Raw genomic sequence first — 102,020 nt, 5'->3', positions numbered from 1 at the left:
TAGCCGTCCTGGGCCAAGGATGGCCCATGACGGCGGCCCACGGTCCAAAGCCGGAGTGAGGGCACACCGAGCCTAAGCGAGGTGCCGAGTGGTGGGGCAAGAGCGTTTTGCTTACTTTTGCGCTGTTCAAAAGTGAGCCGCTGTAAGAGCGGAACCAATACCAGCCATAACCGAAGAAACGGATATGTACTCCCGCCTAAGGATCCAACACCCCCCCGCTGTACCCCTCAGACAACCGCGTCCCGGTAAACTTGGCCACCACCGAACCCTGTGAAACCAGCCGCTCCCGATGCCCCGTCACCATCCGCCCGGTTTGCGCCGCATGCAGCACAACCTCAGAAGCCGGATCCCCAGGCCGCCGAACAATCCGCGCAAACCGCTCACCCTCTTCCACCTGTTCACCCAAACCTTTTTCAAACACCAACACCCCGGCACACGGCGCCAGGATGGTCTCCATACAGCCCATATCCACCACCTGCCCGTGCCATTGCGTAATCACTGGCGCTTCATCAATCACCCCGCTGGCGCAGAGCCAAGCCCAGATCCCATCACCATCCTGCCCGGCCAGGGCATCACTCACATCCGCCTGCCCACGCAATTCAATCGTCGCCGCCAACCGCGGCTGCCCATGATCAATGATGGTCTCCTCAAACGACCCATCACCACCCTCGTCCCAGACAATCACCACATCCACCTGCAACGCCGCCGCAAGCGCCCGGCCCGCGGGCCAAAAGCTGCGGTGGATGTAGAGATATGGCAGGGCTTCATCATCGGTGTGCAGGTCCAGCACCAGGTCAGCATCGGCGGCCAGTTGCACCAGGCTTTTCTGCCATTGCGCCAGGTTGCTGGCCGGCCGCTCCATGGCCAATGAATGATCAAACGCCCGGTTGAAATTCTGCCCGGTGGCTTCGTGAAACCGCCCCAACAACCGCCCCTGGCGAAACTGGCCAATGCCAAACGGGTTGGCCTGGGGCACCACCGTCACCGTGCCCTTGAGCCGGCCCTGATCCTGGCAGGCCTGCAAACGCGGCAGCAGTTGATGCAACACCAGCATCCCGGCGATTTCATCGGCATGCACACCGGCCTGCAGGTGCACCCGAGGGCCGTCGCCGTCACCCTCGAAGCGCCAGGCGCGAATGTGCAGGGTGTTCCCGGAATCCCCGGGGACTTGCCACGAAAGGTCTTTTGCCATGCCGTTGCCCTCCTCTTGTTGGTTCTGCAGGTATATATTGAACACACGTTCAACCATGTATCTTCACCGAGGATGTGCCTGTGGCCGAAGACCGTCGCGACCTGTTGATTGCCGCCACCCTCACCAGCCTCGCCCGTGACGGGCATGCCGGCATTTCCGTGCGGCGCATCGCCGCTGAAGCCGGGGTTTCGGTGGGGTTGCTCAATCACCATTTCGGCAGCATCGATGCACTGATCGCCGAGACCTACCACAAACTCGCCAGCGAACTGACCACCGCCCTGTGGCAGGAAGTCGACCAGGCCGTGGGCCCTGCCGCGCGGCTCGATGCATTCCTCGCCGGCTCGTTTTCCTCGCGGGTCATGGACCCGAAACTGTTGGGCGTCTGGGTGGTGTTCTGGAGCCTGATCCGCCACTCGAACCACGTGAACGACTCCCATGAAAAAAGCTACCGCGCCTACCTCGAACTGATCCGCCAGTTGCTCGACGACCTGGCCGAGAGCGAAGGCTTCGTGATCCACGACACTCGCCTGGCCGCCATCGGCTTATCGGCGATGCTCGACGGACTCTGGCTCGAGTGGTGCCTCAACCCCGGCACCTTCAGCCCCGCCAACGGGCTGCACATCTGCCGTTGCTGGATACAGGGGCTGCGTCACGGAGCATTCGGCGCCGACCACATCCTGTGACACGGGGTGCCGGGCGCTGAGCATGGCCAGGGTGCCGCTGATGGCGATCAGCACGGCGCCGAAAATCAGCGACACGTCCATCACCGTGCCCCAGACCAGGCTCGACAGCAGGAACGCCCAGATCAAACCGGTGTATTCAAACGGCGCCAGCAGCGTCGCCGTGGCCCGGCGGAAGCTCGCAAACAGCAGGAACTGGCCAATCCCGCCCACCAGCCCCGCGCCGAGCATGCCCAGCCATGCCGGGGTCGGCGATGGCGTGTGGGTCCAGGGCAGCGTCAGCGCCATGCAGATCACAAACACCACATTGGTGATCAGCATCTGCTCCAGCACCGAGGTGTTGTCGTCCACCTGGCGCAACTGGATATAGGTAAACGCCCAGCACAGTGCTGCCGCCAATGTCAGGGCGATTGGCAACGGATCGAGCATGTTGCTGGGGCGACAAGCGATCACCACGCCGACAAAGCCGATGATCAGCGAAATCCACTGGCCGCGACTGGCGCGCTCCTTGAGGATCAATGCCGCGAGCAACGTGACCATGATCGGTGCGGAAAAATACAGCGTGGTCATTTCCGCCAGGGTCAGGTCTTTCGCGGCGGTGTAGTACAGCAGCCAGGCCAGCAGCGACAGCAGGCCGCGGATGATCAACAGCTTGCGGCTGACCGAGTGCCAGGCACGCTTGAGCAAACCCATTCGCCCGGCGATCACGCACGCGGCGACCACCACCAGGCTGCGCCAGAACAGGATGGTGAACACTGAATAGTCGGCCACCAGCCATTTGATCCCGGCGTCCTGCAGCGCCAGGAACGCATAGGCCAGCGAGCACAGGGCAATCCCTTGCAACGAGCGATCGGTTTTCATCCGGCAGACCTGCGCAACGGTGTGCCGCGTCGCTCGGCAATCGCGTACAGGGCTTCAATCAAAAAGGTCAGGCACAGGTAGACCCCGGCCACCAGCAGCAGCGGCTGGTAGATCTGCAAGGTCTGGGCGCGTACCACGTTGGCGGCGCCAAGCAGGTCGACCACGGCAATGGTCGAGGCCAGCGCCGTGGACTTGAGCAGCATCACCGTCTCCCCCGCCAGGGTCGGCAGCAGCAGGCGCATGGCCCGTGGCAGGCGCACCCGCAACAGTGCCTGGCGTGGCGTCATGCCGAACGCCGAGGCGGCTTCCATTTCACCCTTGGGCACGGCCAGCAGCCCGCCGCGAATCACTTCACCGACGTACGCGCCCACCGACAACACCAGGGCGAACACGATGTACCAGTAACCGTCCCGCAGGAACGGCCAGAGGAAACTCCCGCGAATCATCGGGAACTGGGCAAACAGGCTGCCCAGGCCGTAATAGAAGATGTAGATCTGGATCAGCAACGGCGTGCCCCGCAGCACACTGGTGTAGCCCAGTGCGCAACGGGCCAGCCACTTGCGCCGGGACAACCGCGCCAGCGCTACCAGCACCGCCAGGGCGAAGCCGAGCACTGCCGAGATCACCAGCAGCGACAGCGTCGTCTGCAAGCCCTTGGCGATCAGTCCTGCGTAATAACTTATCCACTCAGGCATGTGCGGCTCACTCGACAACCGGCATCCAGCGACGAATACGTCGCTCCAGGCGCCCGGACAGGTAGTTGGAGGCCAGTGTCACCAGGTAATACAAGGCGGCGGCCGTGAGGTAGAACAACAGGTAATGCCGGGTCGAGCCCGCCGCCTGTTTGGCGGTGTACAGCAGTTCGTTGGTGCCCACTACGCTGATCAGCGCGCTGTCCTTGATCAGATTGATCCACAGGTTGGACATCCCCGCCAGGGCGTATGGCGCCATGATCGGCAGGGTCACCCGACGGAACAGGCCAAAGCCGCTCAAGCCAAACGCCCGCGCCGCTTCGATCTGGCCATGGGGAATCGCGAGGATCGCCGCGCGGAAAATCTCCGAGGCGTACGCGCCTTGCACCAGCCCCAGTACCAGGACCGCTACCAGCTGGCCGCTGATGTTGAACTGCGCAAACCCCAGCCACAGCATCAATGCGTTGAGGCCCATCGAGCCTGCGTAATACAGCAGCAGGATCAGCAGCAACTCGGGCACCGCGCGAAACACCGTGGTGTAGCCGCGCATCAGCATGGCTATCGGGCGCGGTGCACTGAGCTTGGCGCAGGCCACCACCAGGCCGATCAGCAGCCCCACCGCAAACGAGCCGGCGGAGATCTGCAGGGTCATCCATAACCCCTTGAGCAATGCGTTGCCCCAGCCTTGTTCGCTGAAGTTGAGTAGATCGAACATCGCGGCTCCCTATTTCGATGACACGCAATGACCCTGTGACGAGGGAGCTTGCTGTGGCGAGGGAGCTTGCTCCCGCTGGACTGCGTAGCAGGCCCATTTTTTGGGGGCGCTTCGCACCCCAGCGGGAGCAAGCTCCCTCGCCACAAGCACTCCCTTTCTACCGGGTTAGTTTGTGTAGGGGCTGTCGCAGACTTTGCTCACATAGGCAGGCGTGTCGGCGCGTTTGCACGGGCTGACCGATACCCCAAACACGCTCTGGGACAGGTCGGCGTAGTCCTTGCTCACCAGCAACTCACCGATGGCCTTGTCGAGCCGGGCCTTGAGTTCGGTGTCTTCCTTGCGCAGGCCAGCCCCCACGCCGCGGCCGATGATCGGGTCGTAAGGCACTTCGGCGATTTCGGCCAGGCCCTGGGCCTCAGGGGTCTTGACCATCATGGCGATGGCGACGCCGTCGGCCATCATCAGGTCGGTGCGCCCGGCAATCAGGTCGGCGTTGGCCGATTCCTGGGTATCGTAGTACTTCAGGTCAGCAATGTTCTCGTAGTACTTCTTCAGGTAGTTGGCGCTGACCGTGGAGATCTGCACGCCGATGATCTTGCCCTTCAGCCCTGCAGGCGAGACTTCGACCGTGGTGCCCTTGGGGCCGGCAATGCCCAGCAGCGAATCGTAGTAGGCGCGGCTGAAGGCGATCTGTTTTTCGCGCTCTTCGGTGACCGACATCGAGGAGAAAATCACGTCGATTTTCTTCGCCAGCAGCGACGGAATAATCCCGTCCCAGGCCACTTCCTTGATCTGGCACTCAGCCTTCATCAAGCCGCAGAGCTTATGGATCAGGTCGACTTCAAAGCCCGTCCACTCACCATTGCCGCCCTTTACCGTGAACGGTGGGTAGGGTTCTGCCGCCACCGCGAACACAATGGGTTTCTCCGCCGCCAACGCAGTACCTGCCGCCAGCATCAACACAGCACTGCTCAACCACTTTGCCAATCGTTTGGATTTCATGATCTTGCCCCGTCTTTTTTTGGAGTTAGCGAGTTTGATGCGCGTTGACGAACTGCCGGCAACGTTCACTGCGTGGGTCGATAAACACCGAGTCCGGCGAGCCGGTTTCCTCGATCAGGCCTTGATGCAAAAACGCGACTTTGGATGACACATCCCGGGCGAACGCCATTTCATGGGTCACCAGGATCATGGTGCGGCCTTCTTCGGCCAGGGAGCGAATCACCCGCAGGACTTCGCCCACCAGCTCCGGGTCGAGGGCCGAGGTGGGTTCGTCGAACAGCATGACTTTGGGGCGCATGGCCAGGGCTCGGGCGATGGCCACCCGCTGCTGCTGGCCGCCGGAGAGGAACGCCGGGTATTCATTGCGCTTGGCGGCCAGGCCAACCCGGTCGAGCAAGGCTTCGGCGCGCTCGATGGCTTCGGCCCGGCTTTCGCGCAGCACCTGGGTCGGCGCTTCGATCAGGTTCTCCAGCACGGTGCGATGGGGCCACAAGTTGAAGTTCTGGAACACCATGCCGAGTGTCGAGCGAATCCGCACCAGTTGCCTGGCGTCGGCCACCAGCGGTGCGCCGGGCCGGCCGTAGTTGAGCTTGATGCTTTCACCGTCAACGTGAATGCTGCCCTGGTCCGGCACTTCGAGCATGTTGATGCAGCGCAGCAAGGTACTTTTGCCCGAGCCGCTGGCGCCGATCAGCGAGATCACCTCGCCTTCGTGGGCGGTCAGGGAGATGCCCTTGAGCACCTCGATATTGCCAAAGCGTTTATGCAGGTCGAGCACCTCGATCATCTTCTTCGCAGCCACCGGCTGTACGCTGATGATTTTCGCCGCAGGCTCGATTCGCGGTTCTCCGGCGAGCTTGGCGACGAAGCGGCTGATACGTTCACAGGCTTCGGCCAGTCGCGCTTCACCCAGGGTAAACGACAGCCGCACAAAACCCTGGGCCGGTTCGCCGAAGGCCGCGGCATCCAGCACGGAAACCCCGGCTTCGCGGAACAGCCGCCAGGCGAAATCCAGGGAGCCGAGGCCGGTATCCCGCACATCCACCAACACGAACATGCCTGCCTGCGGGGCCCGCACGTGAATGCCCGGGCAACCGCCGAGGCCTGCTACCACCAGGTCGCGGCGGCGGCGGTAGGTTTCGCGCATGCCCTGGGTGACTTCATCGTGGGCCAGCACGGCGGCGGTCGCGGCTTCCATCACGAACCCCGGCAAGCCGTAGAGCATGCTCAATACCAGGGTTTCCGCGTGGGCCACCATCGCAGGCGCGGCGACGATCCAGCCGATGCGCCAGCCGGTCATGGCATGAGACTTGGACAGGCTGCCGATCACGATGCAGCGATCGGCCATGCCCGGCAACGCGGCCAGGCTATGGTATTCGCCATCGAACACCAGGCTTTCGTAGACCTCGTCCACCACTACCCACAGTTCATGCTCGATCGCCAGGTCGGCGATCACCTGCAATTCCTGAGGGTTGAGGACAACGCCGGTGGGATTGTTGGGGTTGGAGAAGAAGATCGCCCGGGTGCGAGGCGTAATGGCGGCAGCCAGCAGTGCCGGGTCGAGGCGAAAGCCCGAGTCGGCGGAACACGGCACCCGCACCAGCGTTGCGCCGCTGGCCTTGAGGGTCGCTTCGTAGGTGACGTACATCGGGTCGAGCACGATCACTTCATCACCGGCCTGCAACAGGCACAGCGAGGTGACGAACAAGGCGTTCTGCGCACCGGCCACGGTGATGACGTTTTCAGCGTTGAGCGGGCGAGCCAGGGACTGGCTGTAGCGCGCGGCGATGGCATCGCGCAGTGCCGGGCGGCCGGGGATTTCGGTGTAGTGGGTGTCGCCCTGGCGCAGGGCCTCGACGGCGGCGTCAGTGATGAACGAGGGTGTGGCGAAATCCGGATCGCCCACACTCAGGATGATGATGTCTTCGCCTTTGCTGCTGGCCTGGAAGGCGGCGTGGTGGATGTCCCAGGCGGCTACGCCCTGCCCTGCAATTCGCTCGACAAAAGGTGAAAACCGCATGCCAGTGCCTCTCGTTCAATCAGAAAAAGCGCAAGCCCGCCTGTTACCAGGCAGGGGGTGCAGCCAACATAATTGAAACTGAACACTCGTTCAACGGCAAACTTCACCGGATGTCGTTAACAGCTAAAACAGGTCGTTGTGGTGGTTTGCCCATCAAGTTGCATTGGCGGTCCTGCAGTTCTTCGGCGGAGGCCAGGTTCCATTCCTTGAGCGTCAACCGCGTGGTCAACAGTACGAAGTTGCCGTTCGCCGCCGGTGCCAACAGCAAGCTGTAACTGGCCATGGCGTCGCCCTGGGCCTGCACGTAGTCATTCAGGATGGCCAATGGGTCGCGCAGGTCGAATTCCACCGCCGACAACGTACGGGCACTGTAGGTATGCCCCTGCAGTTTTACCGGCAGGGTTTGCCAGTGCTCGTCGAGGGTTGCCGCGCGTTCGTTGAGGGTGTTGAAAATGTCGGGGCGCAGGCAGGCGATATGAATGTGCAACTGGTTTTGCGTGCGGCCATACCGCGAGTTGATCGCCAGGGATACATAACGGTCGGCAATCGGCGTTTGCAGGCCGGCCGAGAGTACATCGTGGTGTTTCCAGGCCTGGGCAAAGTAATGCGGCAACAAGTCCCGAGCCAGCGCGACGTCTTCGATTCCGGTGACTTTATCGGTGGGGATCAGTAAGTCCTGGTACGGGCCGTTGAGGTCCTTGAGCAGCGCGAACCCCTTGTCCGGATCAACCTCGAGGCAGGGGCGCGGATTCTGGTGCTGGTTCTGGTCGGGCACGCATTGACGGCTGACGATCTGCCACAGCACATCGGGATTGCCGCGCCATTTCCAGGCGGCTGCCACCGCCACCACACACAGCAAACCACCCATGATCTTGAACAAGGGACCGCGCTTCATGCCAAAAACCTCAACGCCAAAGGAATGTCTTTTGTTGTTTTGCAGCTGCAAGACATCCCTGTCGCAAAGGTTAACGCTGGGCCGGGGCCATGAACTCCGGCCCTACCGGGTCTTTTATCGTGCTGGCCAGAATACGGTCGATATGTTGCAGGTCGTCGGCCGTGAGCTGCCAGCCGAACGCATCTTCAACGCCTTTGAGCTGCTCCGGCCGGCGGGCGCCCCACAGTGCAACCGTGGGGCCCTGGTCCAGCACCCAGCGCAACGCCAGGGCCAGCACAGACTTGCCGTGGCATTCGCGAGCGTACACGTCCAATGCCGCGACCGCCGCCAGGTACTGCTCAAAGCGTGGCGCCTTGAATTTCGGGTCTAGCTTGCGCACGTCATCCCCGGTAAAACCCGTGGCCGCGTGCATGCTGCCGCTCAACAAACCCCGACACAGCGAACCGTAAGCCAAAACCACCAGTGAATTTTGCTTGGCGTACGGCAGGATATCGCTGTCGATCGCCCGCTCAAACAGGTTGTAGGGCGGCTGCACGGTGTCCAGGTGCGTGTACTGGCGGAAATCGTCCATTTGCGCAGGCGAATAATTGCTCACCCCCACGGCAAGGATCTTGCCTTCACGGCGCAGTTTTTCCAGCTCGCCGGCGGTTTCCTCCTGGGCTACCAACGGGTCGGGCCAGTGAATCTGGTAGAGGTCGATGTAGTCGGTTTCGAGGCGCAGCAGTGAGTCTTCGATTTCCTTGCGGATACGTCGGGCCGTGGCATTGCGGCGCACCGTGCCGTCGTCCCATTGCAACCCGGCCTTGGTGGCGATCACCGCCGTGTGGCGTACGCCGCGCAGGGCCCGGCCGATCAGTTCTTCCGACAGCCCAAGGCCGTAGACCGGCGCACTGTCGATAAAGTTGATGCCGCTGGCCAGCGCATGGCGAATGGTCTTGACCGAGACCTCATTATCGGCGCCGCCCCACATCGAGCCACCCATGGACCAGGTGCCCAGGGCAATCCGCGAGACGGCCTTGTCGATGCCCGGGATCTTGATGGTTTCGATACTCATGAAAAAGCCTCCGCCAGAAACAATCAGTAAAAAAACGATTACTCTAGATCATCCGTGGTTGAATCGGGCTCAACGCCGCGTGCAACCCAAACCCCATAAAAGGTGCTTGATATGGCTGCGTTCAACCGCTCCGAGTTGGCCGACCTGAATGTCTTCATGGCGATCATCCGTCGCCGCAGTTTCCGGCATGCCGCCAATGAACTTGGCGTCACCACCTCGGCCCTGAGCCACACCATGCGCAACCTGGAAACGCGCCTGGGGGTCAAGTTGCTGTATCGCACCAGCCGCGCCGTAGAGCCTACCGATGCCGGCGTGGTACTGGCGGAAAAACTCAGTGCCGGCTTTGCGACGATCCAGGACGGCCTCGACACCCTCGAACTGTACCGCGAGGCGCCGATTGGCCGCCTGCGCCTGAACGTACCCCGGGATGCCGCGGTGCTGCTGATTTCGCCGGTGCTCGGCGAGTTCACCCGCACCTACCCGCAACTGCGCCTGGACGTGATGATCGAGGACCGCATGCTCGACATCGTCGCAGAGGGCTACGACGCAGGGATCCGCTATGGCGCCACGGTGCCCCAGGACATGGTGGCCGTGCCGCTGACCGGCGAGCTGCGCTGGATCATGGTCGCCTCCCCGGCCTACCTCGCACAGGCAGGGACACCTGCAGTGCCCAGGGACTTGCTCACGCACTCCTGTGTACGCATGTACCTGGGCGACAAGACCACCTACAAATGGGAACTGGGCAATGGCGTACGCCAGCAGCGGCTCGATGTGCCCGGCCACTTCAGCGCGGCCGACACCCAGACCATCGTTGATGCGGCCCTGCAAGGCGTGGGTATCGCCTACTGCCTGGAGAATCGCGTGCTGGCGGAACTGGCCGACGGGCGCCTGGTGGAAGTGCTGCCCGACTGGGCCTGCATCGGCGCGCCGCTGTGCATGTACTACCCCAGCCGGCGTCAGTCGCAGCCGGGATTGCGCCAGCTGATCGACATGATTCGGCTGAGGACCGCGGCGCACCCTTAGCATGGGCGCGTAAAACGCCGTATCAATCTGCATGCCAGTGGGATGGAATCGCTGAGGGGGCATCGGGTACGAAGAGTTACACCCGCTGGAGCGAAGCGCTGCTTGGGTGTACTCGATAAATTACCGGATCCCCCTCCTATGACAATTGCTCCTACTCAGGCTACGGCTTCTTTCATTCCTTTGAGCGCACCTGACAAGCCGCTTCCCCCGGCGCGGCTCCAGGCCGCAGCGCCGGAAAATGCCGCGCCAGGCTCCACCGGGACCAGGATCCCCAGCCCGCGTGCCGATGCCGACGGTGAACTGGCAGGCCAGGTAGCCAGCGCGCTGCGTCAGGTCAAGGGCGACGGCCATGACGACGCGATCATGGTCGAGAACATTCCGCCGAACTCAACGTTCGGGCAGTGGTGGTCGCAGTTGGGGCGTGCCATGGAGTCCCCGCAAGTCCGTGACTGGATGAGGGAAAACGGGATAAACCCCAATTCAGTGATGATTGACCCCAATACCGGGAAGATCACCTACCAGCGCAGGCCCTCCGCCGCCGCGCAACCCAACGGCCCCGATGACAAAGGCTGGGCGCAGGTGGGCGCACAGGTCAGGGACGCCGCACGCGTTATCGGCGACGGTAACCCGATCCCCTTCAAACCGCCGCTCTCCCAAAACAGCAACAGTGCCCCCCTGTGGTTGGTGAGCCAATTCTACAAAGAGCAAGAACATATCCTGCCGGATCATGCCCACGAGCGTGCAGATGAGTTGGCGCGCGACAAGGCTTTTACCGGCGTGAGCGGCCCGCGTTTTGCGGACCTGCACGAAACCCGTGGTGAGGATGAGGTTGAGCGCCAGAAAGCCCTGGTGGGCAATACCCAGACGCTGAACACCGTGGGGCGTGAACTCAATTACCTGCTTGAGCGGATTCGATCGGGCAGCATTGGGAGCGGTGACGTTCTCGACTACCTGCAAAAGAATAAAGTCGAGCTTCACCCCGACAGCGCTTACCGCCAGGTCGGGAGCACCGACTCAGGGAGCACCATTAGCCTCAAGGAATTCCTTGAGATCAATGGCTGGGACGTGCCAACCACGCCCGAGGAGGTGGAGAACCTGACGAATTATCTGCTCAGGCCTGAACTCCAGACGCCGCTCCATGGCAATTATGGCGGTGCGCTGGAATGGCAGCCCCCGCTTGCGCCCGAGGCGGCGAATCAGCTGCGGTCCGACCTGCGCCGCGGCAAGATCGGCGACGTTGATTTGAACGGCGCCAGGAACGTAGTGGAATACCTCATGCAGGGCAAGTCGTTCACGCCTTCCGAGCTGGCTGACCCGCAGCGGGTGCTCGACTCGCTGATCCGCTCCCCCAAGGGCAAGGCGTTGGGCGAGGCCCTCCAGGCAAAATTTGACGCGCAGTCCATCAAAGGCAGTGCCACTGATTGGCTGTTGGCGGCCATGAGTGTGGACAAAGACAACTCGTTCCGCGCGACAGACCCCAGGTCCAGGCATCACATCGCCGGTTTTGCCGTGACCGGGAACAGTACCTGGGGCAAACCCGCATCCGGTATCGTCAGCCGGTTGGCCGAACATCTTGTCAGCACCGGCAAGGCATCGTCACCCGAGGCAGCGGCGCTACAAGCGCATCTGCTGCTCTCCACCCGCGCTCCGGAGTTCCTGGTTAAAGACATCCCGGACCAGGTCACCCCGGGTTCCCATAGTTGGGTCAGTTTTGTCACCGCGGTAGAACGCATCGAAGCGCAGTCTCCGGGTTCAACCGCAGGGATGTCCTACGGGCAGGTCATGCTCCACGCTGAGGTCGCGCCGGTCTCCGCCCAGGAGCGTTATGTCGAATATGCCGCCCAGCAAGAGGCGCTCAAGGATTGGGGAAGCGCGAACGGTATGCCGTATCCGGTGACCGAAGGCCAAATGAATGATGTACGCGATGCATTCGATGCGCAGATCACCGAGCTGAGCGCGGCCAGTCAAACACAGAGCATGCCGATGCCATTACGCAAGGAAATGGCCCTGGAGCAGTTGCGCAAAGCCCTGCCAGGCATGGATACGGCAACCCTGGAAGACAAGAGCATCACGCTGGAACCCGCCCATAGCGATTTCCCGGGGCCTTATTCGATCCTCGACTTGTATATGAAGGACGCGCTTCACCATCGACCTGGCGTCGAAGAACCACCGGCCGTAGGGGTACTTGGAATTGGGCCCCCGCCCCCCGCTGACAATCATTGGGTGACCTCATCCAGTACGTTGAACCTCAGCGAGGTGCTGGAAAAAACCAAAGACCTGCCAAGTATGCCGAACGTGTTCCAGGACGCGTTCGGGGAATACGCCGACGGCATCGAAAAAAGCGTCGCGACCCAGGTCAAGTGGATGGTTTCGCGGCTCCCTGAAGAAGACCGTAAAAACCTGGAATACGGCGAAATCACAGTGGTCAGGGAAGTCGACGTCGATAAGGACAACTTTGGCAAGGAAACCCGCAAACGGGTGCCCGACGACAATTGCCTGCTGGTGAAAACCAGGCGCAACAACCAGGTGCACATCTACGAAATCAATCTCAGGACCGCAAAGATTACCGAGCGTACGGACCTGGGTGACTTCACGGCAGGCAAACAGCCTTCCAATCACACCCATTACCATAAAGACCTGGAAGAAGTCATACCTTCGGGCGAGTACGCACCCGGGTTGACGGATGAAAAAATCCAGGCCGCCAACCCCAAGAGCTTTGGCAGTGCCCGAACGTCTTATATTGCCGATGCCATGGTGAAGGATGTTGATATTCGGTCATTCAAAAAAGAGGCCGAGGGGCTCACCACGCTTGATACCGAGGTTCCCTTTTACAAGAAAGTCAATGAATTCCTCCTCAACCTGATCCCCTTGAGGTCGGCAATCGTCAACTTTCAAAACGGCAACATCGGCGAAGGTGTCGGCGACCTGGCCCTGGATATATTTGGGTTTGCCGTGGGCCTCGGTGCGGCAGCCAGGGGCGCCAAGGCCGTGGCCGCCGGCGCATCGGCTTTCAGCAAGTTCGCCCAGGGCGCGAAGATTGTCGGGCGCGCGGCGCTGGGGAGTTTCAATCCGTTGAGCGGAGCTGATGATCTGGCCCGGAGTGCATTGAAGCTGGGGCGCACCACGCTGACCGCTGGACGTAACGGCGTCAATCATCTGCGTGGCGCCTTGCGCAGTGTCGACCTGACGTCACTGGCGAAAAAGCCCGGCATTGCCGAAGGCACTTACAAGGCGGCCAATGCGACCGAAGAAGCCAAGGTGTTTGCGAAGTTTGATGACGCCACCGGTAATTGGCACGCCTTGAATGTGAAAACCAGAAAGCCCTTTGGCGAGCCGCTGGAAAATTTCAAAGCTGACGCCGTGCCGGTAGAAGCGCTTCGCGACAAACTGGAGAAGCTCCATGCCAAAACGGGATACACCGGGACAATCTGCTACGAAAAAACCATGTTCGTCGGGATGGCAGACAATGCACTCCCGTTGAAAACTCGCGAGGCCGTGCTGGGCAGTGTGGTCAGGAGCGGGGATTCCAATTACACGCAACGCTACAAGGATCTGATGGGTATTACTGCCGAGAATACCAGCGCCGTATTCAGGCCCGCGGACATTACCGAATCAGGCGTTATCAATTTCATGAGCAATAGAGCAGACGGCAATATCGTACACACCGCCTATATTCAAAAGAGCAGTGATGGAAAACTCTATATCTACAACACCAACCAAGCCGGCCTGGACAAAGCCATGTTCGATGCCACTGGCACTCTTGATCAATCGGTCGGTGCAACGGTATTCAGTCTTGATAATGACGGGCTGCAAAAGTTTCTCGACTCGGGGTTCACCTTCTCCTTCACCCCAAACAGCACCCTCAATGCCAACGTAACACGCCTGGCGACCTGACAAACCGCGCATTGTCCGAGCAGGCAATGCGCGTTTTTTGAACCTCTCTCTCCCGGCAAACCTCAAACGTTCACACAGACCATGCCCGGGACTATTCAATGACCTTCATCCTATGGATGGCCGTACTGGGCGCGGTGTTGCTCACCCTCGCCCTCACCTCCTCCTACCTGCGCTGGATGCCGGTCACCACCTCGGCGGTGTGCCTGTTGCTCGGCGTGGGTATCGGCCCGCTGGGCATGGACCTGCTGCATCTGGACATCAAGGCCTCGGCCAGTTGGATGGAACACCTGACGGAAGTCGCGGTGCTGTTTTCGCTGTTCGTCAGCGGGCTGAAACTGCGCCTGCCCCTCAAGCACCGAACCTGGCGCATTGCGTTTGGCATGGCCGGGCCGGTGATGCTCTTGACCATCCTCGGGACGTGCCTGGTGCTGCATTGGCTGCTGGGGTTGTCGTGGGGGGGTTCACTGCTGGTGGGGGCGATTCTTGCGCCCACCGACCCGGTGCTCGCGGGCCTGGTGCAGGTCAATAACGCGCAGGATTATGACGCGCTGCGCTTCGGTCTTTCCGGTGAGGCAGGCTTGAACGACGGCACGGCCTTCCCGTTCGTGATCTTTGCGCTGATTTTCATGCAGCACGGCGGGTTCGACGGTGACTGGCTGGGCGGCTGGGTGCTGAAAAACCTGCTCTGGGCCGTACCTGCCGGGTTGCTCGTGGGCTACTGGATGGGGCGTGGCATCGGTCGCGTCACCCTGAAGATGCGTATCACCAATGCCGACAGCACCCTGTCACCGAATGACTACCTGACGCTGGCCCTGATCGCCCTCGCCTATGTGGTGGCCGAAGCCATCGGCGGCTACGGCTTCCTGTCGGTATTTGCCGCCGGCCTGGGCCTGCGCCAGGCCGAGTTCAAGTCCACCGGCAACTCACAAACCCCGGCGGAACATCTGGCACAGCCGGTGGTTGGCCACATGGAAGTTGAGCCGGAGCATGCGTTGCATGGCGATGTCGGGCAACTGCAGGACACGCAGATCGCCGCCGGGGTGATGATGGGCGACATGCTCGCCTTTGGTGGGCTGGTGGAGCGTTCGATGGAAGTGTTCCTGGTGACCTTGCTGGGCGTGGTGCTGGTCAGCCATTGGGACTGGCGGGCGCTGGCGGTGGGGGCGGCGCTGTTTTGCGTGATTCGCCCCCTCAGCGTGCTGTCGATACCCTGGGGCAGCTTGCTGAATCGCCATCAGCGCGGGCTGGTGGGCTGGTTCGGGATTCGCGGGATCGGCAGCATCTACTACCTGTTCTATGCCATCAACCACGGGCTGGTGGGCACCAGCAGCGCGGTCGCGGTGAACCTGACGCTGTCAGTCATTGCCCTGAGCATCGTCGTTCATGGTCTCAGCACGCAGCCGATGCTGGCGTGGTATGAACGACGTGCCCAGGCACAACAATGACGTCTACTCCTGGTTTTCAGTGTTGCCGACGTCAGCGGCATCATCCAGGTCGTTAAGCGGTACTTCGGCATCATCCATCAATGAACCCGGGTCTTCATTGCCCGGGTCATTGAGTTCATCATCTTCGTCTATTTCAACTGACATCACCGTCTCCTCTAACCGCCTTGGGTATCGATATCGGCATCGGTTTCAGGCTTGGGCTCGCGCTCGGGCTTGAAGTCTGGACTGTAGTCGTTTTCCTTGGCCTTGGGGTCGCTGGCAGGCTTGGGGTCTTTTGGCGCGTCGGCCGCGGTGCCGGGGGCCGGTTCGCCGCGGTCGATGGCGGGATCGTTACGGTTGCTGGTTTGCGGGTCGTTGTCTGTGCTCATGGCTCACCTCTGTTGGAAAACGCAGGCTGCGTAAACGTAAGGTCCCGTGCGGGTCGGTGAAGTTCCAATTGCTTATGAGCCGGGGTTGTCCACCTGGATGTAAAACGCGTAGGCCCCCAGCATCACCCAGAACACCATGAACAGCCAGGGCGCGCGCATCGAGAACAACAGCGACTTGCGATAGCCCTTGTGGGACGACTCCATCTCACTGAACAGTGGCGACTCATCGTAGGCCAGGCCCATCACCGGCTCGCTGCGCAGCAGTTCGCTCTGCTTGTAATGCCAGTGGTCGATGATTTCGTAGGCCGCCCGAATCCCCGGCCAGGCGTTGAGGGAACTGAGAATGCCCAGGGTCGCCAGGAACACGGGCACCACCAGGGTGAACAGCTTGCCCCATTCAGGGTTCAGGTTGCCCATGCCGGACACGAAGGCGATCACCAGGAATGACTGGGCCGTGAGGTAGGCGTCGGTGCGGTTGGCCAGGATGCTGGTTTCGTACTGGATTTCACGCCGGTAAAAGTCGAGACGGTCCTTGGGCGAACCGAAAATCTTGGCGTTGTGTTCGCTGTGGTCGGTCAGGCTCGATTCCGGGGTGTCGGGTGAGATGATTCTGGGCACATCCGTGCTCCGTGCTGGCATTTGAAGCAGTTTAGAAGAACCGGGCTGGTGCAAAGTTCAAGTAATCAGTGCACCGTTTTGAGGCGATAGGGCCGCATCGGTGGCGCGGGAGCTTGGGCCCGCTGGACCGGGACAGCGCTCCAGTGCGCAGCGGTCTGATTCCTTTTTGGGGCCCCTGCGCAGCCCAGCGGGAGCAAGCTCCCTCGCCACAAGGTGGATGGCACAGGCATTGCTTTAGTCCTTTATCTGCCCGGATACAGGAGCAATCGTTACCCCCCGACCCAGAGCCCACCCCAAAAGAAAGTAAGGACCAGGCCTGCTGGCACCATCAGCCACGGGCTCATAAAAAAATGCGTTTTCTAAAGCGGCAGTGCCAAAGCGCAGTTAGTCCCGGCACTGACAAGGTAATTGGAATGGCTCGATCTTTCTTTGATGAAATGAATGACGCACAAGGCGTTTGCCGTGCGCATTATCAGGAATTCTCCCGCTGGCTGGCCAACACGCCGCCAGAACTGCTGGCCCAGCGCCGCCGTGAAGCCGACCTGCTGTTTCACCGCGCGGGGATCACCTTCACCCTGTATGGCGACGAGCAAGACACCGAGCGCCTGATCCCCTTCGATATCATCCCCCGCAGCATCCCCGCCAGTGAGTGGAGTGTCATCGAGCGCGGCTGTATCCAGCGGGTGAATGCGCTGAACATGTTCCTTGCCGACATCTACCACGACCAACGCATCATCAAGGCCGGGATCATTCCCGCCGATCAGGTGCTGGGCAACGAGGGATACCAGAAAGCCATGGTCGGCCTGGACCTGCACCGCGATATCTACTCGCACATCTCCGGGGTCGACCTGGTGCGCGATGGCGACGGCACCTACTACGTGCTCGAAGACAACCTGCGTACCCCCAGCGGCGTGAGCTACATGCTCGAGGACCGCAAGATGATGATGCGCCTGTTCCCCGAGGTGTTCGCCAAGCAACGCATCGCCCCGGTGGACCACTATCCCAACCTGCTGCTCAAGACCCTGAAAAGCTCCAGCCGCCTGGACAACCCGAATGTGGTGGTGCTGACGCCGGGCCGGTTTAACAGCGCGTTCTTCGAGCATGCATTCCTGGCCCGGGAAATGGGCGTGGAGCTGGTGGAAGGCGCCGACCTGTTCGTGCACGACCTCAAGGTGTTCATGCGTACCACCGACGGCCCCAAGGCCGTGGATGTGATCTACCGCCGCATCGACGATGCCTTCCTCGACCCGCAGGCTTTCAACCCCGATTCGATGCTCGGTGTGCCCGGCCTGGTCGCGGCGTACTGCGCGGGCAACGTAGTGCTGGCGAATGCGATCGGCACCGGCGTGGCGGACGACAAGTCGATCTACCCGTACGTGCCGGAAATGATCCGGTTCTACCTGGATGAAGAGCCGGTCCTGCAAAACGTGCCGACGTTCCAGTGCCGCAAGCCGGATGAGCTGTCCCACGTACTGGCGCACCTGCCGGAACTGGTGGTCAAGGAAACCCAGGGTTCCGGCGGCTACGGCATGCTGGTGGGCCCGGCGTCCAGCGCGGCCGAGATCGAGGACTTCCGCCAGCGTATCAAGGCCCGCCCTCACGCCTACATCGCCCAACCGACCTTGAGCCTGTCCACTTGCCCGACGTTTGTCGAAAACGGCATCGCGCCGCGGCATATCGACCTGCGACCGTTCGTGCTCTCGGGCAAGGAAACCCGCCTGGTACCCGGTGGCTTGACCCGCGTGGCGCTGCGCGAAGGCTCATTGATCGTCAACTCGTCGCAAGGCGGTGGAACCAAGGACACCTGGGTGGTGGAGGGCTGAGTATGCTGAGTAGAACCGCCGCAGATCTGTATTGGATGTCCCGTTACCTGGAGCGTGCCGAGAACCTGGCGCGCATGCTGGAAGTCAGTTATTCGCTGTCGTTGATGCCCCAGGCCGGGCGCAGTGACGGGCTGGACGAGTTGGCCATGTCGCTGCTCAGCAGCGGCACCCTGGACAGTTACCTTGAGCGCCATCAGCAACTGGACGCCGAGCGCATGCTGCACTTCTTCGCCCTCGACGAGGAAAACCCCGCCAGTATCTACAATTGCCTGCGGGCTGCACGGGGTAATGCCCATGCGGTACGGGGGCGGATCACGGCTGATATGTGGGAAAACCTCAACGCCACCTGGCTGGAGATGCGCAGTATTGCGGCCGGCGGGTTGGCGCGGCATGGCATCAGCCACTTTTGTGACTGGGTGAAGCAGCGCTCGCACCTGTTTCGTGGGGCGACGTCCGGGACGATCATGCGTAACGATGCGTATCGGTTTATTCGGCTGGGGACGTTTGTCGAGCGGGCGGATAACACGTTGCGGTTGCTGGACGCGCGGTATGAAATGTTTGGGGAAGAGTCCGAGGAAGTCAGCGACCTTTCGGCACGCGGGTATTACCAGTGGAGCGCGTTGTTGCGGGCGCTGTCGTCGTTTGAGGCGTATACCGAGCTGTACCCGAATGCGCTGAATGCGCGGTCGGTGTCGGAGTTGTTGCTGTTGCGCAGTGATGTGCCGCGCTCGTTGCATGCGTGTATCGAGGAGTTGAGCCATATCCTGGCGGACCTGCCGGGGAGTTATGGGCGTACGGCCCAGCGTTTGGCGGCGGAGTTTGAGGCGCGGCTGAGGTATACAGGGATTGATGAGATTCTGGAGGATGGGCTGCATAGCCGGTTGACGGATTTTATCGACACCGTGCGGGAGTTGGCGCGGGCGATTCATAGCTCCTACCTTGAAGTCGTCTGATAATCGTTCCCACGCTGATCGTTCCCACGCTCCGCGTGGGAATGAATCCGGTGACGCTCCGCGTCACGACTTCAAAAGCGGACGCAGAGCGCCCTGGCGGCGTTCCCACGCAGAGCGTGGGAACGATCGTCGATCGTCGAGAGTGGGAACGATCATAGGTCTACTGGTTTTTCACCAGTACCGGTTCTGCGCGGTACTGCTCAGGGAACAATTTTTTCAGCTGGGCGACCTTTGGCAGGTCGTTGATCACGATGTAGGGGTACGACGGGTTTTCGGTCAGGAAGTCCTGGTGATAGGACTCCGCCGGGTAGAAGGCTTTGCCCATCTCGATCTTGGTCACGATCGGCTTGTCGAAGGCTTTCGCGGCGTCGAGCTGGGCGATGTAGGCCTGGGCGACTTTTTGCTGTTCGGCGTTCTGGGCAAAGATCGCCGAGCGGTACTGGGTACCGCTGTCCGGGCCCTGGCGGTTGAGTTCCGTGGGGTTGTGGGCGACCGAGAAGTAGATCTGCAGCAGCTTGCCGTAGCTGACCTTGCTCGGGTCGTAGGTCACGGCGACGGACTCGGCGTGGCCGGTGTCGCCGCCGCTGACGCTTTCGTACTGCGCGGTGCTCGCCGCGCCGCCGTCATAGCCGGAGACGGCGTTTTTCACCCCTTGCACATGTTGGAACACACCCTGCACGCCCCAGAAGCAGCCGCCGGCGAAGACCGCGGTTTGCAGGTTGTTCGCGTCTGCCGGCAGGTCCATGGCCGGTGGCGCGATGGCCACGGCGTCGTCGGACGGGCCGAAGGAGAACGCCGAGCTGTGGCCGACAAAGGCGGCGAACGCCAGGGCCGGTAAGTACTTAAGCAGTTTCATCTCAGTCACTCCGAAACGTCAGGATAAATGCGGTCAACTGTGGGAGCTGGCTTGCCTGCGATGGCGGTGGTGAATTCAACATCGCTATCGCAGGCAAGCCAGCTCCCACATTGATTGGGTTTTCAGTTCAAGCGTTACGTCGCCGGGTTAGCCGAAGGTGAAGGCGTAAGCCGCCACGTGTGGGTCAAGAAACTCGATGCTGAACGTACGGTCCTTGATGGCATCCGGCTGGCGCACTAACTGATACAAGCGTTGTTCGGTCACGGTGCCGCTGCCATCCGGTGCGACGTCGGTGCCGTGGGCATCCCCCGGCGCCTGGCCGTCGATGCTGACCTTGAAGCGCACCGGCTTGCCGTCGGCGCCCGGGCCCAGCACCAGGTGCAGGTCACGGGCGTGGAAGCGGTAGACGATCTTGCCGTTGGCCGCTGCGAGGGTGGCTTGCTGGCCGCCGACGTTCCATTGGCCTTCCAGGGTCCAGTTGTTCAAGGCCAGGTTGCCGGCTGCCGGGTAGTTCACCACCTTGTCGGTGCCCAGGGTGCCGGTGGTCACGAAGTTCTCGGCGCGCTGGAAGCCCAGGTAGGTTTCCGGCGACTGCACTTCGTTCATGTCCGGTGCGGCCTGGATGCCCTTGGCATCGGCTTCGATCAAGCCGCCCGCCACCTTGGTAGCGCCCGCCTCACGCAGCAGTTGCTGGATCACTCGCTCGGACTCGGCGTAGTCACCCTCGCCAAAATGGTGATAGCGGATCTGGCCCTTGGCATCGGCAAAGTAATGCGCCGGCCAGTACTGGTTGTTGAAGGCGCGCCAGATCTTGTAGTTGTTGTCGATGGCCACCGGGTAAGTGATGCCCAGGTCCTTCATGGCCTTGGTGACGTTGTTCACGTCGCGTTCAAAGGCGAATTCCGGAGCGTGCACTCCGATCACCACCAGGCCCTGGTCGCGGTATTTCTCGGCCCAGGCCTTGACGTACGGCAAGGTGCGCAGGCAGTTGATGCAGGAGTAGGTCCAGAAATCCACCAGCACCACCTTGCCTTTCAACGCCTCGGCAGTCAGTGGCTCGGAGTTGAGCCATTGCACCGCACCGTCCAGCGGCGGCAACTGGCCTTCCACTGGCAGCGTGTCACTGTGGTTGGCGGCCATCATCGCGCCGCCGGCCATCATCGCCCCGCTCTTCTGTTCAGGCTTGGCGCTGAGTTTCTCCACCAGGCTTTGTTCCAGGCCACCGGTTGACGCCGTCGACAGGCGCGCCAGGATCCCGGTGTCCAGGCCCAGGGCGATGGCCGCCACACCGGCCAACATCAGGGCGCCGAGCCCACGACGCAGCCATTCACCAGCGCCCAGCGAACGCTTCATGAAACCGAAGACTTTACCGCCGACCAGCAGCGCCAAGGCCAGGGAGGTGGCAGCCCCTGCCGCGTAGGCCAGCAAGAGCAAGGTAGTGCCGATACTGGCGCCCTGCAGCGCGGCGCCCGTCAGCACCAGCCCGAGGATGGGCCCGGCGCACGGCGCCCACAGCAGCCCGGTGGCCACGCCGATCAGGAACGATGCGCCCGGACGCGGCCGCGAATCGGCCCCGGCGGCTTCCGACAGGCGACTGCCCGCGGCCACCAGCGGCCGGGTCAGGCGCTCGGACAGGCTTGGCAGCAGCAGCGTCAGCCCGAATAGCGCAACAAACAGCAACGCGAGCCAGCGACCGTACTGATTGACTTGCACCACCCAACCGCCGCCCACCGCCGCGAGCGAGGCGACCAGGGCGAAGGTCATCGCCATCCCCAGCAGCAGCGGCAAGCCACTGCGCAAAAACGGCTGCCCGGTGCGAGCGAAGACAAAAGGCAGAACCGGCAGGATGCAGGGACTGACAATCGTCAGCACGCCGCCCAGATATGCGAGAACCAAAAGCCACATGGGGTAGACCCTTATAGGAAGACATTGAATTAAGTCGCGGTGAACGTCATGGCTGCGCCGTTCATGCAGTAGCGCAGGCCGGTGGGTGCCGGGCCGTCATCGAACACGTGGCCCTGATGACCGCCGCAGCGGCGGCAGTGGATTTCCTTGCGTACCACGCCGAAGGAGGTGTCGACGTGGCTGGCCACGGCGTTTTCCAGGGGTTGCCAGAAGCTGGGCCAGCCGGTGTGGCTTTCGAATTTGGTGGCTGAGGCGTACAGGGGCAAAGCGCAACCGGCGCAGGCGAAGGTGCCGTTGCGGTGTTCACTGTTGAGGGCGCTGCTGTAGGGGCGTTCGGTGCCCTCCTCCCGCAGGATCGCGTACTGCTCGGCGGTCAGCAGGGTGCGCCATTCGGCGTCGGTGTGGCTGACTTCGAAATGTTCGGCGGCTTCGGCTTCGGCGATCAGGGCGGGGCCGGCGTTGATTTTTTGCAGCAGGCCACCGGCGATTACCGCGAGGCCGAGGCCGCCGCCGGCGAGCAGGATCTGTCGACGTGAATACATGAGTTGCTCCTCACACAAGTGCGGATGGCTGGCGAAGCCCCTATGGCTGATAAACAAACTGTGGCGAGGGAGCTTGCTCCCGCTGGAGTGCGCAGCGCTCCCGGCTTTTTTGGGGCCGCTGCGCGACCCAGCGGGAGCAAGCTCCCTCACCACAATGAGGGGGGCGTACTTTTGCCGTTGCGATGAGTTAGGTTAGGCCCGGGGTGATCGCGGAATCCTCACGCAGAGTTAAACAATTCGTGATAACTACACTGTTGCAAAAGCCGCACAATGCGCGAATCAAGAAGACAGGTTTTTATCAATGGATCAGCCCAAACGTGTCCTGGTGGTCGAGGACGATGCCCATATTGCCGATTTGATCTGCCTGCACCTGCGGGACGAGCAGTTCGAGGTGGTTCACAGTGCCGACGGTGACGAAGGCCTGCGCCTGCTGGAGCAAGGCGGCTGGGATGCGTTGATCCTTGACCTGATGCTGCCCGGCGTCGACGGCCTGGAGATCTGCCGGCGGGCCCGGGCGATGACGCGCTACACGCCGATCATTATCACCAGTGCCCGCTCCAGCGAGCTGCATCGCATCCTCGGCCTGGAACTGGGGGCGGATGACTACCTGGCCAAGCCGTTTTCCATGCCGGAGCTGGTGGCGAGGGTCAAGGCGCTGCTGCGCCGGGTCGACGCCATGGCGCGCAACTTGAAGATGGACGCCGGCAGCCTCGACCTCGGCCAGTTGTTCATCAACCCGCTGACCCGTGACGCCACCCTGCAAGGCCAGCGGCTGGACCTCACGCCCCGGGAATTCGACCTGCTGTACTTTTTCGCCCGCCAACCGGGCAAGGTATTCTCGCGCATGGACCTGCTCAACGCCGTGTGGGGCTACAGCCACGAAGGTTACGAACACACCGTCAACACCCATATCAACCGCCTGCGGGCCAAGGTCGAGGCCGATCCGGCCAACCCGGCGCGCATCCTCACGGTGTGGGGCCGTGGCTACAAGTTTGCCGAGCAATCGGCATGAGGCTGACCCTTACCCAGCGCCTGTCCCTGGTGTTCGCGCTGTTGCTGCTGATTTGCAGCGGCACGTCGGCCTGGCTGCAAGTGCGCTCCAACCACATGCATGAACTGGAAGTGGTGCAAGGCCTGTCCCGCGACCTCGCCGCGCACATCGCCCGGGATACGCAGTTGATGGACGCCGACGGTCTCAAGCCGGACGCGGTGCGCAACCTGTTCAGCCAGTTGATGCTGGTAAACCCGAGTGTCGAGGTGTACCTGCTGGACATTAACGGGCGTGTGGTCGGCAACGCTGCGCCCAGCGGCCACCTGCGCCGCGACCAGGTCAACCTGGAGCCGGTGCGCCGTTTCCTCAGCGGCGCGATGCTGCCGATCCTCGGCGACGACCCACGCAGCGTCGACGGCCTCAAGGTGTTCAGCGCCGCGCCGCTGCGGGTCAACGGCCAGCAGGCCGGCTACCTGTATGTGGTGCTGCTGGGCGAAGCCCATGATGTGTTCGACGCCCGGGATGCCACCGGCATGGCACTGAACATTGCCCTGTGGTCTATCGCACTGGTGGCATTGTTGTGCCTGTTGGCGGGTTTGACCGCGTTCGCCTGGATCACCCGGCCCTTGCGGCAACTGACCGAGAAGGTCGGCCAGTTCGACATCAACGGCGCACCGAAAGTCCCGCAGGCCGTGGCGCCCGAGGTTTCCAGCCAGGATGAAATCGCCGTGCTCGACCACGCCTTCGTGCAGATGGAGAACCGCCTGGGTGAACAGTGGCGCGCCATCACCCACCAAGAGCAGGAACGCCGGGAGATGGTCGCGAATATTTCCCATGACCTGCGCACACCGTTGGCCTCCTTGCATGGCTACCTGGAAACCCTGTCCCTGAAAGACGCCAGCCTGACCCCGCAGGAACGCCGGCGTTACCTGGGCATCGCCCTCGACCAGAGCCGCAAGGTCGGCGGGTTGGCCCAGTCGCTGCTGGAACTGGTACGCCTGGAACACGGGTTTGTGCAGCCGGTCATCGAAGGCTTTTCGTTACCCGACCTGGTGCAGGACATTTTCCAGAAGTTCGAACTGACCGCGGAAGCCCGGGCGATCACCCTCACCGCCAGCCTGCCGCCGGTGGTGCCAACCGTATTGGCCGACCTGGGCCTGATCGAACGGGTACTCACCAACCTGCTGGATAACGCCCTGCGCCATACCCCGCCCAATGGCGAAGTTGAAGTGACCCTGGCCCCCAAGTCCGGTTTTGTTGAAGTCACGGTGAGCGACAGCGGCCCCGGGATTTCGGCGGATCTGCGCGAAGGTCTGTTCCTGCGCGCCTTCACCATTGGCGGGGCTCGACGCGATGGCGGCCTGGGCTTGCGCATCGTGCACCGGATCCTGCAACTGCACGGTCAGGAAATCCGCCTGATCGATGTGCCAGGACGCGGCGCGACGTTCACGTTCGCCCTAGAAACCCGAGCAGCAGTTCGTTGACCTTGGGCCCCTGCTCGTTCTGAATCCAGTGGCCGCAGTTGGCCAGGACGCTTTGTTGCAGGTTCGGCACGACGTCGGGCATGCGCTTGAGGGTGTGGGCTTCGAACACGCCGACCGGGTCGCGGTCACCGATCAGGAACAGCGTCGGTTGAAGCACCTGCCTGCCGGCGAGGAACTCGGTGCGCTGCCAGTTGCGTTCGAAGTTGCGGTACCAGTTCAACGGGCCGCGAAAGCCGTCATTGGCGAAGGTCTGAACATACACGTCGAGGTCCTGCTGGCTGCACCAGGCCGGGAGCGTACCGGGCAGCGGCACACCTTCCAGCAGCTTCGCGCTGGCGGGTTTCTTCTGCAGGAAAACGTCCTGGTCCTGCATGAACAGCCGTAATGTCCGCTCGATATCGGCATCCAGTTCCTTTTCAGCCACGCCCGGAGCCTGGAAGTACAGGATGTAATTGAAGCGATCGGCGTACAGCTCGCGCATGATCTCGATCACCGGCCTGCGGGAGCGTCCGGCGAACGGTACCGACATCGTCACCAGCTGGCTGACGCGCTCTGGCTCCAGCAACGCCAGGTGCCAGGCCACCACGGCGCCCCAGTCATGGCCAATCATGACGACCCGGCGATGCCCGAACAGGTCCATGGCGCCCTGGATATCGGCGCACAGGGTCAGCAGGTCATAGTCGGCCACTTCCGGCGGCGCGCTGGATTGTCCATAGCCGCGCATTTCCGGGACAAACACCCGATAACCCTGGGCCACCAGCGCCGGAATCTGCTCGCGCCAGGAGTGCCAGCACTCGGGAAACCCATGCAGCAACCACACCGGCGGGCCGCTCTCGGGGCCGGCGATGTGCACGTTCAACTCAATGCCGTTGACCTTGACCTTCTGCTGCTGGATTTCGCTCATCACTGGGTTCCTTGTGTGGGGTTCGCTCGCGGTATTCCCGGGGAGAACATGCCATTACGCGCTTGAAAGCATTGCTGAAAGCGCTGTCTGACTGATAACCCAGGGACTGGCCGATCGTGGACACGCTGTTGTCGCTGGCTTTCAAGGCCTGTACCGCCAGGTGCATACGCCAGCGGGTCAGGTATTCCTGCGGTGCCAGCCCTACCCGTTGCTTGAAGTGCAAGGCGAAGGTGGAGCGGGATTGACTCGCCACGCCGGCCATTTCACTCAATGTCCAGCGCCGGGCGGGTGCTGCGTGAATTTCCCGCAGCACCGGGGCCAGCCTTGGATCCGTCAAGGCTCCCAGCCAGCCGGTGGTATGGGTGCCCATGGAAGATTGATAGAGCCGCAGGATTTGCACCAGCATCATTTGCGCCAAATGCTCGGTCATCAGCGCCGCGCCTTGTAACGGGCTGGCGTATTCCCGGGCCAGGCGATCCAGGCACCAACGCAACACGGCGGCCTGTTCGGAGTTGGCACTCACCCGCAACACCGGCGGCAGGCTATCCAGCAACAGTCGGGCGTCGTCCCCGTAGATAAAGCGCCCGGCGATCAAAAACAGATCCACCGTGTCCCCCAACGTGGCGATGCCGCCCACCGCGTCGGCATACACCTCACGTGCATCGAGTCCTTCAGGGCACAGATTGCTGGACAGCCTCCACGGGCGTGCCTGGGTCAACAGGAAACAATCTCCCTCATACAAGCGTATCGGTACTGCCAGCCCTTCCACTTCCAGCCAGCAACTACCCTCCACCACCGCGTTGAACTTGATGCCATCCGGCGCCGCAAAGTCAATGGCCCAGGTGCCCCCAGCCTTCAGGCCGGCGAAGGTCGAGCGATGGCTTTTTAACAGTGCCAGCACATCGGAAAGGGTATCCATAAAAGCTCCGGACGATCGCGACAGAAACACGGACTCTAGGGCATTCCGCGTCCGGGCTCCAGCGAGAGACTCTAGGCCTCCCATAAGGAGATCTTTCATGGCTGACAAACAAACCCCAATTGGCAGCGGCTTCGATGCCGGCACTACCGCCCAGCAAGCCTTGGCGGGCAGCGATTTGCGAGGCAAGACGGTGATTGTCACCGGTGGCTACTCCGGCATTGGCCTGGAAACGGTTCGCGTGTTGGTCGACGCGGGTGCGCAGGTGATCGTTCCCGCGCGGGATCCTGAAAAGGCCGAACGCAACCTCTCGGGCATCATCGGTGTTGAGCACGCCAGCCTGGATTTACTCGACCCGATTTCCATCGACCGTTTTGCCGAAAACTTCCTCGCCAGCGACCGGGCATTGAACCTTCTGATCAATAGCGCCGGAATCATGGCCACACCACTGCAACGGGATACGCGAGGTTTCGAAGCGCAGTTCGCCACCAACCACCTGGGCCACTTCCAGCTAACCGCGCGGTTGTGGCCGGCGCTGCGTGAGGCTAATGGCGCACGAGTGGTTTCGGTATCATCCCTCGGCCATCGTCTCAGCCCTGTGCATTTCGATGACCCGCAATTTGAACACCGCCCCTATGACAAGTGGCTCGCCTACGGCCAATCAAAAACCGCCAACGCACTGTTCGCGGTAGCACTGGACCGACGAGGTAAAGCGGAGGGTGTGCGCGCATTTTCCGTGCACCCGGGGGAAATCCTCACCGACCTGATCCGCTACCTGGACAAGGACGACCTGGCATTCGTCGGCGCACTGGATGAGCACGGCAATATCCGCCGCGCCAGTCACTACAAGAACCCCGAGCAAGGCGCCGCGACCTCGGTGTGGTGCGCTGTCAGCCCGCAACTGGAGGGCATGGGCGGACTCTACTGCGAAGATTGCGATGTGGCCGCTTGGTCGCAGGATGACACCAGCCGTAACGGCGTACGGCCCTGGGCTGTCGACCCGGAGCAGGCCGAACGCTTATGGGCAGTGAGTCAGCAGTTGTGCAATGTCACGTTGTAGTCCGGGACCCCAGCGTTCATATTTGGCAGTCATGCACTGCCAATGAGCGACCTGAACCATGCAGCCTCCTGCCAGATACCTCGTGCCCCTTGCCGCCTCCCTTTGCGCCACCCTCGCCTGCGCCGACAGCCACGACCCACTGCTCGCCAAGCGCGTGGATGCGGTGGTCGACAGCGCCATTGCCGACAATCGCCTGGTGGGCACCGTGGTGCTGGTGCTGCGGGACGGGCAGCTGGTTTATCACCGTGCTGCCGGCTTGGCGGACCGCGAAGACGGGCGCCCGATGACAGAGGACACGATCTTTCGCCTGGCATCGGTGACCAAACCGCTGGTATCCGCCGCCGCGATGCACCTGGTGGAACAAGGTCGCTTGGGCCTGGACGATCCGGTCAGCCGCTGGCTGCCCGACTTCAATCCCAAGCTGGCGGATGGCACCATCCCGGTGATCACCGTCAGCCAGTTGCTTAACCACACAGCCGGCCTGAGCTATGGATTTCTGGAAAGCCCGCACGGACCCTACCGCACCGCCGGGGTTTCCGATGGTTTGGGCGAGCCGGAAATCAGCTTTGCCGAGAATCTCAAGCGTATCGCGAGCGTGCCCCTGAGTTACCCGCCGGGCACCGGCTGGCAGTATTCGATGGCCACCGATGTGCTGGGTGCGGTACTGGAAAAGGCGTCCGGCCAGAGCCTGCCGGCATTGCTCCGCGACTCGGTGACCGAACCACTGGGGCTAAGCGATACCGGGTTTTCCGTGACGGATATAAAACGCCTGTCCGCCGCCTATCAGGATGGCTCGCCACAGCCGTTGCGCATGGTCGACAAGGCTACGATCACCTCGGGCAACAGCACCGCGCTGTTTGATGTGCGGCGGATTCTCGATCCCCAGGCCTACCCTTCCGGCGGCGCAGGCATGGCCGGGACGGCAGGTGATATTGCGCGGTTCCTGGAAACCATTCGCCGGGGCGGCGCTCCGATCCTGTCGGCACACAGCGTGCAGTTGATGGTCACCGATTCGGTCGGCGCCAAGGCGCAAACCCAGGGCCCGGGCTGGGGGTTCGGTTATGGCTGGGCGGTGCTGGATGACCCGGCGTTGACAGGCACACCGCAATCCCGGGGCACCTTTGAATGGGGCGGCGCCTACGGTCACAGCTGGTTTGTCGACCCGCAGCAGAAGCTTACGGTGGTGGCACTGACCAATACGGCTTACGAAGGCATGTCCGGCCTGTTCACCCACCAGTTGCGGGATGCGGTGTATCCGCCGCAGTGATCGACCACCAGCGCGGCAATAACTGCCGCACCCGCGCTTCGCCAAACCGGTCATCAATCAGCATTACCACCCCTCGGTCCTGCTGGCTGCGGATCACCCGGCCCGCGGCTTGCACCACCTTCTGGATGCCCGGATAAAGGTAGGTGTAGTCATAACCGGCGCCGAAAATCGCGCCCATCCGCAGCTTGAGCTGCTCGTTCACCGGGTTGAGTTGCGCCAGGCCCAGGGTGGCGATAAACGCGCCGATCAGCCGGGTGCCCGGCAGGTCGATGCCTTCGCCGAATGCCCCGCCGAGCACGGCGAAACCGATGCCCTGGCTGTGCTGGGTGAACTGGTCGAGAAATGCCTGGCGTTCAGCCTCGGCCATGCCCCGTGACTGCTGCCACAGCGGGATGCGCGGGTGCCGTTCGGCGAGCAATTGCGCCACTTGCTGCAGATAATCGAAGCTGCTGAAAAACGCCAGGTAGTTGCCCGGCACCTGGGCAAACTGCGCTGCAATCAGCTCGACGATGGGCTCCAGGGACGCCTGGCGATGCACAAACCGGGTGGAGATCCGGTCGACGATATGCACCTGCAGCTGCTCGGCCTTGAACGGTGATTCCACATCCACCCAGGCCGTGTCGGGCGGCATTCCCAGCAAGTCCGCGTAGTAGTGCCGCGGGCTCAGGGTTGCGGAAAACAGCACGCTGCTGCGGGCCGCCGTCAGCCGGGGCCGAATGAATTCGGCGGGCACCACGTTGCGCAGGCACAGATTTGATGAACTGCGCTTGCCGCTGAGTTCGCGTTTGCTGATGTCGAAAATGAAGTGTTCGTTGAACAGCTCGGCGACCTTGGCAAACTGCAAGGCCTCGAAGTAGAAGGCTTGCAGTTCGCCATTGAGTGCTTCGGGATGGTCGTTGAAATATTCACCCATGGCGCTGGTGCACAGGCTCAGCGCCTGCAGCAGTTTGTCGGGTTTCTGGGCGTAGGCCTGATAAGGTGCCACTTGCTCCTTGTGCAGGGCATTCCACTCACGGTTCAGGCGCTGGAGCGGCTTTTTCAGCGACTCGGGTGCGATCTCGCGCAGGGTCTTGAGCGTGTACTGGTCGAGGGCCGCGCTGTACATCGAGCGGCCACGCTCCACCAGGTTGTGGGCTTCGTCCACCAGCACCGCGACGCGCCACTGGTTGAGCTGGGCCAGGCCGAACAGCATGGCGCCGAAGTCGAAGTAATAGTTGTAGTCGGCGACCACCACGTCGGCCCAGCGTGCCATTTCCTGGCTCAGGTAATAGGGGCAGACGTCATGGGCCAAGGCGACTTCCCGCAGGTTGCGCTGGTCCAGCAGGCGCACGCGGGAAGCAGCTTCGCGGGCCGCCGGCAAGCGGTCATAAAAACCCTTCGCCAGTGGGCAGGAGTCGCCATGGCAGGCTTTGTCCAGGTGTTCGCAGGCCTTGTCCCGCGCCACCAGCTCCAGCACCCGCAATGGCAGATCGGGGCTGCTGTCATACAGCACCTGCGCCGCATCCAGCGCGAGTTTGCGGCCCGGGGTCTTGGCGGTCAGGAAGAACACCTTGTCCAGCTGTTGTGGCGCCATGGCCTTGAGCATCGGGAAAATCGTGCCGACGGTCTTGCCAATTCCGGTAGGCGCCTGGGCCATCAGGCAGCGGCCGGTGCTGACCGCCTTGTAGACCGTTTCCGCCAGGGCGCGCTGGCCCGGGCGAAACGCCGCATGGGGAAAGCCCAGGGCAACCGCTGCGGCATTGCGGGCTTCGCGCTGGTGCATTTCCTGTTCGGCCCAGCCGAGGAACAGGGCGCATTGCTGCACGAAGAATGCCTGCAGGTCATCAGCCTTAAACCGTTGGCTGAGCAGCGTCTCGTGCTCGCCGACAATGTCGAAGTACACCAGCGCCAGGACAATCTCCGACAACCCGAGCTTCTGGCACATCAACCAGCCGTAGACCTTGACCTGGGCCCAGTGCAGTTGCCGGTGGTTGGCCGGTTGTTTGTCCAGGTCGCCGCGATAGGTTTTCACCTCTTCCAGCTGGTTGCGGTCCGGGTCGTAGCCATCCGCCCTGCCCCGGACTTTCAACTGCTGGTATTCGCCCTCCAGCGCGACTTCATTCTGGTAATGGGCGCTGCGCCGCGAGGCCACGGTGCGGTGGCCGACAATCCCTTCCTGGGCACTGGGAGACGGGGTAAAACGCAGGTCGAGGTCGCCGACCTTGGCGGTGAATTCACATAATGCACGCACCGCGACGCTGTAGCTCAAGCGGCCTGCCCCGCCCAGCGCACATAACACACAGTGACGGGCATCTGGTGTTCGCCGCAGAACTCCAGCCAGCGCAACTGGTTGTCCTGCAGGCGATCACCGGGGCCTTTGACTTCGATCATGCGGTAGGTTTTTTCTTCGGGCCAGAACTGGATCAGGTCGGGCATGCCGGCGCGGTTGGCGCGGATATCCAGCAGCAGGCGTTCGAACCAGTGGCGCAGGTGCGCCGCAGGCAGGCAGTCGAGGGCCTGATCGAGCAGTTCTTCGCTGAGCACGTTCCAGAACACGAAGGGTGACTGGATGCCCCATTTGTCTACATAACGCTGGCGAATGGTGTGCTTGTAGCGCCCATCGTCCAGTTGGCCCAGGCACTCGGCGAACAGCTCGGCGCGCCGCAGATGAAAATCCTCGCTGTGCAGGTCTACCGGCCCGCGCTGGAACGGGTGGAAAAACGACCCCGGCAACGGCGCGAAAATCGCCGGCCAGCACAGCAGGCCAAACAGCGAATTGATCAGGCTGTTCTCGACGTAATGCACGGGTGCACCATGGTCGCTGAGGTGCGCCTGTACGCAATACTCCACCGACATCATCGGTTCCGGGGCCGGCAGTTCGAGGTCCAGGCGCACGATCTCGCGGGGTTTTGCCCTGGGCAGCGCCGGCTCGCCGAGCTTGCGTCGCAGCCTGGGTATCACGCGCAGCAAGTGCTGCTGTTCGGCAGCGCTTTCCGGGGCCTGTTGCGCCTCACGGGCCAGCCCCATCGCCTGGGCAAAATCCTCCTGGCGCTCCAGCACCCGGATCAGCCGCGCCCGTGCGCCGGGATAGGTGCAGCCCCGGTAGATAGCTTCCGCCAGGGCCAACTCGGCGCTGCGCTCACAATACTGGCCCACCTGGAACAACAGCTTGGCTCGACGTTTCTCCAGCCAGGGGTTGTCGGTGTGCAAGGTAGCGATTTGTTCCAGCACGCCATCGAGTGCCTCGCCCGCTTCAAAGGCCTGCTGGCACTGATGCAGGAACAGGAAGCCGTGCACATCGTCACGGCTGCGCAAACCGCGGGATTCGGCGCAGAATTCGACTTTCTCGTAGGTAAAGATGCCCAGGTCCGCCAGCACAAATTCCGACCAGTCCTGATAGAGATTACCGAAGAACATCAGGCGCAGGCGGTCGCACAGTTCCATCACGGTGAGGCTGTAAAGCTGATCGGCCAGGTCCGGGCACCAGTGCTGGAAGTGACGCAGTTCACAAAACTGCGTTGACAGCGTTTCCAGCCAGTCCGCCTTCCTGGCCTTGGGTTGCTCGATCCAGGGTTTGAACGCCGCCAGGATTTCCGCTTTCTGCAACAGGCCGAACAGCTCGCCGAACGACAACAGGCATTGATCCGTCACCCAACCCTGTTCCAGCAAAGGCACAACCGCCTCGTGCACCGCGCCGATCTCGACATAGTTGAGCTTGCCCGCCCGGAAATGCGCGCCCTTGCGCATCACCATGCGTACCAGTAACGCCTGGGAAGCCTGCGGCAAGCTGTCAAATTGCTGAATGAAATGCTCTTCGTCCGGGGCCAGCAAATCGGCATAACGCTGCCCCAGCCAGGCGAGCACTTGGCGGAAGTTATGCAGGTAATAGAGCGGATCTTCTAGGGGATTGGACATGTCAGGCACTGGATCAACCACTGTTTATGCATACAGAGTGCCGTCCCTGACCGACTGTTGCAATCAGTAATAGATCAAAGGCACACGCAACTTTTTGCGTAATAATGATCAGATGGCTGTCAGCCACATTAAATGAGTCTCCCCCGACCGCTCAGGTGCGGGGTTTTCGAAGGATCAGGGTAAGGGTTATGAGCATGAAGAATTTGGGTCTGGCGGTGGGTATGTTCACGTTGCTGGTATTGGCCGGTTGCTCCACGCAGACGGTGGTGACGTTGCAGAACGGCACTCAATACCTGACCAAGGACGTGCCCAACGCGAAAACGGCCGATGGCTTCTACGAATTCACCGACATCGCCGGCAAGCATATTCGCGTCAAGGCCGATGACGTCGCGACCGTGATGAAGGAGAAATAAAAAGTGGGAGCCCGTCGGCTCCCACTTTTCTTTGCCATGATCGTTTCTTTGCAATGATCGTTCCCACGTTCTACGTGGGAATGCATCCCGTGACGCTCCGCGTCACCACTGCGCAAGACATGAACCGTGGGTTGGCCGTTGGACGCAGAGCGTCCGGGGCGGCGTTCCCACGCAGAGCGTGGGAACGATCAATCCGTGGCGCTACTTAGCCGATGGAAACCCCATCGCCCCAAACCCCGGCGAGCCCAACGCCAACCAGCGTCACCGAGTCCGCGCCAAAACTCAGCACGGTATCGCCCCCCACTACCTTGGCGTGGTCACGCCAGTCCGCACTGCCCTCCACGTCCCGGAACACCAGCTTGTCGGTCGGCTGATAACCAATCACCCGGTCCTGCCCAAACTGCCCGCCGAACAGAAAGGTGTTATGCCCGCTGTTGTCGCGAATAGTGTCATTGCCCTTGCCGCCCTCGATGAAATCCACGCCCTTGCCACCCTGGATCAGGTCATCGCCATCACTGCCGATGATGAACGTGTTGCCCTTGTGCGGCTCGGCATTGCGGTTGAGGTCCTGCACCCAGGTATTGGCCCGGGCCGGGTCCGACAGGTTGGCCACGATAATCGTCGAGTCCCGGCTGGTCAGGTCGTAGAACTGCGAGTCCAGGACCCGCGTCATGCCATCCCCATACCCCGTGGGCAAATGAGAAAGCCAGGTGGGGACATTGACGATGGAAAACGGCAGGACATTCCACAGCGTCGACGCGTAGTGATCGTTGAAGCTGACGATATTGTCCGTGGTCGACTCATGGGGCTTGTCGTGCACGCCCAGTGACGAGAAGTTGAACGACGAGCCGTCCAGCGCGCGAAACACCGGGTCGTTTTCATAACCGATGTTCAGCACCTTGTCGCCGGCACTCTGGGTTGGCGAGGCATAAGCCACATAGTTGGAGTCCTTGTAGAACCCCGACCATTTATTGCCGCTCAGGTCGGCCATGCTGTTGACTGCCAGGCCACCCAGGCTATGACCGCTGACCACCACGTCCTTGCCCGTCAGGCCATGACTGCCGGCATACGCCGCGACATCCTTGAGCAAGGTGCCGAAGGCTTCGCCGGCGTAGTTTTTCGCATAATCCTTGGGCCCCAGCGCCGCCAGCAGGTCGCTGACCAGATCGCCGATGGAGTCGCTGATCAAGGTTTCCCGAGGCCCCGAAGTCCCGCGAAAACCAATGCCGATTTCCAGCAGCTTGCCGTCGCCATCGTACTTGCCCAGCACTTCCACCTGCGCGGTGGTGTAGCCGGGCTTTTCACCGAAGAACGTGCCCCGGGCGTCCACCTTGCCGCCGTAGCCCAGGGTACTGGCGCTGATGGGCGTCCAGCCAGCCTTGTTGACCGCCTCAAGGGCGGCTTTTTCCGAGTCGGGGTTCCAGGGAATCCCTGGAATAACCCCCTGTGAATCGGTGCTGCCCAGCAGCGCCCCCACCAGAGTGGCGGGCAGCCCCAGGCCAAAACCGTTGTGCTGGTAACCCACGGCAAAGCCGTTGTCCAGGTTGTGATAGGAGTACAGCGTGATCGCCATGGCATCGGCGAACAACGCTTTGGAGCCCTCGGTGCCGAGGTTTTTATAGTCGAAAACACCCATGGTATTGCCTCTCTTTTGTTGGAATTGTCGAGAAAGCCGAATCTGCACAAATGGACGATTGGAACCGGATCAATGTGGGAGCGGGCTTGCTCGCGAAAGCGGTGGATCAGTCAACCCATCCACCGACTGATCCACCGCTTTCGCGAGCAAGCCCGCTCCCACATTTCCAACTGCGGTGTTTAGAAAGCCCAGTCCAGGCTCAAACCCACCCCATGGACTTTCTCCTTGCTGGCCAGCAGGCCGTTGTAATCCAGATTCACCTTCGCATCCTTGCTCAGCGCCAGGCTGACCCGCGCCCCCACCAATGCCGCATCACGCACCATCGACGAACTCTCCACAGTGAACGAAGGGCCGCCCGAGGCAAACGCCAGGTGCCGCTCGGAATCGACGCTGCTCAGGTTGTGCTGCCAACCCAGGGTGCCGGAAAGCTCCAGTTGCTGATGGTCATTGATATTCAAGGTTTTCAGCGCTCGAGCACCCAGGGTACTCAACACCACATCGCGGCTGTCATCCCGGCCCTTCAAGGCCGCCGCATCACCCTTCTCGGTAAACCCATCGGCATCCAGATGCACGTACGCCAGGTTGGCGAACGGTTCCAGGGCCAGGGGTTGCAGGTTCAGGCGATACGCCGCTTCGGTAAACACCTGGGTACTGCGGGCATCCACCTTGGCTTTCTGCTTGCCGGCGACTTCACCGTATTGCAGCTCGCGCTTCACATCGGCGCGGTGCCAGCTGTAGGTCGCACCACCGCTCAAGCGCAAGGCACCGATTTCATGCCCGGCATACGCACCCAGGTGATAGCTGTCCACCGATGCCCGGGAATGGGTGTCGCTGCCCATGTTCAGCGACGTGTCGCTGTACCCTGCCACCAGGCCTACACGGGTGTCTTCATCCAGCGCGCCGTCCACACCCGCCAGCATGCCGCCGATGGAGGTGGTGTAGCCCGCCGTATCGTTGCCGCTGTTGGTCTTGCCCCAGGCGCCCAACGCCTTGACCCAGACGTTGCCACGGCTGTCGACGGTCTGGCTCGATGCGCCCATTGCCCCTTGCTGCAAACGCTCGCCCACGGCTTCGCGCAGGTAGCGGTTGTCATTGACCAATGCGGTTTCCAGCGCCGGGTAGATCTCCCCGGACAGCTGCTGGAATGCACCCTGGGCCGAAGCCGCATTCGGCGCCAGCAACAGGCTTTCGTACACGGCGTTGCCCGCGCCCAACTGCTCGGCAGCAGCGGCCACCGAACGTTGGTTCGGGGTGGCGGCCACACTGGCAAAGGTGTTGGCATTGCGCCCCACATCCAGCTGCACGCCGTTGGCGGCGTAGTTCAGGGTGCCGCCGATAAACAGATAGTTGGGCAGCACCGAACCGAAGCTGCCGGTAATCCCGCCTGCAGCCTGCAGGATGTTGTACTGGCGACCGATCAGGCTTTCGGCCTGGGTCTGGGTCAACAGCGTCGGGCTGTTTTCCAGGGCCAGGGTCACCGTGCCGCCGCTGAGGGTGGCCTTGCCACCGGCGACGATGCGATCACTGTTGGTGGCCGACAACTCCACCGCATAGGTGGAGCCCGCCGCGAAGTTCACATCCCCGGCCACGTTCAGGGTGCCGATGGAGTTGCCCGGCGCCACGGTACCGCCGCTGTTCGCTGTCAGCGAACCAATGCGCCCGGAACCGCCCACTACGCCGCTGCTGCTGACGGTAACGTCGGAGGTGATCGAGCCATTGATCGCCAGCAACCCTTGGTTGACCAGGGTCGGGCCGCTGTAGGTGTTGGTGCCGGTCAGTACCAGCGCGCCAATGCCCTGCTTGGTCAGGCCGCCATGCCCGGAGATATCGTTGCTCCACACATCCAGCCCGCAATGCACATCGGTGCACGTGCGCTGGGTCGGTTTGCCGGCATCTACCACGGCGCCAATCCCTGGCAGGTCCGCGACAAACTGGCCGGAGCCGTAGGCGCCGTCGATACGAAACTCCGCCTGGATATCCTCAGCCGTCACAAACATCCCCGGGCCGTTGATGGCCTTGCCCAGGTTGATCATGCCCCAACCGTACAGCGAGTCGATGCCCGGTGCGCCGAGGTCGGTCGCGGTGGTTTTCAGCAGCGTGGAGATCTGGTCGCCGCTCATGTACGGGAAGCGCTCCATCAACACCGCTGCACTGCCGGCCACATGCGGCGCGGCCATGGAGGTGCCGTTGAAATTGGCGTAGTCGGTGGTCAGGTTTTCCAGGGAGGTGCCGTTGATCACCGAACTGTAGATCTTGGTGCCGGGGGCCGCGACGCAGAAGCTGGCGGCATACCCGCAGCGCGAGGAAAACGTACTGATCACGTAAGGATCGGAACTGGCGGTGTCGGGATTCTGTTGCAAGGCCGCCACCGACAGCCAGTTGGGTGCAATCTCCGGCACGAAGTACGCCAGGCCCGAGATCGCATCCGGGTTGTTGCGGTTGTAGTCGTTGCCGGCGGCAAAGATCGTCAGCACGCCGCTGCGGGCCGCATCAATGGCGCCCTGATAAGCGCCACCTGCGATCGTCCCAAGGATCGGCCGAATGTTATTGAACTGCGCCTGGGCTTCATTGACCGTGAAGTTGGGGAATGCCGGGTCACGTCCACCCTTGGCGTACTGGTCACCGATGCCGATGCCCCAGCTGTTGTTGATAATGCGCGCGCCGCTGGCCACCAAGGCATCCCAGCCGGCTTTGTAGACCGCACCGTCGTTGCCCAGGATGATCCCGTCTTCGGGGCCCGGGTCACCGTTTTCGGCGCTGATGATCTGCGCATCGAACGCCACGCCGTGCATTGGCCCGCCGTCGCGGTTACCCGCGGCGATGCCGCCTACGTGGGTGCCGTGATTGCCGAGCTTGCCGTTGGAACCCAGGGAAGGCGTGCCGTCGTAGCGAAACGCATCCCCGGCCTTCACCGGGATGTACGGGTCGGTGTATTGGCGAATGCCTTCGGTCACGAGCGTGACCACTTTGCCGGGGCTGGCGAATTCCGGATGCTGGGCATACACCGGCTGGTCGAAGATCCCCAGCTTCACACCCTTGCCGGTGTAGCCGGCGGCGTAGGCGGCGTCTGCATGCACGGCGCCCAGGCCCCAGTCGGCCTTGAATTCATTACTGCGCCAACTGGCAGCATCTCCCAGTTTTCCGGTTTCCACGTAGGGTGCGGCCTGGGCGGTACCCAGGCTGGCCAGGCAACACAGCAACGCGCCGTATGGCACGCAGCTCAGGGCCTTGAGCGGGTAGCCCGGGCCTGTTGGGATGGCGGATTGAAACCCTCGTTTTGTTTTTTTCACGGTGACCTTCCTTAGTTTTTATTGCACTTGTATAAATCACGTTTCTCCCAAGCGTCGCCGACCCCATGTGGGAGCGGGCTTGCTCGCGAATGCGGTGGCTCAGCTACAGGTGCGTCGATTGACACACCGCATTCGCGAGCAAGCCCGCTCCCACAGTTGACCTCTTTCGACCTCAGGATCTTGCTCAGAACTGCCAGTTCAGGCTCAAACCCACACCCTGGATTTTTTCCCGGCCAGCCAATTGGCCGGTGTAGTCGAGGTTGACCCGTGTGCTTTTGCTCAACGCCAGGCTCGCCTGCACGCCCACCAATGCCGCGTCGCGCATCAACGGCGAGCTTTGCACCGCAAACGACGGCCCTCCGGCGACAAACGCCAGGTGCTCTTCGGATTCAACGGCACTCAGGCTGTGCTGCCAGCCCAGCGAGCCGGAAACGTCCAGTTGCTGGCGGTCATTGAGGGGGAAGGTTTTTGCCGCCCGCAGGCCCAGGGTGCTCAGCACCGCATCGCGGCTGTCACTGCCACGCTCCAGCGCGGCGGCGTCGCCTTTCTCGTCAAAGCGTTCGTTGTCCAGATGCACGTAAGCCAGGTTGGCGAACGGCTCCAGCGCCACCGAGGACACGTTCAAACGGTAGGCCGCTTCGGTAAATACCTGGGCACTGCGCGCATCCAGCTTGGTCTTCTGCGTGCCGCTGACTTCGCCGTACTGCAAGTCGCGTTTCACGTCGCCGCGATGCCAGCTGTAGGCACCGCCGACGCTCAAGCGCCAATTGCCCAGCTCATGCCCGGCGTAGGCGCCGAGGTGGTAGCTGTCGATGGACGCCGATGAATGCGTGCCGCTGCCCATGTTCAGCGAGCTGTCGCTGTAACCGGCCACGAGACCGGCACGGGTCTGCTCGTCCAGCGCGCCGTCGACACCGGCCAGCATGCCGCCCAGTGAGCTGGTGTAGCCTGCCGTGTCGCTGCGGCTGTCGGTCTTGCCCCAACTGCCGAGCGCCTTGACCCACACGTTGCTCTCACCGGTAACCGGCGTATGGCGCAGGCGCTCGCCGACGGCATCGCGTACCTGGCGGCTGTCATTGATCAGCATTGTGCCGATGGCCGGGTAGATTTCTCCCGACAGCTGCTGGAAACCCGACTGCGCCGTGGCTGCCGAGTCTGACCGCAGGATGCTTTCGTACACCGGATTACCGGCGCCCAACTGCTCGGCGGCCGCCGCCACCGAACGCTGGTTACGAGTGGCACCGACACTGGCGAAACTCGCATCACTGCGGGCAATGCCCAGTTGCACACCGTTGGCGGCATAGTCGAGGGTGCCGCCGAGGAACAGGTAGTTGGGCAACACGGCACCGAACTGGCCCTGGATCCCGCCAGCCGCCTGGAGGATGTTGTACTGGCGCCCCACCAGGCTTTCCGCCTGTTGCAGGCTGAGCAGGGTCGGGCTGTTTTCCAGGGCCAGGGTCACGGTGCCGCCGCCGAGGATTGCCTTGCCCGTGGCGACAATCCGGTCGCTGGTGGTGGGGGTGAGTTCGACCGCATAGGTCGAGCCGGCGGCGAGGTTTACATCCCCGGCCACCTGCAAGGTGCCCACGGAATTGCCCGGCGCCACGGTGCCGCCGCTATTGACCTGTAACGCCGCGATGCGACCGGAGCCGCCCAACGTGCCGCTGTCATTGACCGTCACCGCGGACGTCAGCGAGCCACTCACCGCCAACCGGCCGCCATTCACGGTGGTCGGGCCACGGTAGGTGTTGTCGCCCGCCAGGATCAGGCTGCCCGCACCGGATTTGGTCAGGCTGCCTTCGTAGATACGCCGGGCCGCGGCTGCCGCACGGGCAGTGCCAACGGCATAGTCCGTCTGGTCCTGCTGACTCGCGCCGGCGCCCACGCCGTTCTCCCAGCCCTTGTCGCGCAGGGTTTGCTGCCAGGCCAGGGTTTCGGCCCTGTCTTCGGCCTGACGCTGGATCAGCGCCTTGTCGGAGATCGCATTGCTCCACACATCGCCCTGCCCGGCCGCCAACGTGACATTCATCGGCCCGAGCAATTGCCCGGGCCCGTGCATTGCTCGGCCAAGGTCCGGCACGCCCCAGCCGACCTGAGTGGTCGGTGCATTGGTGACCGCGCCATTGAGCTGGGTGGCCGTGGTCAACAGCACCTGCAAGGCCTGTTCGTTGTTCAGGTATGGATAGCGTTCCATCACCAGCGCCAGTGCGCCGGTGGCATGGGGCGCCGACATCGAGGTGCCGGATTTCACCCCATAACCGCCATCGGGAATGGTGCTGTTGATCAACGCCCCGGGGGTGGAAATGCACCAGTACTTGGCGATGCCGCACTGGTTGTATTTCTGGTTGTTCGCCTTGTCCAGGCCCGATACCGCCAGCCAGTGGCCTTCCAGCTCCGGCTGGAAATAAGGCAAGGCCGAACGCACGCTGGCGTTGGCGTAGCCGCTGTTGCCAGCACTGAACACGTTGATCACCCCGGCCTTGGCCACCTCCGCAGCGGCATCCAGCCAGGTGTTCCGGTTGTAGTGCTGGGCATAGGCAGCGTGCAGGTCGCCAATGGTCTGGTAGCTGACATCCTTGGGTTGGCTGCCCCAACTGTTATTGATCGCGCGCACGCCGGAATCCACCAGCGCGCTGTACACCGCCTTGAAGTACTTGGGGTCTGGCGAGGGGCCGAACAGGAAGCTGTCGCTGGCGTTGGTGTTGCCGACGTAGATCTGCGCGTTGTACGCCACGCCGTGCATGCCCACGCCATCGCGGGCCGCGCCCATGGTGCCGGTGACGTGGGTGCCGTGGGAGTCATTGTTTGGGTTGAGCGCGCCGGTGGTCGTGAAGGGGCTGCCATCGACATAGGTGCCACTGGCGGTGACCGCGTGATAGCGGTCTTTTGAGGCTTCGGGATGGTTGGGGTCGAAACCCGAGTCCAGAGCGCCGATCTTCACGCCACTGCCGGTGATGCCGCTCGCATAGGCCTCGTTGGCTTTCATCCGCTCCAGGCCCCAGTCGCTCTGGAACTCGGCGGAACGCCAACTGCCGGGGTCGCCGACTTTGCCGGCTTCGATGTACTGCCCGTGGGCCGCCACTGACAGCAGCAGCAAGGAGCCTGCGGTGAAGGGTTTGAAGCGAGGTGAACCAGTGATCATGAAGAGTCCCTTTTCTTATTGTTGAAATACCTGTGGCGAGGGAGCTTGCTCCCTCGCCACAACAAGCGCCCTTGCCACAGAAAGCTCCCTTGCCAAAACAAGCGCCCATGCCACCAAAGCTCCCTTGCACCAAGTACCACTCGTCCAGGCATCAGCGGCTCTCAGGACCAAACGCCTCGTCCACCTTGGCCAGGTCGGTGTCACGCAAGTTGCCCGCGTAGTAATGCAATTTGGTCCAGGCCATCAGGTAGTCGTACCGTGCCTGGGCCAGGTCGCGACGGGTGCTGTACAGCTGCTGCTCGGCGTTCAGCGCATCGAGGTTGACCCGCTCGCCGCCGAGGATGCTTTGCTTGGTCGAGACCACCAGCGCTTCAGCCGAAGTCAGCGCCTTTTCATACGCCCGCAACTTGCTGACGCCCGACAGGCAAGCACTGAACTGGCGTCGCAGTTCGATCAGGGTTTCGCGAGTCTTGCCTTCCAGTTCGTACTCGGCCTGCTCCATGGCGCGGCTGGCCTGGCGGGTGGAAGCCGAGACGCCGCCACCGGCATACAACGGCATGCTGACTTCGATGCCGATGGTGTTGGTGTCGTAGCGCTGGTTGTAGGTGTTGCCGCTGTCGGATTCCTGCTGGCGCGAGCTGGCATACGCCGTGATGCGCGGCAGGTGCCCCGAACGGTTGCGCTCCACTTCGTAACGCGCCACTTCCACGGACTGGCGTTGTGAGGCCAGGTTGGGGTTGTTGGTCAGCGCCAGTTCGTGCCAGGTGTCGTAATTGGCCGGGGTCAGGGTGAAGGCGGCAAACCCCGGGTTCAGCGGCGCCAGGTCGTTGATATTGACGCTCTGCACGCCAATCAGCGCCCCGAGTTCGCGCAGCGAGGCGTCCTGTTCATCCAGCGCCTGGATCTCTTCGGCAGTCGCCAGCTCATAGCGCGACTCGGCTTCCAGGATGTCGGTGCGGGTGCCCTCACCCTGCTGGAACAGATGCTGGTTCTGCTGGAACTGCTGCTCGTAGGCCTTTTTCTTGGCGCGGGCAATGTCGATCTGGTCCTGGGCAAACAACGCCTGGGTGTAATAGGTCAGCACCCGCACCAGCAGCGCCTGGCTCTTGTCGCGGAAGCTCTCGTCGGCAAACAGTGCCTGGGCCACGCCCTTGCGGTAGTTGGCATAGGCTTCGTAGTCGAACAGCGGCTGTTGCAGGGTGAACGTGGAGCCATAGCTGTTGTAGTTGCGGTCATCGTGATAATTGCCGCCGCGCCCGTCGGGCAAGGTGGCCTGGGAGTTGTTGCGGCCCTTGTTGTAGTTGTACGAGAGCTTGGGCAGCAGGCCGGCGCGGCCGATGGTGCGGTTTTCCAGGCCGGCGTCGCGTTCCTTGATGGCGCCGAGGAATACCGGGTCGTTGCGCAGGGCCTGTTCGTAGACATCGAACGGGCCCATGGCGGCCTGGGCGCTGCCGCAGGCGAGCAGCAAGGCGATGAACATCGGCTTCATGCTCATTCCTCGGTCAATGCCGAGCCGGCGCGGTCCAGCAGCGGCTTGAACAGGTAATTGAGCAAGGAGCGCTCGCCGGTGCGGATGAACATCTCGGCGGGCATCCCCGGCTTGATCACCAGGCCATGGAGTTTCTCCAGGGCGCTGCTGCTGACGGTGGTGCGCAGCACGTAGTAAGGCATGCCGGTTTTTTCGTCGAGCATCTGGTCGGCGGAGATCAGGCTCACCTCCCCCGGCACCCGCGGCGTGCGGCTCTGATTGAAGGCGGTGAAGAGAATGTCCACCGGCAAGTGCGCACCGACCTTGTCCACCAGGTGCACTGGCAGGCGCCCTTCGACTTCCAGGCGGGTGTCCTGGGGCACGATTTCCAGCAGGGTTTCACCGGCACGCACCACGGCGCCTTCGGTGTGCACGCCCAGGTTGACCGCGATGCCATCGGCGGGCGCGTTGATCTCGCTGTGCTGCAGGTCAAAACCGGCGGAGGTCAGTTGTTGTTCCAGGGTCAGGCTGCGCAGCTGCGCGTCGGCCAGTTGGCTGCGGACTTCCTTCTGGTACTCCTCGCTGTGCTGCTGCAACTTGAGGCGCGATTCGAGGATGCCCTGCTCCACCCGCCCGCTTTCGCCGGTGTTCTGCGCCAGGTCCTGTTGCACCTGGGACAGTTGCCGCTGGTACTCCATCAGCCGGTTGCGCGGGATGTAGCCGTTGTCGGCCAGGGGTTGCAGGTTGTTCAACTGGTCTCGCAGGGATTGCGCTTGGGCGGTCAGGTCACTGCGGGCGCGGCGCATGCCGTTCAGTTGCGCCGTAGCGCCTTCGATACTGGCGCGAATCCCGGCCTGTTCCCGGGCAAAGGCTTCGCGGCGGCTGCTGAACAGTTGACGCTGGCCTTCGAGGACCAGTGCCAGGGCTTGGTCCGGGTTGCCGCTCAATTGCGCCGGAAAGGTGATCGTCGACTGGTTATCCCGCTCGCTCTGCCACCGTGCCACGCTGGCCCAGGCCATGCGGTACTGGGCTTGCAGGGAGTGCACGTCGGCCTGGTTCTGCGTCTGGTCGAGACGGAACAGCGGCTGGCCCTGCTTCACCGCCTCGCCCTCACGCACAAGGATCCGGCTGACCACGCCGGGGCTCAGGGTTTGCACCGCCTTGCGCTTGCCCGAGACCACCACCGTGCCTTGTACCGGGATCCCCTGGTCCAGCGGCGCCAGACTGGCCCAGAGGAAAAACCCGCCGGCGCCGACCACCGTCAGCAGCCACCCCATGCGGGCGAAAAAACGCGCGTCGTGCTCGGGATGGGTCTGTTCGTAATCGCGGTTGATTTGAATGCTGCTGTCGCTGCTCATGCGCCTGGATTCCTTCCGGCTTGATACTGACGGCTGAGGCTGACCCCGGCCTTTTCTCGTGGTGCTTCCTGCTGGCCGGACAGTGCGCGCAGCACGTCCTGGCTCGGACCAAATGCCTGCAAACGACCTTCGTTCAGCACCAGCAGCTTGTCGGCCTGGGCCAACGCCGAGGAACGGTGAGTCACCAGCACCACCGTGCTGCCCTGGGCTTTCATCTGCATGATCGCGCTGGCCAGGGCGGCTTCACCCACGGTGTCGAGGTTGGAGTTGGGCTCGTCGAGCACGATCAGGCGTGGCCCGCCGTACAGCGCGCGGGCCAGGGCGACCCGTTGTTTCTGTCCACCGGACAGGCCGCTGCCCTCGTCACCGAGCACGGTGTCGTAGCCGTGGGGCAAGCGCAGGATCAATTCGTGCACACCTGCCTGTTGGGCGGCCTGCACCACTAAATCCGGGTCGGCTTCGCGAAAGCGCGCGATGTTGTCGGCGATGCTGCCGCTGAACAGTTCGATGTCCTGGGGCAGATAACCGATATGCGGTCCGAGGTCGTCGCGGTCCCAGCGATGAATGTCGGCTCCGTCCAGGCGCACGGTGCCTGCCAGGGTTGGCCATACGCCCACCAGCACGCGGGCCAGGGTTGATTTGCCGGAGCCGGAAGCACCCAGCACGCCGAGCACTTCGCCCGCAGTCAGGTTGAAGCTGACTTGATGCAAGGTCGGCACACGTCGCCCCGGCGGGCCTGCGCTGACTTGCTCGAAACTCACATTGCCCTTGGGCGCCGGCAAGGCCATCTGCTCGCCCTGGGGCGGAAACTCGCGCATCAGGTTGTCCAGGCGCTGGTAGGCCAGCTTGGCCGAACTCCATTGCTTCCACACGGCAATCAACTGGTCGATGGGGCTCAACACCCGGCCCATCAAAATGGAGCCTGCGATCATCATCCCGGCGGTCATGTCGCCCTTGATCACCAATAGCGCACCCAGGCCCAGCACCAACGATTGCAGGCACAGGCGCAGGGATTTACTCAGGGAACTGATGATCGAGCCGGTGTCGCTGGCCTTGTTCTGCAGGCCCAGGAACTGCGAATGCACCTTGAACCAGCGCTTGCGCAATGCACCCAGCATGCCCATGGCCTGGATGGTTTCGGCGTTGTGCAGGTGGCTGGTGGCCAATTGGGTGGATTGCTGGGAATAACCGCTGGCTTCACCCAGAGGCTTTTTGGTCAGGTATTCGTTAAGGCACGCCAGGGCAATCAGCAGCACGGCACCGGCACTGGCCAAGACACCCAGCCACACGTTGAACAGGAAAATCACGAACAGATAGATCGGAAACCACGGCGCGTCGAAAAACGCGAACAGCGCAGGCCCGGTGATGAATTGGCGGATGTGGGTCAGGTCCCCCAGGGATTGCCCGCCATGGCCTTCGCCCCGTTGCAGGTTGCGCTCGAAAGCGGCCTTGTAGACCCGCAGGTTGAAACGCCGCTCCAGCTGGCTGCCGATGCGAATCACGATAAAGCTGCGGATCACCTCCAGCACACCGATAAAGGCGAAGAACCCCACCACCATCAGCGTCAACATCACCAGGGTGGTTTCGTTCTGTGAAGACAGCACGCGGTCGTAGACTTGCAACATATAAATCGACGGCACCAACATCAATACGTTAATCAATGCCGTGAAACAGCCAATACTGATCAGAATACTTTTGTAGTCGCCGAGTGCCTTGAACAATGGTGCAACGGGAGTGGTCTTCGCCATGTTGCCTGATCTTCCCTGAGCCGAATGACGCGCAATAGTTTACCGAGCGCCCCATTAAGGGGCGGGCAAACATTAAAATCGGGTTATATCGTTATAACGAACTATTACGGTGCACGTTGCAATATCAATACCGCGCCGGTTTTTGCGCGACCTTCATATTCGCCTTCTTTCTGGCGATTCAAATGGGTTATGCCGGTGCCTTCGGCATTCATCAGCCAAATACCATCGGGAGTAGGCGTCCAACTAACGGGGGCTTCCCCCAGCCATTGTCCGGCGCACTCCACATCGCCCCCCAACGCGTTAGCCTGCTCAATCAAATCCAGTGCGCACACCTGCTCTTGCTGGTGCAGCGCCCAATGCCCGGCCAACTGCGCGGAAGTAGGTAAAACCAGACTGCTTGCCATTGCTGTGGCTCCTGCCGACATAAGCAACACCTGGAAACTCCAGGCCACGGTACTGCGAAATAGCGTCATCACCTTCGCCCGTTCATGGGGTGGATGCAAGGGCAGAGGGCGGCGCGTGTGCGCCACCCTCCTTTACGCGTGTATCAGGCCACGATGTCGCTGACGGCTGCCTGGCCAACGGTGGTGACGAGGAAATCCGCCACGCCGTGCCCGGAGAAGTCCACGGCCAATGTGCCCAGGTTGGTACCCGAAGCGTAGGACAGCACCGCGTCGCCGGCATGACCGGTAAACGCGTTGACGAAGGTCAGGCCTGCACCTTTGGTGATGCCGGTGAGGTCGATCTTGTCGGAACCCGAGGTGAAGTCGAAGATCTTGTCGGCCGCACCCGGCTTGGAGTCGGAGCTGGCGCCGAACACGAAGGTGTCGTTGCCTGAGCCGCCCCACAGCTGGTCTGCACCGCCGCCGCCGAAGATGATGTCGTTGCCGGCACCGCCCTTGAGGACGTTGGCGGCTGCGTTACCGATCAGCAGGTCGTTGCCCGAACCGCCGATGGCGTTCTCCACGGTCACACCCTTGGCGATGGAAACGTTGCCCACCAGGCCGCCAACGTCGGAGAACGAGGTTTCATTGAGGTTGATCTTCTGGTTCTGGGTAAAACCGGAGAAGTCCAGGGTGTCGTTGCCGCCACCGTCCCACACCGAGAACACCAGCTTGTCGGCCGATGAAGTGGCGCTGAGGAAATCACGCCCGGTGTTGGAGTTGAAGCCGTAGGTGGTGTCGCCGGCGCGGGTGTTGTAGTTGGCGCCGTAGAGCTTCTGGATCGCGGCGATGTCGTCAATCAGCGGGCCGGACGAGTAGGCTTCTACCCCGCCTTTGCTGAAGTTCTGGTTGGTGTTGCTCTCGCTCCAGTAACTCATGACGCTGTAGCCACGCGTGTCCTGTCCATAGTCCGCGTCTTTGTACGAAGGGTTGCCGGTCCCGGCGTTGTAGTCGCCAGGGTGGTCCAGGCCCAGGGTGTGGCCGATTTCGTGGGTCAGGGTCTGCCGGCCATAGTTGTTCAGGTCCGGGGTCTTGTTCGGCGTGTAGCTGTTGTTCGTCAGGTACCAGGAAGTGCCGTCAAGGCCGCTTTCGTTGTACTTGGCGTTGGTGCCTGGCAGGTAGGCAAAGGCCGCTGCGCCGTCCTGGCCGCCGCTGTAGTTGCCGAAGGTCATGTGGAAGTCACCGCCCGAGGCTTTCTCGGTGAAGGTGACATTGGCCACATCGGCCCAGGATTGCATGGCCAGTACGGCCTGTGCTTTCTGCTGGGTGTTGAACTGGCTGAACCCGGTGATCCCATGCTTGTTCATGGTCGCGTTCGAAGCCGAAGTCAGGAAGGTGTAGGTGAGATCGATCTTGCCGTTGCCATCCACGTCCCGGTACGCGGCGTTCTCACGCAGCAGGTGGTCGGCGGCCTGGTCAACGGTGAACGACGGTTTGCCATTGACCGTGAGGTTGCCACCGCGGTCGTATTGATGGCTAAAGCTATCGATCTGGGTGTAAGCGGTACTTGCTTGAGCCGCCGACACAATAGCTTTGTCTTTTACTTTTGACATAAACGTACTTCCTTGTTTGCAAGTGGAACAGTTTTTGTCCGACCGGACCCACTCTGGCGAGTAAGTCCGATCACTCGCCCCTTTTGAAGGCGAAAGAAAACTGACACAACCTGAAATCATTCGTCCAGCGGTTTTTATCCAAGGATAAAGTTGGGCCGGTGAACAAAACCTGCAAACACTGGTAAATAGCGCGTTATTAAAATCCAGCTATTTAAATATTAAATACTCCTAAAGACATTTAGCCACGAATGGATCCAAAGTATTGACTGAGGTGCACTAAGAAAGTGTCACCGTGTCATTGTTAGTATTGATTGGCCACTATTTAAGTGTTTGTCCCGTATTACCGGGACAAGACTTAGTTTACTTACTGGCCGCGCCAGCCGGTTTGGCGCAATGCCTGCAGGAGTGTGTGGGCATCCAGCGCGGGCACCCGCACACCCTGGTCGGTGGTCATGTCTTCGCCGGCCACTATGGCATTAATGATCGCCTCTTCCACGGCCTCCGCCGCCGCGCTGAACAGCGGTGAAATGTGGTCGTTATTGACCATATGCAGGGCTGTGCTGAGGGGCGAGCCCTTGCGCCCGTAGTCGGCCACCGGCAAATCCTGATTGCCGGTGGCGAACGCCAGGAACAGGTCCCCGCTGGAGTCCTCGGTACCGCCACCCGTGCGCGCAATCCCGATGGACGCGCGTTGTGCCAGGCGCTGGCATTGATGGGGCAGCAACGGCGCATCGGTGGCGATGATCACCACGATGGAGCCCATGCCGGGTGTGCCGCGATCGGCAAAGGGTGACGGGATGTCCATCAATTGCCGGCCTACCGGGTAACCATCCACGCGCAGTTCCTGGCGCTTGCCATGGTTGGCCTGCACCAGCACACCGACGGTCCAGCCACCCTGCTCCGCCGGCAAGCGCCGTGACGCGGTACCGATGCCCCCCTTGAACTCATGGCAGATCATCCCGGTGCCGCCGCCCACGGCGCCCTCCGCCACCGGCCCGGATTCGGCGTTGGCCAGCGCCTCGCGCACATGCTCCGGGCCGACGTGCTGGCCCCAGATATCGTTGAGCAAGCCGTCGTAGGTTTCCATCACCACCGGCATGCACCAGTACACGGCGGGGTCTTCGAGGCTTTCGCGCTCCAGGGCGATCAGCGTGTCGCGCACAATCCCGATGCTGTGGGTGTTGGTGATCGCCAGCGGCGTGGTCAGCAACCCTGATTCGCTGATCCATTCAAGGCCCGTGGCGTCGCCATTGCCGTTGAGCACGTGGTAGCCGGCAAAACATGGCTGATACCGCGCGGCACCGGCCCGGGGCTGGATTGCCGTCACGCCGGTACGTACCTGTTTGCCATCGATGCGGGTCTTGATCGTACTGTGGCCGACCCGAACCCCTGGAACGTCGGTGATGGCATTCAACTCACCGGGCGTACCCAGTCCCAAGGTGATGCCCAATTGACGTGCACGCATAACCACTCCTTACAATTTCTGAAACGCCGGACTCAACCGGCCACTGATGCAATACAGGATCACCGACAGTGCCAACAGGCCGATGATAATCATGATGTCGCGAACCGAGGCGGCAATCGCCAGGGTCACCAACAGGTAGCCGGCGCCCAGCACCGCCAGCAAGGCCGGCACCGGCCACAACGGCATGCGATACGGGTGCTCGCGGTCACGCAGCAACACCCGGCTCATCAACGCGCTCAACGCCACGATCAGGTACACCAGCATGATCAGCAGCACGCTGAAAGACGTCAGGTCCGCCAGGTTGGAGCTGAAGCTGAGCAATGCCGAAGGGACCGCCAGGAACAGCGTAGCCAACCACGGGGAATCCCAGCGTGGATGAATCCGGGTGAAGAGTTTGTTGATGGTGGGTGTCCACAGCGCATCGCGGCCGCTGCTGAACACCACCCGGCCAATCTGGATGACGATGGCGACGATGGCGTTGAACACCGACAGGAAGATCCCGGCGCTGACCAGCCGCGACAGGGTTTCGTTACCGTGGCTGGTCAGCAGGTAGCCGATCGGGTCGGGGCTGCTGATCATCGCGCTGAGGGATGGCGCACCGATCAGCAAGGCGGTGATCGGCACCAGCTCGATGACCACCACCAGGCCCAGGGACCACAACACTGCCTTGTGCACGCCCCTGCCGCCGCACTTCATGTCTTCGGCCAGCAATACGGCGGGACCGTAGCCATTGAACGAGAACAGGCCGATGCCCACCGCGCCGATGACCAGCGCCCAGGGCGCCAGGTGCAGCACGCCGTTCTCGACGATTTGCGGTTGCAACAGCACGCTGACCGGCTGCACCGGGTTGCCGAAGCCGATAAACACGATCACCAGCAACGCCGCCACTTCCAGCAGCAGGCAGGTGCCGGTGATCCAGGCATTCAGCTTGATATTGAGGATACCCAGGGCGTAGCTGCACACCACAATCACCAGGGCCACGGTTTGCGAATCGAATTGGGTGCCGAGGGCGTTATTCAGGTAAGTCGCCGCCCCGGTGGCCAGTACCGGCGGGATAAACAGCAGCATCACCAGTACCGTGAGGAACGTCGCGTAGCCGGCCATGCCGCCGAACACCCGCTTGGCATACACGTATTCGCCGCCGGCGCTGTTGTGGGCACGCCCGAGTTCGGCGTAGCAAAAGGCGAACATCAGCGCGAGCAAGGCGGCCATCACAAAGGCCAGGAACACCCCGCTGCCGGCCTGCTGGATGGCAAACGGCGCAATCACGAACACTGAACTGGCCGGGGTGACCGCCGAGACGGTGATGGCCACTACATCGAATACGCTCAGGGTGGGTTTCAGCACGCCGTCGGGCGTGGAAGGAGCACTCATATCGTTATCCTCTTGATTGTTCTTGGTTTGAGGCAGAAACGAAAAGGTGAAGCGGCGCAGGGTATGTTCCCCACTGACTGACGGCCAACTTAAACACTCTGTGTAAATCGGCCAATTCCCCTATTGGAGTACTCCCCTTGACGCCGCCGGGCAAAAGTCGAACCCTTGCGGCCTGAATCCTTAGCGTGGAGCTGCACATGAGCCTGTTCAGGGAAGTCGGCATGCACGCGGGCCTGGGGCGTACCGTCGCACAGATCGGCACCGGGCGTTTCTGGAAGCAACTGGTGCTGTTGCTGCACCAATGCCTGCCCTTCGACAATGCCCTGGCGATCTTCTACCCCGCCGATGGCCCGCCCGAAGCGCTGGAAGAATACGACGCACAACCGAGCAGCAAACCGGCGTCGATGCTGGTTTATCTGAATGGCTTGTACCTGTTGGACCCGTTTTTCCAGGCGTGTCGCGAGGGGTATGCCAGTGGCGTGTACCGCCTTGAGGAAGTGGCGCCGGATCATTTTCGCCAGAGTGAATACTTCCTCAATTACTTCCACGACAACGTGCTGGAAGACGAGGTGCAATTCATCCTGCAATTGCCGGGTGCGGGGACGTTATCGCTGTCGTTGGGGATGCAGCGGTTGTTTACCGGCGAGGAAACGGGGTTGATGACCATGCTCGCGGCCTGGGTGTTGCCGTTGATGCAGCAGCATTGGCAGCAAAGCACCCAGCGAGTGGCCGCGCCGGCGGAAATGGCCAGCCAGATACGGGACGCGTTGAGTCATTTCGGCTGTGGTGTGTTGTCGGAACGGGAGCTGGAAATAGCGCGATTGGTGTTGCGCGGGTTTTCGTCAAAAGCCATGGCCGAACGGCTGAATATCTCGCCGGATACGGTCAAGGTTCACCGCCGGCACCTGTATGCCAAGCTGGATATCTCGTCGCAGCCGGAGCTGTTTTCGTTGTTTATCCAGTCGTTGGGGCATGACTTGGAGAATCCTTGATTCCGCGGCGTGGGAACGCCGCCCTGGACGCTCCGCATGCGCTTTTGAAGTCGTGACGCGGAGCGTCACAGGATGCATTCCCACGCGGAGCGTGGGAACGATCATCAACGCCCGGTACGAATGGTGTTCCACACCCGCGTACGAATCCGGTCGATGTTCAGTGGCATTGCTTCCAGTGCGAACAACTTGCCCATCATTTCCGGACTTGGGTACACCTTGGTGTCGCTCTTGATTGCCGGGTCCACCAGGCTGTCCGCCGCGGCATTGCCGTTGGCGTAGTGCACGTAGTTGGTGATGCTGGCCATCACTTCCGGGCGCAGCAGGTAGTTCATGAACGCATAGCCGGCTTTTTCATCCGGGGCATCGGCGGGCATGGCGACCATGTCGAACCAGATGGCGGCGCCTTCCTTGGGAATGTTGTAGCCGATGTTCACGCCATTCCTGGCTTCCTTGGCGCGGCTTTCGGCCTGGAGGATGTCGCCGGAGAAGCCGACGGCCACGCAGATGTCGCCGTTGGCCAGGTCGGCGGTGTATTTCGAGGAGTGGAAATACGCCACGTACGGCCGCACTTTCATCAGCAGGTCCTCGGCCTTTTTGTAGTCTTCCGCCTTTTTGCTGTGGTGCGGCAGGCCCAGGTAGTTGAGCGCCGCCGGCAGCAGTTCCGGGCCGTTGTCGAGGATGGCGACGCCACACTTCTGCAGTTTTTGCATGTTCTCGGGCTTGAAGATCAGGTCCCAGGAATCCACTGGGGCGTTGTCGCCGAGTACCGCCTTGACCTTGTCGATGTTGTAGCCGATACCGGTGCTGCCCCACAGGTACGGAAAGCCGTGGGCATTGCCCGGGTCGTTGTTTTCCAGGGCCTTGAGCAGCACCGGGTTGAGGTTCTTCCAGTTGGGCAACTGGCTCTTGTCGAGTTTCTTCAGCGCCCCGCCCTGGATCTGCCGGGCCATGAAGTGGTTGGAGGGGAACACCACGTCATAGCCGGATTTGCCGGTCATCAACTTGCCGTCGAGGGTTTCGTTGCTGTCGTACACGTCGTAGGTGAAACCGATGCCGGTTTCTTTCTGGAAGTTCCTGGTGGTGTCGGGGGCGATATAGTCCGACCAGTTGTAGATCTTCACCGTCTCGGCGGCTTGGCTGAGGGTGGCGACGAATACCAGCGGCAACAGGGCAATGGGTCTCATGGTTCGATTTCCTGGCGGTTTTAGGGCTGTTTTTATGGCAGGCGATCAAAGATCAAAGAATCAGAGGATCAGTACATAGGTCTTGCGCACGGTTTCCTGGATGTCCCAGATACCGGTGCTGTTGGCCGGCAACATCAGTGCGTCGCCGGCTTCTATGTGGAGCATTTCCCCGTTGTCGGGGGTGAAGGTGCAGCGTCCCTGGATGAAGTGGCAAAACTCCTGGGCTTTGATCTGCCGGCGCCAGCGCCCGGGCGTGCATTCCCAGATGCCGGTTTCGACGCCGTCGCTACGTTCCACGCTCAAGGTCGAGGCCACCGCGACCGGTGTGCCCAGTGGCACGGCGACGGGCGAGGAATCAGGCAAATGGGCGCTGAGTGTGTCTTTGAACTGGGTAATGCTCATGTTCATACCTGTGGTGATTGAAACGACTTAGTGCATGAAACCTTCCATGAACCCGGCAACCCCGCTGGCCAGTTTGCGGCGCCACGGGGCGGTGTTGGGGTTGGCCAACACCTGGTCCTCATGCACAAAACTGCGGATGATCGCGTTGTAGCCCAGCCAGCGGCAGGGTTCCGGTTCCCAGGCCTTGAGCCCGTCCAGCCGGCCCGGCTGAATCACCCATGGCTGGCGAACCAACGGCGTATCGAGCCCCAGGATCAAGTCCGCCAGGGTGCGGCCACCGAGGTTGCTGGCGCCTACGCCCTCGCCGCCGTAACCACCGGCCAGGGCGATGCCTGCCGCGTGATCGCAGAGCATGTGCGGCTTGAAGCGCCGGGACATGCCCAGGTTGCCGCCCCAGGCGTGGGTGATCCGGACTTTCTTGAGCTGCGGGAACAGTTCGCCGAACAGGTAGCGACGCAGCTCGACTTCGCTGTCGGTGAGATCGAAGTTGTGCCGCAACTTGCCGGCAAACTGATAACCCCCGCGAGCGCCGAACACCAGGCGGTTGTCCGCCGAACGCTGGCCGTAAGTCACTTGCCGGCTGCTCTCGCCAAACGCCTGGCCACGATTCAGGCCGATCTCGTCCCAAGTGCTGGCCGGCAACGGCTCGGTGGCAACGATCAGGCTTTGCACCGGCAGCTGATAGCGCCCCAGCGGAGCCAGCGTGGTGGCATACCCTTCCACCGCCGGCACCACCCAGGAGGCGCGCACCGAGGCTTTGTCCGTGCGCAGGCTGCCGGACTGCCAATGGGTGACGGGACTGTTTTCGTAGATCTTGACGCCCATCCGCTCCACCAACCGCGCCAGGCCGCGCACCAGCTTGGCCGGGTGAATCGTGGCAACGTGGGGTGCATAGATGCCGCCATAAGGCTTGGCGATACGGATCTGCTCGGCCAGTTGTTGCGGGCCAAGCCAACGGTAGTCGTCGTCGGTCAGGCCCTGGCTGTGAAGTTTGGCCAGGTATGCACGCAGGGTGGCTTCCTGTTCGGGGTAGCGCGCGGCGCAATACAGCACACCACCCTTGCGGTAGTCGCAGTCGATGCCTTCGCGCTCGATCACTTGCGCGACTTCGTCGGGGATGGCGTGCAGCAGGTCGAACGAGGCCCGGCGCTGTTCCGGGGTCAGGCCGGCCAACAGGCGGTCCTCTCCCAGCAGGTTGCCCATCAGCCAGCCGCCGTTACGGCCCGAGGCACCGAACCCGGCGGTTTGCGCCTCGATGATTGCGATTTTCAGCTCAGGCGCCTGGCGCTTCAGGTAATACGCGGTCCAGAGCCCGGTGTAGCCGGCGCCGATGATGGCCACGTTGACGTCCAGGTCCTGCTCCAGGGACGCGCGTGCCAGCAGCGGCTCGTCCAGCTGGTCCATCCATAAACTGATATTGCGCCATGCAGGCATGCCAAGCTCCACCACCACACTTCGATGGCAGTGATCCTAGAGCCTGGCCTCAGGGGCTGTCTTGCGCGCGTGCACGCAGGGAAATTTGTTTGACGTAGGCCTTGGGCGACTGGCCGGTGTGCTGGCGGAAGCTGCTGTAGAACGCCGACGTCGAATTGAAGCCGGCGGCAAACGCCAGTTCGTCGATGCGGATCGGCGGCGCGGCCATTTCCAGTGCAGCCAGCAAATGCTGGAGGCGTGCCTGGTTGACGTAGCGGTAAAAACTTTGCCCCAGCACCTGGTTCAACAGGTAGGAAATCTGGTTGCGGCTGTACCCGCACTCCTTCGCCACCCGTTGCAGGTCCAGCTCGGGGTCCAGATAGGGTTGCTGGCGCTCGAAGTACTGTTGCAGGTCGTTGGCCATGTAGCTCAGTTGCTGCGGCGACAGGCCCAGGCGGCTGACGGTCGGGCGTGTGGTCTCGCGGCGGCTGGCAGACTGCTCGTGGACCAGGGAGGCGTACTCGTTGACCCGCCAGATCAAGCCATCGCGCACGGTAATCGCTTCGCTGGTGCGAAACGACACCAGGCCCTGGCCGCCACGCAAGGTGATGCGGTATTGGATGAACGCGGTGTCGCCGTCGGCGCGGATGCGGTCGGTGTGTTCGATCGCTTCGTCGGCGCCACGGGGCATGCTGGCTTGCAGGTATTCGCGCAGCTCGCCGGCACCCACCACGCGGTTCTGGAAGAAATCGTGGTACTGGATGTCCGGATGGTAGTACGACATCACTCCATCCAGGTCCCGATCCCGCCAGCACAGATGGTGACGCAGTACCAGCTTGGCCGTAGCTTGGGTTTTCTGGGAGTCATCCGGAATGATGTCTTGCATTGAGCGCTCTACGCCGGTGAAAAAAGAGGCAGCTTGCCCAACTGCCCGTACCCGCTCAACGGCCATTTGATATTTCCGACTAATGGCCTTTCGCTTAATACCACGCAGCACGTGACCCATATCAACGTTATTGAAAACAACTGCCGGACGGGACGAAAAAACTCCCATGCCCGATGCGAACGAATGCTATTTTTAGTGCTCACGACGGCCAGGACCAGTGACGGTCATGGCGCCCCTGCAGCGAGCTAAAGGAAGCGCTCAATGAACAAGGTGGGCAACATGAACAAAGTGACATTCCCCAATGCCTGCCAGTTGATGCGCTGGCACTTTCATCCCATGGGCTTTGAGGCGAGCATGGATGCTCCCGGCAGTATGATCGCCCGCCTGTTCGACCGCGCCAGCGGGGAAACCCTGATTGCAATTGCCGGTATCCCTTGCGCCACGGTGATGAACGCTGCTGACGTGGAGCGGATCATCGAGGCGGTTGAGGATGAACTGGAGTCGTTTGTGCCGCCGCTGTCGCTACGGGCTTGATCTGGAGAAGCAGGTATCCTGTGGCGAGGGAGCTTGCTCCCGCTGGGTTGCGTAGCAGCCCCAAAATCCTGGGAGCGCTGCGCACTCCAGCGGGAGCAAGCTCCCTCGCCACAGCAAGCTCCCTCACCACAGGATTCAACGTCACCCCTTATGATTTGCTGATGCGCTGGTCGTCAAAAAACGGTTTGTCCCCGGCAACCCGGTCCGAAGCTTTTGGCACATTCACCCCTTGGCCATCCTGGCCGTCGACATACCAATAGCAATGGCTCACCGCCCGGGTAATGCCCACGTAGGCCAGGCGCAGCACTTCGTCTTTCTGCGCGCTGTCGTAAGCTTCGGTATCGCCGTCCTTGCCCAGTCCTGCCATGCGGTAGACCTGGTTCTTGTACGGCGAACTGGTCAAGTGCTGGCAGTCGCCCAGCAGGAATACCGCATCCGCTTGCAGGCCCTTGGCGCTGTGATAAGTCAGTTGCTTGAGCCGGCGGCTGCCGTACGGCAAACTAGAATCCACATTAACTACCGACTGAATATGCTCTTGCATCAATGACTTATCGCTGCTTTTTCGATACAGCATTAACACCGAGTCACCCTTTTGATAGTGCGCCAGCAGTTGTTGGCTTAGCGCCGCATCGTCACGGTCACGCACCGTGACCGGCACCAACTCCTTCGCGGTTCCACTGGCCTTGGCTTTCTTGCCGCTGATGGCCGGGGCCGCCCGCACAATGTGCTCGGCAGCATCGATCACGTGCTGATGGCTGCGGTAGTTCTCGCCCAGCATCACCCGGGTGGTCGTGGGTGACGGGAACTCCTTGTTGAACTCCATGAAATACTTGGGCGAACTGCCACGCCAGCCATAGATCGACTGCCAGTCATCGCCCACGCACAACAGCGAAGAGCGCTGGGCCCCGCGCCCCACGTGCATGGCCGGCCCGCGGCTGCGGATCTCCCGCAGGCTGGCCCGGATCCACGAGACGATCTGCGGCGATACGTCCTGGAATTCGTCGATCATCAGGTGCGACATCGGCCGTAGCAGCGGGTCGCTGAGCAACTTCAGGTTCTCCGGGGTGTTTTCGCCAAACAGCGAGAACATCCGGTTGTAGGTCATGACCGGTGGCGACTGGTCCAGCAAGTGATCTTCGAGGGCCTTCCAGAAAATGCTCAGTGCCTCGAAGTAAAAACGGTCTGGATCATCCTTGGCAAAACTCATCTTGCCCACGGCGGTGGGCACATCCAGCCCGAGGTTCTCGATGAACCCGGCGGCGGCAACAAAGCTGTCCAGCAACGGTGCCGAACCCAGCTCGCCCTTGACCTTGTAATCGAAGCCCGGGCCCGCTGTTGCGTCACCTGCCAGGCTGCTTAAAAGCCGCTTGGAAGACTCGTAGCTTTCTAGCCATATCAATGGTTTACGGCAGAAAGCTTGAAATAGGGTTCGCTTTACCGCCCATTCGGCACGTACCGACAGCTTGGACCCGGGTCGACTGACCTGGGCATTTTCCCGCGGGTCGAAGCCCAGTACGACCCAGGCATCCAGTTCGGCAATGTAACCATGGCAGTGAAACTTCGCGCCGTTGATATCGAACGTCTGGCGATTGGGCTCGATGCCCTTGATCGGCCAGGCGCCGGCACGAAACCACAGGTCTTCGATTACATCGCAGAGTTCTTCATCGCGCTTGGCCGCCAGTTCGGTCACCGCCACGCGTTTTTGCACGTCCGGGTGATCGCGCTCCAGCTCCTTGAGTTGCAGGGCATGGCGCGCCAGCGGGGCGATCAGTTCGCGGAAGCGTTCATGGCGGCCATGCAGCCGGTGATAGCAGGCATTCAGTTGCTGGCGCTGGGCGTCGTTGATCCGCAATTCGAAGGGGTTGCTGTCGGCCTCATCAAAGCCCGCTTCGGTCCGCGCATTGAGGTTCTCGAACGCCTGCAGCCGTTCAAGGCCCGGCAGGCTGCGCACCATTGGCAGGATGCGTGAGTGAAAGGTCCGCACCACCGCTTGCGCGTCTTTCATACCAAGGGGTTGGCCCCACAAGGCGAGAATTTCCATGAGCTTGTTGATGAAGTCCTTGCGCGACTCACGGGTGAAGGTCACCACCGTCATCGAGCTCAGCTCGAAGCCCAGGTAATGGGTCAGCAGCAGGATACGCAGCACCAGCGAGGTGGATTTACCCGCGCCGGCGCCGGCGATCACCGAGGTGGACGGCGTGTCGCTGAAAATCATCTTCCATTGCGCCGCACTCGGCTGGGCATGGGCCGGCAGCAGGCGCGCCACATCAGCCTTGATGCGTTTTTTCAACTCGGCGGTCAGCGGCAGGCGCCAATCATCGAACAGATTGTCGTCAACACCCGGCGCAGTGTGCTCATCCGGCCGGAAGTCACGAATCAGCAGGACCTGGCGGCCTTCTTCGATACCATCCGCCTTGCCTTCCTTATAGCCATACTCCACGCCGGCCGTGTGGCCACTGCGAAAGCCGTCGGCCTGGCCATGCAGCCATGAGAAACGGTGCTGTGCCCGCAGGCGCGTCAGGCCGTGACCGAATAATCGGGCGGCGAGCCGTTTCAACAGGGGCATTTCGGCCAGTGGCCGCAGTTCGGGAGGCAGATCGGGGGTGTGTTGCGGCACGCGGACTCCTGCGATGCTTTAACTCGGACAAGAGCCCTATGGTCGCCGCAAATGCCCCACAGTTCCAGCCAATTGCTTTGCGCTCATGCAGTTAGGCGATGAAGTGAAGACAAGTCCTGAGCATCGGCATCGAAGCATTCGATAGGAATCCAGCATTTTTTACGCTTTTTATCGATCTGGCGCTGCTGGATGATGGCTCCCATCCACAGGAGACGATCATGCTTGAACTTCGACCTTTCAACACCCTGGGCGGCGCCAATCACGGTTGGCTGGACGCTCACCACCACTTCTCGTTTGCCGAATACCATGACCCCAAGCGCATGCACTGGGGCAACCTGCGGGTGTGGAACGATGACCTCATCGCACCGGGCACCGGCTTCCCGCAGCACCCGCACCGGGACATGGAAATCATCACCTATGTGCGTGAAGGCGCCATCAGCCATGCCGACAACCTGGGCAACCAGGGCCGCACCGAGGCCGGCGACGTCCAGGTAATGAGCGCCGGCACCGGGATCGCCCACAGCGAGTACAACCTGGAAGCTACGCCGACCAAGATTTTCCAGATCTGGATCATTCCCAATGAGGCCGGTTTGCCGCCGTCGTGGGGCGCTAAGCCGTTTCCGAAGGGTGACCGCGAAGGGTTTGTGACCCTGGCCAGTGGCAAGGCCGGAGACAGCGAAAGCCTGCGGATTCGGGCCGATGCACGCTTGGTAGCGGCAAACCTGAAAGCCGGTGAAAGTGCCGAGTATTGGCTGGACAACGGACGCCGGGCGTACCTGGTACCGGCCACCGGGGTGATTGAAGTCAATGGCTTGCGTGCACAAGCTCGAGACGGTGTGGCGGTTGAGGATGAGCAGGTACTGCGGGTGACAGCGGTTGAGGACAGCGAGATCGTCTTGGTCGACCTCGCCTGACCTAGCTTGAATGTGGTGAGGGAGCTTGCTCCCGCTGGGGTGCGAAGCGCGCCCAAAAATGGGACTGCTGCGCAGTCCGGCGGGAGCAAGCTCCCTCGCCACAGGTTAATCAGTCATAGGTTGGGTATCAGTTAGCCGAGATCGCCCCGTCCACCAACACCTGGGCCTCTTCCACCAGTTGCTTGAGGTGATCTTCGCCGATAAAGCTCTCGGCGTAGATCTTGTAGATGTCCTCGGTGCCCGATGGCCGTGCGGCAAACCAGCCGTTTTCAGTCATGACTTTCAGCCCGCCGATCGCCTGGTCATTGCCCGGCGCGTGGCTGAGGATCTGCTGGATGCTTTCCCCGGCCAACTGCGTGGACGTCACCTGGTCTGGCGACAGCTTGCCCAACAAGGCCTTCTGCGCCGGAGTCGCCTTGGCATCCACCCGAATGGCGAACGGCTCGCCCAGTGCATCGGTCAGCCCGCGATAAATCTGGCTTGGGTCCTGGCCTTTGCGCGAGGTCATTTCCGCCGCCAGCAGCGCCGGGATCAAGCCGTCCTTGTCAGTGCTCCACACGCTGCCGTCCTTGCGCAGGAACGAGGCGCCGGCACTTTCTTCGCCACCAAAACCCAGCGAACCGTCAAACAGGCCATCGGCAAACCACTTGAAGCCCACCGGCACTTCGTACAGGCGACGGCCAATGCGCCTGGCCACGCGATCAATCAAGCCGCTGCTGACCACGGTCTTGCCCACCGCAGCATCAGCGCGCCATTCGGGGCGGTTCTGGAACAGGTAGTCGATGGACACGGCCAAGTAGTTGTTCGGCGCCAGCAAGCCACCGGACGGCGTCACGATGCCATGGCGGTCGTGGTCCGGGTCGCAGGCGAAGGCCACGTCATAACGGTCCTTGAGGCCGATCAAGCCCTGCATGGCGTAGCTGGAGGACGGGTCCATGCGGATCTGGCCGTCCCAGTCGACGCTCATGAAGCGGAAGGTCGAATCCACTTCGGTGTTCACCACGTCGAGGTTCAGGCGGTGATGCTCGGCGATGGCCGACCAGTAGCGCACCCCTGCTCCGCCCAGCGGATCGACACCCAGGCGCAAGCCAGCGTTGCGGATGGCATCGAAGTCGATGACGTTGACCAGGTCGGCCACGTAGGTGTTGAGGTAGTCGTGGCGATGAGTGGTGTCGGCCTTCAGCGCCTGGGCATGGGTGATGCGCTTGACTCCGGCCAGCTTATTGGCCAGCAGTTCGTTAGCCTTGGCTTCGATCCACTTGGTGATGTGGGTGTCGGCCGGACCGCCGTTGGGCGGGTTGTACTTGTAGCCGCCGCTTTGTGGCGGGTTGTGGGACGGCGTGATCACAATGCCGTCGGCCAAACCACTGGTGCGGCCGCGGTTGTAGCAAATGATAGCGTGGGAAATCGCCGGTGTCGGGGTGTACTCGTCGCCTTCGGCGAGCATCACGTGCACACCATTGGCGGCCAGCACTTCCAGCGCGCTGGCGCCGGCTGGGGTGGACAACGCGTGGGTGTCGAGGCCGACAAACAGCGGGCCGTTGATGCCCTGGGCTTCACGGTACAGGCAAATGGCCTGGCTGATGGCAAGCACATGCCATTCATTGAAGCTGAGGTCGAACGAGCTGCCGCGGTGTCCGGAGGTACCAAAGGCGACGCGCTGGGTGGAGATCGCTGCATCAGGCTGGCCGGTGTAATAGGCCGTTACCAGTCGCGGGATGTCTACCAGCAATTGAGCTGGTGCCGGCTTGCCCGCAAAAGGACTGAGAGTCATGCATAAACCTCGGAAAGAGAAGGGTTCGGAAAAAAGTGCAGTTTACTGGGACTTGGACTGCTCCGCGACGTTATAAATCCTACAGCAATCAGCGAAATTTCATTCAGTGCCGGTCTGTGCCTGCCTGAGCGCCAGAGCCAGCTCATCCAGGGCATTCTCCAGGTTATGGGCGCCGTCAACGGCATGGCTCAGCCGCAGATGCTGGCAGTGCAGGCCACTGAGGCTGAACAACTCCCCCGGCGCAATCACCACCTGCCGGGTGAGCAGGCGCTGGAACACCTGGCGCATATCCACCGGGGCCTCTGAGCGCAACCAGAAGGTCGCGCCAGCGGCGGGCATTCGGTAGCTCACCTGGTTGCCCAGATGCGTGTCCAGCCGCAGGCCCATGAGCCGGGCCTGCTCTTTGAGTTGCGGTCGCAACTCCCGCAGATGCTGGTCGATGCGCCCACTTTGATAGAGCCGCGCAATCGCGCGCTGGCGGATAGAGGACAACCGGAATGCGCGCAACAGGAACTGGCGCTGCAGCTCGCCGCTGAGGTGGCGCGACAGCAAATAGCCAAACGGCGCTTCCGGCCCGAGCATCTTCTCGAACGTGGAAAACACCATCAGCCGCTCGGGATTGGCCAGGTCCCGTAACGCGGTGATTGGCTGCCCGAAGCCGAGGTCACCATGGCTGTCATTTTCTAACAACCAACAGCCATGCTGGTCCAGCAATCGCACTAGCTGCAGGCGGTCATGGGTGGACAGGACTACGCCGGACGGCAGGCTGACACCGGATGACAGCAACGCCAGCTGCACCGGCTCGGTGCTGAGCAAGTGCTCGAACAACGCCAGGTCCAGGCCGTCGTCCGCCGTGAATGGCAATTCGAGAACCCTCACGCCTGCCCCCTGCAACAACCGCAGGATCAGCCAGTCACACGGGGATTCGACAATGATCGCAGCGCCCTTGAGACCCAGCACCTCGATCAGGATTTCCAGTACCCCGCGCAAGTCGGCGCCGATGTATACCTCGTCCGCCTGCCAGCAACGGGTCGGCGACGAGGTATAGCGCGCCGCGAGCGTCGCCCGCAGTTCCCACACGCCACAGGGCTGCGACCATGGCTGCAGATGATGCGGGTAATGCCGCAACAGTTCGCGCTCGAGCAGCAACAGCGCTGCGTCCAGTGACGCCGCAAGTGCCGGCTCATCGGCGCTGAGCACGCGCATTCCCGGGCGTCGCGCACTGGCATAGAGGCGCTCCAGCAGGTCGCCACCGCTGCTGCCTGGCGGTCTATTCAATACCGGCCAGGCGTAGTAGCCCGACTTGGGCACCGAGTACACCCGGCCCTCCTTCTCGAGCAACGAGTAAGCGTATTGAATGGTCGAGATCGACACATTCAGGCGCTCCGCCAGCTGCCGCAATGATGGCAGTTTTACCCGGGCATCCGTGCCCACCTCGCCGATGAGGTTGATCATGTAGCGATACACCGCCTGGTAGGCGAAGTCGGTTTGCCGGTCGTCCCTGAGGTTCATCGCTGGTCACCCGCCGCCACCCGCTTAACGCCCCGCCAGTTGGTAGGCTGCCAGGGCGGGCGCACCTTGCTGTGCCGTCTCGGCCATGCCCGGCACGCCGGTGGCTGGCCGCTTGCGATAGAGATGTTGCAGCAGGTCGATCGGCAACCCGCTGGTGTCGATGGCCCATTGCACCAGCATCTCGGCCACCGGCTTGCCTTGCAGCGCCTTGTGCAGCTCGGGGAGCGCCACCAGCATGCCGGGGTGGCATTGGCGCAAAAAGCTTTCGAGGCGCTCGCCGTGACGGATAAACGGCGAAAACATCAGGCAGTTCAGTTGGCTTTCATCCAATCCGAACAGCGCCTGGGCGTAGTCGGCCGCCAGCGCTCGGCCATCCTGGGTCGCTGCCTGGGCAATCAGGTGTTCGGGAATCTGCTTGCGCCGCATGAACAGCGCGGCCTGCTGCATGAAGCCCTGTGCGCCCTCCTCGTAATCCAGTTCCCGCAGGCACTCGGCCTGCAGGCCCCGCAGATGGGCCATCAGCAACGGATTCGCATAGCTCGCGTGGCTGAAATGAAAGCCAAACTCGTCCGGTTCATAGCCCATGAACTGACGCAACAGCGGCCCGGAGGAGTATTCGGCCGCGTCCTTAAGGTCGGCAGCGCCGATATAGGCCAAGTGGCGATGGTTGTCGGTGTCGGACTTATCGGCGACGGCGTAGCGCTCGCCGTAAAGGTCGCAGTAATAGGCGTTGCTCCACTCATCCATGCGCGCGAACAGCCCGCTGAGCACCAGGGGCTGGCGCGGCGGGATCTCTGCACCGCTCGCCAGCGCAGCTTTCTTCAGCCACGCCAGGTACTCCCGCTGCTTGCGCGCGGAGTCACCGCTGACCAGCGCGTGCACGCCGCCATTGCAGGTGGTGACGCGCTGGTAAAAGTCACCGAGGGCCAGGTAGGCGTCGTTGCACAGGGTTTGGCGAAGATCTCCCGAAGTCAGGTGCCCCACCATCAGCATATTGCGCCGGCTGGTGTCGCGCGCCGCACTGGAGGCCGGCCGCAGGTGGTTGAACGGCAAGACTTCCTGATTCTCGACCATCAGCAATTCGACACGCGCATCGTCATGCAGGAACAGCGCGCTGTAGCCGCGATGCAGCGTGTCCAGGGCATTTTGCGACATGCCGGCATGGCGCAAGGTCGCGACCCGCAGTTGAAACGTCCGCGGCGCCCGGCCTGCAAGCGTCAGCTGGGCTGCCCGCAACAACGCCAGGACATAGCTGCTGCCGGCGCCTGCGCCGTGAGCGACCAGCACCTTGTATTCACCGATCCGCTCCATGCCGCCTGCCGCTACCACGATTCGTTGAATCAATAACTGGAGCGAGGTACGTTCTGTTCGAGAGAAATGCCCTATCAAGCGTTGCAATACTTGTTGATAGACATAGTTCATGGCTTGTTCGTGAATAGCGCTCATAGTTCTACTACCTGAGTTGAAATATCAGTTTCGGGCAATCGTTGACGGCATTTGCCTGACCTGTTGTTTCTGTAGGGGCGTTACAACATGTGACATTCAATGGAGATTAGCACCGGGCCCTACCTGCCAAGCCTGCCTTTGGGGGCTTCCAGTCCCGAAAAGGCGCCAAGCCAAGGGGCACGCAGCCCAAACCGAAAGTCTTAGGAACGCTCTGACAACTTCCTACGCTGCTTTAACTTACAAACTAGAGAAGCATCCGACATAACCCACTTCAATATTGATGTTCCGGCAAAACAGCCATGGGAAACATTATTGGGCTTGACGGATGTACGGGGTGATTTCATATATTCAATCATTGCTCAATCCTTGAGATAAAAGTGACGGGGCAATTATCGGCACTTGAATAATGATTAACAGATACAGAACGCCGGCTAAAACCGGTTCAGATGGGGGCTTGCATGGGGTATCGAGTGTGCAGACACGACAACGCCGCGCTGGGATTCAGGGCGGCGTCAGGGGCATACATCTGGTTTATCGGGCTGAAGTGCTGAAATCCCGATTCAAGCGGTGGGCAGGTTAAGTCCTGTCAAATGGCGCATTTGCCCCATGCGCCCGGGGGCAGGAATACTCGCTTGAGAATATTCCCACAGATCAAACAGTTTCTACCTGCAAGGCAACCCGTTCACGGCACGGACATTCGTCCATATAGCGGTGCGCTTCAACGAACTGGCTGAACGGAAATACCGTGGTTTTCAGCGGTACCAGCACCTTGTCGGCGGTCAGTTGGTTGATGTCACGCAGGGCTCGCTGCAAGGCCACCTGGTCCTGGATGATGCCCAGTTCCGGTTTGCCGGTGAAGTTGCCGATGCAGTGCACAAAGAACTGAATGTTCTTCTGGAACGCCGCGCAGGCCGGGAATGGCGTCTGGTTGCCACCTTGCAGGCCGTACAGCACCAGGCTGCCACGGGGCGCCAGCACATCACCCAGCAACGACATCTGCGGGCCACCCAAGCCATCGAACACCACGTCTACGCCGCGGTTGTCGGTGAACTTGTTGACTTGCATCAGCAGGTCCTGCTCTTCGGTGACGATGACCTTCTCGGCCCCGAGGGACAGCAGGTATTCGCGCTCATCACTGGTCTTGGTCGCAGCAATCACCCGCACACCCAGGGCTTTGCCCAGTTGCACGAACGATGGGCCGGCACAGTGGCTGGCGTCCGTTACCAGGGCGAATTGCCCGGGTTTGACCCGCGCCAGGTCCATGTACGCAAAGTAGGCAATCAGCAGCGGCGTGTAGTGCACGCTGGCTTCGATCGGGCTCAGGACATCCGGGTAGCGGGTCAGCGCCGAGCGCGGCAGGACGATCTGTTCGCCGTACACCGGGTAGTCATTCGGGCTCTCGGCCGGGAAGCTGGCGACCTTGTCACCCACCGCCAGGTCGTCGACACCCTCGCCAACGGCCACAACCACGCCGGCCATTTCATGGCCAAGGCCGGAAGGCAAGCGGGCATGGGACGACGCCAGGTTCTGGCGCCACAGAATGTCGTACCAGCTGATGCCAATCGCCTCGACGCGCACCTGCACTTCGCCCGGTGCGGGCTTAGCGGCTGCATGCTCTTCGCATTTGAGCACCTCGGCCGGACCAAACTTGTGAAAACGGATCGTGCGGGACATCGCAAACCTCGTCAAAGTAACCTCTATTGCCATGAACTCTATCTGGGCTTTCGGGGCAAGACCACCGGTCGCCGTTAATAGTCGACATGCCTGTCATTGATTCCGCACATACGGAAAAGGTGCCAATCCATGTAGGAAAACTGAATTAGCCGGTGCAGAGTACCAGCCTTTCCCCGTAAGATTCATGCCGGTCATTGTTCTTATATGACCGCTCCCGTCAAGTTTACTGACGCCGCCTGGGACACAAGATGAACCGTAACGACCTGCGTCGTGTCGACCTCAACCTGTTGATCGTATTCGAAACCTTGATGCATGAGCGCAGTGTGACCCGCGCTGCCGAGAAACTGTTCCTTGGCCAGCCGGCCATCAGCGCAGCCCTGTCACGCCTGCGCGGCCTGTTCGACGACCCGTTGTTCGTGCGTACCGGACGCAGCATGGAGCCCTCGGCCCGTGCGGTAGAAATCTTCGCCCTGCTCTCCCCGGCCCTGGACTCGATTTCCACGGCCGTCAGCCGCGCCTCCGAATTCGACCCGGCCACCAGCACCGCGGTATTCCGCATCGGCCTGTCGGACGACGTCGAATTCGCCCTGCTGCCGCTGCTGCTCAAGCGCCTGCGGGCCGAAGCCCCCGGCATCGTGCTGGTAGTGCGCCGCGTCAACTACATCCTGATGCCCGGCCTGCTGGCCTCCGGCGAAATCTCCATCGGCGTGAGCTACACCACCGATTTGCCGGCCAACGCCAAGCGCAAGGTATTGCGCCGCAGCAAGCCGATGCTGCTGCGGGCCGACAGCATGCCGGGTTCCATGAGCCTGGATGACTTCTGCGCCCGGCCCCATGCCCTGGTGTCGTTTGCCGGGGATTTGAGCGGGTTTCTGGATGAAGAACTGGAAAAACTGGGCCGCAAGCGCCATGTCGTGCTGGCTGTGCCGCAGTTCAATGGGCTGGGGACGTTGCTGGCGGGCACCGATATTGTCGCGACCGTGCCGGACTATGCCGCTGAAGCGTTGACTTCAGCGGGTGGCTTGCGGGCTGAGGAGCCGCCACTGCCGGTGCGCACCTTTGAATTGCACATGGCGTGGCGTGGGTCCCAGGACAATGATCCGGGGGAACGGTGGTTAAGGTCGCGGATTCAGATGTTTTTTGGCGATCCTGAGAGCCTATAAAGCAACAGCACCGCCGGGCATCACACCGAACTCGTCACTTCGCTCTGAACAGATTGCAATTCCCCGGGAACCGGCTCATCGCTGGCGATCGGCCTTGGGCCTTGAATCACGGCCAGGCGCCCGATGCTCGGCGAGCTTTTTTTGCTCTTGTTTGAATTGCTGTTGCCAGCGGGCCAGCGCCTCAGCCCCGTCCGATGCCTGCACCGCCATTGGCACAGACACGATCATCCCGAAAAGCGTCCAGATAAGGAGTTGCTTCATTTCATCTCACCTTCGTTGTTTTAGCTGAAACTGGTTCGGATATCGGCGCGCTGGTATTGGTCGAGCAACCCCGCCAAATCCCGGTAACAAGCAGCCAGGTCGCGGGCACCAAGGCGGATCAGTGATCTCGACGTACGCCGGGCCTGGGCCGCGCTGATCGCTGAATCGAAGGCATATCTGGCAATACGCCGGTCGCCCGCTTGCACACACCTGGCGATTGATGAATCAGGCTCCAGGTCGCGTGTCTTGCGGTGCAGCAACCGTAACTGTCGACCCAGTTGAAGCGAGACGGCACCGGCCTCATCGGCGCCCGACAGCGCTTGCAGGGCAACCATCCGGTGCTGTTGCGTGGCCTGCCACTTCAGAAGATCCATGCGGTGCCAGCGACGCAGTAACTGGCGCGTGTCTTTGTGCAGCGCGGTCCTCAGGACGTCGGCGTGGCTGGCGGGTTTCCCCGGCAGCAACTGGAAGGCCAGCAGGCAGATAGCAAGCGTCACCATCCAGGCCAGGGCTTGATTCGCGAAGTCAGCGAAGTCGTATTGGGCGGTCCCGGCAGTACCGACCAGGGTGTTGAACGTAATCAGGTAGGCGACGCCTTGCAGGGCATGGCGCGGCCGGGTCGTGGCATGAATCCCGACCGCCCAGAACGCAACCAGCACCACCGTGAGCAACCCGAACCCGCTGATGTGCGGCAACAGCAGGAACTTGCACCCCGCCGCTGCCAGGATTGCGTAGAAGGTTCCCCTGGCAAGGCTCGCAATGCCTTGCTCGGGCGCCGCGCTGGTGGCCAGCAAGGTGCAGAACGGACCCAGTACGGCCAGCAAGGTTGGCCCCTGGTCCCAGCCGGTGAGGTACCAGACAGCACCGGTCGCCAGCGTGGCCAGCAACGCTCGCACACCGTTACGCAGTGCAGCGCCGTAGTGTCGGTGAAACCCCACGGCGCGGGCCGGCGGCAGGGGCGCGCGCTCAAGGCAGGCAAAACTCGACAAGGCGCTGGCCAGTTCGGCCAATGGTTCATTCAGACGCCGCTGGCTCGCGCCTGGTTCAAGGCTGGCTTGCAGCTCCCGGACACGATCGGCCGCCACGCAAAACCCGGGCATGGCTTCAGCCAGCTGGCGCAACTGTGCGCCGATTCCAGCGTGCGAAGGTATCGCGCATTCGTCGAGCACCACGGCATGCAGATACGCAAGTCCTGCCTGCAGGGTCGCCAGCCTGGCGCGGATCAGCACCGACTCGCCCCGACCAATCCCGAGAAGGTCGTCCACTTTGCTGATATCGATGGCCAGCGGGTCCTGCGCACGCGCCGGCCCGCCGTCAAACCGCACGGCCAATAACCGCAGGGTGCGCGACGAGACGTCGCGAAGTGCCATGGTCAGTGTGCGCTCGACGGTCTTGCGGCTGAATAACGTGGCCACCAGGCTCAGGCTCAACACCCCCAGAACAACGGCCGTGCCCCGTCCGACGATATGGTCGAAACCTTGCTGCGGCGCGACGATGGCGGGCCCCAGGGCCAGGCACACGGTGTAGCCGGCGACCACCGCCGCCGTGGCCTGGTAGTGCCGAAACACGGTCATGGCGCCGACACAAAGGCCCAGCCATATCCCGATCCCGAGGATAAACAGCAGCATTTGCTGGGCGAACAGGCTGGTCAGGACCAATGCCACAGCCAACCCCACCAGGGTGCCCAGTGCCCGGTGGAAGCCCTTGCCAACCACTGCCCCCTGCAGCGGATGGATCAGCAACAACACGGTTGAGGCGGCCGAGAACGGCGAATCCAGGTGTAATTGGAACCCCAGCCACAGGGCCAATGAGGCCGCCAAAAGACTACGCAGCACATAGCCCGAGGTAGCAGCTTCCCATGCCCCCAGCATGCGCAGTGCACGGAGCATCACATGAACGCCTGAAGCCATTGCACCAGCCTCCAGCGCGGCGCCGTGCCCTCCTCGGCAACCTCGATGCTGGCGGTCATCCCCGCCGCCAACTCCACACCGGGCGGCACCTTGTCCAGTTCAATCCGCACGGGCACGCGCTGGGCCAGGCGTATCCAGCTGAACGTAGGCGCCACCTGGGGCAAACCACTGTTACTGCGCAGCTCGTTACCGTCAGCAATGCCCCGACCAATGCTCGCCACATGCCCTTCGAGCAGCGGTGAAAAACCCATCAGCTTGATGGACGTCACAGCCCCCACCCGAACACCAGCCAGCTTGGTCTCCTCGAAGTAACCGGTGACCCAGAAGCTATGGCTATCGACCACAAAGATATTGGTCTCGCCCGCTGCCGCGTAGTCACCCGGCTGCAGCCGCAACTGGGTCACATAGCCGTCGACCGGCGAACGAATCGTCGTGCGGTCCAGATCCAGCCGCGCATGGGCCAGTTGGCTGCGGGCTGCATCCAGGCGCGCCCTGGCCACCGCCAGGTCCCGGGCTGCGTTGTCGGTTTCCTCCCGCGCAATCGCATCGCCGAGCTGGTTGCGGCGTTTGAGCTGTGCACTGCGCTGCTCGAAAACACTGCGCGCCTCGGCAAGCTCGGCCGTGCGCTGTTGCTGGGCAAGCAAGTAGCTGCTGCGATCGATCTGGTACAGCAACGCGCCCTTGGCGACCCACTGGTTGTCGCCCACCAGCAGGTGTTCGACCTGGCCGGACACCTCGGGGGCAATACGGATAACTTGTGCGCTGACACGCCCGTCCCGCGTCCAGGGGGCCAACTCATAGGCACGCCACAGTTGCGTGCAGAACAGCAATGCGGCCAGCCCGAGCACCAGGGTGACGAGGGTCTTGAGGATGTGTTTGATGATCATCGCGCTGCCCTCAAAAGCTCAGAACCAAGGTCGAGAGCACGATCAGCGACACAAAGAAACGCGCCAGGCTGGGGTGCCAGGCCCAATCCAGCCAGCGCCGCAGGGCCCGCTCCAGTAGCCCGTACACCAGGGCTGCAACGCCGACGTAGAGCAAGAACGGAGGAATGTAGAGGTGGGCAATCGTGATTTCGCTGAGCATCGGTTGAATCTCGCAGTCGGCAATCACCTTGATCGCCTTGATGAAGATGGTAGGGACTGCAAGGTCGTGCCGATATTGAGTATGCTGCCAGGATATAATCAATTTCAGACAATCGAGGCGGTGCAACATGGGCGAGATGAAGCTCCAGGGCGTTGATCAATTCGAACTGGACAGTTTTGATCAGCCCGCCGTCGCGTTGATGCTCGGCAGCCAGCGCAACGACACCGAATTCCCCGTGCACAGCCACCGCAAAGGCCAACTGGTGGTGGCATATCACGGCGGTATCGTGTGTACCGTAGAGGATGGCGTGTGGATGGTGCCGTCGGGCTTCGGCGTGTGGATTCCGGGCGGTATCGCCCACAGCAACCGGGTGACCGCCAACGGCAGGATCGGCTACCTGTTTGTCGAGCCCGGCGCCGCCGCGCTACCGGAGAAATGCTGCACGCTGGTGCTTTCGCCGCTGGTCCTGGCGTTGATCCTGCACCTGAGCGCCCAGCCCCAGGATTATCCGCCTGCCTCTGCCAATTCGCGCGTGGCGAGCGTGCTCCTTGAACAACTGGAACTGGCTCCTTCGGAGCAGTTGTACCTGCCGCTCCCCGCTGCTACGCAGTTGCGCTTCATCGCCCGCGGCCTGGCCCAGGCCCCGTCAAACCGTTGCACCATGGCCCAGTGGGCACGCCAGGTGGCAATGAGCGAGCGCTCCCTGGCCCGCCTGGTCAAGAGCGAAACAGGCCTGACTTTTGGCCAATGGCGCAAACAATGGCAAATCATCGTGGCCTTGCAGAGCCTGGCCGAGGGCGAGTCGGTGCAACGAACCGCCGAGGCGCTGGGGTACGAGTCGGTCAGTTCGTTCATCAGCATGTTTCGCAAGACACTGGGCTCGTCGCCGGCGCGCTACATTCGCCGTACGGCAACGCGCTAGCCTCAAGGTGCCTCAATCACTGCCAACTGCTCCGCCAACAACCCCGGCAATCGCGCCTGCAAAAACCCGACCCACGTCCGCACCTTGGCATCCAGAAAGCGACTTGATGGATACACCGCGAAAATGCTCCGCTCCCGTAGCCGATATCCGGGCAACAGCCGCACCAGCGAGCCCTCGCGCAGCGCCGGGTTGGCGCTGAAGAACGGCAACAAGCTGATGCCCATTCCTTCCTGCGTCGCCTTGACCATCGCATCCGCGACATTGGTCCTGAAGGTGTCACCCGGCGAAATCGCAATCTCGCCCTCTTGCCCCTTGAACAACCACGCATCCTCCTGGAAATCCTGCAGATGCAACCGTCGATGCTGCATCAACTGCTGCGGATGCTCGGGCACGCCGTACCGGGCCAGATACCCCGGTGCCGCACAGGGCACACTGAACAACTGCCCGATCGTCTGGCTGACCAGCGCCGAATCCGGCAACGAATGGGCGATGGAGATCACCACGTCGTGACCCTCTTCAAGCGGGTCCGGGTTGTGCTGGGACAGGGTCAACTCGATGGACACGTCCGGGTACTGCTCGCTGTAGCGGGCAATCAATGGTGTGATCAACACGCCAAGCCCGCTCATGCAATGCAACCGCAACCGCCCACGCGGCTTGAGGTGGGCGCCGCTGGCTTCGGCGGTGGCGTCCCTCACGTCCTCAAGAATGTCGCGACAGCGCAACAGGAAACGCTCGCCCGAATCAGTAAGGCTCAGGCGCCGAGTGGTGCGCTGCAAAAGTCGGGTCTCAAGGTGTTTTTCCAGTTCGGCGATCAACCGCGACACGTGTGCGCCGGACATGTCCAAGGCCGCAGCCGCCGCAGCAAAGCTGCCAGTGTCGACAACCCGGGCAAACACCCGCATGCCATTGAGCAAATCCATCAACATTGCCCCTCGATTGCTACGTGATACGTACGAGTCATTCACCTGTTCCTGTCTTTATCCCGCTGCGGCAATCACTAAAATGAACCCTACTCACAGAGGAACTCATCATGAATATCAAATGGCTCAGCCTGCTCCTGTTTTTCACCGCCGCCGGCGCCATGGCGGCCGGCAGCAATGAAGCGCTGGATATCCAACACGTTGTTTCAATCACGCCCGTGCCGGGCAGTTGCCAGGTAGAACCGGCGACCATGGTGTATCTCGACAGCCAGGGCGCCAGCCATACCGTCCACTACCAGGTCATGGGCACGTGCCAGGGCGGGGTTTAATGCAGCTTCCAGGTGTAACTGAGGATCAGCCGGTTCTCGTCGATGTCGCTGCGGTAGTTTGAACGGGCCATGACATTGCGCACCCGAATGCCCAAGCCGCTCAATGTGCCGCTTTGCACCACATAGCCGATATCCAGGTCGCGCTCGCGATCCTTGCCTTCATAACCCGCGCCGGTGGTCACGTTGTTACCGGTGATATAACGCACGGTGGTGGTCAGCCCCGGAATGCCCAGCGCCACGAAGTCATAGTCGTACCGCACTTGCCAGGAGCGCTCGTCGGTGTAGGCAAACTCGTAGGTGGGTACTTCGTTGCCCAGCGGCGTGATGTTGGCGAAGACCCGCGGGAAGGCACTGTCGCCATACATGGCTTGATAACCGACGTAGAAGATATGGCCGCCATGCTTGGCCGACAGCAGCGAGAAAAACGCCTGGTTGTCGATCTTGCCGAGCAGTTTGTCGCCGTCTTCCCGGGCATCGTAGTAGCCGAGGTTGGCGCCGAGCGTCCACTCACCCATTGGCTGGCTGTGCTTGAGGCCGACAAAGTCCTGGCGGTAGATGTCCTTGAGTTGGCCATGCCAGTAGCTGACGCTGGTGCGGTTGGTGTTGAAGGCGTAGTCGCCGCCGACGTAGTTGAACCCATCACTTTCAGCGCCGCGTTGCGGCACATGGCCGAGCATGGCGATCATTTTCTCGTCGCCGGCTTCGTTGCGCAGGCTGGTGGTGGTCAAGTGCCCGGCCTGTAGCGCAAGGCCGGCGATTTCGCCGGAGCTGACACTCACGCCCTGATAGCTCGGCGGCAGCAAGCGGATATCGCTGAAGGCCAGCACCGGCAGGTTCGGTTGCAGTTCGCCGACCTTCAATTCGGTCCTGGAAAACCTGGCCTTGAAGGTCAGGCCCAAACGGCTGTAATCATTCGGGGCGCTGCCGTCGCCCTTGACCGGGAGCAGGCCGGTATTGGTGCGGTCCGGGCTGCTGTCGAGCTTGAGGCCGAGGGTGCCCAGGGCATCCAGGCCAAAGCCCATGGGCCCCGGCGTGTAGCCGGATTTATAGGTCAGGATAAAACCCTGGCCCCACTCCTCTGCCTTTGATTGCTTGTTGGCGCCGACGATGTCCGAGAAATCGCGGCTGAAGTAATAGTTGCGCGCCTGCAAGGTGGCGGTGGAGTCCTCGAAAAACCCGCCCTCGGCCGCCGTCGCCGCAAGGGGCACGCCCAACAGGGATAGCCAGATACGTTGTGTGTTCATGTCGTTGCTCTTAGTTATTGTTATCGACAGTTACTGCGCCGGGGCGGCGATCACCTCCTGCCGGCCCCGACGTTCATTCAGCGCATACACCGTCATTGCCAGCACGGCGATGGCCCCGGGGATGGCAAAGGCCATGAAGTTCAGGTGCAGCGGCAGTTCAATCCCCATCAGCGCGCCGCCCAGCAGCGGGCCGACGATGGCGCCGGTACGACCGATACCGGAAGCCCAGCCCAGGCCGGTGGCTCGAATGTTCAAGCCATAGAGTTGTGCGGCGCCGGCGTACAGCAGGATTTGCGTGCCGATGGTGGTGGCGCCGGCAAAAAAGATCAGCAGGTACAGGACCGGCATCGGGCTCTTGATACCCAGCAGGCTGATGGAGAGCAGCGCGGCGATAAAGAAACCGATCACCACCTTCACCAGGTTAAGCCGGTCACACAGCCAGCCACCGACAAGCGCCCCGGCGATGCCGCCAAAATTCAGCGCCAGCAGGAACGACAGGCTCGATCCCAGGCTGTAACCGGCACCCGCCATCAGTTTGGGCAGCCAGGAACTCAGGGCGTAGACCATCAACAGGCAGCAGAAAAACGCGACCCAGATCGCCGCCGTCCTCAAGGCCAGGCCGTGGCGGAACAACTCCAGCACCGAAGCGCCCTTGCCTTTACCGGCGCTGACGAGCAGTTGGTCTTGCGGGTCGATCCGGGTCTGCGGCGACAGGCGCTTGAGCAGCTCACGCGCCTGTTCCTTGCGGCCCTGGCGAATCAGGAACCCGATGGACTCAGGCAGCCAGTACACAATCAACGGCATCAGCAGCAGCGGGATCGCCGCGGCGAAGAACATGGACGACCAGCCAAAACGCGGCAGCATGAAAATCCCCACGCCGGCCGACAGCATGCCGCCCAGCGAGTACCCGCCAAACATCACCGCCATCAGGATGCTGCGCATTTTCTTCGGTGCGTATTCGGTAATCAGTGCGGCCGCATTGGGCATCAGGCCGCCACAGCCGAGCCCGGCAATAAACCGGCAGATTCCGAACTCAGTCGGGTTGCTGGCAAAACCGTTAATCACCGTGGCGACGCTGAACAAGGCAAAGCAGATGGCGATGCCTTTGCGGCGACCGAACTTGTCGGCCAGGCTGCCGAAGACCAGCGCGCCGAACATCATCCCGAACAGCGCATAACTGCCCAGAGCGCCGGCCTGCAGGGGGGATAGTCCCCATTCCTTCATGATCGACGGCAAGACCACGCCGTAGATGAACAAGTCATAACCGTCAAAGATCAACAGCACAGCACACAGGCTGACCACCAGCCAGTGGAAACGATTGAAATGGGCATTATCGATAATCGAATTGACGTCATGGGTACGCATGGCAGTGCTCTCATTATTGTTGTTGTGAGTCAGTGTCTGCAGGTACGGCGCTGGGTCAGCCGAGGTCGCCGCCTCCTACCGGCAAGGTGACGCCCGTGATGTAGGAGGCCTCATCAGAGGCCAGAAACAGAATCGCGCCGGCTTGTTCGTCGATGCTGCCGTAGCGCTTCATCGGGCTGCTGTCGAGGGTCTGGTCGACGATCTGCTGGTACCAGACGCGCTCCTGGTCGCTCTGGGGCTGGCTGTTGCGCGGGATCCGCCGCGGTGGTGCCTCGGTGCCACCGGGTGCGGTGCCGTTGACCCGAATGCCGCTGCCGGCGGTCTCCAGGGCCAGGCACGCGGTCAAGGCGTTGACGCCGCCCTTGGCCGCGCCATACGGCACACGGTTCACTCCGCGCGTGGCCACGGACGAGACATTGACGATGGCACCGCTGCCCTGCTCCAGCATGTAGGGCAACACGCAATGGCAGCACCACAGGGTCGGGAACAGCGAGCGGCGCACCTCGGCTTCGATTTCGTTCTCGGCGTAGTGCTCGAAGGGCTTGGCCCAGATAGTCCCGCCGACGTTGTTGACAAGGATGTCGATACGCCCGAACCGCGCCTTGGCAGCGGCCATCACACGGGCACATTCGGCATGCTGCTCCAGGTCGGCGGTGAGGATCAGCGCCCGCTCATGCTGCAATTCATGCACGAGTTCCGAGCGATCGACGGCCACCAGCCAGGCGCCCTCTTCCAGCAAACGCTCGGCAACCCGCCGACCGATGCCCTGGGCGGCGCCGGTCACCAGCGCAACCTGGGTGTTGAAACGTGGAGTCATGGGGGATTCCTCAGGCGGCGTCGCCGGTGACGATGGCGTTGGGGGTGAACTTCTCGTAGTGGAAGCTGGCGGGGATGACGCCCTGGTTCTTGAAGTGCTGGCGTACCGCGTCGACCATCGGTGGCGGCCCGCACAGGTACACATCCACGTCGCCATCGTTCAGCACGTCAGCGGCCATGTGCTGGGTGACATACCCCTGCCGGGGGTGCGCGGTCTGGGGGTCGGCCACGCAGGTGACAAAACCGAAGTTGGGCAGGCGTTGGGCGAACGCCTCCAGCGCCTCGACCATCACCAGGTCCTGGTCCCGCGTCACGCCGTAGATCAGCGTGACCGGCCGGGTTTCCTCGCGCTCGGCCAACACTTCAAGCATCGACAGGAACGGCGCCAGCCCCGTACCACCTGCCAGCAACAGCAGTGGCCGCGCCACTTCGCGCAGGTAGAAACTGCCCAGCGGCCCGGTCATCGGCACCGCGTCGCCCGGCTGGGCACGCTCCAGCCAGCCACTCATCAACCCGCCGGGCACATGCTTGATCAGGAAGCTCGCGCGTTTGTCGCCGGGGCGACTGCTGAAGGAATACGCGCGGGTCTGCCCACTGTCGGGCACGCCGATATTCACGTATTGCCCCGGCAGGAACACCGGCGCCTGATCCAGTTCGAAGCTGACTTCCAATGCTGCATCGGCATGCCGGGTAATACTCGCCACCGTCGCGGCAAATTGCGCGGTGCCGGTCTTGCAGGCACCGGACGGCACCGGCACGGCAATCACGCAATCGGATTGCGGCACCATCTGGCAGGTGAGCACCTGGTGCTCAGCGGCTTCATCCTCGCTCAGGGCGTCTTCGATGTAGTCGTCGCCCAAATCATAGGCGCCGGTTTCACAGCGGCATTTGCAGGTGCCGCACACACCGTCGGAGCAGTCCATGGGCAGGTTGATACGTTGGCGAAAGGCCGCGTCGAGGACCTTTTCACCCACCTTGCAGTCGATGAAACGGGTTACCCCGTCCTCGAAGTTCAGGGCAATGGAGTACGTCATGGGCGTGTCCTCAGATGTGGTAGATATCGATGACCTGATGGATGTAGTCGTTTTTCAGCACCACCTTCTTGCGCGTGATCAGCGGCTGTTCGGCGCGGATGTCGAGGCGATAGAACGAGGTACCGAAGTACGTATCCGTCGTCTTGTAGCGATGGCTGAGGGTTTGCCAGTTGAAACGCAACTCCACGTGCTGCCCGTCGTCGGCCAGCACTTCGAGGTTGGTGATCAGGTGCGCGGTGCGCGGCTCCGGGGTGCTGGCGCTGGAGCGCTCGGTCTTGATCCGGAACACCCGGTCTTCCAGGCCGTCGCGGCTGGGGTAATAGATCAGCGAGATTTCGCTCTGGGGGTCTTCGGTCAGCGTGTCGTGGTCGTCCCAGGCCGGCATCCAGTACTCGACCTTGGGTGAATAGCATTCGAGCCACTCATCCCACTGGCGGTCATCCAGCAGGCGGGCTTCGCGGTACAGAAAGTCCAGCAGGCGGTCACGGGAAGCACTCATGCCAGCACCTCCTTGTCCGTCGCGATCAAGCCTTGCTGCTCCCGTTCGATAGCGCGTTGCAGGCTCTGGGCCCAGTGGGCGTGCTGGCGCACGAACAGGCCTTCGTCCTCGGTCTTGACGCCACTGAGCTGCGGATTCATGCCCATGGCCCGGGCGTTTTCGTCAGGGCCTTCGACCCACTGTTTGGCGCCGCGGCTGAGGTCATTCCACAAGGTGGTCGCACCCTGGTAGCCGGTCTGGCAGGCGCGGAACTCTTCCAGATCGTCAGGTGTACCCATGCCGCTGACGTTGAAGAAATCTTCGTACTGGCGGATGCGCGTGGTGCGTTCCTCGGCACTTTCGCCCTTGGGCGCCATGCAATAGATCGTGACTTCGGTCTTGTCGACCGCGATTGGCCGTACCACGCGGATCTGCGTGGAGAACTGGTCCATCAGGTACACATTCGGGTAGAGGCACAGGTTGCGGGTTTGGTCGACGATAAAATCGGCGCGTTCCTGGCCCAGGCGCTCGGCCAGCGCCTCGCGATGGGCATGCACCGGACGCACTTCGGGGTTGAGCAGGCGCGTCCACAGCAGGATATGGCCATGCTCGTAGGCGTACACGCCGCCCAGGCTTTTCGACCAGCCATTGGCATCCACGGTGCGCGTGCCTTCGGCTTCGTAATTGCGCCGGCCCATGGTCGCCGAGTAGTTCCAGTGCACGGAGCTGACGTGATAACCGTCGGCGCCGTTTTCGATCTGCAGCTTCCAGTTGCCGTCATACACATATGACGAACTGCCCCGCAGCACCTCCAGCCCCAGCGGGGCCTGGTCGACCATCTGGTCGATGATCACCCGGGTCTCACCCAGGTAGTCGCTCAGCTCCGGCACCGTCTCGCTGAGGCTGCCGAACAGGAAGCCGCGATAGTTTTCGAAGCGACCAAGGCGTTTCAAGTCGTGGGAGCCGTCACAGTCGAAGCTGTCGGGGTAGGCGCCGGTCTTGGCGTCCTTCACTTTGAGCAGCTTGCCGGCGTTGCTGAAGGTCCAGCCGTGGAACGGGCAGGTAAACGAGCCTTTGTTGCCTTGCTTACGGCGGCAGAGCATCGCGCCACGGTGGGCGCAGGCGTTGACCAGGCCGTGCAGCGTGCCGTGTTTGTCGCGGGTGATGACCACGGGCTGGCGGCCGATCCAAGTGGTGAAGTAGTCGTTGATCTCCGGCACCTGGCTTTCGTGCGCCAGGTAGACCCAACCGCCTTCGAAAATGTGCTTCATTTCCAGGGCAAACAGGTCGGGGTCGGTGAAGATGTCGCGGCGGCAGCGGAACACCCCGGTGGCGGGATCTTCCTGGACAGAGTCGCGCAATTGTCGGGCGAGTCGGTCGAATGTGCTGATCATGGGGTAGGCCCTCGGTTGTTCTTGTATCAGGCCCCCCCACCTTATGTGCTTGCCCTACCCCGCAATATCCGCTGACTGCAATTCGTTATCCGCCTGGCGCGAGCCGGCGCTTCCACGTTTGCGAAGGCAGCTCGCCAAAGCGTTTGCGATAGGCCTCGGAGAACCGCCCCAAATGCACAAACCCATGATCCAGCGCCACCTCCGTCACGCTGCGCGCCGTGGCCAGTTGCAGCATGGCGTGCACCCGCTCCAGCTTGCGCTGGCGCATGTAGTCACGGGGTGACAGGCCGACCTGGCGTTCAAACAAGGTATACAACGAACGCTCGCTGACCCTGGCGATGGCCATCAGTTGTTCGACGCTGATGTCGTCGGCCAGGTGCTCCTCGATGAACTGACGCACGGCTTCAAAGCCCCCACCCTGATCCGGTCGCGGCATCACCCGCAGGACGTTGCTGGCCAGCAGCGCCAACAGCTTGTTCGCCACAATGCGCTCGTACAGGCCCTGCACTTCGGGTTCGGCGGCGTTTTCGGCCTCATGGCAGATCAGCCCCAGCAATTGCAGGAACCCACCCATTTCGGCAAGTGCGTGGCGCGGCGCCGCAAAACGGATGCCCGGCTGCGGCAACGTCCAGTGCTGCTCAAGGCAGGCGTTTTCCAGCAGGCGCACGGGCACCTTGACGATGAATTTTTCGCAGTCGGCGGAATAGGTCAGGTCTACCGGGTCATCCGGGTTGATCAGCAGCACTTCGCCGGGGCCCAACACCTGCTCTTCGCCACGGGAGCTCGAGCGGCAGTGGCCGTGCAGCAGGATCTGCAGGTGGTAGATGGTTTCCAGCGCCACCGAGGTCACCCGCACCGGCGCGCCGTAGCTGATGCGGCACAGGTCCAGGCTGGAAAAGGTCCGGTGGCTGATGCTCGCCTGCGGGCGGCCCTTGGGCGGCAGGCGGATGCAGTGGCTGCCGACATGCTGGTTGACGTAGTCGGACACGGCATAGGCATCTGCACGGTCGAAAATCTGGCTGCGCTCACTCAATAGCACGGTCATGGTTGCGCCTTTTATTGTTATGGGCCCTGCGTATGTACTTCACCGCAGAGTGATGCGGGGGACGCAAGCCGTCCAATATTCAATAGGTGTTGCTTCATACCCCGAAGGTATCGTGGGTTCACTTTCGCTGCAAAACCGACTCACCGGCCCGGGGCGGCAGCCGCAGGTTATCCAGCAGCGCCACGCCGGCGATCACCGCCACTAGAAGAAACGTCAGCTGGAAATCGGCGGTGGCGGCCTGCCCGGTATTGCCGTGAAAATTCATGGCAAAACGTAACAACAGCGCGCCAATCGCCACGCCCATGGCCATGCTCAGCTGGAAGAACATGCTGAACAAGGTTGAGGCGTCGCTCATCTGCGCCTTGGGTATATCAGCGAACCCCAGGGTGTTGAACAAGGTGAACTGCATGGAGCGTGACAGGCCACCCACGAACAGAATGAACAGGATCAGCGCCCAGCTCATGCGCTCGTCCAGCAGCGCACAGGCCGCAATCGCGAGCACGCCAAGGATGCCGTTGATCATCAGCACCGAGCGAAAGCCCCAGCGCTGCATCACCGCCGTGGTGAACGGCTTCATCGCCAGGTTGCCGGCAAATACCGCGAGCACCAGCAACCCCGCATCGAATGCAGAAAGGCCGAACGCCAGTTGAAACATCAGCGGCAGCAGGAACGGCAAGGTGCTGATGGCCACCCGGAAAATCGACCCGCCGCACAGGCACACACTGAACGTGCGCACACTCACCACACCCAGCGCCAGCAATGGTTGGGCATGCCGGCGCATATGGCGCCAGGCAAAGGCACCGAGCATCACGCCTGCAGCGCTGAGTAACAGGCCCTGCAACAAGCTGCCACGGCTTTGCCCGAGCAGTTCCACGCCGTACAACAGCGCCGCGCTGGCGACACCCACCAGCAGGAAGCCGCTGAAATCGAATGAGCGGGACGTGACCTCGTCGTGTTTGGGGATCAGTACCAGCGTGGCAATCAGCGCCAGCAGGCCCAGCGGCAGGTTGAGGTAGAAAATCCACGGCCAGGACGCGTGGGTAACGATAAACCCGCCCACCGGCGGCCCGAGTATCGGCGCCACCAAGCCGGGCCAGGTGATGAATGAAATCGCCCGCACCAGGTCTTTTTTCTCGGTAGCCCGCAGCACCGCCAGGCGCCCCACCGGCACCATCATCGCGCCGCTGATGCCCTGCAACACGCGCGCGGCGACGAAGGTCTGCAGGCTGTCGCTCCACCCGCACAGCAGTGACGACAGGCTGAACAGCACGATTGCCCAACCGAATACCCGCCGCGAGCCAAAGCGGTCGGCCAGCCAGCCGCTGATGGGAATGAACACCGCGACGGCGAGCATGTAGGCGCTCATACCGATGTTCACGTCCACCGCGCCCACGCCGAAGGTTTTGGCGATGTCCGGCAACGCGGTGGCGATCACTGTGGCGTCCAGGTTTTCCATGAAGAAAGTGACGGCGACCAACAAGGCAATCAGGGTTGAGCGGCGTTGGGAGGTCGACGTCATTGCTGTTCACTCGTGGTTTCGAATCGGCACTTTATCAATAAGTGCGTCCTTTATGGTCCGCGAAATGCCTGCCTCACAACGTGGCGCCCGGTAACGAATTGCCCCGAATTGGGGTGCGCGCTTACAAAAAATGGCTGTCTCACGCGTCAAAACCCATCAAAAACCTGGAAAAGTCATTAGTTGGCACGATAAGCGCTCATTAGCTAATGCAGGATTGTTGAACAATCCAAATCTCCCTGCATCCAGCAACCGAGGCGACGAACATGCAAAAAGGTCTGACGGGCAAGAACACCCTGCGCACATTGGCGCTAGCGATCACCCTGGCGTGCGTGACGCCGCTGCTGTCGGCTGCCGAAATCAAGGGCACCCTGAAACCGGGCGAGCTGTCCATCGGCTCCGACCTCACCTACCCGCCTTACACCTACCTTGAGCAAAAGACCCCGGCCGGTTTCGACCCGGAGTTCATGCAACTGATGGGCAAGCAACTGGGGCTCAAACCACGTTTTCTCGACACCCGTTTCGCCAACCTGATCCTCGGCGTCAACGCCCGGCGTTTCGACGTGGTGGCCTCGGCGCTGTACGTTACCCCCGAGCGCGCCAAACAGGTGGATTTCCTCAGCTACCTGAAGACCGGTTCTTCGCTGATGGTGCTCAGCACCGGCGACTTCAAGCCCCAGCGCCCGGAAGACCTGTGCGGCAAGCGCGTCGGGTCGATCAAGGGCGCGTCGTGGGTGCCAAAGCTGAACAAGGTTTCGGCGGACTACTGCCTTCCTGCGGGCAAGCCGGCGATCGAGTCGCGTGAGTTCCCGACGTCTCCGGAAGCCGCCCAGGCCCTGCTCGCCCAGGCGGTGGACGTGCAGATGGAAGACGCGGCGGTTGCCAAGATCACCGTGGAAAAACTGCAAGGCAAAACCGTGATCAGCTCCAGCGAGTTGATCTACCCGGTGGTGGTCGGCCTGGCGGTGCGCAAGGAAAACCCTGCACTGCTCCAGGCGCTGACCGGTGCCCTGAGCCAGATCAAGCAGGACGGCAGCTACGGCAAGCTGCTGGCGCGCTACAACCTGGCCGAGCCGAACGCCGCCGAGATCAGTGCGGCACTGGGTAACTGAAACGCGGAGCACCTTTATGCAATTCGATTGGCACTACACCCTGGGCTTGTTATGGAACGGCGACTTCTGGCGAGCCGTCGGCACCGTGGTCGAACTGAGCCTGGAAACCTGGCTGCTGGGCATTGTGCTGGGGTTTTTCCTGGCCCTGGCGCGGCAGTCGGAGCGCCGCTGGCTGCGGGACTCCGCAGGCGTCTACATCTGGTTCTTCCGCAGCCTGCCGTTGCTGGTGCTGTTGATCTTCGTCTACAACCTGCCGCAGGTGTTTCCGTCCACCAGCGTGGTGTTGTCCAGCCCCTACTCCGCGGGCCTGATCGCCCTGGTGCTGAGTGAGGCGGCCTACATCGCCGAGATCCATCGGGGCGGCCTGCTGGCGGTGGTCAAGGGGCAGCGCGAAGCCGGCAAGGCGCTGGGCGTTGGTTATCGCGGCGTGCAGCGGTTGATTGTGGTGCCGCAGGCGCTGCGGGTTGCGTTGCCCACACTGGCCAACGAATACATCACCATCGTCAAACTCACCTCGCTGGTGTCGGTGATTTCGCTTTCGGAAATCCTGCTGGTGGGCCAACAACTCTACACCCAGAACTTCCTGGTGATGGAGACCATGCTAGCCGTGGCGTTCTATTACGTGTTCATCGTGACGGTGTTCAGTTGGTTGTTGCGGGTGCTGGAGAACCACCTGGACGTGACCCGGCGCAAACCCAAGGCCATCGCCCCCGCCGTGCTCGACCAAGTGGCGACGCGTCGTGCCCCCGGCCAGGCCGAGCCCGGTGAGTTTGCCTTGCAGGCTCGCGGGGTGCGCAAGGCCTATGGCGAGCTGGAAGTGCTCAAGGGCGTCGAACTGAATGTGCGCTGGGGCGAGGTGGTGTCGATCATCGGCCCGTCAGGCTCTGGCAAGACCACGCTGATTCGTACCATGAACGGCCTCGAAAGCCTCGACCGTGGCGAAATCACCCTGCAAGGCCAGCCGTTCCTGCGTGGCAGCCAGGAGCCGCAAGGCGCGCTGGGGCACAAGGTGCATATGCGCGGCATCGTGCATGTCGGCATGGTGTTCCAGGGGTTCAACCTGTTCCCGCATAAAACCGCCCTTGAGAACGTGATGCTCGCGCCGGTCTACCATGCCCATGGTAGCGGCGAAGAACTGCGCCTGTTGAGCCTGGCCCTGTTGCGCAAGGTCGGCATGCTGGAGCACGCCGGCAAATACCCGCACCAGCTATCCGGCGGCCAACAGCAACGGGTGGCGATTGCCCGCGCCCTGGCGATGCGGCCTTCGGTGATGCTGTTCGATGAACCCACCTCGGCCCTCGACCCGGAACTGGTGGGCGACGTACTGGCGGTAATCGAGGAATTGGCTCGCGAGGGCATGACCATGGTCATCGTCACCCATGAAATGAACTTCGCGTTCAAGCTCTCCGATCGTGTGGTGTTCATGGAAGGCGGCGAGATTATCCAGGACGCCGCACCGCGTGACATGCTCGAGCAACGCAGTGAACGCATGACCAAGTTCCTCAAAGACGTCCAACTGGCGTGAGCCCAAGGAGCCCCAACGTGAGCCAAGCCAAGGAACCCAGCCTGTCGCTGGCCGACCAGGTTGCCATCGAACTGCGCGAAGACATCATCGGCGGCCGCCTGCTGCCCGGCATGCCGCTGGTGGAAAGCGAACTGGTGAACGCCTACAACGCCTCGCGCAACACGGTGCGTGAAGCCTTGCACCACCTGGGCCGCGAAGGCCTGACCAGCTACGTGCGCAACAAAGGCGTGATCGTGCGCCGCCTGGGGGTGGAGGAAGTGCGTGACATCTTCAAGGTGCGACGCACCCTGGAACTGCAGGCCATCGCCGCCAGCAAGCCGCTGCGCGAATACCAGTCCGACCTGATGCTGGAGTCCATCGAGGCCGCGCAGCTGGCCCAGGACCGCGAGAACTGGCAAGCCTTCGGCACCCACAGCCTGCGCTTTCACCAACATATTGTCGGGCTGATGCGCAGCCCGTTGCTGGACGAGTTTTTTACCCATATTGCAGCCCAGATGCGCCTGGTGTTTTCCAACGCGCCCAGCGAGGAAACCTTCCAGAAGCCCTGGCTGGAGCGCGACCGGCAGATTCACGACTTGCTGGTTGACGGCCACAAGCAAGCCGCCGGCGAAGCCCTGGCCAGCTACCTCAATGACTCCGAATCGCTGCTGCTGGACATCCTGAGCAGCATTCCAAAACCCTGAAGCGAGGACCCACCATGTACAAGGACTACCCAGCGGCCTACCAAGTCAGCAAAGGCGCTGCCTTGCAGGTCGACAAAGCCTTCTATGACCGCGTGCGCGAGTCCCGGGACGGGCGCACCCTGATCGAGCAATTCGAAGTGCCGATCCGCACCGGCCGCGCCTGGAAAGTACCGGCAGGCCATGTGTTCCGCGTGACCACGCCGGTTGGCCCGCAGGTCGGCGACTTCAACGTGTGGAGCGCCAACGACCCCCGCGAACGCATGTGGGCGGCACGCACCCGCCAGCTGCAAGGCGCGCACGTCACCACCTACGACCGCCTGTGGTCGAACCTGCCGTTTTTGCGGCCGATGGTCACCATCACCGATGACAGCCTGGCCGGCTATGGCATCGACGAACACGGCGGGCGCCTGCATGACTTGCTGGGCACGCGCTGCGACCCTTACGTGAACAAGATGCTCACGGGCGAAGACTTCCACCACCACTGCCACTCCAACCTGACCCGCGCCGTGCTGCCCCATGGCCTGACCGAGTTCGACGTGCACGACGTGCTGAACATTTTCCAGTGCACCGGCCTCAATCACGACGACATGTACTTCATGAAAGCCTGCCCGGCCAAGCAGGGCGACTATCTGGAGTTCTTCGCCGAAATCGACCTGCTGTGTGCCCTCTCCACCTGCCCCGGTGGCGACCTGTCGCTGCCGATGTGGGGCCCGGATGCGGAAGACCCGTTGAAGGTCTGCCGTCCGCTGGGGGTGGAAATCTACCGCCTCGACGACGCGCTGCTGGAGGGCTGGAAACAACCCGAGCGCGCCGCCTATAACGGCAACCATGGCCTGTTGATTGCCAAGGCCGACTGGGAAAAGTAAAGGGCAGGCCCGCACCTGGGGCGCCGCGCCTCAGGTGTTCTGCGCAATCCTGCGGCTGACAAAACTGAAGGCCAGCACGATAAAAATCAGCACGCCGGTTGCCACCTGCTGCCAGTAGAAGTTCCAGCCGATCAACAGCAAGCCATTGGCGATGACGTTGATGAACAGCACCCCCAGCAACGTGCCCGGAATATTCGCCCGGCCCTGGCGGTTCAATGTGGTGCCGATAAACACCGCACCAATCGCATTCAGCAGGAACGCATTGCCCGACAGCGGCACGTAGGCGCTCACCGTCGAACTGAGCAGGACCCCCGCCACCGCGCACGCCAGCGCCGCCGCCAGCACCGTGGTGGTGACGATGCGCCGCACCGACAACCCCGAGTAATACGCCAGCAGCGGCTGGGTACCCTGGGCCAGCAGTTCGCGCCCCAGGCGTCCACGGGCCAGCAACAGGCCGTAGACCACGGCCAATACCAGCACGATCAACAGCGGCAAGGGCACGCCCAAAGGGCTGAAGCTCGCCAGTTCCGGCTTGAAACCCTGGGCGATATAAATTGGCTGGCCGCCGTCCGAGAGCAGTTGCTGGGCACTGGTGCCGATAAACAAGGTGCCGAGGGTGGCCAGGAACGGGCTGATCCGCAGCCCCGCGATCAAGCCGGCATTGAACAGTCCTACCAGCAGCCCGGCGGCCAACGCACCGGCAATCGCCACACCCAGCCCGTGCCCGGCGTTAAGCAACACCACGAAGCTGAAGCTGGCGAAATCCAGCGCGGTGCCTACCGACAGATCGATGCCACCGGCCGCCACCGCATAGGTCATGCCGATCGCAACAATCGCCAGCAGCACGAAGTTATTCAGCACCAGGCTTTTCAGGTTGCCGCCACTGAGAAACCCCGGCGCCTGCCAGGCAAACACCACTACGATGGCCACGAACACCAGCGGCAACGTCAGGGGCAACAGCGAACGCCAGCCGCCATGGGCTTGCAGGATGGATACCTGACTCATGAATGTTCTCCCCGGTTCAATGCGCTGGAAGCGGCGACCACCAGCAGAATCAGCACGCCCTGGACACCGTTGACCCAGAAGCTCGATACGTTGAGCAACTGAAACCCGTTGATCAAAAAGCCGATCAACAGCGTCGCGAGCAAGGTGCCGGGGATGCTTGCCACCAGTCGCCGGGAAAACACCACGCCAAGAAAGGCTATGGCGACCACCGACAACAGCATGTCACCGGAGCCGGTGGTGCTGCCGCTGAAAAATGCCGCTGAACACAACGCCGCCACCGCGGCACACAGCCCAGACAGCAAATAACTGGAGAGTACGTAAGCCGGCACTCGAATCCCGGCGGCCTCGGCGGCGTGCGGGTACTCGCCGACGGCATGCAGGCGCAGCCCATAGGCGGTGTGCTGGATCAGCAGCGTCAACACAAAGGCCGTCACCAGCAACACCCAGGCGAGTGCCGGCACGCCCAGCCAGGTCCCGCCACTGAGCAGGTCGAGCAACGGTGAGTCAGTCGAGACCACGGTGTTTTCGGTGAGGACCAGCTCCAGCCCGGCCAGTACATTCATGCTTGCCAGCGTTGCGAGCAACGGTGGCAAGCGCAGCACCACCACGGCCAGGCCATTGAGCAGGCCCACCGCCAGGCCGCAACCCAAGGTCAGCAGCAGGCTTGCCCACAGGTCGAGGCCTGCGTTGTTGAGTCGACTGAACACGGCCGCGCACAAGCCCAAATTGGCCGCCAGCGACAGATCAAGCCCGCCCGCCACCACGTTGGAGCCGCCGCCGATAATCACGCAGGTCAGGCCGAAGGCAAGTACGCCGAGGATCGCCGACTGGCTGAACACATTCGCGATATTGCCGACTGAAAAGAAGTTCGGCGCGGCGACGGCAAAGCCCAGCAAAATCGCGAGGAATACGCCCACCGAGCCGCGCCGCAACAGCAGTACCCATAACCGTTGGGACAAGCCAGGAGTAGCAGCTTCAAGCAGGGACATGCGCCACCTCCTGTTTCACCTGCACAGCCACTGTGGACTGCACCGCACCCGTGGCACACGCCAACAGTTGATCACTGTCCGCCTCACCGGCATGGAACTCCCCGGCTATTTCACCGCGATGCAGCACCAGGATGCGGTCGCAGATCCCCAACAGCTCGGGCAAATCCGAAGACAGCACAAGCACCGCTGCGCCCTCTTCCACCAGCCGCCCGATCACGCGATAAATCTCGACCTTGGCGCCGACGTCCACACCTACGCACGGTTCGTCCAACAGGTACACCGCCGAGCGCCGGCTCAGCCATTTGCCCAGGGCGACTTTCTGCTGGTTGCCGCCGCTGAGCTGGCTGACGGCAGCCTGCGGGCCCGGCGTCTTGATCGCCAACTCGTCGATCAGCCGCAGGCTTTCGGCCTGTTCCTTACGCTGGCTCAGTAACCCCCAGCGACTGAAACGCCCAAGCCCGGCGAGCGTGAGGTTTTCCAGCACCGACAGCAGCGGTGAAATCCCCTGGCTGCGGCGTTCTTCCGGCACCAGTGCAATCCCTTGGGCAATGGCTTCTCCGGGTGAACGCAGGCGCAACAAACGCCCCTCCAGATGAATGCTGCCGCTGTCGGCGCGCACCACACCGAACAGGGTCTTGAGCAGGTCCTTGGCGCCCGACCCGACCAGCCCGGTGAGGCCGACGATCTCGCCCCGACGCAATTCCAGGTCGATCTGCCGGTAGCGCCGGGCCAGGTTCAGCCCACGCAACTGCAGCAATGGTTCGCCAAGCTCGACCTGCGCCTTGGGGTACATCTCCTGGACCTCGCGGTTGACCATCAACCGCGCAATCTGCGCGCTGGAGGTGTGCCGTGGCTCAACCACGGCCACATCTCGACCATTGCGCAACACCGTCACTTCATCGCACAGGCTGTCGATTTCCTGCAGGTAATGGGAGATGTAGAGAATCGACAAACCCTGGTCCCGCAGGCGCTTGACGATCCGCAGCAACTGGTCGACTTCGCGCTTGACCAGCGCCACGCTGGGCTCGTCGAACACCAGGATCTTCGGCTGGCGAATCAATGCCCGGGTGATTTGCAGCACCTGGCGCTCGGCGCTGTTCAGCTCGCCTACCAACGCGTCGGCGGGCAGTTGCAGCTCAAAATATTCCGCCAGCAAGCGCTCGGCCTCGCGCTGCTGCCGGCGCCGATCCACAAACGGACCCCGGCGTAATTCATGCCCGAAGAACAGCGCTTCATCCACGGTAAAACTCGCCGGCAACAGCCGCTCCTGATGGATGAACTGCACGCCCAACGCGTCCACCTGGCGTGGCGACAGTGCGGCATACGGCTGGCCGTCAATGCTCACCTGCCCCGAGTCCGCCTTGTGGATGCCCGCCAGGACCTTGATCAAGGTCGACTTGCCGGCACCGTTCTCGCCCACCAGGCCGTGAATGGTGCCGCGCTCGACCTTCAGGCTCGCATCCTCCAGCGCCAGGGTGGCGCCGAAGCGTTTGCGCAGGTGCTGCAAGTGCAACGCGGCCATCAATCACCCCGCAGTTGCTGGACCTGCGCCAGGTTGGCGGCGGTGGTCAGCAGCGTCGGCACATGGGTTTCCTTGGGCAGGTCACGCTGCCCGGCCAGGTAGCGGGCCACGTTCTGCACAGCAGTCTTGCCGATCAGCGCCGGTTGCTGGGCGACTACCGCGCCCACCGGCGAATTGGCCTGGCCGAGCAGCTCCAGCACCTCCGGCGTACCGTCCACGCCGTAGGTCTTGATCTCGGTGCGCTTGGCGTCGATCAACGCCTTGCTTGCCCCCAGTTGCGGAATGTCCCACGCCGCCCAGATCGCCGAGACACTGCCGGCCGGGTACTTGTTGAGCAATGCGGACACCTGGGAATAGGCATCCTGCACGGTGTTGGGGATCACATCCCGCAGCTCCGGCTCGATGATTTCCAGTTGCGGGTGATCCTTGAGCGCCAGCTTCAACTGGTCGTAGCGAATCGCGCACACCGGCACGCCGTAGAAGCCGTTGAACACCAGGATCTTGCCCTTGCCGCCGGCATCCTTGATCAACTGATCGGCCAGGGCCTTGCCGGTGGCGACGTTATCCGAGGTGGTGTTGTTGAGGCTGTACTGCGACGGCGCGTCGATGGTGAACAGCGGGATGCCGGCCTTGCTGATACGCTTGAGCCACGGGTCGATCACGCTCAGGGTGCCGAGGGTCTGGATCACCGCATCGGGTTTCTGGGTGACCACGGTTTGCAGTTGGGTCACCAGGTTCTTGTCATTGCGCCCTGCATCCAGGGTGATCGGCGTGCCGCCGAGGCGCTTGATCTCATCGACCTGGGCCTGGAAGGCCTTGATATCGAAGTAGTGACTGGTGCCGGTCATGCTCACGGCAATGCGCTTGCCGGCCAGGGACGGCACCGCGTCATCGCCCTCGGCGGCCTGGGACACGGCGGCGTGGCCCAGCAACAACGCTGCGCCGAGCAAGATGTAACGTGAACGCGAGAAAAAGGTGCAAGGCATACAGGGCTCCGCTGAGCAACGGGTGAAAGGGTTCACCTGTGTGCATTGCAGAGCCCATGCCATAAATTATTGTGAATAAAATCAATTAGATGAAAACATTGGATGACGTTGCGGTGTCCCGCCCAAACCACAACTGTCCGACTGCTGTTGCCCAGCCAACAGTTGGCCGAGAAATCCGGCCAGCCACCTCAGGCCGCCGGGTAAGCAAAGATCAGCTCGACCCTGATCCCGTTGGGGTCTTCGACAAACAATTGGTGCTCGAACAGGTCCGGCACCACCCGCTCGGTAAAAGGCACCCCTAGCGTGTGCAGGCGTTGCCGGTGACTTTCAAGGTCATTGCAGCGCAATGCAATGTGATCGAGCGCACCTGAGCCGTCGCCGGCAGCACGCACCCCAAGATACGTTTCAAGCTGCGCGGCGCTGCCCTGCAGGCTGGCGATATGCAGCAGCGGGCGATCTGCTGAATAAAGCCAACTGCCCGGAAAAGGAAATGCCGGGCGCCAGCCCTCCTCCAGGCCGAGGGCGTCACGATAGAAACTCACCGTCGCGTCGACATGCTCCGTGCGGAGCGTGAAGTGATCAAGGTAGTGAACGGTCATGTGCAGAGCCCTCCCGTCAGAGCGCACCCAACTGCTTCATCAGCGTCAGGTTGTCTTCGATGTGCCAGTTGGCGACGATCTTGCCCTTGCCGATCTGGTAAATGTCGGTGGCAATAAAGTCTACGACCTGCCCAGTGCCCTTGATCTGACCAAAGGAACCGGTGAAGTGCCCGCGAAAATGCAAATGTGCCACCACGCGGTCGCCGGCAATGATCATTTGCTCTACTTCACAGCTCAGGTCCGGCACCGCGCCGCGAAACGCACGGGAGGCCAGCAGCGGTCCCTCCGGCCCTTGTTTGCGGCCGGCGGGCGGTGTTTTATCGATGAAGTTGAGCGCCAGCGTTTCACGGGCCAGACTCTCGTCACCGGTATTCCAGAAAGTGTCGTAACGCCGGGCGACGGTTTCCATGATCTTCAGTTGCGCGGCGGTCAGGCTCTTGTCCACCACCAGGACACCCGGCGTCACCAGTTCGGTGGTGGCAAACGCCACGCCGGAGAGGGTCAGGGCCAGGAATCCGGCGGCGATAAGGGGAATGGAACGTTGCATACGGGCACATCCTTTAAAGGCGAAGAGAACGAACTCAGATGGTTTCGCTTTCCCTGAGGCTGAGGGGGCTTTTCAAGGTGTATTGAGCGATGGCGTCCTTGCGCATGAACGCCACGCCGGGATGGCTGTTGGCGTACCGCAGAAACTCGTCCCAGACCCTGACCATTTGCGGCGTACCGCTGATGCGATCGTGGGCACTGATCGCCATCATGCGGCGTCGGCTTCCGGCTTCCAGGTAGAGCTGGTCGAACTCCAGCTTGACCTGTTGAAGGAATTTCGAGGGCGAGTAATTGCGCCCCTCAATCAAGACGATGTCGTTGTTGCGCAGGGTATACGGGACCACGACAAAGTCCTTGCCATTGACCTGCTCGATAAACGGCTCATCGCGACTCACATCATCAATGTGATAGACGTAGCCCAGCTCCTGCAACAACGACAAGGTATTGGGCCCGCGCCGCAGCCAGTTGCAGTTGTAGCCGGTGACCGGCTGACCGGTGACGTCCTGCAACATGCTCGCGGCCTGGCGCAGGAAAGTGCGCTCTTCATCGCGGCTCATGGCAAATTGCGAGCTCCAGTGCGGGCCATGCCCCGAGGCTTCGTGCCCACGGGCGACGATCTCCCGGGCCAGCGCTGGGTTGCGCTTTACGGCGTCGCCGATCATGTGGCAGGTGACTTTCACCCCATGCCGGTCCCAGAGATCAAGCATCCGCGGAATACCTTCACGGTAGCCATAGGCAAACCAGGTATTGGTGGCCACATCCTCCGGAACACTGTCGGGAAAATCCACGTGGGGAAACGGACTGTCAGTGCCCTTGAGCGGTTGGCCGCCTGCCTCGAATTGCATGGAAATGGACACCACCAGCCGGGTGTCCCCTGGCCAGAAACGCCCGATTGCCTTGCCGGCAGTCGCCGCGGGGGCAGCGTTGCCCGGCCCTGTCACCGCGGCTTTGGCAGCGGCCGGGCCGAGCAGCGATCCTGCGGCCAGAACAGCAGCACCTGTGCCGGCCTGGGCGAGGAAAGTACGACGATGCGGGTTATCGGTTTTGTCCATGTTGGTTCACCTCATACTGAATTCAGGGGATCAGGCAATCGCGGCAGGCCGGGTGGCTTTACCCGCGGCTTCCTGGGAAACAATGAACAGCACACCGAGCAATGGAATCGCCGCAGCCGCAAACGGAATCGCCGCCGCGCCCCAGTGGCTGTCCACAACGATGCCGCCGATGACGCCGCCCAGGGCGTTGGCCAGGTTGAAGGCCGAGATATTCGCCGTGGCAGCCAGCTCCGGGGCCTTGCCGCCATGCTTCATCACGCGCATTTGCATGGATGGCACGTTGGCGAACGAGGCGATACCGAAGAGGAACACGGTCACCAGGAACGGCCACTTGTAGGGCGCCACAAGGCCTGCGGCGATCAGTGTCACGATCATCGCCGCCGGCCAGAACATCAGCGAAAAGCGCAAGTTGGCGTCTGCGGTACGCGCCCCGAGACTGTTGCCGACTACCAGGCCAATGCCGACCACGACCAGCACAGCGGTCAGCATCGTCGAATCAAACCCTGCCACCTGTTCGGCAATCGGCGCGATATAGCCATAAAAGGCCATGAACCCGGCCCAGCCGAGCACCGTGAACATCAGACTGGCCAGCAGGTTGCGGTTACGAAACACCGCCAACTGGTTGATCAACGACACTGACTGCTCGGTGCCCTGGCGCTTGATCGACACAATGATTGCCAGCAACGCGAGCACGCCCAACGCGGCGACTACCAGGAATGCGGTGCTCCAGCCATATTGATTGCCAATCCACGAGCCGGCGGGTACGCCCAGCACGTTGGCCAACGTCAGCCCGGCAAACATCTGGCCGACGGCGCGGCCTTCCATGCCGCTGGCCACCAGGCGCGTCGCGACCACCGCGCCGATCCCGTAGAACGGCCCCTGGGTCAGCCCGGCAATCGCCCGGCTGACCAGCAACACGCTGTAGTCGCTGCTGAGGGCAGTCATTACGTTGGCGCCGACGAACACCGCCATCAACAACCACAGCACCGTGCGTTTTTCGTAGCGCGAGAGCCAGATGGTCAGCACCGGGCCTCCGATCACGATGGCCAGCGCGTAGGCGGTAATCAGGCTGCCAGCCTGCCCTTCGCTGATGTTCAAGCTGTGGGAGACCTGGGTCAGTAATCCGGCAATCACGAACTCGGCGGTGCCGATGGCGAAAGCCGCCAGGGTCAGCACCCAGACCTGGATGGGCATTTTCGAAGAATTGGATGACATGTCAGTCACTCCGATGGTTAACGATGGATGCAAAACTAGTTCTTTTGGCTTAACTTGATAATTGAGTCGAAATCAAAAACTACTTTCGGAAATACCGAACAATGCTGCTGAAGAACCTTGAGTTGTTTTTGCTGATTGTGGAAAAAGGCGGGCTGTCGGCAGCGGGTAGAGAGCTGGGACTGTCACCCGCCTCTGTCTCGGAAAGGCTCGCGCAGTTGGAGGGTTTCTATGGCGCCAGCCTGCTCAACCGCACCACCCGGGCGATCAACCTGACGGACGAAGGCCGCTTGCTGGTGGAAGGCGCCCGCCGCTTGCTGGCAGAGGCCAACGAGCTGCACAGCAGCATTCGCCATGGCACCCACACCCTGTCCGGGCCGATTCGCCTCAGCGCCCCGGAAGACCTCGGGCGCCAATACATCGAACCGATCCTCGCCGCATTCATGCTGGAGCATCCCGAGATCAGCATTGACCTGAACCTGAGCGACGGCTACGCCGATCCGGTGAGCCAGGGCATCGATTTCGCGGTGCGCTACGGCGAGCTGGCGGACAGCACCCTGCATGCCAGGCCGATTGGCGAAAACCGTCGCGTGCTGTGTGCGTCACCCCACTACCTGGCGCTCAATGGTACGCCCCGACACCCCGAGGATCTGACGCGCCACGAGTGCCTGGTGATGCGCTTCGGCATCAATATTTCGCGGGAATGGACCTTCAAGCGGCACGGGCACGCCCATCGGGTGCTGGTCCAGGGCCGGCGGGTGGCGAACGACGGTGCGCTGGTACGCCAGTGGTGCCTGGCGGGCCATGGCATTTGCCTGAAATCGGTGTGGGACGTGCGCGCCGACCTTGAGGCCGGGCGATTGGTCGAGCTGCTGGCTGACTATGATTTGGGCAGTACCGCGCTGAACATCATCTATCCGCCGACACGGGTTCAACCGCGCCGTGTCAGGGTGTTGATCGAGCGGATAGTGGATGAGCTGTCGCTGCACGATCATTCAATATCCGGCCGGCCGTTGGGCCTAACTTAAGGCTCCAATGTCCTGAAACCCTGGAACCTACAATGCCCGCCTCCCACGCTTCGACGAATTACGCCTCGATCAACTTCGCCCAGAAATACGCCCTGTTCAGCGAGCAATGGGCGCCCAAGGTCGTCGCGCAGATGAACGACTACCAGTTCAAGGTGGTGAAGATCGAAGGTGACTTCATCTGGCACGACCATGCCGACACCGATGAAACCTTTATCGTCCTCGAAGGCACCCTGCGCATCGACTTTCGCGACGGCGCGGTGATCATCAGCCAAGGGGAAATGTACGTGGTGCCCAAGGGCGTCGAGCACAAGCCGTACGCATTGGGTGAGGTGAAGTTGCTGTTGATCGAACCCTGCGGCGTGCTGAACACCGGCAGCGAGGGTGGCGAGCGCACGGCAATCAACGACGTGTGGATTTAGCACCTTCCGGCGTTGCCTGTTTGGGCTAGTCTTTACCTCACAGTTACTCCAGACCAGGAGCACGCGTGATGAACAGGCAGCTCAGGAAAACCTCAGCCCTCGTGATTACCCTGATGGCGTTGATGGGCAACGTCTACGCTGGCACTGGTACCTGCCCGCCCACCCATGCCCTTAAAGACGCGTTCAAAAAGACGCCGACCGGGGAAGTGGTCGCCTACACTGCGTCCGGCCCGGACGGTCGGCAATGGACCGGGCAAAACCCGATGACAGAGCAGAAGGACCTGCACCAGGTCCACTTTGAAAAGGCGGTGATCCAAAGCAGCCAGGGCCAGTCGTCTGTGGCATGCCACTACCTGGATCAGAACCATGAACCGGTAAGCATGACCCTGAAAAACCAGGTCAATGCCAGGCCTCTGGGCAGCGCATGGTCAGGCAACGAATGCACGGCAACCAACCCGGCGCTCTGTACATTTGAATAGCAGACACGCCCGACAATTTATGCGGCGCGCTGTTCCTTGCATCTTGCGCAACAGTCCTTTGTCATCAACAGCATTGATAGCTCCCTAACGAAAGCCCCATGCTAGAGGGCTCGCTTTACGCTTATATCATTCCGAATGATAGTTACCTTTGTTTCATTCGATTCGTGAGATAGCACCCTGCCGAGCATGATCCGCCAATCTTAAATACATTGGCGGATGCACCTCATGGAACAGTCACTCAAACATTTGCGCTATCCCTTGGCCATTTTGGCCGTGATGGTGATGAGCGCCTGCGGCAAAGCGCCCGAACAGGCAGCCGCCATGCCACCAAGCCACGTCAGCGTGGCCAAGGTGCTGGAACAACCGGTCAATGAGTGGGACGAATTCACCGGCCGGCTCGAAGCGCCGGAAACCGTGCAGATCCGTCCGCGCGTGTCGGGCCAGATCGATCAGGTCGCCTTCACCGAAGGTGCCTTGGTCAAGAAGGGCGACCTGTTGTTCCAGATCGACCCACGCCCATTCCAGGCCGAAGTGCGCCGCCTCGAAGCACAACTCGCACAAACCAAGGCCGCCGCCACCCGCAGCGATAACGAAGCCCAGCGCGGCGAACGCCTGCGCCAGAGCAATGCGATCTCCGCCGAGCTGGCCGACTCGCGCACCACCGCCGCCCAGGAAGCCCATGCGACTGTCGCCGGCATCCAGGCGCAGTTGGACCTGGCCAAGCTGAACCTGAGTTTCACCCGTGTCAGCTCGCCCATCAGCGGCCGCGTCAGCCGTGCCGAGATCACCGCCGGCAACCTGGTGACCGCCGATGTCACCGCGCTGACCAGCGTGGTGTCCACCGACAAGGTCTACGCCTACTTCGACGCCGATGAACGTGTGTACCTCAAGTACACCGAACTCGCGCGCCAGGGTCGCCGTGGCGCGACTACCCCGGTGTACCTGGGCCTGTCCAATGAAGACGGCAACCCGCACCTGGGCCAGATGAACTTCGTCGACAACCAGGTCAACCCGGCTACCGGCACCATTCGTGGTCGCGCCGTGTTTGATAACAGCAAGGGCGAATACACCCCAGGCCTGTATGCGCGCCTGAAACTGGTAGGCAGTGGCACCTACTCCGCCGTGCTGATCAGCGACGAAGCCGTGGGCACCGACCTGGGCAAGAAGTTCGTACTGGTGATGGACGGCGACAAGCCTGCCTACCGCGCGGTGGAGCTGGGTCCGAAGATCGAAGGTTTGCGCATCGTGCGCAGCGGCCTGACCAAGGACGACACGATCATCGTCAAGGGTTTGCAGCGCGTTCGCCCGGGGTCGCCGGTTGCACCGGAAACCATCCCGATGGCCAGCAAGGAAACCCTCGCCGCCTTGGCACAACAACGACAAGCGCTTGAAGCCAGCAACCTGGAGCAAGTGGCGCCGGATAAAGCCGCGCCCAAGCTCGCAAGTACAGCGACTCCACGCGGTTAAGGGATACGACTCAAGATGAATTTTTCCAAGTTCTTCATTTCGCGGCCGATCTTCGCAGCGGTGCTGTCGCTGTTGATCCTGATCGCCGGCGCGATTTCACTGTTCCAGCTGCCGATCAGTGAATACCCGGAAGTGGTGCCGCCGACCGTCGTGGTCCGTGCCAACTTCCCGGGCGCCAACCCCAAGGTCATCGGTGAAACCGTGGCCGCGCCCCTGGAGCAAGCCATCACCGGCGTCGAGAACATGCTGTACATGTCCTCGCAATCGACCGCCGACGGCAAGCTGACCCTGACCATCACCTTCGCCCTGGGCACCGACCTGGACAACGCGCAGGTGCAGGTGCAGAACCGGGTAACCCGGACTCAGCCAAAACTGCCCGAGGAAGTGACGCGCATCGGTATTACCGTGGACAAGGCCTCTCCCGACCTGACCATGGTGGTGCACATCACCTCCCCCGACCAGCGCTACAACATGCTCTACCTGTCCAACTACGCGATCCTCAATATCAAGGATGAGCTGGCACGGCTGGGCGGCGTGGGTGATGTGCAGCTGTTCGGCATGGGCGATTACTCCCTGCGTGTGTGGCTGGACCCGAACAAGACCGCCTCGCGCAACCTGACCGCCACCGATGTGGTCACGGCCATTCGCGAACAGAACCGCCAGGTGGCGGCCGGTGCCTTGGGCGCGCAACCTGCGCCGAATGACACCAGCTTCCAGCTGTCGGTCAACACCCAGGGCCGACTGGTCACTGAGGAAGAGTTCGAGAATATCGTCATCCGTGCCGGCGCCAACGGCGAAATCACGCGTTTGAAGGACATTGCACGGGTTGAGCTGGGTTCCAGCCAGTACGCCCTGCGCTCGTTGATCGACAACCAGCCGGCCGTGGCGATCCCGATCTTCCAGCGCCCGGGCTCCAACGCAATCGACATCTCCAATGAAGTGCGCGCCAAGATGGCGGAGCTGAAACAGAGCTTCCCGGAGGGCATGGATTACCGCATCGCCTATGACCCTACCGTCTTCGTACGTGGCTCCATCGAGGCCGTGGTTCACACCCTGTTTGAAGCACTGATCCTGGTGGTGCTGGTGGTGATCCTGTTCCTGCAGACCTGGCGTGCGTCGATCATTCCATTGGTGGCGGTGCCGGTATCGTTGATCGGTACCTTTGCGGTGATGCACCTGTTTGGCTTCTCGCTCAACGCGCTGTCGCTGTTCGGGCTGGTGTTGGCGATCGGTATCGTGGTGGACGACGCCATCGTGGTGGTGGAGAACGTCGAACGGAACATCGAACTGGGCCTGGAACCCTTCCCGGCCACTGAAAAGGCCATGAGCGAAGTAACCGGCCCGATCATCGCGACCGCGCTGGTACTGTGTGCGGTGTTCATTCCAGCGGCATTTATCAGCGGCTTGACCGGCCAGTTCTACAAGCAGTTCGCCTTGACCATTGCTATCTCGACCGTGATCTCGGCGTTCAACTCGCTGACCCTGTCGCCCGCACTGGCAGCGGTATTGCTCAAAGGCCACAACGCGCCGAAAGACGGGTTCTCCAGGTTCCTCGACAGGATGCTGGGCGGCTGGTTGTTCAAACCGTTCAACCGCTTCTTCGACAAGGCCAGCCATGGTTACGTCGGCACGGTACGCAGGGTGATCCGCGGCAGTGGTATCGCGCTGTTCCTGTACGCCGGCCTGATGGTCCTGACCTGGATGGGCTTTGCCCACACGCCGACCGGTTTCGTACCGGCCCAGGACAAGCAATACCTGGTGGCCTTCGCGCAATTGCCGGACGCCGCCAGCCTGGACCGTACCGAAGACGTGATCAAGCGCATGTCCGACATCGCCATGAAACAGCCCGGCGTGGAAAGCGCGATCGCCTTCCCCGGCTTGTCGATCAACGGTTTTACCAACAGCCCGAACAACGGCATCGTGTTCGTGACCTTGAAGCCGTTCGATGAGCGTAAAGACCCGAGCCTGTCTGCCGGTGCGATTGCCGGTGCACTGAATGGCAAGTACAGCAGCATCCAGGAAGCCTACATGGCGATCTTCCCACCGCCGCCGGTACAGGGCCTGGGTACGATCGGCGGGTTTCGCCTGCAGGTCGAAGACCGTGGCAACCTGGGTTACGACGAGCTGTACAAAGAAGTGCAGAACATCATTACCAAGAGCCGTGGCGTGCCTGAGTTGTTCGGCCTGTTCACCAGCTACACGGTCAACGTGCCCCAGGTCGATGCTGCCATCGACCGCGAAAAGGCCAAGACCCATGGCGTGGCGATCAGCGACATCTTCGACACCCTGCAGATCTACCTGGGCTCGTTGTATGCCAACGACTTCAACCGCTTCGGGCGCACCTATCAGGTCAACGTGCAGGCTGAGCAACAGTTCCGCCAGGATGAAGACCAGATCGGCCAGCTGAAAGTGCGCAACAACAAAGGCGAGATGATTCCCCTGGCGACCTTCATCAAGGTCAGCGACACCTCGGGCCCGGACCGCGTGATGCACTACAACGGCTTCATCACCGCCGAGATCAACGGCAACGCCGCACCGGGCTACAGCTCCGGCCAGGCCCAGGCGGCGATCGAGAAACTGTTGAAAGACGAACTGCCCAACGGCATGACCTACGAGTGGACCGACCTGACCTATCAGCAAATCCTCTCGGGCAATACTGCGCTGTTCGTGTTCCCGCTCTGCGTACTGCTGGCGTTCCTGGTACTGGCCGCCCAATACGAAAGCTGGAGCCTGCCACTGGCGGTGATCCTGATCGTACCGATGACCCTGCTGTCGGCCATCACCGGGGTGATTATCTCTGGCGGCGACAACAACATCTTTACCCAGATCGGCCTGATCGTCCTGGTGGGCCTGGCCTGTAAGAACGCGATTCTGATCGTCGAGTTCGCCAAGGATAAACAGCAGGAAGGCCTCGATCCGCTCGCTGCGGTACTGGAAGCCTGCCGTCTGCGTCTGCGGCCGATCCTGATGACCTCGTTCGCCTTCATCATGGGTGTAGTGCCTCTGGTGATGTCCAGCGGTGCCGGTGCCGAGATGCGCCATGCCATGGGTGTGGCGGTGTTCTCCGGGATGATCGGCGTGACCTTCTTCGGTCTGCTGCTGACGCCAGTGTTCTATGTACTGATCCGCCGGTTTGTTGAACGCGGTGAAGCGCGCAAAGCGGCCAAGGCCTTGAAGCTGGAGACACAGCAATGAGCGTGAAAGTATTTTTGCCGAGCTTGCTGGTACTGGCGCTGAGCGCCTGTGCCGTGGGCCCGGACTATAAAACCCAGCCACTGGAGGCGGCCAACGTAACGGCCGCCGCCGACGCCAAGCAATACGACCACGGTAAGTTCGAAGGCATCTGGTGGCAGCAGTTCGAGGACCCGACCCTTAACCAGCTGGTGACTCAATCCCTGCAAGGCAACCGTGACCTGCGGGTGGCATTTGCCCGCCTGCGGGCGGCCCGGGCGATTCGTGACGACGCCGCCAATGACGTGATGCCGGTGATCACCAGCCGTGTCAGCAGCGATGTGGGCAAAGGCCAGATCCCCGGCCAGACCACCCAACGTGTCAACAGCGAGCGTTATGACCTGGGCCTGGACATGGCCTGGGAAGTGGACTTGTTCGGCCGCATCCGCCGCAACCTGGAGGCCAGCGACGCTGACCAACAGGTTGCCGAAGCTGACTTGTATCAGCTGCAAGTGACGATGATTGCCGAGTTGGTGGACGCTTACGGTCAACTGCGGGGCGCGCAACTGCGCGAGAAAATCGCGGTGGCCAACCTGAAGAACCAGGAAGACTCACGCGGTATCACGGTCAGCCTGCGGGATGCCGGTGTGGGCGATCAGCTCGATGTGGTGCGGGCCGATGCGCGTCTGGCGGCTGTAGAAGCCAGTGTGCCGCAGCTGCAGGCCGAGGAAGTTCGCGAGCGTAATCGTATCGCTACCCTGCTCGGTGAGCGGCCGGACAAGTTGAGCGTGGATTTGAGCCCGAAAGATTTGCCGGCGATTGCCAAGGCGTTGCCGATTGGTGATCCGGGGCAACTGCTGCAACGTCGTCCGGACATTCTCAGTGCCGAGCGTAAGTTGGCAGCCGCCACGGCGCGGATTGGGGTAGCCAAGGCTGATCTGTTTCCGCGGGTGAGCCTCAGTGGGTTCCTCGGGTTTACCGCTGGGCGGGGTTCGCAGATTGGGTCGGCGGCGGCGAATGCCTGGTCGCTGGGTCCGAGCATTACCTGGGCGGCGTTTGACCTGGGTAGCGTGCGGGCTCGGTTGCGTGGTGCGGATGCCGAAGCGGATGGCGCCCTGGCGACTTATGAGCAGCAGGTGCTGTTGGCGCTGGAAGAATCGGAGAATGCCTTCAGTGATTACGGCAAACGCCAGCAGCGGTTGGTCTCGCTGATTCGTCAGAGTGAGTCGAGCCGGGCTGCTGCGGATCTGGCGGAGATTCGTTACCGCGAAGGGACGGTGGACTTCCTGGTGTTGCTGGACGCGCAACGTGAGCGTTTGGCCGCCGAGGACTCCCAGGCTCAGGCCGAAGTGGATCTGTATCGTGGGATCGTCGCGATCTACAAGGCGTTGGGCGGTGGGTGGCAGCCGAGTACCACGATTGCCAGTGCCAAGTGATTTGACTTAAAGAGCTCCTTTGGTTGGTCGCATCCAGCCAATTTTTAGCCCCGTGCCGTCATTCGGTCGCGGGGCTTTTTTTTGCTCGCTTGTGGTGTGTGCATATCCGTTATTTCGGTCAGGGCTGCTATTGGTTCCGCTCTTACAG

At 61.9% G+C, this 102,020-nt stretch carries 84 protein-coding genes and 1 pseudogene; 27 read left to right on the top strand and 58 right to left on the bottom strand.

Annotated elements, in window-relative coordinates; translation table 11 throughout:
- Window positions 1-196 precede the first annotated feature (196 nt).
- Window positions 197-1,192, bottom strand: a complete 996-nt coding sequence (locus HX818_RS23735; protein WP_177020840.1) for a succinylglutamate desuccinylase/aspartoacylase family protein — start codon at window positions 1,190-1,192, stop codon at window positions 197-199.
- 74 nt (window positions 1,193-1,266) lie between these two features.
- Here HX818_RS23735 and HX818_RS31300 point away from each other — a divergent pair.
- Window positions 1,267-1,779, top strand: a pseudogene (locus tag HX818_RS31300) (TetR family transcriptional regulator C-terminal domain-containing protein); the annotation flags it as partial.
- Here HX818_RS31300 and HX818_RS23730 read toward each other — a convergent pair.
- From HX818_RS23730 to HX818_RS23700, 7 genes are all read right to left on the bottom strand, one after another.
- A complete protein-coding gene (locus HX818_RS23730) occupies window positions 1,735-2,733 on the bottom strand; it encodes a DMT family transporter (protein WP_003217049.1) in 999 nt (332 codons plus the stop codon). The pseudogene HX818_RS31300 and the gene HX818_RS23730 sit on opposite strands and share 45 nt — an antisense overlap.
- Window positions 2,730-3,428, bottom strand: coding sequence for an ABC transporter permease (locus tag HX818_RS23725; protein WP_003217050.1), 699 nt, complete (start codon window positions 3,426-3,428; stop codon window positions 2,730-2,732). The genes HX818_RS23730 and HX818_RS23725 overlap by 4 nt, the downstream gene beginning before the upstream one ends.
- A 7-nt stretch (window positions 3,429-3,435) precedes the next feature.
- Window positions 3,436-4,140: an ABC transporter permease gene (locus tag HX818_RS23720; protein WP_177020839.1), complete on the bottom strand. Its 705-nt coding sequence runs from the start codon at window positions 4,138-4,140 to the stop codon at window positions 3,436-3,438.
- 165 nt (window positions 4,141-4,305) lie between these two features.
- Window positions 4,306-5,142, bottom strand: a complete 837-nt coding sequence (locus HX818_RS23715) for a transporter substrate-binding domain-containing protein (RefSeq protein ID WP_087692319.1) — start codon at window positions 5,140-5,142, stop codon at window positions 4,306-4,308.
- A gap of 25 nt (window positions 5,143-5,167) precedes the next feature.
- A complete protein-coding gene (locus HX818_RS31380) occupies window positions 5,168-7,162 on the bottom strand; it encodes an aminotransferase class I/II-fold pyridoxal phosphate-dependent enzyme (RefSeq protein ID WP_087692318.1) in 1,995 nt (664 codons plus the stop codon).
- Window positions 7,163-7,265: 103 nt separating this feature from the next.
- Complete coding sequence (locus tag HX818_RS23705) at window positions 7,266-8,057, bottom strand: CDP-diacylglycerol diphosphatase (protein WP_102369106.1); 792 nt, start codon at window positions 8,055-8,057, stop codon at window positions 7,266-7,268.
- Between the two features lie 70 nt (window positions 8,058-8,127).
- Window positions 8,128-9,111: an aldo/keto reductase gene (locus HX818_RS23700; protein WP_003217060.1), complete on the bottom strand. Its 984-nt coding sequence runs from the start codon at window positions 9,109-9,111 to the stop codon at window positions 8,128-8,130.
- Window positions 9,112-9,222: 111 nt separating this feature from the next.
- Between HX818_RS23700 and HX818_RS23695 the strand changes: the two genes are divergently transcribed.
- From HX818_RS23695 to HX818_RS23685, 3 genes are all read left to right on the top strand, one after another.
- Window positions 9,223-10,134, top strand: a complete 912-nt coding sequence (locus HX818_RS23695; RefSeq protein ID WP_087692315.1) for a LysR family transcriptional regulator — start codon at window positions 9,223-9,225, stop codon at window positions 10,132-10,134.
- Window positions 10,135-10,272: 138 nt separating this feature from the next.
- Window positions 10,273-14,028 (top strand): hypothetical protein, encoded by a 3,756-nt coding sequence (locus HX818_RS23690; RefSeq protein ID WP_256346277.1) that lies wholly within the window; start codon window positions 10,273-10,275, stop codon window positions 14,026-14,028.
- A gap of 98 nt (window positions 14,029-14,126) precedes the next feature.
- Window positions 14,127-15,473: a sodium:proton antiporter gene (locus tag HX818_RS23685; protein WP_177020838.1), complete on the top strand. Its 1,347-nt coding sequence runs from the start codon at window positions 14,127-14,129 to the stop codon at window positions 15,471-15,473.
- Window positions 15,474-15,476: 3 nt separating this feature from the next.
- Here HX818_RS23685 and HX818_RS23680 read toward each other — a convergent pair whose 3' ends face one another.
- The 3 genes from HX818_RS23680 to HX818_RS23670 form a co-directional block, all read right to left on the bottom strand.
- Entirely contained in the window at window positions 15,477-15,617 is a 141-nt protein-coding gene (locus HX818_RS23680) for a hypothetical protein (protein ID WP_003217070.1), read from the bottom strand.
- A gap of 11 nt (window positions 15,618-15,628) precedes the next feature.
- Window positions 15,629-15,841, bottom strand: coding sequence for a hypothetical protein (locus HX818_RS23675; RefSeq protein WP_003217072.1), 213 nt, complete (start codon window positions 15,839-15,841; stop codon window positions 15,629-15,631).
- Window positions 15,842-15,913: 72 nt separating this feature from the next.
- Complete coding sequence (locus HX818_RS23670; RefSeq protein WP_003217074.1) at window positions 15,914-16,459, bottom strand: hypothetical protein; 546 nt, start codon at window positions 16,457-16,459, stop codon at window positions 15,914-15,916.
- Between the two features lie 413 nt (window positions 16,460-16,872).
- Between HX818_RS23670 and HX818_RS23665 the strand changes: the two genes are divergently transcribed.
- Window positions 16,873-18,282 (top strand): circularly permuted type 2 ATP-grasp protein, encoded by a 1,410-nt coding sequence (locus HX818_RS23665; RefSeq protein WP_003217076.1) that lies wholly within the window; start codon window positions 16,873-16,875, stop codon window positions 18,280-18,282.
- A 2-nt stretch (window positions 18,283-18,284) separates the two neighbouring features.
- On the top strand, window positions 18,285-19,235 hold the full coding sequence (locus HX818_RS23660; protein ID WP_003217078.1) for an alpha-E domain-containing protein: 951 nt from the start codon (window positions 18,285-18,287) through the stop codon (window positions 19,233-19,235).
- A 160-nt stretch (window positions 19,236-19,395) separates the two neighbouring features.
- Here HX818_RS23660 and msrA read toward each other — a convergent pair whose 3' ends face one another.
- From msrA to msrB, 3 genes are all read right to left on the bottom strand, one after another.
- Window positions 19,396-20,091, bottom strand: a complete 696-nt coding sequence (msrA, locus tag HX818_RS23655) for a peptide-methionine (S)-S-oxide reductase MsrA (protein WP_008433754.1) — start codon at window positions 20,089-20,091, stop codon at window positions 19,396-19,398.
- Between the two features lie 147 nt (window positions 20,092-20,238).
- A complete protein-coding gene (locus tag HX818_RS23650) occupies window positions 20,239-21,996 on the bottom strand; it encodes a cytochrome c biogenesis protein DipZ (protein WP_177020837.1) in 1,758 nt (585 codons plus the stop codon).
- A 29-nt stretch (window positions 21,997-22,025) separates the two neighbouring features.
- Window positions 22,026-22,538: a peptide-methionine (R)-S-oxide reductase MsrB gene (gene msrB / locus HX818_RS23645; protein ID WP_003217084.1), complete on the bottom strand. Its 513-nt coding sequence runs from the start codon at window positions 22,536-22,538 to the stop codon at window positions 22,026-22,028.
- 301 nt (window positions 22,539-22,839) lie between these two features.
- Here msrB and HX818_RS23640 point away from each other — a divergent pair, with 301 nt between their 5' ends.
- Together HX818_RS23640 and HX818_RS23635 are read left to right on the top strand one after the other, a co-directional pair.
- The gene (locus tag HX818_RS23640) at window positions 22,840-23,550 is read left to right on the top strand and encodes a response regulator transcription factor (protein WP_003217086.1); all 711 of its coding nucleotides are present in this window, start codon (window positions 22,840-22,842) and stop codon (window positions 23,548-23,550) included.
- Window positions 23,547-25,013 carry a HAMP domain-containing sensor histidine kinase gene (locus HX818_RS23635; RefSeq protein WP_177020836.1) on the top strand — a complete coding sequence of 489 codons (1,467 nt, stop codon included), beginning with the start codon at window positions 23,547-23,549 and terminating at the stop codon, window positions 25,011-25,013. Before HX818_RS23640 ends, HX818_RS23635 begins: the two co-directional genes overlap by 4 nt.
- Here HX818_RS23635 and HX818_RS23630 read toward each other — a convergent pair.
- Together HX818_RS23630 and HX818_RS23625 are read right to left on the bottom strand one after the other, a co-directional pair.
- The gene (locus HX818_RS23630; protein ID WP_087694403.1) at window positions 24,976-25,917 is read right to left on the bottom strand and encodes an alpha/beta fold hydrolase; all 942 of its coding nucleotides are present in this window, start codon (window positions 25,915-25,917) and stop codon (window positions 24,976-24,978) included. The two genes, HX818_RS23635 and HX818_RS23630, sit on opposite strands and share 38 nt — an antisense overlap.
- Window positions 25,874-26,836, bottom strand: a complete 963-nt coding sequence (locus tag HX818_RS23625; protein ID WP_177020835.1) for an AraC family transcriptional regulator — start codon at window positions 26,834-26,836, stop codon at window positions 25,874-25,876. The genes HX818_RS23630 and HX818_RS23625 overlap by 44 nt, the downstream gene beginning before the upstream one ends.
- Window positions 26,837-26,933: 97 nt before the next feature.
- Between HX818_RS23625 and HX818_RS23620 the strand changes: the two genes are divergently transcribed.
- Window positions 26,934-27,893 (top strand): oxidoreductase, encoded by a 960-nt coding sequence (locus tag HX818_RS23620; protein ID WP_177020834.1) that lies wholly within the window; start codon window positions 26,934-26,936, stop codon window positions 27,891-27,893.
- Between the two features lie 58 nt (window positions 27,894-27,951).
- Window positions 27,952-29,160: a serine hydrolase gene (locus HX818_RS23615; protein ID WP_177020833.1), complete on the top strand. Its 1,209-nt coding sequence runs from the start codon at window positions 27,952-27,954 to the stop codon at window positions 29,158-29,160.
- Here HX818_RS23615 and HX818_RS23610 read toward each other — a convergent pair.
- A complete protein-coding gene (locus HX818_RS23610; RefSeq protein ID WP_177020832.1) occupies window positions 29,120-31,408 on the bottom strand; it encodes an ATP-dependent DNA helicase in 2,289 nt (762 codons plus the stop codon). The genes HX818_RS23615 and HX818_RS23610 overlap by 41 nt on opposite strands.
- The gene (locus HX818_RS23605; protein ID WP_003217098.1) at window positions 31,405-33,054 is read right to left on the bottom strand and encodes a VRR-NUC domain-containing protein; all 1,650 of its coding nucleotides are present in this window, start codon (window positions 33,052-33,054) and stop codon (window positions 31,405-31,407) included. Before HX818_RS23605 ends, HX818_RS23610 begins: the two co-directional genes overlap by 4 nt.
- 188 nt (window positions 33,055-33,242) lie before the next feature.
- Here HX818_RS23605 and HX818_RS23600 point away from each other — a divergent pair, with 188 nt between their 5' ends.
- On the top strand, window positions 33,243-33,467 hold the full coding sequence (locus tag HX818_RS23600; protein WP_102369114.1) for a YgdI/YgdR family lipoprotein: 225 nt from the start codon (window positions 33,243-33,245) through the stop codon (window positions 33,465-33,467).
- Between the two features lie 205 nt (window positions 33,468-33,672).
- Here HX818_RS23600 and HX818_RS23595 read toward each other — a convergent pair whose 3' ends face one another.
- The 10 genes from HX818_RS23595 to HX818_RS23550 form a co-directional block, all read right to left on the bottom strand.
- Window positions 33,673-35,103, bottom strand: a complete 1,431-nt coding sequence (locus HX818_RS23595) for a lipase (protein ID WP_008433771.1) — start codon at window positions 35,101-35,103, stop codon at window positions 33,673-33,675.
- Between the two features lie 179 nt (window positions 35,104-35,282).
- Window positions 35,283-38,393: an autotransporter serine protease gene (locus HX818_RS23590; RefSeq protein WP_177020831.1), complete on the bottom strand. Its 3,111-nt coding sequence runs from the start codon at window positions 38,391-38,393 to the stop codon at window positions 35,283-35,285.
- A 184-nt stretch (window positions 38,394-38,577) separates the two neighbouring features.
- Window positions 38,578-41,535: an autotransporter serine protease gene (locus HX818_RS23585; RefSeq protein WP_177020830.1), complete on the bottom strand. Its 2,958-nt coding sequence runs from the start codon at window positions 41,533-41,535 to the stop codon at window positions 38,578-38,580.
- Window positions 41,536-41,686: 151 nt separating this feature from the next.
- A complete protein-coding gene (locus HX818_RS23580; RefSeq protein ID WP_177020829.1) occupies window positions 41,687-43,024 on the bottom strand; it encodes a TolC family outer membrane protein in 1,338 nt (445 codons plus the stop codon).
- A gap of 2 nt (window positions 43,025-43,026) precedes the next feature.
- Window positions 43,027-44,361, bottom strand: a complete 1,335-nt coding sequence (locus HX818_RS23575) for an HlyD family type I secretion periplasmic adaptor subunit (protein ID WP_008433775.1) — start codon at window positions 44,359-44,361, stop codon at window positions 43,027-43,029.
- Window positions 44,358-46,109, bottom strand: a complete 1,752-nt coding sequence (locus HX818_RS23570; RefSeq protein WP_003217110.1) for a type I secretion system permease/ATPase — start codon at window positions 46,107-46,109, stop codon at window positions 44,358-44,360. The genes HX818_RS23575 and HX818_RS23570 overlap by 4 nt, the downstream gene beginning before the upstream one ends.
- Window positions 46,110-46,213: 104 nt before the next feature.
- On the bottom strand, window positions 46,214-46,582 hold the full coding sequence (locus tag HX818_RS23565) for an AprI/Inh family metalloprotease inhibitor (protein WP_158213549.1): 369 nt from the start codon (window positions 46,580-46,582) through the stop codon (window positions 46,214-46,216).
- Window positions 46,583-46,656: 74 nt separating this feature from the next.
- Window positions 46,657-48,105 (bottom strand): serralysin family metalloprotease, encoded by a 1,449-nt coding sequence (locus HX818_RS23560; RefSeq protein WP_003217113.1) that lies wholly within the window; start codon window positions 48,103-48,105, stop codon window positions 46,657-46,659.
- Window positions 48,106-48,469: 364 nt separating this feature from the next.
- The gene (locus tag HX818_RS23555; RefSeq protein WP_177020828.1) at window positions 48,470-49,570 is read right to left on the bottom strand and encodes a P1 family peptidase; all 1,101 of its coding nucleotides are present in this window, start codon (window positions 49,568-49,570) and stop codon (window positions 48,470-48,472) included.
- A 9-nt stretch (window positions 49,571-49,579) separates the two neighbouring features.
- Window positions 49,580-50,944, bottom strand: a complete 1,365-nt coding sequence (locus HX818_RS23550) for an APC family permease (RefSeq protein WP_003217116.1) — start codon at window positions 50,942-50,944, stop codon at window positions 49,580-49,582.
- 197 nt (window positions 50,945-51,141) lie between these two features.
- Here HX818_RS23550 and HX818_RS23545 point away from each other — a divergent pair, with 197 nt between their 5' ends.
- Complete coding sequence (locus HX818_RS23545) at window positions 51,142-51,936, top strand: helix-turn-helix transcriptional regulator (protein WP_008433783.1); 795 nt, start codon at window positions 51,142-51,144, stop codon at window positions 51,934-51,936.
- Window positions 51,937-52,040: 104 nt separating this feature from the next.
- Here the strand turns inward: HX818_RS23545 and HX818_RS23540 are convergent, their stop codons facing one another.
- From HX818_RS23540 to HX818_RS23525, 4 genes are read right to left on the bottom strand one after another with little or no spacing between them, the layout of a single operon-like run.
- Window positions 52,041-53,120: a polyamine ABC transporter substrate-binding protein gene (locus HX818_RS23540; protein WP_177020827.1), complete on the bottom strand. Its 1,080-nt coding sequence runs from the start codon at window positions 53,118-53,120 to the stop codon at window positions 52,041-52,043.
- Between the two features lie 60 nt (window positions 53,121-53,180).
- Window positions 53,181-53,522: a cupin domain-containing protein gene (locus HX818_RS23535; RefSeq protein ID WP_003217122.1), complete on the bottom strand. Its 342-nt coding sequence runs from the start codon at window positions 53,520-53,522 to the stop codon at window positions 53,181-53,183.
- Window positions 53,523-53,549: 27 nt separating this feature from the next.
- Entirely contained in the window at window positions 53,550-54,956 is a 1,407-nt protein-coding gene (locus tag HX818_RS23530; protein ID WP_087694414.1) for an FAD-binding oxidoreductase, read from the bottom strand.
- 49 nt (window positions 54,957-55,005) lie between these two features.
- Complete coding sequence (locus HX818_RS23525; RefSeq protein ID WP_003217127.1) at window positions 55,006-55,821, bottom strand: AraC family transcriptional regulator; 816 nt, start codon at window positions 55,819-55,821, stop codon at window positions 55,006-55,008.
- A gap of 261 nt (window positions 55,822-56,082) precedes the next feature.
- On the opposite strand from HX818_RS23525, the gene HX818_RS23520 reads away from it, so the two are divergent.
- Window positions 56,083-56,355: a DUF1652 domain-containing protein gene (locus HX818_RS23520; protein WP_003217129.1), complete on the top strand. Its 273-nt coding sequence runs from the start codon at window positions 56,083-56,085 to the stop codon at window positions 56,353-56,355.
- 148 nt (window positions 56,356-56,503) lie between these two features.
- Here HX818_RS23520 and HX818_RS23515 read toward each other — a convergent pair whose 3' ends face one another.
- Window positions 56,504-58,972, bottom strand: coding sequence for a UvrD-helicase domain-containing protein (locus HX818_RS23515; protein WP_177020826.1), 2,469 nt, complete (start codon window positions 58,970-58,972; stop codon window positions 56,504-56,506).
- A 218-nt stretch (window positions 58,973-59,190) separates the two neighbouring features.
- On the opposite strand from HX818_RS23515, the gene HX818_RS23510 reads away from it, so the two are divergent.
- The gene (locus HX818_RS23510) at window positions 59,191-59,886 is read left to right on the top strand and encodes a pirin family protein (RefSeq protein ID WP_177020825.1); all 696 of its coding nucleotides are present in this window, start codon (window positions 59,191-59,193) and stop codon (window positions 59,884-59,886) included.
- Between the two features lie 127 nt (window positions 59,887-60,013).
- Here HX818_RS23510 and pgm read toward each other — a convergent pair whose 3' ends face one another.
- The 4 genes from pgm to HX818_RS23490 form a co-directional block, all read right to left on the bottom strand.
- Window positions 60,014-61,660 carry a phosphoglucomutase (alpha-D-glucose-1,6-bisphosphate-dependent) gene (gene pgm / locus HX818_RS23505; RefSeq protein ID WP_177020824.1) on the bottom strand — a complete coding sequence of 549 codons (1,647 nt, stop codon included), beginning with the start codon at window positions 61,658-61,660 and terminating at the stop codon, window positions 60,014-60,016.
- 99 nt (window positions 61,661-61,759) lie between these two features.
- On the bottom strand, window positions 61,760-63,172 hold the full coding sequence (locus tag HX818_RS23500; protein ID WP_177020823.1) for a PLP-dependent aminotransferase family protein: 1,413 nt from the start codon (window positions 63,170-63,172) through the stop codon (window positions 61,760-61,762).
- A gap of 24 nt (window positions 63,173-63,196) precedes the next feature.
- Window positions 63,197-64,618: a hypothetical protein gene (locus HX818_RS23495; protein WP_177020822.1), complete on the bottom strand. Its 1,422-nt coding sequence runs from the start codon at window positions 64,616-64,618 to the stop codon at window positions 63,197-63,199.
- Window positions 64,619-65,269: 651 nt separating this feature from the next.
- On the bottom strand, window positions 65,270-66,292 hold the full coding sequence (locus HX818_RS23490) for a zinc-dependent alcohol dehydrogenase family protein (protein WP_003217140.1): 1,023 nt from the start codon (window positions 66,290-66,292) through the stop codon (window positions 65,270-65,272).
- A gap of 248 nt (window positions 66,293-66,540) precedes the next feature.
- Between HX818_RS23490 and HX818_RS23485 the strand changes: the two genes are divergently transcribed.
- Window positions 66,541-67,455 (top strand): LysR family transcriptional regulator, encoded by a 915-nt coding sequence (locus HX818_RS23485; RefSeq protein ID WP_008433801.1) that lies wholly within the window; start codon window positions 66,541-66,543, stop codon window positions 67,453-67,455.
- Window positions 67,456-67,530: 75 nt separating this feature from the next.
- Here HX818_RS23485 and HX818_RS23480 read toward each other — a convergent pair whose 3' ends face one another.
- From HX818_RS23480 to HX818_RS31540, 4 genes are read right to left on the bottom strand one after another with little or no spacing between them, the layout of a single operon-like run.
- Entirely contained in the window at window positions 67,531-67,716 is a 186-nt protein-coding gene (locus HX818_RS23480) for a hypothetical protein (protein ID WP_003217145.1), read from the bottom strand.
- A 20-nt stretch (window positions 67,717-67,736) separates the two neighbouring features.
- Window positions 67,737-69,605: an FUSC family protein gene (locus HX818_RS23475; RefSeq protein ID WP_177020821.1), complete on the bottom strand. Its 1,869-nt coding sequence runs from the start codon at window positions 69,603-69,605 to the stop codon at window positions 67,737-67,739.
- Complete coding sequence (locus tag HX818_RS23470; protein WP_177020820.1) at window positions 69,605-70,513, bottom strand: HlyD family secretion protein; 909 nt, start codon at window positions 70,511-70,513, stop codon at window positions 69,605-69,607. The genes HX818_RS23475 and HX818_RS23470 overlap by 1 nt, the downstream gene beginning before the upstream one ends.
- 10 nt (window positions 70,514-70,523) lie before the next feature.
- Complete coding sequence (locus HX818_RS31540) at window positions 70,524-70,712, bottom strand: DUF1656 domain-containing protein (RefSeq protein ID WP_032899212.1); 189 nt, start codon at window positions 70,710-70,712, stop codon at window positions 70,524-70,526.
- A 127-nt stretch (window positions 70,713-70,839) separates the two neighbouring features.
- Here HX818_RS31540 and HX818_RS23460 point away from each other — a divergent pair, with 127 nt between their 5' ends.
- Entirely contained in the window at window positions 70,840-71,634 is a 795-nt protein-coding gene (locus tag HX818_RS23460) for a helix-turn-helix domain-containing protein (RefSeq protein ID WP_008433826.1), read from the top strand.
- 2 nt (window positions 71,635-71,636) lie between these two features.
- Here HX818_RS23460 and HX818_RS23455 read toward each other — a convergent pair whose 3' ends face one another.
- Window positions 71,637-72,554: a LysR family transcriptional regulator gene (locus HX818_RS23455; RefSeq protein WP_177020819.1), complete on the bottom strand. Its 918-nt coding sequence runs from the start codon at window positions 72,552-72,554 to the stop codon at window positions 71,637-71,639.
- A gap of 110 nt (window positions 72,555-72,664) precedes the next feature.
- On the opposite strand from HX818_RS23455, the gene HX818_RS23450 reads away from it, so the two are divergent.
- On the top strand, window positions 72,665-72,883 hold the full coding sequence (locus HX818_RS23450) for a DUF2790 domain-containing protein (protein ID WP_003210829.1): 219 nt from the start codon (window positions 72,665-72,667) through the stop codon (window positions 72,881-72,883).
- Here HX818_RS23450 and HX818_RS23445 read toward each other — a convergent pair.
- The 8 genes from HX818_RS23445 to HX818_RS23410 all read right to left on the bottom strand — a co-directional run bounded on the left by HX818_RS23445 (window position 72,880) and on the right by HX818_RS23410 (window position 81,778).
- Window positions 72,880-74,127, bottom strand: coding sequence for an OprD family porin (locus HX818_RS23445; RefSeq protein WP_177020818.1), 1,248 nt, complete (start codon window positions 74,125-74,127; stop codon window positions 72,880-72,882). The genes HX818_RS23450 and HX818_RS23445 overlap by 4 nt on opposite strands.
- A 30-nt stretch (window positions 74,128-74,157) precedes the next feature.
- On the bottom strand, window positions 74,158-75,492 hold the full coding sequence (locus tag HX818_RS23440; protein ID WP_177020817.1) for an MFS transporter: 1,335 nt from the start codon (window positions 75,490-75,492) through the stop codon (window positions 74,158-74,160).
- A 55-nt stretch (window positions 75,493-75,547) separates the two neighbouring features.
- Window positions 75,548-76,309 carry a 1,6-dihydroxycyclohexa-2,4-diene-1-carboxylate dehydrogenase gene (locus HX818_RS23435; RefSeq protein WP_087694525.1) on the bottom strand — a complete coding sequence of 254 codons (762 nt, stop codon included), beginning with the start codon at window positions 76,307-76,309 and terminating at the stop codon, window positions 75,548-75,550.
- Window positions 76,310-76,319: 10 nt separating this feature from the next.
- On the bottom strand, window positions 76,320-77,342 hold the full coding sequence (gene benC / locus HX818_RS23430; protein ID WP_177020816.1) for a benzoate 1,2-dioxygenase electron transfer component BenC: 1,023 nt from the start codon (window positions 77,340-77,342) through the stop codon (window positions 76,320-76,322).
- Between the two features lie 10 nt (window positions 77,343-77,352).
- Window positions 77,353-77,841, bottom strand: a complete 489-nt coding sequence (gene benB / locus HX818_RS23425) for a benzoate 1,2-dioxygenase small subunit (protein WP_008433833.1) — start codon at window positions 77,839-77,841, stop codon at window positions 77,353-77,355.
- Window positions 77,838-79,214: a Rieske 2Fe-2S domain-containing protein gene (locus HX818_RS23420; RefSeq protein ID WP_003210841.1), complete on the bottom strand. Its 1,377-nt coding sequence runs from the start codon at window positions 79,212-79,214 to the stop codon at window positions 77,838-77,840. The genes benB and HX818_RS23420 overlap by 4 nt, the downstream gene beginning before the upstream one ends.
- 85 nt (window positions 79,215-79,299) lie before the next feature.
- Entirely contained in the window at window positions 79,300-80,259 is a 960-nt protein-coding gene (locus tag HX818_RS23415) for an AraC family transcriptional regulator (protein WP_177020815.1), read from the bottom strand.
- 118 nt (window positions 80,260-80,377) lie between these two features.
- Window positions 80,378-81,778: a DHA2 family efflux MFS transporter permease subunit gene (locus HX818_RS23410; protein WP_003210844.1), complete on the bottom strand. Its 1,401-nt coding sequence runs from the start codon at window positions 81,776-81,778 to the stop codon at window positions 80,378-80,380.
- A 263-nt stretch (window positions 81,779-82,041) separates the two neighbouring features.
- Here HX818_RS23410 and HX818_RS23405 point away from each other — a divergent pair, with 263 nt between their 5' ends.
- From HX818_RS23405 to HX818_RS23390, 4 genes are read left to right on the top strand one after another with little or no spacing between them, the layout of a single operon-like run.
- Window positions 82,042-82,887 (top strand): ABC transporter substrate-binding protein, encoded by an 846-nt coding sequence (locus HX818_RS23405; RefSeq protein ID WP_008433837.1) that lies wholly within the window; start codon window positions 82,042-82,044, stop codon window positions 82,885-82,887.
- A 16-nt stretch (window positions 82,888-82,903) separates the two neighbouring features.
- Window positions 82,904-84,412: an amino acid ABC transporter permease/ATP-binding protein gene (locus HX818_RS23400; RefSeq protein WP_177020814.1), complete on the top strand. Its 1,509-nt coding sequence runs from the start codon at window positions 82,904-82,906 to the stop codon at window positions 84,410-84,412.
- A gap of 17 nt (window positions 84,413-84,429) precedes the next feature.
- Window positions 84,430-85,095: a GntR family transcriptional regulator gene (locus HX818_RS23395; protein WP_003210850.1), complete on the top strand. Its 666-nt coding sequence runs from the start codon at window positions 84,430-84,432 to the stop codon at window positions 85,093-85,095.
- Between the two features lie 14 nt (window positions 85,096-85,109).
- On the top strand, window positions 85,110-85,961 hold the full coding sequence (locus tag HX818_RS23390) for a DUF1989 domain-containing protein (protein WP_102604621.1): 852 nt from the start codon (window positions 85,110-85,112) through the stop codon (window positions 85,959-85,961).
- Between the two features lie 30 nt (window positions 85,962-85,991).
- Here HX818_RS23390 and HX818_RS23385 read toward each other — a convergent pair whose 3' ends face one another.
- The 8 genes from HX818_RS23385 to HX818_RS23350 all read right to left on the bottom strand — a co-directional run bounded on the left by HX818_RS23385 (window position 85,992) and on the right by HX818_RS23350 (window position 93,875).
- A complete protein-coding gene (locus HX818_RS23385; protein WP_087694531.1) occupies window positions 85,992-86,966 on the bottom strand; it encodes an ABC transporter permease in 975 nt (324 codons plus the stop codon).
- Window positions 86,963-87,955, bottom strand: coding sequence for an ABC transporter permease (locus HX818_RS23380; RefSeq protein WP_102369138.1), 993 nt, complete (start codon window positions 87,953-87,955; stop codon window positions 86,963-86,965). Before HX818_RS23380 ends, HX818_RS23385 begins: the two co-directional genes overlap by 4 nt.
- Window positions 87,942-89,477, bottom strand: coding sequence for a sugar ABC transporter ATP-binding protein (locus HX818_RS23375; protein ID WP_177020813.1), 1,536 nt, complete (start codon window positions 89,475-89,477; stop codon window positions 87,942-87,944). The genes HX818_RS23380 and HX818_RS23375 overlap by 14 nt, the downstream gene beginning before the upstream one ends.
- Window positions 89,477-90,463, bottom strand: coding sequence for a sugar ABC transporter substrate-binding protein (locus tag HX818_RS23370; RefSeq protein ID WP_003210861.1), 987 nt, complete (start codon window positions 90,461-90,463; stop codon window positions 89,477-89,479). Before HX818_RS23370 ends, HX818_RS23375 begins: the two co-directional genes overlap by 1 nt.
- Window positions 90,464-90,651: 188 nt before the next feature.
- Entirely contained in the window at window positions 90,652-91,062 is a 411-nt protein-coding gene (locus HX818_RS23365) for a VOC family protein (protein ID WP_177020812.1), read from the bottom strand.
- Between the two features lie 16 nt (window positions 91,063-91,078).
- Window positions 91,079-91,609: an ester cyclase gene (locus tag HX818_RS23360; RefSeq protein WP_177009930.1), complete on the bottom strand. Its 531-nt coding sequence runs from the start codon at window positions 91,607-91,609 to the stop codon at window positions 91,079-91,081.
- 34 nt (window positions 91,610-91,643) lie between these two features.
- Window positions 91,644-92,660: a polysaccharide deacetylase family protein gene (locus tag HX818_RS23355; RefSeq protein WP_177020811.1), complete on the bottom strand. Its 1,017-nt coding sequence runs from the start codon at window positions 92,658-92,660 to the stop codon at window positions 91,644-91,646.
- Between the two features lie 30 nt (window positions 92,661-92,690).
- Window positions 92,691-93,875: an MFS transporter gene (locus tag HX818_RS23350; protein WP_177020810.1), complete on the bottom strand. Its 1,185-nt coding sequence runs from the start codon at window positions 93,873-93,875 to the stop codon at window positions 92,691-92,693.
- 101 nt (window positions 93,876-93,976) lie between these two features.
- Here HX818_RS23350 and HX818_RS23345 point away from each other — a divergent pair, with 101 nt between their 5' ends.
- The 6 genes from HX818_RS23345 (at window position 93,977) to HX818_RS23320 (ending at window position 101,872) form a co-directional block, all read left to right on the top strand.
- Complete coding sequence (locus HX818_RS23345) at window positions 93,977-94,900, top strand: LysR family transcriptional regulator (protein WP_177020809.1); 924 nt, start codon at window positions 93,977-93,979, stop codon at window positions 94,898-94,900.
- Window positions 94,901-94,932: 32 nt separating this feature from the next.
- Entirely contained in the window at window positions 94,933-95,319 is a 387-nt protein-coding gene (locus HX818_RS23340) for a cupin domain-containing protein (RefSeq protein ID WP_177020808.1), read from the top strand.
- A 68-nt stretch (window positions 95,320-95,387) separates the two neighbouring features.
- The gene (locus tag HX818_RS23335) at window positions 95,388-95,798 is read left to right on the top strand and encodes a DUF3757 domain-containing protein (RefSeq protein WP_177020807.1); all 411 of its coding nucleotides are present in this window, start codon (window positions 95,388-95,390) and stop codon (window positions 95,796-95,798) included.
- Window positions 95,799-96,023: 225 nt separating this feature from the next.
- On the top strand, window positions 96,024-97,265 hold the full coding sequence (mexE, locus tag HX818_RS23330) for a multidrug efflux RND transporter periplasmic adaptor subunit MexE (protein WP_008433857.1): 1,242 nt from the start codon (window positions 96,024-96,026) through the stop codon (window positions 97,263-97,265).
- Between the two features lie 15 nt (window positions 97,266-97,280).
- Window positions 97,281-100,460, top strand: a complete 3,180-nt coding sequence (locus HX818_RS23325; protein ID WP_003210869.1) for an efflux RND transporter permease subunit — start codon at window positions 97,281-97,283, stop codon at window positions 100,458-100,460.
- Window positions 100,457-101,872: an efflux transporter outer membrane subunit gene (locus HX818_RS23320; protein ID WP_102369143.1), complete on the top strand. Its 1,416-nt coding sequence runs from the start codon at window positions 100,457-100,459 to the stop codon at window positions 101,870-101,872. Before HX818_RS23325 ends, HX818_RS23320 begins: the two co-directional genes overlap by 4 nt.
- The last annotated feature ends 148 nt before the right edge of the window (window positions 101,873-102,020 follow it).

Origin of the sequence: Pseudomonas sp. F9001 (assembly GCF_013385435.1) — a bacterium.
In the GTDB taxonomy this organism is placed as follows: Bacteria; Pseudomonadota; Gammaproteobacteria; order Pseudomonadales; family Pseudomonadaceae; genus Aquipseudomonas.
The sequence above is the reverse complement of the archived record's forward strand: the minus strand, read 5'-3'. Positions and strand labels throughout refer to the sequence as shown.

Excerpts from the sequence above, each read along its gene's own strand:
- HX818_RS23735 (WP_177020840.1), bottom strand. The coding sequence starts at position 1,192 with ATGGCAAAAGACCTTTCGTGGCAAGTCCCCGGGGATTCCGGGAACACC.
- HX818_RS23730 (WP_003217049.1), bottom strand. The coding sequence starts at position 2,733 with ATGAAAACCGATCGCTCGTTGCAAGGGATTGCCCTGTGCTCGCTGGCC.
- HX818_RS23725 (WP_003217050.1), bottom strand. The coding sequence starts at position 3,428 with ATGCCTGAGTGGATAAGTTATTACGCAGGACTGATCGCCAAGGGCTTG.
- HX818_RS23720 (WP_177020839.1), bottom strand. The coding sequence starts at position 4,140 with ATGTTCGATCTACTCAACTTCAGCGAACAAGGCTGGGGCAACGCATTG.
- HX818_RS23715 (WP_087692319.1), bottom strand. The coding sequence starts at position 5,142 with ATGAAATCCAAACGATTGGCAAAGTGGTTGAGCAGTGCTGTGTTGATG.
- HX818_RS31380 (WP_087692318.1), bottom strand. The coding sequence starts at position 7,162 with ATGCGGTTTTCACCTTTTGTCGAGCGAATTGCAGGGCAGGGCGTAGCC.
- HX818_RS23705 (WP_102369106.1), bottom strand. The coding sequence starts at position 8,057 with ATGAAGCGCGGTCCCTTGTTCAAGATCATGGGTGGTTTGCTGTGTGTG.
- HX818_RS23700 (WP_003217060.1), bottom strand. The coding sequence starts at position 9,111 with ATGAGTATCGAAACCATCAAGATCCCGGGCATCGACAAGGCCGTCTCG.
- HX818_RS23695 (WP_087692315.1), top strand. The coding sequence starts at position 9,223 with ATGGCTGCGTTCAACCGCTCCGAGTTGGCCGACCTGAATGTCTTCATG.
- HX818_RS23690 (WP_256346277.1), top strand. The coding sequence starts at position 10,273 with ATGACAATTGCTCCTACTCAGGCTACGGCTTCTTTCATTCCTTTGAGC.
- HX818_RS23685 (WP_177020838.1), top strand. The coding sequence starts at position 14,127 with ATGACCTTCATCCTATGGATGGCCGTACTGGGCGCGGTGTTGCTCACC.
- HX818_RS23680 (WP_003217070.1), bottom strand. The coding sequence starts at position 15,617 with ATGTCAGTTGAAATAGACGAAGATGATGAACTCAATGACCCGGGCAAT.
- HX818_RS23675 (WP_003217072.1), bottom strand. The coding sequence starts at position 15,841 with ATGAGCACAGACAACGACCCGCAAACCAGCAACCGTAACGATCCCGCC.
- HX818_RS23665 (WP_003217076.1), top strand. The coding sequence starts at position 16,873 with ATGGCTCGATCTTTCTTTGATGAAATGAATGACGCACAAGGCGTTTGC.
- HX818_RS23660 (WP_003217078.1), top strand. The coding sequence starts at position 18,285 with ATGCTGAGTAGAACCGCCGCAGATCTGTATTGGATGTCCCGTTACCTG.
- msrA (WP_008433754.1), bottom strand. The coding sequence starts at position 20,091 with ATGAAACTGCTTAAGTACTTACCGGCCCTGGCGTTCGCCGCCTTTGTC.
- HX818_RS23650 (WP_177020837.1), bottom strand. The coding sequence starts at position 21,996 with ATGTGGCTTTTGGTTCTCGCATATCTGGGCGGCGTGCTGACGATTGTC.
- msrB (WP_003217084.1), bottom strand. The coding sequence starts at position 22,538 with ATGTATTCACGTCGACAGATCCTGCTCGCCGGCGGCGGCCTCGGCCTC.
- HX818_RS23640 (WP_003217086.1), top strand. The coding sequence starts at position 22,840 with ATGGATCAGCCCAAACGTGTCCTGGTGGTCGAGGACGATGCCCATATT.
- HX818_RS23635 (WP_177020836.1), top strand. The coding sequence starts at position 23,547 with ATGAGGCTGACCCTTACCCAGCGCCTGTCCCTGGTGTTCGCGCTGTTG.
- HX818_RS23630 (WP_087694403.1), bottom strand. The coding sequence starts at position 25,917 with ATGAGCGAAATCCAGCAGCAGAAGGTCAAGGTCAACGGCATTGAGTTG.
- HX818_RS23625 (WP_177020835.1), bottom strand. The coding sequence starts at position 26,836 with ATGGATACCCTTTCCGATGTGCTGGCACTGTTAAAAAGCCATCGCTCG.
- HX818_RS23620 (WP_177020834.1), top strand. The coding sequence starts at position 26,934 with ATGGCTGACAAACAAACCCCAATTGGCAGCGGCTTCGATGCCGGCACT.
- HX818_RS23615 (WP_177020833.1), top strand. The coding sequence starts at position 27,952 with ATGCAGCCTCCTGCCAGATACCTCGTGCCCCTTGCCGCCTCCCTTTGC.
- HX818_RS23605 (WP_003217098.1), bottom strand. The coding sequence starts at position 33,054 with ATGTCCAATCCCCTAGAAGATCCGCTCTATTACCTGCATAACTTCCGC.
- HX818_RS23600 (WP_102369114.1), top strand. The coding sequence starts at position 33,243 with ATGAGCATGAAGAATTTGGGTCTGGCGGTGGGTATGTTCACGTTGCTG.
- HX818_RS23595 (WP_008433771.1), bottom strand. The coding sequence starts at position 35,103 with ATGGGTGTTTTCGACTATAAAAACCTCGGCACCGAGGGCTCCAAAGCG.
- HX818_RS23585 (WP_177020830.1), bottom strand. The coding sequence starts at position 41,535 with ATGATCACTGGTTCACCTCGCTTCAAACCCTTCACCGCAGGCTCCTTG.
- HX818_RS23580 (WP_177020829.1), bottom strand. The coding sequence starts at position 43,024 with ATGAAGCCGATGTTCATCGCCTTGCTGCTCGCCTGCGGCAGCGCCCAG.
- HX818_RS23575 (WP_008433775.1), bottom strand. The coding sequence starts at position 44,361 with ATGAGCAGCGACAGCAGCATTCAAATCAACCGCGATTACGAACAGACC.
- HX818_RS23570 (WP_003217110.1), bottom strand. The coding sequence starts at position 46,109 with ATGGCGAAGACCACTCCCGTTGCACCATTGTTCAAGGCACTCGGCGAC.
- HX818_RS23565 (WP_158213549.1), bottom strand. The coding sequence starts at position 46,582 with ATGACGCTATTTCGCAGTACCGTGGCCTGGAGTTTCCAGGTGTTGCTT.
- HX818_RS23560 (WP_003217113.1), bottom strand. The coding sequence starts at position 48,105 with ATGTCAAAAGTAAAAGACAAAGCTATTGTGTCGGCGGCTCAAGCAAGT.
- HX818_RS23555 (WP_177020828.1), bottom strand. The coding sequence starts at position 49,570 with ATGCGTGCACGTCAATTGGGCATCACCTTGGGACTGGGTACGCCCGGT.
- HX818_RS23550 (WP_003217116.1), bottom strand. The coding sequence starts at position 50,944 with ATGAGTGCTCCTTCCACGCCCGACGGCGTGCTGAAACCCACCCTGAGC.
- HX818_RS23545 (WP_008433783.1), top strand. The coding sequence starts at position 51,142 with ATGAGCCTGTTCAGGGAAGTCGGCATGCACGCGGGCCTGGGGCGTACC.
- HX818_RS23540 (WP_177020827.1), bottom strand. The coding sequence starts at position 53,120 with ATGAGACCCATTGCCCTGTTGCCGCTGGTATTCGTCGCCACCCTCAGC.
- HX818_RS23535 (WP_003217122.1), bottom strand. The coding sequence starts at position 53,522 with ATGAGCATTACCCAGTTCAAAGACACACTCAGCGCCCATTTGCCTGAT.
- HX818_RS23530 (WP_087694414.1), bottom strand. The coding sequence starts at position 54,956 with ATGCCTGCATGGCGCAATATCAGTTTATGGATGGACCAGCTGGACGAG.
- HX818_RS23525 (WP_003217127.1), bottom strand. The coding sequence starts at position 55,821 with ATGCAAGACATCATTCCGGATGACTCCCAGAAAACCCAAGCTACGGCC.
- HX818_RS23520 (WP_003217129.1), top strand. The coding sequence starts at position 56,083 with ATGAACAAGGTGGGCAACATGAACAAAGTGACATTCCCCAATGCCTGC.
- HX818_RS23510 (WP_177020825.1), top strand. The coding sequence starts at position 59,191 with ATGCTTGAACTTCGACCTTTCAACACCCTGGGCGGCGCCAATCACGGT.
- pgm (WP_177020824.1), bottom strand. The coding sequence starts at position 61,660 with ATGACTCTCAGTCCTTTTGCGGGCAAGCCGGCACCAGCTCAATTGCTG.
- HX818_RS23500 (WP_177020823.1), bottom strand. The coding sequence starts at position 63,172 with ATGAACCTCAGGGACGACCGGCAAACCGACTTCGCCTACCAGGCGGTG.
- HX818_RS23495 (WP_177020822.1), bottom strand. The coding sequence starts at position 64,618 with ATGAGCGCTATTCACGAACAAGCCATGAACTATGTCTATCAACAAGTA.
- HX818_RS23490 (WP_003217140.1), bottom strand. The coding sequence starts at position 66,292 with ATGTCCCGCACGATCCGTTTTCACAAGTTTGGTCCGGCCGAGGTGCTC.
- HX818_RS23485 (WP_008433801.1), top strand. The coding sequence starts at position 66,541 with ATGAACCGTAACGACCTGCGTCGTGTCGACCTCAACCTGTTGATCGTA.
- HX818_RS23480 (WP_003217145.1), bottom strand. The coding sequence starts at position 67,716 with ATGAAGCAACTCCTTATCTGGACGCTTTTCGGGATGATCGTGTCTGTG.
- HX818_RS23475 (WP_177020821.1), bottom strand. The coding sequence starts at position 69,605 with ATGCTCCGTGCACTGCGCATGCTGGGGGCATGGGAAGCTGCTACCTCG.
- HX818_RS23470 (WP_177020820.1), bottom strand. The coding sequence starts at position 70,513 with ATGATCATCAAACACATCCTCAAGACCCTCGTCACCCTGGTGCTCGGG.
- HX818_RS31540 (WP_032899212.1), bottom strand. The coding sequence starts at position 70,712 with ATGCTCAGCGAAATCACGATTGCCCACCTCTACATTCCTCCGTTCTTG.
- HX818_RS23460 (WP_008433826.1), top strand. The coding sequence starts at position 70,840 with ATGGGCGAGATGAAGCTCCAGGGCGTTGATCAATTCGAACTGGACAGT.
- HX818_RS23455 (WP_177020819.1), bottom strand. The coding sequence starts at position 72,554 with ATGGATTTGCTCAATGGCATGCGGGTGTTTGCCCGGGTTGTCGACACT.
- HX818_RS23450 (WP_003210829.1), top strand. The coding sequence starts at position 72,665 with ATGAATATCAAATGGCTCAGCCTGCTCCTGTTTTTCACCGCCGCCGGC.
- HX818_RS23445 (WP_177020818.1), bottom strand. The coding sequence starts at position 74,127 with ATGAACACACAACGTATCTGGCTATCCCTGTTGGGCGTGCCCCTTGCG.
- HX818_RS23440 (WP_177020817.1), bottom strand. The coding sequence starts at position 75,492 with ATGCGTACCCATGACGTCAATTCGATTATCGATAATGCCCATTTCAAT.
- HX818_RS23435 (WP_087694525.1), bottom strand. The coding sequence starts at position 76,309 with ATGACTCCACGTTTCAACACCCAGGTTGCGCTGGTGACCGGCGCCGCC.
- benC (WP_177020816.1), bottom strand. The coding sequence starts at position 77,342 with ATGACGTACTCCATTGCCCTGAACTTCGAGGACGGGGTAACCCGTTTC.
- benB (WP_008433833.1), bottom strand. The coding sequence starts at position 77,841 with ATGAGTGCTTCCCGTGACCGCCTGCTGGACTTTCTGTACCGCGAAGCC.
- HX818_RS23420 (WP_003210841.1), bottom strand. The coding sequence starts at position 79,214 with ATGATCAGCACATTCGACCGACTCGCCCGACAATTGCGCGACTCTGTC.
- HX818_RS23415 (WP_177020815.1), bottom strand. The coding sequence starts at position 80,259 with ATGACCGTGCTATTGAGTGAGCGCAGCCAGATTTTCGACCGTGCAGAT.
- HX818_RS23410 (WP_003210844.1), bottom strand. The coding sequence starts at position 81,778 with ATGACGTCGACCTCCCAACGCCGCTCAACCCTGATTGCCTTGTTGGTC.
- HX818_RS23405 (WP_008433837.1), top strand. The coding sequence starts at position 82,042 with ATGCAAAAAGGTCTGACGGGCAAGAACACCCTGCGCACATTGGCGCTA.
- HX818_RS23400 (WP_177020814.1), top strand. The coding sequence starts at position 82,904 with ATGCAATTCGATTGGCACTACACCCTGGGCTTGTTATGGAACGGCGAC.
- HX818_RS23390 (WP_102604621.1), top strand. The coding sequence starts at position 85,110 with ATGTACAAGGACTACCCAGCGGCCTACCAAGTCAGCAAAGGCGCTGCC.
- HX818_RS23385 (WP_087694531.1), bottom strand. The coding sequence starts at position 86,966 with ATGAGTCAGGTATCCATCCTGCAAGCCCATGGCGGCTGGCGTTCGCTG.
- HX818_RS23380 (WP_102369138.1), bottom strand. The coding sequence starts at position 87,955 with ATGTCCCTGCTTGAAGCTGCTACTCCTGGCTTGTCCCAACGGTTATGG.
- HX818_RS23375 (WP_177020813.1), bottom strand. The coding sequence starts at position 89,477 with ATGGCCGCGTTGCACTTGCAGCACCTGCGCAAACGCTTCGGCGCCACC.
- HX818_RS23370 (WP_003210861.1), bottom strand. The coding sequence starts at position 90,463 with ATGCCTTGCACCTTTTTCTCGCGTTCACGTTACATCTTGCTCGGCGCA.
- HX818_RS23365 (WP_177020812.1), bottom strand. The coding sequence starts at position 91,062 with ATGACCGTTCACTACCTTGATCACTTCACGCTCCGCACGGAGCATGTC.
- HX818_RS23360 (WP_177009930.1), bottom strand. The coding sequence starts at position 91,609 with ATGCAACGTTCCATTCCCCTTATCGCCGCCGGATTCCTGGCCCTGACC.
- HX818_RS23355 (WP_177020811.1), bottom strand. The coding sequence starts at position 92,660 with ATGGACAAAACCGATAACCCGCATCGTCGTACTTTCCTCGCCCAGGCC.
- HX818_RS23350 (WP_177020810.1), bottom strand. The coding sequence starts at position 93,875 with ATGTCATCCAATTCTTCGAAAATGCCCATCCAGGTCTGGGTGCTGACC.
- HX818_RS23345 (WP_177020809.1), top strand. The coding sequence starts at position 93,977 with ATGCTGCTGAAGAACCTTGAGTTGTTTTTGCTGATTGTGGAAAAAGGC.
- HX818_RS23340 (WP_177020808.1), top strand. The coding sequence starts at position 94,933 with ATGCCCGCCTCCCACGCTTCGACGAATTACGCCTCGATCAACTTCGCC.
- HX818_RS23335 (WP_177020807.1), top strand. The coding sequence starts at position 95,388 with ATGAACAGGCAGCTCAGGAAAACCTCAGCCCTCGTGATTACCCTGATG.
- mexE (WP_008433857.1), top strand. The coding sequence starts at position 96,024 with ATGGAACAGTCACTCAAACATTTGCGCTATCCCTTGGCCATTTTGGCC.
- HX818_RS23325 (WP_003210869.1), top strand. The coding sequence starts at position 97,281 with ATGAATTTTTCCAAGTTCTTCATTTCGCGGCCGATCTTCGCAGCGGTG.
- HX818_RS23320 (WP_102369143.1), top strand. The coding sequence starts at position 100,457 with ATGAGCGTGAAAGTATTTTTGCCGAGCTTGCTGGTACTGGCGCTGAGC.